Origin of the sequence: Pseudomonas sp. AD21, assembly GCF_002878485.1 — a bacterium.
In the GTDB taxonomy this organism is placed as follows: domain Bacteria; phylum Pseudomonadota; class Gammaproteobacteria; order Pseudomonadales; family Pseudomonadaceae; genus Aquipseudomonas.
In genome coordinates this window covers 57,672-146,467 of record NZ_NQYG01000012.1, presented here as the reverse complement: position 1 = coordinate 146,467, position 88,796 = coordinate 57,672, and the positions used below count along the sequence as shown (strand labels likewise).

Annotated in this window: 71 protein-coding genes and 2 pseudogenes (1 of these 73 only partly in view); 28 read left to right on the top strand and 45 right to left on the bottom strand. The window is 61.2% G+C overall.

Translation table 11 applies throughout. The annotated features are described in order from the left end of the window. Positions 1-698 precede the first annotated feature (698 nt). On the top strand, positions 699-1,064 hold the full coding sequence (locus PseAD21_RS10625) for a DUF6124 family protein (protein WP_102355632.1): 366 nt from the start codon (positions 699-701) through the stop codon (positions 1,062-1,064). Positions 1,065-1,354: 290 nt separating this feature from the next. Here PseAD21_RS10625 and PseAD21_RS10620 read toward each other — a convergent pair whose 3' ends face one another. The 4 genes from PseAD21_RS10620 to inhA all read right to left on the bottom strand — a co-directional run bounded on the left by PseAD21_RS10620 (position 1,355) and on the right by inhA (position 5,581). Next, positions 1,355-1,822, bottom strand: a complete 468-nt coding sequence (locus PseAD21_RS10620; protein WP_102355631.1) for a hypothetical protein — start codon at positions 1,820-1,822, stop codon at positions 1,355-1,357. A gap of 172 nt (positions 1,823-1,994) precedes the next feature. Continuing rightward, on the bottom strand, positions 1,995-3,560 hold the full coding sequence (locus PseAD21_RS10615) for a PAS domain-containing methyl-accepting chemotaxis protein (RefSeq protein ID WP_097087658.1): 1,566 nt from the start codon (positions 3,558-3,560) through the stop codon (positions 1,995-1,997). Between the two features lie 102 nt (positions 3,561-3,662). Beyond that, complete coding sequence (locus PseAD21_RS10610; protein WP_102355630.1) at positions 3,663-4,454, bottom strand: CPBP family intramembrane glutamic endopeptidase; 792 nt, start codon at positions 4,452-4,454, stop codon at positions 3,663-3,665. Between the two features lie 440 nt (positions 4,455-4,894). After that, positions 4,895-5,581, bottom strand: a complete 687-nt coding sequence (gene inhA / locus PseAD21_RS10600; protein ID WP_102355628.1) for an isonitrile hydratase — start codon at positions 5,579-5,581, stop codon at positions 4,895-4,897. Positions 5,582-5,671: 90 nt separating this feature from the next. On the opposite strand from inhA, the gene PseAD21_RS10595 reads away from it, so the two are divergent. Continuing rightward, a complete protein-coding gene (locus tag PseAD21_RS10595; RefSeq protein WP_102355627.1) occupies positions 5,672-6,664 on the top strand; it encodes a GlxA family transcriptional regulator in 993 nt (330 codons plus the stop codon). Here the strand turns inward: PseAD21_RS10595 and PseAD21_RS10590 are convergent. The 6 genes from PseAD21_RS10590 to PseAD21_RS10565 all read right to left on the bottom strand — a co-directional run bounded on the left by PseAD21_RS10590 (position 6,640) and on the right by PseAD21_RS10565 (position 14,349). Continuing rightward, positions 6,640-7,029 carry a hypothetical protein gene (locus tag PseAD21_RS10590; protein WP_102355626.1) on the bottom strand — a complete coding sequence of 130 codons (390 nt, stop codon included), beginning with the start codon at positions 7,027-7,029 and terminating at the stop codon, positions 6,640-6,642. The two genes, PseAD21_RS10595 and PseAD21_RS10590, sit on opposite strands and share 25 nt — an antisense overlap. A gap of 330 nt (positions 7,030-7,359) precedes the next feature. Further along, positions 7,360-8,697 carry an ATP-dependent protease ATPase subunit HslU gene (gene hslU, locus PseAD21_RS10585; RefSeq protein ID WP_102355625.1) on the bottom strand — a complete coding sequence of 446 codons (1,338 nt, stop codon included), beginning with the start codon at positions 8,695-8,697 and terminating at the stop codon, positions 7,360-7,362. Positions 8,698-8,745: 48 nt separating this feature from the next. Then, positions 8,746-9,282, bottom strand: a complete 537-nt coding sequence (hslV, locus tag PseAD21_RS10580) for an ATP-dependent protease subunit HslV (RefSeq protein WP_003220875.1) — start codon at positions 9,280-9,282, stop codon at positions 8,746-8,748. A 153-nt stretch (positions 9,283-9,435) separates the two neighbouring features. Next, positions 9,436-10,152, bottom strand: a complete 717-nt coding sequence (locus PseAD21_RS10575; RefSeq protein WP_102355624.1) for an SPOR domain-containing protein — start codon at positions 10,150-10,152, stop codon at positions 9,436-9,438. A 1-nt stretch (position 10,153) separates the two neighbouring features. Further along, positions 10,154-11,890: an arginine--tRNA ligase gene (argS, locus tag PseAD21_RS10570; protein WP_102355623.1), complete on the bottom strand. Its 1,737-nt coding sequence runs from the start codon at positions 11,888-11,890 to the stop codon at positions 10,154-10,156. 239 nt (positions 11,891-12,129) lie between these two features. Then, positions 12,130-14,349: a primosomal protein N' gene (locus PseAD21_RS10565; RefSeq protein ID WP_102355622.1), complete on the bottom strand. Its 2,220-nt coding sequence runs from the start codon at positions 14,347-14,349 to the stop codon at positions 12,130-12,132. A 288-nt stretch (positions 14,350-14,637) separates the two neighbouring features. Here PseAD21_RS10565 and rpmE point away from each other — a divergent pair, with 288 nt between their 5' ends. The 3 genes from rpmE (at position 14,638) to PseAD21_RS10545 (ending at position 17,134) form a co-directional block, all read left to right on the top strand. Continuing rightward, entirely contained in the window at positions 14,638-14,859 is a 222-nt protein-coding gene (rpmE, locus tag PseAD21_RS10555) for a 50S ribosomal protein L31 (protein WP_064585593.1), read from the top strand. 41 nt (positions 14,860-14,900) lie between these two features. Continuing rightward, the gene (locus tag PseAD21_RS10550; RefSeq protein WP_102355636.1) at positions 14,901-15,683 is read left to right on the top strand and encodes a thermonuclease family protein; all 783 of its coding nucleotides are present in this window, start codon (positions 14,901-14,903) and stop codon (positions 15,681-15,683) included. Positions 15,684-15,865: 182 nt separating this feature from the next. Continuing rightward, positions 15,866-17,134, top strand: coding sequence for a malic enzyme-like NAD(P)-binding protein (locus tag PseAD21_RS10545; protein WP_102355620.1), 1,269 nt, complete (start codon positions 15,866-15,868; stop codon positions 17,132-17,134). A gap of 266 nt (positions 17,135-17,400) precedes the next feature. Here PseAD21_RS10545 and PseAD21_RS10540 read toward each other — a convergent pair whose 3' ends face one another. Further along, positions 17,401-19,845, bottom strand: coding sequence for a penicillin-binding protein 1A (locus PseAD21_RS10540; RefSeq protein WP_371859052.1), 2,445 nt, complete (start codon positions 19,843-19,845; stop codon positions 17,401-17,403). A 219-nt stretch (positions 19,846-20,064) separates the two neighbouring features. On the opposite strand from PseAD21_RS10540, the gene PseAD21_RS10535 reads away from it, so the two are divergent. The 11 genes from PseAD21_RS10535 (at position 20,065) to hemE (ending at position 36,065) form a co-directional block, all read left to right on the top strand. Then, a complete protein-coding gene (locus PseAD21_RS10535; RefSeq protein ID WP_102355618.1) occupies positions 20,065-21,129 on the top strand; it encodes a pilus assembly protein PilM in 1,065 nt (354 codons plus the stop codon). Further along, positions 21,129-21,695 carry a PilN domain-containing protein gene (locus tag PseAD21_RS10530; protein WP_102355617.1) on the top strand — a complete coding sequence of 189 codons (567 nt, stop codon included), beginning with the start codon at positions 21,129-21,131 and terminating at the stop codon, positions 21,693-21,695. The genes PseAD21_RS10535 and PseAD21_RS10530 overlap by 1 nt, the downstream gene beginning before the upstream one ends. Next, the gene (pilO, locus tag PseAD21_RS10525; protein ID WP_102355616.1) at positions 21,692-22,315 is read left to right on the top strand and encodes a type 4a pilus biogenesis protein PilO; all 624 of its coding nucleotides are present in this window, start codon (positions 21,692-21,694) and stop codon (positions 22,313-22,315) included. The genes PseAD21_RS10530 and pilO overlap by 4 nt, the downstream gene beginning before the upstream one ends. After that, entirely contained in the window at positions 22,312-22,839 is a 528-nt protein-coding gene (locus PseAD21_RS10520; RefSeq protein ID WP_102355615.1) for a pilus assembly protein PilP, read from the top strand. Before pilO ends, PseAD21_RS10520 begins: the two co-directional genes overlap by 4 nt. A gap of 13 nt (positions 22,840-22,852) precedes the next feature. After that, entirely contained in the window at positions 22,853-24,925 is a 2,073-nt protein-coding gene (pilQ, locus tag PseAD21_RS10515) for a type IV pilus secretin PilQ (protein WP_102355614.1), read from the top strand. Positions 24,926-24,929: 4 nt separating this feature from the next. Beyond that, on the top strand, positions 24,930-25,448 hold the full coding sequence (gene aroK / locus PseAD21_RS10510; RefSeq protein ID WP_024011270.1) for a shikimate kinase AroK: 519 nt from the start codon (positions 24,930-24,932) through the stop codon (positions 25,446-25,448). Positions 25,449-25,599: 151 nt separating this feature from the next. Continuing rightward, complete coding sequence (gene aroB, locus PseAD21_RS10505; protein ID WP_102355613.1) at positions 25,600-26,700, top strand: 3-dehydroquinate synthase; 1,101 nt, start codon at positions 25,600-25,602, stop codon at positions 26,698-26,700. Positions 26,701-26,710: 10 nt separating this feature from the next. After that, on the top strand, positions 26,711-28,297 hold the full coding sequence (locus tag PseAD21_RS10500) for an AAA family ATPase (RefSeq protein ID WP_102355612.1): 1,587 nt from the start codon (positions 26,711-26,713) through the stop codon (positions 28,295-28,297). A 348-nt stretch (positions 28,298-28,645) separates the two neighbouring features. Then, positions 28,646-33,091, top strand: coding sequence for a glutamate synthase large subunit (gene gltB, locus PseAD21_RS10490; protein WP_102355611.1), 4,446 nt, complete (start codon positions 28,646-28,648; stop codon positions 33,089-33,091). A gap of 126 nt (positions 33,092-33,217) precedes the next feature. After that, positions 33,218-34,636, top strand: a complete 1,419-nt coding sequence (locus PseAD21_RS10485) for an FAD-dependent oxidoreductase (protein WP_039757038.1) — start codon at positions 33,218-33,220, stop codon at positions 34,634-34,636. A gap of 361 nt (positions 34,637-34,997) precedes the next feature. Then, positions 34,998-36,065, top strand: coding sequence for a uroporphyrinogen decarboxylase (hemE, locus tag PseAD21_RS10480; protein WP_102355610.1), 1,068 nt, complete (start codon positions 34,998-35,000; stop codon positions 36,063-36,065). 177 nt (positions 36,066-36,242) lie between these two features. On the opposite strand, the gene PseAD21_RS10475 is transcribed toward hemE, so the two are convergent. Continuing rightward, positions 36,243-37,517 (bottom strand): MFS transporter, encoded by a 1,275-nt coding sequence (locus PseAD21_RS10475; protein ID WP_102355609.1) that lies wholly within the window; start codon positions 37,515-37,517, stop codon positions 36,243-36,245. Between the two features lie 118 nt (positions 37,518-37,635). Between PseAD21_RS10475 and PseAD21_RS10470 the strand changes: the two genes are divergently transcribed. Beyond that, complete coding sequence (locus tag PseAD21_RS10470) at positions 37,636-38,538, top strand: LysR family transcriptional regulator (RefSeq protein WP_099757784.1); 903 nt, start codon at positions 37,636-37,638, stop codon at positions 38,536-38,538. Between the two features lie 104 nt (positions 38,539-38,642). On the opposite strand, the gene PseAD21_RS10465 is transcribed toward PseAD21_RS10470, so the two are convergent. Then, a complete protein-coding gene (locus tag PseAD21_RS10465) occupies positions 38,643-39,080 on the bottom strand; it encodes an excinuclease (RefSeq protein WP_102355608.1) in 438 nt (145 codons plus the stop codon). Positions 39,081-39,296: 216 nt separating this feature from the next. Here PseAD21_RS10465 and PseAD21_RS10460 point away from each other — a divergent pair, with 216 nt between their 5' ends. Further along, positions 39,297-39,680 carry a type II toxin-antitoxin system PemK/MazF family toxin gene (locus PseAD21_RS10460; protein WP_042704943.1) on the top strand — a complete coding sequence of 128 codons (384 nt, stop codon included), beginning with the start codon at positions 39,297-39,299 and terminating at the stop codon, positions 39,678-39,680. Between the two features lie 213 nt (positions 39,681-39,893). On the opposite strand, the gene PseAD21_RS10455 is transcribed toward PseAD21_RS10460, so the two are convergent. The 21 genes from PseAD21_RS10455 to PseAD21_RS10355 all read right to left on the bottom strand — a co-directional run bounded on the left by PseAD21_RS10455 (position 39,894) and on the right by PseAD21_RS10355 (position 58,926). After that, entirely contained in the window at positions 39,894-40,697 is an 804-nt protein-coding gene (locus PseAD21_RS10455; protein WP_102355607.1) for a hypothetical protein, read from the bottom strand. Positions 40,698-40,722: 25 nt separating this feature from the next. Further along, on the bottom strand, positions 40,723-41,949 hold the full coding sequence (locus PseAD21_RS10450; protein ID WP_102355606.1) for a beta-ketoacyl-ACP synthase: 1,227 nt from the start codon (positions 41,947-41,949) through the stop codon (positions 40,723-40,725). Further along, positions 41,949-42,677, bottom strand: a complete 729-nt coding sequence (fabG, locus tag PseAD21_RS10445) for a 3-oxoacyl-ACP reductase FabG (protein WP_102355605.1) — start codon at positions 42,675-42,677, stop codon at positions 41,949-41,951. Before fabG ends, PseAD21_RS10450 begins: the two co-directional genes overlap by 1 nt. Beyond that, positions 42,670-43,134, bottom strand: a complete 465-nt coding sequence (locus PseAD21_RS10440) for a hotdog family protein (RefSeq protein ID WP_102355604.1) — start codon at positions 43,132-43,134, stop codon at positions 42,670-42,672. The genes fabG and PseAD21_RS10440 overlap by 8 nt, the downstream gene beginning before the upstream one ends. Beyond that, on the bottom strand, positions 43,131-44,327 hold the full coding sequence (locus PseAD21_RS10435) for a beta-ketoacyl-[acyl-carrier-protein] synthase family protein (protein ID WP_102355603.1): 1,197 nt from the start codon (positions 44,325-44,327) through the stop codon (positions 43,131-43,133). Before PseAD21_RS10435 ends, PseAD21_RS10440 begins: the two co-directional genes overlap by 4 nt. Next, entirely contained in the window at positions 44,324-44,914 is a 591-nt protein-coding gene (locus PseAD21_RS10430) for a hypothetical protein (protein ID WP_178082118.1), read from the bottom strand. The genes PseAD21_RS10435 and PseAD21_RS10430 overlap by 4 nt, the downstream gene beginning before the upstream one ends. Next, positions 44,914-45,639, bottom strand: a complete 726-nt coding sequence (locus PseAD21_RS10425; protein WP_102355601.1) for a class I SAM-dependent methyltransferase — start codon at positions 45,637-45,639, stop codon at positions 44,914-44,916. The genes PseAD21_RS10430 and PseAD21_RS10425 overlap by 1 nt, the downstream gene beginning before the upstream one ends. Continuing rightward, on the bottom strand, positions 45,636-46,883 hold the full coding sequence (locus PseAD21_RS10420) for an NAD(P)/FAD-dependent oxidoreductase (RefSeq protein ID WP_102355600.1): 1,248 nt from the start codon (positions 46,881-46,883) through the stop codon (positions 45,636-45,638). Before PseAD21_RS10420 ends, PseAD21_RS10425 begins: the two co-directional genes overlap by 4 nt. Then, entirely contained in the window at positions 46,870-48,033 is a 1,164-nt protein-coding gene (locus PseAD21_RS10415; protein WP_102355599.1) for a sodium:proton antiporter, read from the bottom strand. The genes PseAD21_RS10420 and PseAD21_RS10415 overlap by 14 nt, the downstream gene beginning before the upstream one ends. Beyond that, the gene (locus PseAD21_RS10410) at positions 48,030-50,369 is read right to left on the bottom strand and encodes an MMPL family transporter (RefSeq protein ID WP_102355598.1); all 2,340 of its coding nucleotides are present in this window, start codon (positions 50,367-50,369) and stop codon (positions 48,030-48,032) included. Before PseAD21_RS10410 ends, PseAD21_RS10415 begins: the two co-directional genes overlap by 4 nt. After that, a complete protein-coding gene (locus PseAD21_RS10405) occupies positions 50,353-50,955 on the bottom strand; it encodes an outer membrane lipoprotein carrier protein LolA (RefSeq protein WP_102355597.1) in 603 nt (200 codons plus the stop codon). Before PseAD21_RS10405 ends, PseAD21_RS10410 begins: the two co-directional genes overlap by 17 nt. Then, positions 50,952-51,377 (bottom strand): thioesterase family protein, encoded by a 426-nt coding sequence (locus PseAD21_RS10400; protein WP_102355596.1) that lies wholly within the window; start codon positions 51,375-51,377, stop codon positions 50,952-50,954. The genes PseAD21_RS10405 and PseAD21_RS10400 overlap by 4 nt, the downstream gene beginning before the upstream one ends. Further along, on the bottom strand, positions 51,370-52,914 hold the full coding sequence (gene hutH / locus PseAD21_RS10395) for a histidine ammonia-lyase (protein WP_102355595.1): 1,545 nt from the start codon (positions 52,912-52,914) through the stop codon (positions 51,370-51,372). Before hutH ends, PseAD21_RS10400 begins: the two co-directional genes overlap by 8 nt. Further along, a complete protein-coding gene (locus tag PseAD21_RS10390) occupies positions 52,895-53,842 on the bottom strand; it encodes a glycosyl transferase (RefSeq protein ID WP_102355594.1) in 948 nt (315 codons plus the stop codon). The genes hutH and PseAD21_RS10390 overlap by 20 nt, the downstream gene beginning before the upstream one ends. Further along, complete coding sequence (locus PseAD21_RS10385; RefSeq protein ID WP_102355593.1) at positions 53,839-54,573, bottom strand: glycosyltransferase family 2 protein; 735 nt, start codon at positions 54,571-54,573, stop codon at positions 53,839-53,841. Before PseAD21_RS10385 ends, PseAD21_RS10390 begins: the two co-directional genes overlap by 4 nt. 119 nt (positions 54,574-54,692) lie before the next feature. Further along, entirely contained in the window at positions 54,693-56,372 is a 1,680-nt protein-coding gene (locus PseAD21_RS10380; RefSeq protein ID WP_102355592.1) for an acyl-CoA synthetase family protein, read from the bottom strand. After that, positions 56,369-56,914: a hypothetical protein gene (locus PseAD21_RS10375; protein ID WP_102355591.1), complete on the bottom strand. Its 546-nt coding sequence runs from the start codon at positions 56,912-56,914 to the stop codon at positions 56,369-56,371. Before PseAD21_RS10375 ends, PseAD21_RS10380 begins: the two co-directional genes overlap by 4 nt. Continuing rightward, positions 56,911-57,165 (bottom strand): acyl carrier protein, encoded by a 255-nt coding sequence (locus tag PseAD21_RS10370; RefSeq protein ID WP_003220947.1) that lies wholly within the window; start codon positions 57,163-57,165, stop codon positions 56,911-56,913. The genes PseAD21_RS10375 and PseAD21_RS10370 overlap by 4 nt, the downstream gene beginning before the upstream one ends. A 9-nt stretch (positions 57,166-57,174) precedes the next feature. Further along, positions 57,175-57,435, bottom strand: a complete 261-nt coding sequence (locus PseAD21_RS10365) for a phosphopantetheine-binding protein (protein WP_102355590.1) — start codon at positions 57,433-57,435, stop codon at positions 57,175-57,177. Then, complete coding sequence (locus PseAD21_RS10360) at positions 57,416-58,225, bottom strand: 1-acyl-sn-glycerol-3-phosphate acyltransferase (protein WP_102355589.1); 810 nt, start codon at positions 58,223-58,225, stop codon at positions 57,416-57,418. The genes PseAD21_RS10365 and PseAD21_RS10360 overlap by 20 nt, the downstream gene beginning before the upstream one ends. Continuing rightward, positions 58,201-58,926 carry a beta-ketoacyl synthase chain length factor gene (locus PseAD21_RS10355; protein ID WP_102355588.1) on the bottom strand — a complete coding sequence of 242 codons (726 nt, stop codon included), beginning with the start codon at positions 58,924-58,926 and terminating at the stop codon, positions 58,201-58,203. The genes PseAD21_RS10360 and PseAD21_RS10355 overlap by 25 nt, the downstream gene beginning before the upstream one ends. Positions 58,927-59,303: 377 nt before the next feature. On the opposite strand from PseAD21_RS10355, the gene PseAD21_RS10350 reads away from it, so the two are divergent. Beyond that, a complete protein-coding gene (locus PseAD21_RS10350) occupies positions 59,304-60,074 on the top strand; it encodes a ParA family protein (RefSeq protein ID WP_102355587.1) in 771 nt (256 codons plus the stop codon). Between the two features lie 128 nt (positions 60,075-60,202). Here PseAD21_RS10350 and trxC read toward each other — a convergent pair whose 3' ends face one another. Further along, positions 60,203-60,637, bottom strand: coding sequence for a thioredoxin TrxC (trxC, locus tag PseAD21_RS10345; RefSeq protein WP_102355586.1), 435 nt, complete (start codon positions 60,635-60,637; stop codon positions 60,203-60,205). A gap of 161 nt (positions 60,638-60,798) precedes the next feature. On the opposite strand from trxC, the gene PseAD21_RS10340 reads away from it, so the two are divergent. Then, positions 60,799-61,254, top strand: coding sequence for a hypothetical protein (locus PseAD21_RS10340; protein ID WP_102355585.1), 456 nt, complete (start codon positions 60,799-60,801; stop codon positions 61,252-61,254). A 49-nt stretch (positions 61,255-61,303) separates the two neighbouring features. Here PseAD21_RS10340 and selO read toward each other — a convergent pair whose 3' ends face one another. The 5 genes and pseudogenes from selO to PseAD21_RS30235 form a co-directional block, all read right to left on the bottom strand. Then, positions 61,304-62,767 (bottom strand): protein adenylyltransferase SelO, encoded by a 1,464-nt coding sequence (selO, locus tag PseAD21_RS10335; protein ID WP_102355584.1) that lies wholly within the window; start codon positions 62,765-62,767, stop codon positions 61,304-61,306. Positions 62,768-62,815: 48 nt separating this feature from the next. Beyond that, positions 62,816-66,169, bottom strand: coding sequence for a mechanosensitive channel MscK (mscK, locus tag PseAD21_RS10330; RefSeq protein ID WP_102355583.1), 3,354 nt, complete (start codon positions 66,167-66,169; stop codon positions 62,816-62,818). A gap of 34 nt (positions 66,170-66,203) precedes the next feature. Beyond that, positions 66,204-67,946: a potassium/proton antiporter gene (locus PseAD21_RS10325; RefSeq protein ID WP_102355582.1), complete on the bottom strand. Its 1,743-nt coding sequence runs from the start codon at positions 67,944-67,946 to the stop codon at positions 66,204-66,206. Between the two features lie 328 nt (positions 67,947-68,274). Then, a pseudogene (locus tag PseAD21_RS30240) lies at positions 68,275-68,874 on the bottom strand (methyl-accepting chemotaxis protein); the annotation flags it as partial. Between the two features lie 303 nt (positions 68,875-69,177). Continuing rightward, positions 69,178-69,834, bottom strand: a pseudogene (locus tag PseAD21_RS30235) (MCP four helix bundle domain-containing protein); the annotation flags it as partial. A 343-nt stretch (positions 69,835-70,177) separates the two neighbouring features. On the opposite strand from PseAD21_RS30235, the gene PseAD21_RS10315 reads away from it, so the two are divergent. The 3 genes from PseAD21_RS10315 to PseAD21_RS10305 all read left to right on the top strand — a co-directional run bounded on the left by PseAD21_RS10315 (position 70,178) and on the right by PseAD21_RS10305 (position 72,744). Further along, the gene (locus PseAD21_RS10315) at positions 70,178-70,408 is read left to right on the top strand and encodes a hypothetical protein (RefSeq protein ID WP_003220969.1); all 231 of its coding nucleotides are present in this window, start codon (positions 70,178-70,180) and stop codon (positions 70,406-70,408) included. Then, entirely contained in the window at positions 70,405-70,707 is a 303-nt protein-coding gene (locus PseAD21_RS10310; protein ID WP_102355580.1) for a cell division protein ZapA, read from the top strand. Before PseAD21_RS10315 ends, PseAD21_RS10310 begins: the two co-directional genes overlap by 4 nt. 99 nt (positions 70,708-70,806) lie before the next feature. Next, on the top strand, positions 70,807-72,744 hold the full coding sequence (locus PseAD21_RS10305) for a methyl-accepting chemotaxis protein (RefSeq protein WP_102355579.1): 1,938 nt from the start codon (positions 70,807-70,809) through the stop codon (positions 72,742-72,744). 201 nt (positions 72,745-72,945) lie between these two features. On the opposite strand, the gene PseAD21_RS10300 is transcribed toward PseAD21_RS10305, so the two are convergent. Both PseAD21_RS10300 and putA read right to left on the bottom strand, forming a co-directional pair. Further along, on the bottom strand, positions 72,946-74,748 hold the full coding sequence (locus tag PseAD21_RS10300) for an acyl-CoA dehydrogenase (protein WP_102355578.1): 1,803 nt from the start codon (positions 74,746-74,748) through the stop codon (positions 72,946-72,948). 262 nt (positions 74,749-75,010) lie between these two features. After that, positions 75,011-78,964 carry a trifunctional transcriptional regulator/proline dehydrogenase/L-glutamate gamma-semialdehyde dehydrogenase gene (gene putA, locus PseAD21_RS10290; RefSeq protein ID WP_102355577.1) on the bottom strand — a complete coding sequence of 1,318 codons (3,954 nt, stop codon included), beginning with the start codon at positions 78,962-78,964 and terminating at the stop codon, positions 75,011-75,013. Positions 78,965-79,420: 456 nt separating this feature from the next. Here putA and putP point away from each other — a divergent pair, with 456 nt between their 5' ends. The 4 genes from putP (at position 79,421) to PseAD21_RS10270 (ending at position 84,642) form a co-directional block, all read left to right on the top strand. Continuing rightward, positions 79,421-80,905 (top strand): sodium/proline symporter PutP, encoded by a 1,485-nt coding sequence (gene putP / locus PseAD21_RS10285; protein ID WP_102355576.1) that lies wholly within the window; start codon positions 79,421-79,423, stop codon positions 80,903-80,905. Between the two features lie 366 nt (positions 80,906-81,271). Further along, complete coding sequence (locus PseAD21_RS10280; protein ID WP_102355575.1) at positions 81,272-83,287, top strand: type VI secretion system tip protein VgrG; 2,016 nt, start codon at positions 81,272-81,274, stop codon at positions 83,285-83,287. Then, positions 83,277-83,987 (top strand): DUF4123 domain-containing protein, encoded by a 711-nt coding sequence (locus PseAD21_RS10275; protein WP_102355574.1) that lies wholly within the window; start codon positions 83,277-83,279, stop codon positions 83,985-83,987. The genes PseAD21_RS10280 and PseAD21_RS10275 overlap by 11 nt, the downstream gene beginning before the upstream one ends. A gap of 334 nt (positions 83,988-84,321) precedes the next feature. After that, positions 84,322-84,642: a hypothetical protein gene (locus PseAD21_RS10270; RefSeq protein ID WP_102355573.1), complete on the top strand. Its 321-nt coding sequence runs from the start codon at positions 84,322-84,324 to the stop codon at positions 84,640-84,642. Positions 84,643-84,743: 101 nt separating this feature from the next. On the opposite strand, the gene PseAD21_RS10265 is transcribed toward PseAD21_RS10270, so the two are convergent. Further along, the gene (locus PseAD21_RS10265) at positions 84,744-85,157 is read right to left on the bottom strand and encodes a hypothetical protein (RefSeq protein ID WP_102355572.1); all 414 of its coding nucleotides are present in this window, start codon (positions 85,155-85,157) and stop codon (positions 84,744-84,746) included. Positions 85,158-85,442: 285 nt separating this feature from the next. Here PseAD21_RS10265 and PseAD21_RS10260 point away from each other — a divergent pair, with 285 nt between their 5' ends. Beyond that, the gene (locus tag PseAD21_RS10260; protein ID WP_102355571.1) at positions 85,443-86,282 is read left to right on the top strand and encodes a 23S rRNA (adenine(2030)-N(6))-methyltransferase RlmJ; all 840 of its coding nucleotides are present in this window, start codon (positions 85,443-85,445) and stop codon (positions 86,280-86,282) included. A 52-nt stretch (positions 86,283-86,334) separates the two neighbouring features. On the opposite strand, the gene msrA is transcribed toward PseAD21_RS10260, so the two are convergent. Both msrA and PseAD21_RS10250 read right to left on the bottom strand, forming a co-directional pair. Then, a complete protein-coding gene (gene msrA / locus PseAD21_RS10255) occupies positions 86,335-87,000 on the bottom strand; it encodes a peptide-methionine (S)-S-oxide reductase MsrA (RefSeq protein WP_025110217.1) in 666 nt (221 codons plus the stop codon). Positions 87,001-87,194: 194 nt separating this feature from the next. Then, on the bottom strand, positions 87,195-88,796 hold the 3' portion of the coding sequence (locus tag PseAD21_RS10250) for a bifunctional diguanylate cyclase/phosphodiesterase (RefSeq protein WP_102355570.1). It continues 1,095 nt past the right edge of the window; 1,602 of the gene's 2,697 nt are visible here — the last part of the coding sequence; its start codon lies off the right edge, out of view; the stop codon is at positions 87,195-87,197.

The window sequence follows — 88,796 nt, the reverse complement described above, 5'->3', positions numbered from 1 at the left end:
AACATGTGTCCACCATGTCTCCGGTACATACACTCCCAGAGGGAGAGGGAGCCGATTTGTGAGCCTTTCAGAATCTGGGTTCAACTCGGTATCGCACGTCGGCGTAGCTCTCCCAAACACTTCGCTCAGTCCCCTCTCCCTATGGGAGAGGGTTGGTGAGGGGCTTTTGATCTGTTTCAGAATCTGAGTTCAACTCGGTATTTCACGTCGGCGTAGCTCTCCCAAACACTTCGGTCAGTCCCCTCTCCCTCTGGGAGAGGGTTAGGGTGAGGGGCAATTTCGCTGACACGATAAAGAACTGGAAGCGCTCACTGTCCGGCATTTCCCGTGCACAAACATGATTTTGTGAGCACGTTTAAATTACACAACCCGTTACGCCACGGGGCCTACAACACCTTGCGCCGTTACCTACGCGTACGCCAGAATCCGCCTGCTTACGCGGCTATGAGGTGGGTTGTATCGTGTCCCTGTCACTGAAAAACAGTGATCGGGTTTGGTAGCCCGCTTCGAAACCGTATTGTGTCACCGTATGCAGCCCCTTTCTGGGGGCTCAGATTTTTATGGTGGACATGCGTGGGGCTCATTCGTGAGCGCCGGGTTTCCCGTTTCGACCGGTCTACCAACCCACGTATGGCCACCACCCACTCGTTTGGTAGCGAGGGTGATGGCTCCTAATATTCGAAACTGGAGTTACACCTATGTTCAAAATCACACCAAACCCGCCCGTTACCGATCCAATCCCCCACGACCCAGCGCTCAGCCCGCAAAAGATCAAAGACGCAACCGATCGCGCCCTCGACTACTACCTCCGACCCGAAGCCCTGGGGGCTCCACCAAGCTCGCCAAAATTTCGCCCGGTCTATCTCGTCGACCCCACGCTGGATGACGAAACCCTGCTGGTCGAGGCGAGCGAGTCGCTTTCATACGCCCATGCCATGGCCGGTAATATCGCCAATTCAATAGGCGGTCCGGAGCGCAAACCGCTGCTGGCGCTGCAACAGGTGATCATGCTCAACGAGCTGTTGGTCAATCGGCTGCTGGATAAGCTGAAGTTGCCTCAGTAATTTCGCTGGCTGTTATGGCCTCTTCGCGAGCAGGCTCACTCCTACATTGGATCTGCGGTGATCACAGATTGTGAGCCCGACAACGATCCCCTGTAGGAGTGAGCCTGCTCGCGATGAGGCCTGCCAGACTCCACAAATTCCAGATCAAAAAGAAAAAGCCCGGACAGCTTTCGCCGTTCGGGCTTCCAAGATCAAAAGATCGCAGCCTGCGGCAGCTCCTGCACGGTGTCATCTTTCGATGTACCTCGATGGGGACTTGCCCGAAGTGGCAGCGATCAACTCTGCCAGTGTCAGTCGGCTTCAGGTGGTCTCAGCCTGGTCATGGTGAAAGTTCCCTTGGGATTCAGACGATAGCGATGACTTTTGAACACGGCCTCGAATGATCCCGTAGCGATGTCCGTTTCAGGGTCATATTTGATGCTGAGAGTCGCCGAGTCCGCGTCTACCGTAGCCATTCCGGTAAATCCCGGCGGCGCAGGGATCCAATGGCTATGTCCAAATGTCAGCCCGTCGCTGAGGTTATAGACGCCTGTGAGTGCCTCATCGGATTGGTAGAGCAGCGTCATGGAGAAAGCAAAATAGCTTTCATCGTCGAAATTTCCCGTTCCACCACTAATGGCCCAATACGGCTCACCAAAAAACTCGCCCCGATAGAAAGATCTGAATTTGGCTGTTTTCTGTTTACCGCCCAATTTCCATTGAAATTTGTCATCGCGCACCAGTGGCTTTTTCGGGAGAAAAATAACTTGAGTGGTCATTGTCAAACCTGCCTTTTCGAGTAAGAGGAGGTGTTACAACCGACTGCAATTACGGTTTCTCTTGATACCCGCTCGAACAGATGTGCGTCTACTGTCAGATCTGACAGGTAGTGCAGGCAATAAAAACCCCGGAAGCTTTCGCTGTCCGGGGTTTTTGTTATCGCCAGCTCAATCAGCGGTTAAACCGCTCCACCAACGAGTACTGCGTATTCGCCGTCTTCGTCAGCTCTTCACTCAGCAACGCCGAGTTATGCGCCTGTTCCGACGTCTGATCCGCCAACTCCGAAATATTGCTGATGTTGCGGCTGATCTCTTCAGCCACCGCACTTTGCTCTTCGGTCGCAGCGGCGATCTGCGTGGTCATGTCGGTGATGTTGGCCACCGCTTCACTGATCCCGACCAACGCCTGATCCGCTTCCAGTACCCGCGCCACACCTTCTTCAGCCTGACGATGCCCGGCTTCCATGGTTTGCACGGCACTCGAAGCTGTTTGCTGCAATTTGGCGATCAGGGCGTGAATCTGCCCGGTCGATTCGCTGGTGCGTTGCGCCAGTTGGCGAACTTCGTCAGCCACCACCGCGAAACCACGGCCCATCTCGCCAGCACGGGCCGCTTCGATGGCGGCGTTGAGGGCGAGCAGGTTGGTCTGGTCGGCGATGCCTTTGATCACGTCGACCACGCCGCCGATTTCGTCGCTGTCCTTGGCCAGTTGGGTCACGGTCAGGCCGGTTTCGCCGACGACTACAGACAGACGCTGAATGGCTTCGCGGGTTTCGCCGGCGATGTCACGACCGCGACCGGTCAGGCGATTGGCTTCCTGAGTCGCGTCAGCAGTGCGCTGTACGTGGCTTGCCACTTCCTGAGTCGTGGCGGCCATCTGGTTGACGGCGGTGGCGACCTGTTCGGTTTCCACGCGCTGACGTTCCAGACCGCTGGAGCTGTTGTGCGCCAGGGCGTCGGACTGCTTGGCCTGATCGGTCAGGTGTTCGGCAGTATCCTGCAGACGGGTCAGGCAGGTTTTCAGGCGGGCTTCCTGGCTGAGGATCGACATTTCCAGACGCGCCTGGGCGCCACGGCTGTCGGTGTACATCTGCGCGATCAGCGGGTCGGAGGTGGTTTGCTCGGCCAGGCGCAGCAGGCGTTTGAGCCCGCGTTGTTGCCATTGCAGGCCCATCAGGCCCAGCGGTACTGACAAACCGGCGGCCAGAGCGAAGCCCCATTGCGAGTTCAGGGTCGCGCCGATCACGAAGCTCAGTTGGCTGACCAGAATGAACGGCAGCCAGTCCTGCAGCACCGGCAGCCATTTATCGCTGGAAGGGATCGCCGACTTGCCCTGGTTGATGCGTTGGTAGAGCGCTTCGGCACGGCGGATCTGTTCGGCGGTGGGTTTGATCCGCACCGACTCGTAACCGACCACCTGATTGCCGTCGAACACCGGTGTTACATAGGCGTTCACCCAGTAGTGGTCACCGGATTTGCAGCGATTCTTGACAATGCCCATCCATGGCAAGCCTTGTTTCAGTGTGCCCCACATGTGCGAAAACACCGCAGCCGGCACGTCGGGGTGACGGACCAGGTTGTGCGGCGCACGGATCAGTTCCTCACGCGAAAACCCGCTGATTTCGACGAAAGCGTCGTTGCAGTAGGTGATCACGCCCTTGGCGTCGGTTGTGGAAATCAACCGCTGCTGAGCCGGGAAAGTCCGTTCGCGTTGTGTAATGGGCTGGTTATTACGCATGGTTTTTCAATCCGCAAGGCTTTGAAAGGTTGTCGGCGGTGACAGCTTTTTATTGAAATTTTTTTTCAATAATCAGCACAGCGTCGCAAAACGGCGCTTGCTTCAGCCGGCGAGCATCGGATAGGTGAACAGGCCAAAATGCAGCAGATTCAGCCCGAAATGCGTGGCGATCGCCGCACCGAGGCCGCCAAAACGGTAGGCCAGACCATAGCCAACCCCCGCCAGCCCCGCCAGCAGCATCCACTGCCATCCCGCGCCGAAATGCGCCAGGGCAAAGATCAGCGAAGCCAGCAGCAGCGCGAGGTTGTCGCCATGGGGCAGGCGCTTGAAGAGCCGGCTCAAGCCTCCCTGTATGTAGCCGCGAAACAGCGCCTCCTCGACCAGGGTCACCAGCAGCAGATTGTTCAGCAGCCACAGCCATGCCTGATCGGGCCACTTCGGTGCCCAGGCAATCATCCCGAACAACAGCGCGCCGCCCAGCGCCAGGACTGCGCTCAACGTCAGGGCGAGGACGCTGGCGTACGCTGTCAGGCGCAGCGAACGTGCCGCGACAATCCACGGGCAGGCCAGCAGCAGCCAGAAGCCGATCAAGGGCTTGTCCAGGTTCAGGTACATCGCGAACGGCACGGCGTCGTCGGTGAAACGCAGCCGGGCGATGGCCCGACCGTTGTCGAACCCCGGCAACCAGTGCAACGCCAGCGACAGGGCGAGGAAGATGAACAGAGCGTGCCCGAGCAGACGCGCCACCGGTACCTGCTGTTGGCGCACGGCGAAACCGGCCACCAGCAACAATCCGACCGAGATCAGCGCGAGCCAGCCGAGGTGGCCAATGCTCAGCGCCCATCCATAACCGAGGCTGAGAAGGGCCAGATAGAGCCATGGCAACGCCTTCATCGAAAGTCCTTGTGCAGAATTTGTGGATGGGCTTTCTACACGGACGGGGGCGTGGGGACAAGTAAAGGTGTGGCGGGAGGTGGGGACAACACAAAATACTATCGTCAGACACAGATCCCAACTGTGGGAGCGGACTTGCTCGCGAAGGCGTCGGCCCATTCGACATCAATGTTGCCTGACCCACCGCTTTCGCGAGCAGGCTCACTCCTACAATGGTCCCGCGGCAAGCCACCCATCCCAATCCCCCCCAATCCCGGGTAGGAGTGAGCCTGCTCGCGATGGCGTCAGTCCAGCCGAAATCCATGTTGCCTGACCCACCGCTTTCGCGAGCAGGCTCACTCCTACAATGGTCCAGCGGCAAGCCACCCATCCCGATCCAACCCCCAGTCCCCGGTAGGAGTGAGCCCGCTCCCACAGGGGATCTTTGTGTGGCTGAGGAATCAGCTCAAATTGAGTTTCGCTGCCGCGCGTTCAGTAATCGCCGTACGCGTCTTCAACGACGCCGCTGCACGATTACGAGCCTCTTCGACGACAGCACTCGGTGCCGTCTCCGGACTGCCCGATTCAAACGGCGGTGCCGGCGCATATTCCAGTTGCAACTGGATCAACTGTGCCGCCTCGGCTCCCACCAGTTCGGCGGCCAGCACCAGCGCAAAGTCGATCCCCGCCGTAATCCCGCCACCGGTAAACAGATTGCCGTGGCGCACCACCCGATCCTGCACCGCAATCGCGCCGAGCTTCGGCAGCAGTTCGTGATAGGCCCAGTGGGTGGTCGCGCGTTTGCCCTGCAGCAGTCCCGCCGCGCCCAGCACCAAGGAGCCGGTGCACACCGACGTCACATACCTGGCCTGCGCCGCCTGACGCTTGATGAACCCCAGCGTCTGCTCATCTTCCATCAACGCGCCGACCCCGGCGCCTCCGGGCACGCAGATCACATCCAGGTCCGGACAGTCGTCGAAGCTGATGGTCGGTTTCAGCAGCAGGCCGGTGCTGGCAGTGACCGGCACCAGATCCTTCCAGATCAGGTGCATCTTTACGTCCGGCAGCGAGGCCAGTACGTCATAAGGGCCGGTCAGGTCCAGTTGCTGCACCTGTGGAAACAACAGAAAACCGATCTGCAACGTCATGGGGTATTTCTCCATTTGAGGGGTGGACGGCTTCACTGTAGGCGCGTAGGTTCTGGCGTATACGCCAATAACCCCACCAATTACGCCAAAATGCCCAAAGCCATTCACGTACTCGCGTTCGCCAATATGCAGATCCTCGACGTCACCGGGCCGCTGCAAGTCTTCGCTTCGGCCAACGACATCGCCCGCCAGCGCGGCTTGCCCGTACCGTATGCGCCGTCGGTGATTGCCCGCGAGGGCGGGGCGGTGATGTCTTCGGCAGGGCTGGCGGTACTGGCCGAGCTGTTGCCGCAGGAGGCCAGCGATACCTTGATCATTGCCGGAGGCTGGGGCATTTACCCGGCGGCCGAGGATGAGGCCCTGGTGGACTGGGTGCGCGAACACGCCGCCAGTTGCCGCCGCGTGGCCTCGGTGTGCACCGGCGCCTTTCTATTGGCAGCCAGCGGCTGGCTCGACGGCCGCCGCGTGGTCACCCACTGGACCCGCTGCGAGCAACTGGCGCAGCAGCATCCGAAGCTGCAAGTCGAAGCCAATCCGATCTTCATCAACGACGGCCCGGTCTGGACCTCGGCGGGCGTCACCGCCGGCATCGATCTGGCGCTGGCGATGGTCGAACAAGACCTCGGCCGCGACATCGCCCTCGACGTCGCCCGACATCTGGTGGTGTTCCTCAAACGCCCGGGTGGGCAATCGCAGTTCAGCGTGACCCTGGCCCTGCAAAATCAGGGCAATCGTTTTGACGAGCTGCACGCCTGGATCGCCGAAAACCTCACCTGCGACCTCGGCGTGCCGACCCTGGCCGAACAGGCCGGCATGAGCGAACGCAGTTTCGTGCGCCACTATCGCGCCGACACCGGCCAGACCCCGGCCCGCGCCATCGAACTGATCCGCGTCGAAACCGCCCGGCGTCTGCTCAGTGACACCGGGCTGCCGGTCAAGCGCATTGCGGCCAATTGCGGGTTTGGCAGTGAAGAGACGTTGCGGCGCAGTTTTTTACGGGCGCTTGGCGTGACGCCGCAGGCGTATCGGGAGCGGTTTTCGGTCAGTGCTGTTGCAGATCAAGCCTCAGCTTCCGCCACCTGATTGAAATACTTCGTCCGATCCGGGGTAAACGTTACCCGCATCTTCGTCCGCGAACAGGTCAGTGCACGTTCTTCAGCCAGATCAATATCCAGATCCTCACCACGTAAGCCCTGCCACTGCGCCAGATACTTCAGCGAACCGTATTTCTCGTTCTTCTTCAGGCTCCGGCTCACGCCACCTTTCCAGCCGAGTACCGGCAGTTCATTGGCACAGCAGCGTTGCGCGAGGTCGGGGAAGCGTACGGCGCGCTGGCGGCCGATTTCCCAGCATTTGATCAGGCCTTTGTCGGCGGCTTCCCAGAGTTGGGTGCGGGTCAGGCCGGTGCGCAGGGGCGTGGCGATGGGACGGTGGACGTGCTGGGTCATTCTGGTTCCTTGAATTCGGGTTTTATTGGACAGCTCCGCTGTGCCCGTTGCGGTGGATGGTAGGGGGGGATGTAACAGCTGGCAACAAGGTATTTCAGGGTGTAAGTGCAAGTTGCAGGGGGGGAATTGGGTGGGATTTGTTTAACAGATGCAGGCATCAAGTCACACCCTCTGTGGCGAGGGGATTTATCCCCGATCGGCTGCGCAGCAGTCGCAAAATCATCACACGCGGTGTCTCAGAACTACCGCGTCAGCTGGTTTTGGGGCCGCTTCGCTGCCCATCGGGGATAAATCTCCTCACCACAAAAGCCCGCCCACACAGAAGGTGACCTACAGGATATAACGGGACAGGTCTTCGTTCTGCGCCAATTCGCCCAGGTGGCTGTTGACGTATTCGGCGTCGATCAGAATCGGCTTCTCATCGTGGGTGCTGGCCAGGTCGCCGGCACTGAACGACACCTCTTCCAGCAGACGCTCAAGCAGCGTGTGCAGGCGACGGGCACCGATGTTCTCGGTCTTCTCGTTGACCTGCCAGGCTATCTCCGCCAGACGCTTGATGCCTTCGGGCTGGAACTGGATGTTCAGGCCTTCGGTTTTCAGCAGCGCGCAGTATTGCTCGGTGAGCGAGGCGTGCGGTTCGCTGAGGATGCGTTCGAAGTCTTCCGGGCTCAGCGCCTTGAGTTCGACGCGGATCGGCAGACGGCCCTGCAGTTCCGGCACCAGATCGCTCGGCTTGCTCAGGTGGAACGCACCGGAGGCGATGAACAGGATGTGGTCGGTCTTGACCATGCCCAGCTTGGTGTTGACGGTGCAGCCTTCGATCAGCGGCAGCAGGTCGCGCTGTACGCCTTCGCGGGACACATCGGCACCGCCGACATTGCCGCGTTTGGCGACCTTGTCGATCTCGTCGATGAACACGATGCCGTGCTGCTCGACCGCTTCCAGCGCCTTGGCCTTCAACTCTTCTTCGTTGACCAGACGGCCAGCCTCTTCGTCGCGCACCAGCTTCAGCGCGTCCTTGACCTTGAGCTTGCGGGCCTTTTTCTTGCCCTTGCCCATGTTGGCGAACAGGTTCTGCAACTGGCTGGTCATCTCTTCCATGCCTGGCGGCGTGGCGATTTCGATGCCGGACACTTCAGCGACTTCGATCTCGATTTCCTTGTCGTCCAACTGACCTTCGCGCAGGCGCTTGCGGAACAGTTGGCGGGTGTTGGAATCGGTGCTCGGGGTTTCTTCATTGCTGAAGCCCATGCGCGCCGGTGGCAGCAGCGCGTCGAGGATGCGATCCTCGGCGGCGTCTTCGGCGCGGTGACGCACGCGGGTCATTTCCTGCTCGCGCAGCATCTTGATCGCGGCGTCGGCCAGATCACGGATGATCGATTCGACGTCACGGCCAACGTAGCCGACTTCGGTGAACTTGGTCGCCTCGACCTTGATGAACGGCGCGTTGGCCAGTTTCGCCAAGCGACGGGCAATTTCGGTTTTACCGACACCGGTCGGGCCGATCATCAGGATGTTCTTCGGGGTCACTTCAACACGCAGCTCTTCAGGCAGCTGCATGCGGCGCCAGCGGTTGCGCAAGGCAATCGCGACGGCGCGCTTGGCATCGTCCTGGCCGATGATGTGGCGGTTGAGTTCGTGGACGATTTCGCGGGGAGTCATGGACATAATAATTGACGGTCCTCAAGCAGAAACAAGCCGTGGCACAAGGCCGACTCAGGCTTCTTCAGCGAGATCCTGCTCCTCAATGGTCTGAGTGTGGTTGGTGAATACACAGATGTCGGCGGCGATACCGAGAGCGGTTTCGACGATTTCACGGGCCGACAGGTCGGTCTTTTTCAGCAGTGCGCTGGCTGCAGCCTGGGCGTAACCGCCACCGGAACCCATGGCGATCAGGCCGTTTTCGGGTTCGACCACGTCACCGTTGCCGGTGATGATCAGCGAGGCGTCCTTGTTGGCGACCGCGAGCATGGCTTCAAGGCGGCTGAGGGAGCGGTCGGTGCGCCATTCTTTGGCGAGTTCGACAGCGGCGCGGATCAGGTGGCCCTGATGTTTCTCGAGCTGGCCTTCGAAACGTTCGAAGAGCGTAAAGGCGTCGGCGGTGGCACCGGCGAAACCGGCGATGACCTGGCCGTGGTACAGACGGCGAACTTTCTTCGCGTTGCCTTTCATGACGGTGTTGCCCAGAGAAACCTGGCCGTCGCCGCCCATGACGACTTTGCCGTGGCGGCGGACTGAAACGATGGTGGTCAAGGGAAGAGTCTCCACACAGCGGGGCGAAAGTGCCTTATGCCCATTCATATGGGGGTGCTGGAGAGGATTTCAACCGTAGCGCAGGAGATGGGACGAGCGGTGTCTTGTATTTTGATCGTTCCCACGCAAAGCGTGGGAACGATCGGCCGAGCGTCAGCGGCTCTGGCGTTGTTGTAACAACAAATTGCTGAAGCCGCTGCCCGCCAGTTGTTTCTGCGCGGTGGTCAGTTGTTCGCGGTTGCTGAACGGGCCGACCAATACGCGGTACCAGGTTTCGTCCTTCACCGTGCCCGACTCAACCGAAACGGCCTGGCCGAGCAGAATGATCTGCGCCCGAACCTTGTCCGCATCCGCCTCTTTGCGGAACGAGCCGGCCTGGAGGAAGAACTTGGTCACAGGTGCGGCCTTGCTCACCGGTGGCGCTGGCGGCGGGGTGATCCCGGCCAGGGCTGCCTGAGCGCGCGCGGTGTCGATCTTCGCCGCTTCCGCCGGGGTCACCGGAGTCGTCGGGATGTTCGGCACTTGTGGCGTCGGCAGAGTCTTCTCCGGCACCGCATCCGGCGGCACGATCACTTCCGATTCCGGCAGCAGGGTGTAGAAGTCGTACTTCGGCTTCACCGGTTGCGTCGGGCTCGGCGGGGGCTTGTTGGCCTCGGCGATCTTCGACGCTTTCTGCTGTTGCGCTTGCTCGACTTTCTCGCGTTTGACCGTGTCGCTGCCCTTGCCCGGCTCCAGTTTCATCAGGAACACGATGAACGCACCGACCGTCAGGCCGATGGCCATCCACAGCCAACCCGGGATCGGTTGCTTTGCAGGAGCTTGGTAACGGCTGGCGCCACGCTTGGGTGCAGGTTTTTTCTTGGCAGCCAACTTACATGCGCTCCAGAGTTTCCAGGCCCAACAGTTCCAGGCCTTGCTTGAGAGTGCGGCCGGTCAGCGCGGCCAGACGCAGACGGCTCTGCATCTGGGCCGGCGTTTCGGCGGCGAGGATCGGGCAGTTCTCATAGAAGCTGGAGAACAGACCGGCGACGTCATACAGGTAGGTGCAGAGAATGTGCGGGGTGCCTTTTTCCGCGACGCTGTTCAGCACTTCGCCGAACTGCGCCAGCTTCGCCGCCAGCTCTTGCTCGTGCGCGGCTTCGAGGACGATCTGGCCATCGACTTCGCTGAAGTCCTTGCCGAGTTTGCGGAATACGCCAGCGACACGGGTGTAGGCGAATAGCAGGTACGGCGCGCTGTTGCCTTCGAAATTCAGCATCAGGTCGAAGTTGAAGCTGTAGTCGCTGGTGCGGTGCTTCGACAGGTCGGCGTATTTCACCGCGCCGATGCCAACGACTTTGGCGATGTTGCGCAGTTCGTCTTCAGCCAGCTCCGGGTTCTTTTCTTTCACCAGGTTGTAGGCACGTTCCTGCGCTTCGGTCAGCAGGTCGATCAGCTTCACGGTGCCGCCATCACGGGTCTTGAACGGACGGCCGTCGGCGCCGTTCATGGTGCCGAAGCCCATGTGCTCCATCTCCATCGGATGGGTCACGAAACCGGCCTTGCGTGCCACGGCGAACACTTGCTGGAAGTGCAGGGCCTGACGCTGGTCGACGAAGTACAGCGCACGATCAGCCTTGAGCTTGCCACTGCGATAGCGCACGGCGGCCAGGTCAGTGGTGGCGTACAGGTAGCCGCCGTCAGCCTTGACGATGATCACCGGCAGCGGGTCGCCGTCGGCGTTCTTGAACTCGTCGAGGAACACGCACTGCGCGCCGTTGCTTTCGACCAGCATGCCAGCGGCCTTCAGGTCGTTGACCACGTTGATCAGGTCGTCGTTATAGGCGCTTTCGCCCATCACGTCGGCCATGGTCAGTTTGACGTTGAGCAGTTCGTAGATCTTCTGGCAGTGCGACAGCGAGATGTCCTTGAACTTGGTCCACAGCGCCAGGCACTCGGCATCACCGGCCTGCAGCTTGACCACCAGGCCACGGGCGCGGTCGGCGAACTCTTCGGACTCGTCGAAACGCTGCTTGGCGGCGCGGTAGAAGTTTTCCAGATCAGACAGCTCGTCGCTGGTGATCGGGTTTTCCTGCAGATACGCCATCAACATGCCGAACTGGGTGCCCCAGTCGCCCACGTGGTTCTGGCGGATCACTTGGTCGCCGAGGAATTCAAGCACGCGAGCCACGCCGTCGCCGATGATGGTCGAGCGCAAGTGGCCGACGTGCATCTCTTTGGCCAGGTTCGGCGCCGACAGGTCAACCACGGTGCGTTGCGCCGGGCCGGCCTTGCGCACGCCCACGTTGGCGTCGGCAAGCGCCGCGTCGAGACGCGAGGCCAGGGCCTGGGTGTTCTGGAAGAAATTGATGAAGCCTGGGCCGGCGATTTCGGCCTTGGTGACGTTTTCGTCGGCCGGCAGCGCGGCGATGATTTTCTCCGCCAGATCGCGCGGTTTCATGCCCGCAGGCTTGGCCAGCATCATGGCGATGTTGCTGGCGAAGTCGCCGTGGGTCTTGTCACGGGCGTTCTCCACCTGAATCGCCGGCGACAGGCCTTCAGGCAACACACCTTCGTTGACGAGTTGGGTGAGGGCTTGTTGGATCAGCTGGCGAATGGTGTCTTTCATGGTCTTCTCTTTCGACCGCAAGCGCGGCGGCGCATCGATGCGCGGGTGGAAAAACTGGGCATTATCCGTTGCGAAGACGGGCTTGCCAACCTTAGCAGGCAGGATGTGGATGTGTGGTGACAAATAGCGCGCTTTCGCGAGCAGGCTCGCTCCCACGTTGGATCTGCGGTGTTCATACATTATGTGTCTGGCATCAATCCCTCGTGGGAGCGAGCCTGCTCGCGAAGGCGATGTTCAGATCAATACAAATCCACGGGATCAACATCCAGCGACCAGCGCACCGCCCGCCCGCCCGGCATCTGTTCCAGCTCCAGCAACCAACTGGCGAGCAGCCGATGCAGCGGCGCCCGCGCCGTCGCTTGCACCAACAGCTGTGCACGATAGCGTCCGGCGCGGCGCTCCATTGGCGCCGGCACCGGCCCGAGCAATTCGATGCCGGTCAGCTTCTGCTCAGTGAGCAAGCGCTCGGCCGCGCTGCAGGCTTCATCGAGAAAGCCTTCGGCCTGCCCCGGCTTGTGCGCTTCGGCGCGCAACAACGCCAGATGTGAAAACGGTGGCAAACCCGCAGCGCGGCGCTCACTCAAAGCCTGCTCGGCAAAGGCGAAGTAACCCTGCTCGGTCAATTGCACCAATAAAGGATGGTCGGCCAGATGCGTCTGAATGATCACCTTGCCCGGCTCTTCCGCCCGGCCTGCGCGCCCGGCCACCTGCACAATCAATTGCGCCATGCGCTCGCTGGCGCGGAAGTCGCCGGAGAACAGCCCGCCGTCGGCATCGAGAATCGATACCAGTGTGACCCGGGGGAAGTGGTGCCCCTTGGCCAACATCTGTGTGCCGACCAGAATGCACGGCTTGCCCTTCTGAATCGTCGCGAACAACTGATTCATCGCGTCCTTGCGCGAAGTGCTGTCGCGGTCGACGCGCAGCACCGGGTAATCCGGGAACAGAATCGCCAGCCGTTCCTCGGCGCGCTCGGTGCCGGCACCCACCGGGCGCAGATCGACCTTGTTGCACTTGGGGCACTGGCGCGGCACGCGTTCGACGTAGCCACAATGGTGGCAGCGCAGCTCGCCATAGCGCTGGTGCACGGTCATCCGCGCATCGCAGCGCGAGCACTCGGACATCCAGCCGCAATCGTGGCACAGCAACGTCGGCGCAAAGCCGCGCCGGTTGAGGAACACCAGCACCTGCTGGCCGGCCGCGAGGGTCTGGCCGATGGCTTGCTGCATCGGCCCGGAAATGCCGCTGTCCAGCGGACGGCTTTTCACATCCAGACGCAAGAAGCGTGGTTGCTTGGCACCGCCGGCGCGTTCGTTGAGGCGCAGCAGGCCGTAGCGACCGGTGTAGGCGTTGTGCAGGCTTTCCAGCGACGGCGTGGCGGAGCCGAGGACGATCGGAATGTTCTCCTGGCGTGCGCGCACCAGCGCCAGGTCCCGGGCGTGGTAGCGCAGGCCTTCCTGCTGTTTATAAGAACCGTCGTGCTCTTCGTCGACGATGATCAGCCCCGGGTTCTTCATCGGCGTGAACAGCGCCGAGCGGGTGCCGATAATAATGTCGGCCTCGCCGTCACGGGCGGCGAGCCAGGCGTCGAGGCGCTCGCGGTCGTTGACCGCTGAGTGCAGCAAGGCGATGCGGGCGTTGAAGCGCTGCTCGAAGCGCGCCAGGGTCTGCGGGCCGAGGTTGATCTCCGGGATCAGCACCAGCGCCTGCTTGCCGGCTTCAAGGGTTTCGCGAATCAACTGCAAATAGACTTCAGTCTTGCCACTGCCGGTGACCCCGGCCAAGAGAAAGGCGTGGTAACTGTCAAAGCCGGCGCGGATCGCCTCGTATGCGGCGCGTTGCTCGCTGTTCAGCGGCAACTCCGGTTGCGCCAGCCAGTGCTCATGGCGCACGCCGGGGGCGTGCCGCCGGATCTCCACTTGTACCAGATTCTTGGCCAGCAACAGGTCGAGGCTGTCTTTGCTCAGCATCAGTTTGCTCAACAACTGATGGGCGACGCCGTGCGGGTGTTGCGCGAGCGTCGCCAGCGCTTCACGTTGCCGTGGGGCGCGGGCGATGCGCGGATCATCCAGGCTGGCCCCGGGTGTAATCGACCAGAAACGTTCCTGACGGGCCTCGGCCAGTTCGCCCTGACGCAGTAGCACCGGCAGTGCCCAGCTCAATGTGTCGCCGAGGCTGTGCTGGTAATACTGCGATGTCCACAGGCACAGCTTGAACAGTGCTGGCGGCAGCGGCGGCTCGGTATCGAGCAGGGCCAGCGCCGGTTTGAGTTTCTCCGCCGGCACTTCGCTGGTGTCCGTGACCTCGACCAGAATCCCGATCATCTCGCGCCGACCGAATGGCACCCGCAGGCGCATGCCTGGCTGCAACTGGGCACGCAGCACCCCGACCGGCGCTCGATAGTCGAACAGGCGGCGCAGGGGCGAAGGCAGGGCGAGGCGCAGAATGGCGTCGGGCACGCGGGGGGTCTCGATCAACAGGCGATTAAAAGGACTGCGTACATAACTTGTGGGAGCGAGCCTGCTTGCGAAAGCGGTGTGTCAGGCGGCTGATATGCTGGTTGATAGATCGTCTTCGCGAGCAGGCTCGCTCCCACAGGGACAGCGCAATGGGCCGGGAGCCTAGCAGACGGTCGGTCTCAGGGACAGCTTGCGCGATTGACATTGTCTGGTAGAATCCGCGGCCTAATTACGTGCGGTATTCAACAATAGTGTTGGGTGGCGGCACGCTAGCCTGAGGAATACACCATGAAAGCCGATATCCACCCGAATTACCCAGAAATCGCTGTTACCTGCTCGTGCGGTAACAAGTTCGAAACTCGTTCGACCTTCGGCAAAGCCCTGGCGATCGACGTTTGCAACGAATGCCACCCGTTCTACACCGGTAAGCAGAAGACTCTGGACACCGGCGGCCGCGTGCAGAAGTTCGCAGACCGTTTCGCTACTTTCGGCGTTGGCAAAAAAGCCTGAGGCTGATCATTTTGGAAGGTCGTTTCGACTTCTCCAGACTGATGAAAAAGGCGTCCCTTGCGGGCGCCTTTTTTGTGTCTGCGATTTGGCTGTCCGGTGCACAGGCCTTTTGCCCGGCACCTGCGGGACTGACCAGCGTCGCCGTGCAGCGCGTAGTCGATGGCGACACGCTGCGCCTGAGCGATGGGCGCAGCGTACGGATGATCGGCCTCAACACACCTGAACTGGGCAAGCAGGGCCGCAGCGACGAACCCTTTGCGGTGGCGGCACGCAAACGCCTGCAAGCGCTGGTGGATGCCAGCGGCGGACGCGTCGGTTTGCTGCCCGGCAAGCAAGCCAAAGACCATTACGGCCGTACGCTTGCGTATATTTACAGCGCCAGTGGCGCCAATCTCGAAGCGAAAATGCTCGCCGATGGCCTCGGTTTCCAGGTCGCAGTCGCGCCGAATGTCGATCTTGTTGCCTGTCAGCAAGCCGCCGAACGCAGTGCGCGAAAGGCCGGGCTGGGCCTCTGGCGGCAGTCACCTGTACTGAAAGTGGAGCAGATCCAGCGCTCGGGTTTCGCCGTGATCAGTGGGCGTGTGAGCAAGGTTCAGCGCAATCGCGGCGGAATCTGGATCGAGTTGCAGGGCTTGCTTGTACTGCGCGTTGCACCCAATCTGGTCGGACAATTCGACAATGCCCGTTTGCAGGCGCTGAAAGGCAAGCAGATCGAGGCTCGTGGCTGGATCGTCGATCGTTCGCGGCGCGGTGGACTGCAATCCGGTCAGTCACGTTGGCTGCTGTCGCTGACCGATCCTTCGATGTTGCAAGTGCCGCGCTAAAGAAAATTGTAGACATTTTTTCTATCGATTGTGAACAGTCAAGCCCTTGTGCGCCGTGGCTCTTGGCCCAAAGTCGTAGGACAGGGCGCTTGACAGGGGTGACTGCTCAGTCTTGTGGGGACTTTGCGAGGCGCGTATCCTCGCTGACCAGTCTGTCCAACAGTAAAAAGCGGAATGCCAAAATGTCTGATCTGAAAACTGCCGCTCTCGAATATCATGCCAATCCTCGTCCAGGGAAGCTGAGTGTCGAGCTCACCAAGGCCACTGCTACCGCCCGCGACCTGTCGCTGGCCTACAGCCCCGGCGTAGCTGAACCAGTGCGTGAGATCGCCCGCGATCCTGAACTGGCCTACAAATACACCGGCAAGGGCAACCTGGTTGCAGTCATTTCCGATGGCACCGCGATTCTCGGTCTGGGTAACCTCGGCCCATTGGCTTCCAAGCCAGTGATGGAAGGTAAAGGTGTGCTGTTCAAGCGCTTCGCCGGCATCGACGTGTTCGACATCGAAGTCGACTCCGAAAGCCCGCAAGCCTTCATCGACACCGTAAAACGTATCTCCATCACTTTCGGTGGCATCAACCTGGAAGATATCAAGGCACCTGAGTGCTTTGAGATCGAACGCGCTCTGATCGAGCAGTGCGACATTCCGGTATTCCACGATGACCAGCACGGCACCGCGATCGTGACCGCTGCGGGCATGATCAACGCCCTGGAAATCGCCGGCAAAACCCTGCCGGAAGCCAAGATTGTCTGCCTCGGTGCCGGCGCTGCGGCCATCTCCTGCATGAAGTTGCTGGTGAGCATGGGCGCGAAGATCGAAAACATCTTCATGGTTGACCGTACCGGCGTGATTCACTCCGGCCGTGACGACCTGAACCAGTACAAAGCCGTGTTCGCTCACGCGACCGACAAGCGCACCCTGGCTGATGCTCTGAAAGGCGCTGACGTGTTCGTCGGCCTGTCGGGCCCGAACCTGCTGAGCGCGGAAGGCCTGCTGTCGATGGCGGCCAACCCGATCGTCTTCGCCTGCTCGAACCCGGATCCGGAAATCTCCCCGGAGCTGGCGCACGCCACCCGCAACGACGTGATCATGGCCACCGGTCGTTCCGACTACCCGAACCAGGTCAACAACGTACTGGGCTTCCCGTTCATCTTCCGCGGTGCCCTGGACGTTCGCGCCAAGCGCATCAACGAAGAGATGAAAGTGGCTGCGGCCAACGCCCTGCGTGAACTGGCCAAACTGCCAGTGCCTCAGGACGTGTGCGATGCTTACGGCGGTGCGCCGCTGGAATTCGGTCGTGAGTACATCATTCCGAAGCCAATGGACAAGCGCCTGATCACCCTGATCTCCGACGCTGTGGCCAAGGCCGCGATCGAGACGGGTGTGGCAACCCTGCCGTATCCGAAGAACTACCCGCTGAAAAGCGTGGATGACGTGTTCAACGGCTAAGTTGTTGTAGCGCTTCAACTGAAAGCCCCGGCTCGTGAGAGTCGGGGCTTTTTTGTGCCTGTGTGATTTGTGGTGTTCTTCAGTGCCCCTTCGCGAGCAAGCCCGCTCCCACAGGAATCTGGGGGTGTACATGAAGTGTGTGAATACTGCAAAACCCTGTGGGAGCGGGCTTGCTCGCGAAGAGGCCGGCCCAGGCCATACAAAACCGATAGGCAATAAAAAGCCCCGCACTTCTGTCGAAGGCGGGGCTTTTCAGTGGCAGTGGATCAGAACAGGTCGATCGGCGCCTGCTCATCCGCTGGCAGCGGGCTACCTGGCGCAGTGCCATTGCCCAGCTCATTCACCGACGGCGGGGTGTCTTCAGACTTGAACAGCTCAAAGTACGCGCCCGGTGTGCTTGGCGTTGCCGCGCGACCGCTGGCCGGATCCACCCGCAGGCTGAGGATGCCTTCCGGCTCAGGCTGCACGTGCGGCGGCTTGTCCTTCAGCGCAGCCGACATGTAGTTCATCCAGATCGGCAGTGCCACGGTGCCACCGAACTCGCGGCGACCGAGACTTTCCGGCTGGTCGAAACCGGTCCACACGGTGGTCACGTAATCGGCGTTGTAACCGGAGAACCACGCATCCTTCGATTCGTTAGTGGTACCGGTCTTGCCTGCGATGTCGCTGCGGCCCATGGCCAGTGCGCGGCGACCGGTGCCGAGCTTGATCACGTCCTGCAGCATGCTGTTGAGGATGTACGTGGTGCGGCCATCGACAATCCGCTCGGCCACGGCCGGTGCCTGTGGCGCGGCGGCAGCGCCCGGGGCTTCACCCGGTACTGGCGCGGCGTTGACGGTGATCGGCTGAGACGCCGGCGCGGCAAGGCCATCAGTGGCCGAGCTGCCCTGTGGCACGGTCGGCGGGTTGGCGACGAACAGCGTGTCGCCGTTACGGCTTTCGATCTTGTCGATGATGTACGGGGTGATCTTGAAGCCGCCGTTGGCAAAAGCACTCCAGCCGGTGGCGATTTCCATCGGGGTCAGAGTCGCGGTGCCCAGGGCCAGCGACAGGTTCGGCGGCAGATCCTGCTTGTTGAAGCCGAAGCGGGTGATGTAGTCGATGGTCTTGCCCACGCCCATCGCCTGCAGCAGGCGGATCGACACCAGGTTACGCGACTTGTAAAGCGCTTCGCGCAGACGGATCGGACCGAGGAAGGTGTTGGTGTCGTTCTTCGGCCGCCAGACTTTGTCCAGGTACTCGTCGACGAACACGATCGGGGCATCGTTGACCAGGGTTGCGGCGGTGTAGCCGCTGTCCAGCGCAGCGCTGTAGACGAACGGCTTGAAGCTCGAACCTGGCTGACGTTTGGCCTGCAGGGCGCGGTTGTAATTGCTCTGCTCGAATGCGAAGCCGCCGACCAGCGAGCGAATCGCGCCGTTCTGCGGATCCAGCGATACCAGCGCGCCTTGCGCCTGCGGGATCTGGCTGAACTTCAGCGAGTTGTTCGGCTGACGCTGTACGCGAATCAGGTCGCCGACCTGTGCCACATCCGACGGCTGACGCGGTGCGGCGCCCATGCTGTTGGTATTGAGGAACGGGCGCGCCCATTTCATGGTGTCCCAGGCAACGTGCTCTTCGCCGGTACGGGTCAGCACCTGCAAGCCATTCTTGTCGACCTGAGTGACGATGGCCGGCTCCAGGCTGCTGATAGTGCGCTGCTTGGTCAGCTCGGTCGCCCATGCCTCGTGGGTCTTGCCCGGCAGGCGCGACTCGGGGCCGCGGTAGCCATGACGCTGGTCGTAGGTCATCAAGCCTTCGTGCAGGGCGGTGTTGGCCATTTCCTGCAAGTTGCTCGGCACCGTGGTAGTGACGCGGAAACCTTCGGTATAGGCGTCGCTGCCGTAGCGGCCGACCATTTCGGCGCGGGCCATTTCAGCAATGTACGGCGCGTTCACTTCCGGGGTCGGTACGTGGTAGCTGGCGTTCAGAGGCTCGTTGATCGCAGCGGTGTAGTCAGCCTCGGAAATCTTCCCGAGCTTGTACATGCGGCCGAGGATCCAGTCGCGACGTTCCTTGCTGCGTGCCGGGTTGGCCAGCGGGTTGAAGCGCGACGGGGCTTTCGGCAGGCCGGCGATCATCGCCATCTGCGCCAGGCTGATGTCGCGGATCGACTTGCCGTAATACACCTGCGCCGCCGCCTCAATGCCGTAGGCACGGTTGCCTAGATAGATCTTGTTCACGTACAACTCGAGGATCTCGTCCTTGGTCAACTGCCGTTCGATCTGCAGGGCCAGGAGGATTTCCGTGGTTTTGCGCGAGAAGCTGCGTTCGCTGGTCAGGAAGAAGTTCTTCGCCACCTGCATGGTGATGGTGCTGCCGCCGGACTGAATGTGTCCGCTTTTGACCAGTTGGGTTGCGGCACGCATCAGGCTGCTCGGATCGACGCCATAGTGGTTGGCGAAATTGTCGTCTTCAGCACTTAGTAACGCATTAATGAAATTGGGCGGAATGTCGGCGAAACGGATCGGAGTACGGCGCATTTCGCCAAATTCTGCGATCAACTTGTTGTCGCTGCTGTAGACCCGCAGCGGAATCTGCAACTGAATGCTTCTCAGCGCCTCCACAGACGGCAAACCCGGACTAAGGTAAAGAAACGCGCCGCTGAGACCTAAAAGCAGTCCGCAGAAAACGGCGACGATGGACCAACCGAAAAATTTCAGCAGACGAATCAAGGCTTTTGGACATCCAGGGCAAAGAATGAATTTGGCGACAGGGTTCCGGTAACACACAGAACAGCCTGGGCCGGCAGTAAAAAGCGGAAAAAAACGCTGGGCATTATAAGCACTTTTCTGCTGGGGGCGTCATTTGCGCTTCTGTCAAGACGGGGTGAAGGAACGCAATGCGTATTACAGAGTCCGTAACTCACGGAAAGTCATAGGGAATTGGTAGTGCTGGGACTCTTCAATAAAAAGACCAATATGTTACTGGGGATCGACATCAGCTCCACGTCGGTGAAGCTGTTGGAGCTGAGCCGCCAGGGCGAGCGCTATCGGGTCGAGGCCTATGCGGTGGAACCGCTGCCGCCCAATGCCGTGGTCGAAAAGAACATCGCCGAACTCGAAGGTGTGGGTCACACCTTGTCCCGGGTGCTGGTCAAGGCGCGCACCGGGCTCAGGAGCGTGGCGGTGGCAGTGGCCGGTTCTGCGGTGATCACCAAGGTCATCGAAATGGACGCCGGGCTGACCGACGACGAGCTGGAAAACCAGCTGAAGATCGAAGCCGACCAGTACATTCCCTACCCGCTGGACGAAGTCGCCATCGATTTCGAAGTTCAGGGTGTGTCGCTGCGCAACCCGGAACGGGTCAACGTGTTGCTCGCCGCCTGCCGCAAGGAAAACGTCGAAGTCCGCGAAGCGGCGCTGGCGCTGGCGGGGCTGACTGCGCGGGTGGTCGATGTCGAGGCCTACGCACTGGAGCGCTCATTCGGTCTGCTAGCCACCCAGTTGGCGGCCTCGCAGGAGCGCCTGACGGTCGCGGTGGTGGACATCGGCGCGACCATGACCACCCTCAGCGTGCTGCACAACGGCCGCATCATCTATACCCGCGAGCAACTGTTCGGTGGTCGGCAACTGACCGAAGAGATCCAGCGTCGCTATGGCCTGACCGTCGAGCAGGCCGGACTGGCGAAAAAGCAGGGTGGCCTGCCCGACGACTATGTCAGCGAAGTCTTGCAGCCGTTCCGTGATGCGCTGGTGCAGCAGGTGTCGCGTTCATTGCAGTTTTTCTTTGCCTCCGGGCAGTACAACGCCGTCGATCACATCCTTTTGGCCGGTGGCACGGCGTCGGTGCCAGGGTTGGATCGCCTGATCGAGCAACGGCTGGGCACTCCGACTCAAGTCGCCAATCCGTTTTCCAATATGGCCTTGAGCAGCAAGGTCAACGCGGGGGCCCTGGCCAGTGATGCGCCGGCCTTGATGATCGCCTGCGGGCTCGCGCTCAGGAGTTTCGACTGATGGCGCGGATCAACCTTCTCCCCTGGCGTGAGGAGCGCCGCGAAGAACGGCGCAAACGCTTCCTGCTGATCCTGATCGGGGTGTTCGTCTGTTCGGTGGGCGCGGTGTTCATCGCCAATCAGATATTCAATACCGCCATTGAGCGGCAGGCAGCGCGCAATGCCTACGTCGGCAAACAGATTGCCGTGGTCGACGAGCGGATCAAGCAGATCAGCGAACTCAAGGCTCGGCGCCAACAGTTGGTCGAACGCATGCGCATCATCCAGGACCTGCAGGGCAACCGGCAGATCAGCGGGCGAATCTTCGATCAACTGGCGCGCACCCTGCCGGACGGCGTGTATTTCACCAGTGTGAAGCTGGTGGGCAAGACCCTGACCATCAGTGGTGCGGCCGAGTCCAACAATCGGGTTTCGGAGTTGATGCGCAACCTGGATGCCTCCGACTGGTTTGACGCACCGAGCCTCAACGAGGTGAAAGCGACGACCGCCGGTCAGGTGGATCAGGCCAACGTCTTTCAGTTGACCGTCCGTCAGACTCAGCCAGCAGCCGTGGAGGGCGAAAAATGAAACCGTCCGAATGGCTGCAGGGTTTGCGCAACATCGACTTCAACGATCTGGACACCAGCAACATCGGTTCCTGGCCGGCCGCAGTGAAAACCATCGCCGGGGCGTTGCTGGCGGTGCTGGTGTTGGCACTTGGCTATAACTTTTTCATCAGCGACATGGAAAACCAGCTTGAAGCCAAGCGTCAGGAAGAAGACACCTTGAAGGAACAATTCGCCAGCAAGGCGCACATGGCCGCCAATCTGGAGCTGTACACCCAGCAGATGAAGGAGATGGAGAACTCCTTCGGCGTGCTCCTGCGGCAATTGCCCAGCGACACTGAAGTCCCCGGTTTGCTGGAGGACATCACCCGTACCGGATTGGGCAGCGGCCTCGAATTCGAAGAGATCAAGCTGCTGCCGGAAGTGACCCAGCCGTTCTACATCGAATTGCCGATCCAGATCACCGTCACCGGGGCCTATCACGATCTTGCGACTTTCGTCAGTGGCGTCGCCGGGTTGCCACGGATCGTCACCTTGCACGATTTCGAGCTGGCCCCCGCCAACCCGGACGGCGGCACGAAGCTGCGCATGAGCATCCTCGCCAAGACTTACCGCTATAACGACAAGGGGCTGGAAAAATGACCCCGATGCGTTATTTCGCCCTGTCTATGGTGCTGGTGGGGCTGAGCGGTTGCGGCAGCAATGATGAGTTCAGCGACCTCGACGCTTACATGAACGAGGTGCGTCTGCGACCGGCGGGGCGGATCGAGCCGGCGCCAACTTTCCATTCCTACCCCACGTTCACCTACAGCGCGGCCAACCTGCGCAGCCCGTTTTCGCGTCAGGTGCGGGTCGATCTGGCTGGTCAGCAGCGCGGCGCGCGTAACGTCAAACCCGACCCGAACCGGGTCAAGCAATACCTCGAAGGTTTCAACATCGAGCAGTTTGAAATGGTCGGCACGATCTCCAATGCCTCCGGCTCCTTTGCCCTGTTGCGTGGGGCGGGCGGGGTGCATCGGTTGAAAGTCGGCGACTACCTGGGGCGCAACGACGGGCGCATCGTCGCCATCAGCGCCACTCAGGTCGATGTGGTCGAGATCGTGCCCGACGGCGAAGGCGCCTGGCTGGAACGTCCGCGCACCATTCCTTTGAAAGAGCACTCATAGTGGAAGTCGAACAATGAACAGGATTTTCTCCACCCTCGGTTTTTCGCTATGGATAGCGCTGCTTTCACCGATGGTTCTGGCGGCCAGCCTGAAGACGCTGGATGTGGCGGCATTGCCCGGCGACCGCGTCGAGCTGAAGCTGTCCTTCGACGGCCCGCCCCCACAGCCCAAGGGCTACACCACCGAGTCGCCGGCACGAATCGCGCTGGATCTGCCGGGTGTCGCCAGTCAGCTGACGAGCAAGACCCGCGATCTGGGCAGCGGCAACGCACGCAGCGCCACGGTGGTCGAGGCCAATGATCGCACGCGATTGATCATCAACCTGACGCAGCTTAGCCCTTACACTTTCCGGGTCGAGGGCAACAATCTGTTCGTGGTGGTCGGGCAGGGCGCCAAGCCTGCTGCACCACGTCCGGCCGCTGTTGCGCCACGGCCAGCCGCAGCTCCGGCGAAGGTTTACGCGCCTGTCGCCAAAGCCATTCGTGGCGTCGACTTCCAGCGCGGCACCGCCGGGGAGGGCAACGTAGTTATCGACTTGTCGGACCCTGCCATCGCCCCGGACATCCAGGAGCATGACGGCAAGATCATCCTCAGCTTTGCCCGCACCCAGTTGCCCGACCGACTGCGGGTGCGCCTCGACGTCAAGGATTTCGCCACCCCGGTGCAGTTCGTCAACAGCGCCGCGACCGGCGATCGCGCGATCATTACCATCGAGCCCAGCGGCACTTTCGACTATTCGACCTACCAGACCGACAACAAGCTGACTGTCAGTATTCGCCCGATGACGGTCGATGACCTGCAAAAGCGCAATGCTGAACGCCAGGCCTACAGTGGCGAAAAACTCTCGCTGAATTTCCAGGACATCGACGTACGCTCGGTGCTGCAACTGATCGCCGACTTCACCAACCTCAATCTGGTGGCCAGCGACACGGTGCAGGGCGGCATCACCTTGCGCCTGCAAAACGTACCGTGGGATCAGGCTCTGGACCTGGTGCTGAAAACCAAGGGGCTGGATAAACGCAAGATCGGCAACGTGTTGCTGGTGGCGCCGGCTGACGAAATCGCTGCCCGTGAGCGTCAGGAACTGGAGTCGCAGAAACAGATCGCCGAACTGGCTCCGCTGCGCCGCGAGCTGCTGCAAGTGAACTACGCCAAGGCGGCGGACATCGCCAAACTGTTCCAGTCGGTGACCAGCGCCGAAGCGAAAATCGACGAGCGCGGCTCGATCACCGTCGATGAGCGGACCAACAACATCATTGCCTACCAGACCCAGGATCGCCTCGACGAGCTGCGACGGATCGTGGCGCAGCTGGATATTCCAGTGCGCCAGGTGATGATCGAGGCGCGAATCGTCGAAGCCAACGTCGATTACGACAAGAGCCTGGGCGTGCGCTGGGGCGGTTCGATCCAGAACAAAGGCAACTGGAACACGTCCGGGGTCAGTAACGGCTCCTCGACCACCATTGGCACGCCGGGCAGCACCAGCACCAACTCGCCATTTGTCGACATGGGCACGGTCGGTAATACCTCTGGGATCGGCATCGCCTTCATCACCGACAACGTGCTGCTCGATCTTGAGCTGACGGCGATGGAGAAAACCGGCAACGGCGAAATCGTCTCCCAACCCAAAGTGGTCACCTCCGACAAGGAGACCGCGAAGATCCTCAAGGGCACCGAGATTCCGTATCAGGAAGCCAGTTCCAGCGGCGCGACTTCGGTGTCATTCAAGGAGGCGTCGCTGTCGCTGGAAGTGACGCCGCAGATCACCCCCGACAACCGCATTATCATGGAGGTCAAGGTCACCAAGGACGAGCCGGACTACCTGAACAAGGTGCAGGATGTGCCGCCGATCAAGAAGAACGAGGTCAACGCCAAAGTGCTGGTGAACGACGGCGAGACCATCGTGATTGGCGGTGTTTTCTCAAATACTCAAAGCAAGGTCGTAGATAAGGTGCCATTTCTTGGCGATGTGCCGTATCTTGGCCGCCTTTTCCGGCGTGATGTGGTTTCGGAGAAAAAATCCGAGCTGCTGGTATTTCTCACTCCGCGTATCATGAATAACCAGGCGATTGCTGTGAGTCGTTGATTCTGTGCGAAATTTGATTCTTGTAGGACCGATGGGCGCTGGAAAAAGCACCATCGGCCGGTTGCTGGCCAAAGAGCTGCGCCTGCCGTTCAAAGATTCCGACAAGGAAATTGAACTGCGCACGGGCGCCAATATCCCGTGGATCTTCGACAAGGAAGGCGAGCCCGGCTTTCGTGACCGTGAGCAGGCGATGATCGCCGAGCTGTGCGCGTTCGACGGCGTGGTGCTGGCGACCGGCGGCGGTGCGGTGATGCGCGACGCCAACCGCAAGGCCCTGCACGAAGGCGGGCGGGTGGTGTATCTGCACGCCTCCGTCGAGCAGCAGGTCGGCCGTACGTCGCGTGATCGCAACCGTCCTTTGCTGCGCACCGCCGATCCGGCGAAGACTCTGCGTGACTTGCTCGAGATTCGCGATCCGCTCTATCGGGAGATCGCCGATCTGGTGGTGGAAACCGACGAACGGCCGCCGCGCATGGTGGTGCTCGACATTCTCGACCGTCTGGCACAGCTTCCACCCCGTTAAAGCGCCGCCGTAAATGCGTTATCCTCGGCGTCCTGCCACCTCCGTCGAGGTTGTGGCGGATGGCGTGCGAGCGGCGTCACATCAGCTAAAGGTCGCGGACATCCAATAATTCAAGGCAGGACGCCTGCTTCCATCTTCACTGTGGGGACACATGCAGACACTCAAGGTCGATTTAGGCGAGCGCAGCTACCCGATTCATATTGGCGAAGGTTTGTTGGATCAGCCCGAGTTGCTGGCGCCGCATATCCATGGGCGGCAAGTAGCAATCATCTCCAACGAGACCGTTGCGCCGCTCTATCTCGAACGTCTGACCCAAAGCCTTGCATCGTTCTCGGTGATTTCCGTGGTGCTGCCGGACGGCGAAGCCTTCAAGAACTGGGAAACCCTGCAACTGATCTTCGACGGCCTGCTGACCGCCCGTCATGACCGCCGCACCACGATCATCGCCCTCGGTGGCGGGGTCATCGGTGACATGGCCGGTTTCGCCGCCGCCTGCTACCAGCGCGGCGTCGATTTCATCCAGATTCCTACCACGCTGCTGTCCCAGGTCGACTCGTCGGTGGGCGGCAAGACCGGCATCAACCATCCGCTGGGCAAGAACATGGTCGGCGCGTTCTACCAGCCGAACGTGGTGCTGATCGATACCGCGTCCCTGAAAACCCTGCCGGCGCGTGAACTGTCGGCAGGCCTGGCGGAAGTCATCAAGTACGGGCTGATCTGCGATGAACCGTTCCTGACCTGGCTCGAAGACAATGTCGACGCCCTGCGTGCGCTGGACCAGAAAGTCCTGACTTACGCCATCGAGCGCTCCTGCGCAGCCAAGGCTGCCGTGGTCGGCGCCGATGAGAAGGAAACTGGCGTACGCGCCACGCTCAACCTCGGCCACACCTTCGGCCACGCCATCGAGACCCACATGGGCTATGGTGTCTGGTTGCATGGTGAGGCGGTCGCTGCTGGCACCGTGATGGCGCTGGAGATGTCCGCGCGCCTGGGCTGGATCAGCGAGCAGGAACGTGATCGCGGCATTCGTCTGTTCCAGCGTGCCGGTCTGCCGGTGATTCCGCCGGAAGAAATGACCGAAGCCGATTTTCTCGAACATATGGCAGTTGATAAAAAAGTGATCGACGGTCGTCTGCGCCTGGTGCTGCTGCGCCGGATGGGCGAAGCGGTGGTGACCGCCGATTATCCGAAAGAGGTTCTACAGGCCACGCTGGGAGCGGATTACCGCGCTCTGGCTCAGCTTAAAGGTTAATAAGATTCCGATGACTAGTTTGCATGCCGACGAGGCGTTCCTCGGCCATTTCCAGTTAAGTCACGACCCGTTCGCGCCGCGGGTGCCGGGCTTCAAATTCTTCCCGGCCCAGCGCAAGCCGGTGCTGGGTCAACTGCACCACCTGGCGCGTTACAGCCAGTTGCTGCTGGTGGTCACCGGCCCGCAAGGCAGCGGCAAGACCCTGTTGCGCCAGGCACTGGTGGCCAGTACCAACAAGCAATCGGTGCAGAGCGTTGTAGTGTCGGCCCGTGGTGCAGGCGATGCCGCCGGCATCCTGCGGCAGGTCGCCCAGGCGCTGAACGTGGCGCAGGCCGAGGTCGGTGCGATTCTGGCGCAAGTGGTACAGCTTGCTCTCACGGGTCAGGAAGTCTATCTGCTGGTGGACGACGCCGAGCAACTTGATGAATCTGCGTTAGAAGCGCTGATGGCGCTGGGCGCCGGTGCACCGGAAGGTCGTCCGCACGTGTTCCTGTTCGGTGAGTCGTCGCTGATCGCTCAGCTGGAGGCTCTGCATCTCGAGGAAGAGCGCTTCCACGTCATCGAATTGCAGCCGTATACCGAAGAGGAAACCCGCGAATACCTCGACCAGCGGCTCGAAGGTGCGGGCCGGGGTGTCGAACTTTTCACCGCGGATCAGATCTCTGATATTCACGAAAGCGCCGAGGGTTGGCCTGGCAACATCAACCAGGTTGCTCGCGATGCACTGATCGAAGTCATGATTGCCAGCCGCTCTGCGGTGAAGCGTCCAAGTATGGGGTTCAACATGCCGAAGAAACACGTATTGGCGATTTCCGCTGTCGTTGTGGTCGCGGTCGCCGCTGCCTGGCTGATGCCGGGTCGTAACAAGGCACCAACCACCGGCGCACCCGCCAACGAACAGGCACAACTGCCGTTGGGTCAGGGCGCCAAGGGTGGCGCGCCGAACGTCGAGTTCGCCGGCAATACCCAGCCAATGCCGCTGCCGTTGGTCGGCAACTCGCAGCCGGTCATGCGTGGCCCGTTGGCTGAAGCCGCTGGTGGCATCACCGAAGGTGACGACGGCGTGCCGCTTGAAGGCTCCAGCGCTACGCCGCCGACCGTCACCACCTCCGCACCGCCGGCAGGTGTTCCGGCCGGTCCGGCACCGACCCCGGTTCCGGTGCCAGCAGCCAAGCCGACTCCAGCGCCGACTCAGATCGCTACCGCCAAACCCGCTCCGGCTCCAGCGGCAAAACCTGCTCCTGCGCCGGCCAAACCCGCTGTAGCAGCCAAACCGGCCGAGAAACCGGTTACCGTCGCCAAAGCCGCCGGTGGCAGCTGGTACGCCGGTCAGCCGACCAGTAACTACGTGGTGCAGATCCTCGGCACCAGCTCCGAAGCCGCCGCACAGAATTTCGTCAAGGAGCAGGGCGGCGAGTACCGTTATTTCAAGAAAGTCCTCAACGGCAAACCTCTCTACGTGATCACCTACGGCAACTTCGCCAATCGTGATGCAGCCGTTTCTGCCATCAAGGCCTTGCCAGCGAAGGTTCAGGCTGGTAAACCTTGGCCTCGCACTGTCGCCAGCGTCCAACAGGAACTGGCAACAACTCGCTGAAGATTCGGCGGCCTTACCCAGGCCGCCTCTCCAAGCACCTCAAAATTTCTACACGTGCGCGCTTCCTTCCAGGTCGCGTGCCTTGTGGTGTCTGCGTCACAGTAGTCTTTGAGTCGTTGCAGTCAGAATTAAAAAAGTTTTGACTAGCACAGCAGATCGCTTTAAACCTTTCACAAATGCGACATGGATTTGCGACATTTCGTCGTCAAATTTGTGAGCGTCTGTGTCGCTGTGTACAATGACCACCCTTTTGCCCCGCTAAGCCGGCGTACGTTCGGCGCGGAATGCAAGTGGTTGAATTGAAAAGAAATTTGCCTCGAAAAGAGGCAGCCTGGTGAGAAAGTGTCTATGAAAGCAGGTCTGTACCAACCAGATGAATTCAAGGATAACTGCGGTTTCGGCCTGATAGCCCATATGCAGGGCGAGCCCAGTCATACCCTTTTGCAAACGGCCATTGAGGCCCTGACCTGCATGACCCACCGCGGTGGGATTAATGCCGACGGCAAGACCGGTGACGGTTGCGGTCTGCTGATTCAAAAACCCGATGCCTTCCTGCGTGCCATTGCCCAGGAAACCTTCAGCGTCGAGCTGCCCAAGCAATATGCCGTGGGCATGGTCTTCTTCAACCAGGATCCGGCCAAGGCCGAAGCCGCTCGCGAGAACATGAACCGCGAGATCCTCGCTGAAGGCCTGCAACTGATCGGCTGGCGCAAAGTGCCGATCGACACCAGCGTCCTCGGCCGCCTGGCCCTTGAGCGCCTGCCGCAGATCGAGCAGGTGTACATCGGCGGTGAAGGCCTGAGCGATCAGGACATGGCGGTCAAGCTGTTCAGCGCCCGTCGTCGCTCGTCGGTGGCCAACGCCGCCGATACCGACCACTACATCTGCAGCTTTTCGCACAAGACCATCATCTATAAAGGCCTGATGATGCCGGCCGACCTGGCCGCGTTCTATCCGGACCTCGGTGATCAGCGTCTGCAAACCGCGATCTGCGTATTTCACCAGCGCTTTTCCACCAACACCCTGCCGAAATGGCCGCTGGCTCAGCCATTCCGCTTCCTCGCCCACAACGGCGAGATCAACACCATCACCGGCAACCGTAACTGGGCACAGGCCCGTCGGACCAAGTTCACCAACGATCTGATGGATCTGGAAGAACTCGGCCCGCTGGTCAACCGTGTCGGTTCTGACTCATCGAGCATGGACAACATGCTTGAACTGATGGTCACCGGCGGCATCGACCTGTTCCGTGGTGTGCGGATGATTATTCCGCCTGCGTGGCAGAACGTCGAAACCATGGACCCGGATCTGCGTGCGTTCTACGAGTACAACTCGATGCACATGGAACCGTGGGATGGCCCGGCCGGCGTGGTCATGACCGACGGTCGTTACGCGGTGTGCCTGCTTGACCGTAACGGTCTGCGTCCGGCGCGCTGGGTCACCACCACCAACGGTTTCATTACCGTTGCTTCGGAAATCGGCGTCTGGAACTACCAGCCGCAAGACGTGATCGCCAAGGGCCGTGTCGGTCCGGGCCAGATCCTCGCCGTGGACACCGAAACCGGGCAGATCCTCGACACCGACGCGATCGACAACCGTCTGAAGTCCCGTCATCCGTACAAGCAATGGCTGCGCAAGAATGCCCTGCGCATTCAGGCGACCATGGAAGACAACGACCACGGTTCGGCGTTCTACGACGTCGATCAGCTCAAGCAATACATGAAGATGTATCAGGTCACGTTCGAAGAGCGTGATCAGGTGCTGCGTCCGCTCGGCGAACAGGGCTACGAAGCCGTCGGTTCGATGGGCGATGACACGCCGATGGCCGTGCTGTCGCAGCGTGTACGCACGCCTTACGATTATTTCCGCCAGCAATTCGCGCAGGTCACCAACCCGCCGATCGACCCGCTGCGTGAAGCAATCGTGATGTCGCTGGAAATCTGCCTCGGTGCCGAGCGCAACATTTTCCAGGAGTCGCCGGAACACGCCTCGCGCGTGATCCTCAGCTCGCCGGTCATTTCCCCGGCCAAGTGGCGCTCGCTGATGAACCTCGACCGCCCGGGTTTCGAGCGGCAGATCATCGACCTCAACTACGACGAAAGCGTCGGCCTCGAAGCGGCGATCCGCAACGTCGCCGATCAGGCTGAAGAAGCCGTGCGTGCCGGTCGTACCCAGATCGTCCTCAGCGACCGCCATATCGCGCCGGGCAAACTGCCGATCCACGCATCCCTGGCGACCGGTGCAGTGCACCACCGCCTGACCGAAAAAGGCCTGCGCTGCGATTCCAACATCCTCGTGGAAACCGCGACCGCACGCGATCCGCATCACTTCGCGGTGCTGATCGGTTTCGGCGCCTCGGCGGTCTATCCGTTCCTGGCCTACGAAGTGCTGGGTGACCTGATCCGTACCGGTGAAGTGCTGGGCGACCTCTATGAGGTGTTCAAGAACTACCGTAAAGGCATCACCAAAGGCCTGCTGAAGATCCTGTCGAAGATGGGCATCTCGACCATCGCCTCCTATCGCGGTGCGCAGTTGTTCGAAGCCATCGGCCTGTCCGAAGAAGTCTGCGAGCTGAGCTTCCGTGGCGTGCCGAGCCGAATCAAGGGCGCGCGCTTCGTCGACATCGAAGCCGAGCAGAAAGCACTCGCCACCGAAGCCTGGAGTCCGCGCAAGCCGATCCAGCAGGGCGGTTTGCTGAAGTTCGTCCACGGTGGCGAATATCACGCCTACAACCCGGACGTGGTCAACACCCTGCAAGCCGCCGTGCAGCAGGGCGACTACGCCAAGTTCAAGGAATACACCTCGCTGGTGGACAACCGTCCGGTGTCGATGATCCGCGACCTGTTCAAGGTCAAGACTCTCGACACACCGCTGGACATCAGTGAAATCGAACCGCTGGAATCGGTGCTCAAGCGCTTCGACTCCGCCGGTATCTCGCTGGGCGCCTTGTCGCCGGAAGCTCACGAAGCCCTGGCCGAAGCCATGAACCGCCTCGGTGCGCGTTCCAACTCCGGTGAAGGTGGTGAAGATCCGGCGCGTTACGGCACCATCAAGAGCTCGAAAATCAAGCAGGTTGCGACTGGCCGCTTCGGCGTAACCCCGGAATACCTGGTCAACGCCGAAGTGCTGCAGATCAAGGTCGCCCAGGGCGCCAAGCCGGGCGAGGGCGGACAACTGCCGGGCGGTAAAGTGAACGGGCTGATCGCCAAGTTGCGTTACGCAGTACCGGGCGTGACCCTGATTTCGCCACCGCCGCACCACGACATCTATTCGATCGAAGACTTGTCGCAGCTGATTTTCGACCTGAAGCAGGTCAACCCGAAGGCACTGGTTTCGGTGAAGCTGGTGGCTGAAGCAGGCGTCGGCACCATCGCCGCCGGTGTAGCCAAGGCCTACGCGGACTTGATCACCATCTCCGGCTACGACGGTGGCACCGGTGCTTCGCCGCTGACTTCGATCAAATACGCGGGCGCACCGTGGGAACTCGGCCTCGCCGAAACCCACCAGACCCTGCGCGGCAACGACCTGCGCGGCAAAGTCCGGGTGCAGACCGACGGCGGCCTGAAAACCGGCCTCGACGTGATCAAGGCTGCAATCCTCGGCGCTGAAAGCTTCGGCTTCGGTACCGCGCCGATGATCGCGCTGGGCTGCAAATACCTGCGTATCTGCCACCTGAACAACTGCGCCACCGGCGTTGCGACGCAGAACGAGAAGCTGCGCAAGGATCACTACATCGGTACCGTCGACATGGTGGTGAATTTCTTCACCTACGTCGCCGAAGAAACCCGTGAGTGGCTGGCCAAACTCGGCGTGCGCTCCCTCGAAGAACTGATCGGTCGCACCGATCTGCTGGAAATCCTCGAGGGCCAGACCGCCAAGCAACACCACCTGGATCTGACCCCGCTGCTGGGTAGCGATCACATTCCGGCGGACAAGCCACAGTTCTGCGGCGTTGAGCGCAACCCGCCGTTCGACCAAGGCCTGCTGGCCGAGAAAATGGTCGAGATGGCTTCGCCGGCGATCAACGACATGAGCGGCGCCGAGTTCGATCTGGACATCTGCAACTGCGACCGTTCGATCGGCGCGCGGATCTCCGGCGAAATCGCCCGCAAGCACGGCAACCAGGGGATGGCGAAAGCGCCGATCACCTTCCGCTTCAAGGGCACTGCCGGTCAGAGCTTCGGCGTGTGGAACGCCGGCGGTCTGAACCTGTACCTGGAAGGCGACGCCAACGACTACGTCGGCAAAGGCATGACCGGTGGCAAGCTGACCATCGTGCCGCCGAAAGGCAGCGTTTATAAGACTCAGGAAAGCGCCATCATCGGCAACACCTGCCTGTACGGCGCCACGGGCGGCAAGCTGTTCGCCGCCGGCACTGCAGGTGAGCGTTTCGCCGTGCGTAACTCCGGTGCCCACACGGTTGTGGAAGGCACTGGCGATCACTGCTGCGAGTACATGACCGGTGGTTTCGTCTGCGTTCTGGGCAAGACCGGTTACAACTTCGGCTCTGGCATGACCGGTGGTTTCGCCTATGTGCTCGATCAGGACAACACCTTCGTTGACCGGGTCAACCACGAACTGGTGGAAATCCAGCGGATCAGCGGCGAGGCGATGGAAGCCTATCGCAGCCACCTGCAAAACGTGCTGAACGAGTACGTCGCGGAAACCGACAGCGAGTGGGGTCGTGAACTCGCCGAAAACCTCGATGACTACCTGCGCCGTTTCTGGCTGGTCAAACCGAAGGCGGCGAGTCTGAAATCTCTGCTCTCCAGTACTCGTGCGAGTCCGCAATAACGGCGCAGCTGCAAGCCACTGGCTTCAAGCGGCAAGCTGAAGCCAGTGCGCGCTGTAACGGACTAATGTGATTTTCTTGCAGCTTGAAGCTTGTAGCTTGGAGCTGTCGTGTAAGAGGTTTTGAAGATGGCCGAACGTCTCAGTAACGACTTTCAATTCATCGATGTCGGGCGCAAAGATCCGAAGAAGAAACTGTTGCGTCAACGCAAGAAAGAGTTCGTCGAAATCTACGAACCGTTCAAACCCCAGCAGTCGGCCGATCAGGCCCACCGCTGCCTGGGTTGCGGCAACCCGTATTGCGAATGGAAGTGCCCGGTGCACAACTTCATTCCGAACTGGCTGAAGCTGGTGGCCGAGGGCAACATCCTCCAGGCCGCCGAACTGTCGCACCAGACCAACACCCTGCCGGAAGTCTGCGGCAGGGTTTGTCCCCAGGATCGTCTGTGCGAGGGTGCCTGCACCCTCAACGACGGTTTCGGCGCCGTGACCATCGGTTCGGTCGAGAAGTACATCACTGACACCGCGTTTGCCATGGGCTGGCGCCCGGACATGTCCAAGGTCAAGCCAACCGGCAAGCGTGTCGCGATCATCGGTGCGGGCCCGGCGGGTCTGGGCTGTGCCGACGTGCTGGTACGCGGCGGCGTGACCCCGGTGGTGTTCGACAAGAACCCGGAAATCGGCGGTCTGCTGACGTTCGGTATCCCCGAGTTCAAGCTGGAAAAGACCGTGCTGAGCAATCGTCGCGAAGTCTTCACCGGCATGGGCATCGAGTTCCGCCTCAATACCGAGGTCGGCAAAGACGTGACCATGGAACAACTGCTCGCCGAATACGATGCGGTGTTCATGGGCATGGGCACCTACACCTACATGAAGGGTGGTTTTGCCGGTGAGGATCTGCCGGGCGTCTACGACGCGTTGGACTTCCTGATCGCCAACGTCAACCGTAACCTGGGCTTTGAAAAGTCGCCGGAAGATTTCGTCGACATGAAAGGCAAGAAGGTCGTGGTACTCGGCGGTGGTGACACCGCGATGGACTGCAACCGCACCTCGATTCGCCAGGGCGCCAAGTCGGTGACCTGCGCTTATCGTCGTGACGAAGCGAACATGCCCGGCTCGCGCAAAGAGGTGAAGAACGCCAAGGAAGAAGGCGTGAAATTTCTCTATAACCGCCAGCCGATCGCGATCGTCGGTGAAGACAAGGTTGAAGGCGTCAAAGTGGTCGAGACCCGTCTCGGCGAACCGGACGCCCGTGGCCGTCGCAGCCCTGAGCCGATCCCGGGTTCCGAAGAGATTATCCCGGCCGACGCCGTGGTCATCGCTTTCGGTTTCCGCCCGAGCCCGGCGCCGTGGTTCGAACAGTTCGAAATTCAGACCGACAGCCAGGGCCGCGTCGTCGCGCCTGAGCAAGGTCAGTACAAGCACCAGACCAGCAACCCGAAAATCTTCGCCGGTGGCGATATGGTGCGCGGTTCCGACCTGGTGGTGACGGCGATCTTCGAAGGCCGCAATGCCGCCGAAGGGATCCTCGATTACCTGGGCGTCTGATCCCGGCTCCTGAGCCAAACGCAATAAATCTGTGGGAGCGAGCCTGCTCGCGAAAGCGGTCTGTCAGCCAACTTAAATGTTGGATGTGCCGACCTCTTCGCGAGCGGGCTCGCTCCCACAGTTGTTTCTCGGTGTTGCTGATAGCGCATTGATCGTTCCCACGCTCTGCGTGGGAATGCAGCCGGGGACGCTCTGCGTCCCAAAAAGCTTGACGCAGAGCGTCACAGGAGGCGTTACCACGCAGAGCGTGGGAACGATCATTGCGCAATAAATTGACCCGATAGACAAAAGGCTGACCTGCATCCGTGCCTTTTGCGTCGCGCTCTGAGAAAATGCCCGCACTTTTTTTCCGGATGCCGACATGACTGCCCTGAAGAACGACCGTTTCCTCCGCGCCCTGCTCAAGCAACCCGTTGACGTCACCCCTGTGTGGATGATGCGCCAGGCCGGCCGCTACCTGCCGGAGTACCGCGCCAGCCGTGCCCACGCCGGTGATTTCATGAGCCTGTGCATGAATCCGGAGTTCGCCTGCGAAGTCACGTTGCAACCGCTCGACCGCTTTCCGCAACTGGATGCGGCGATCCTGTTTTCCGACATCCTCACCATCCCCGATGCCATGGGCCAGGGTTTGTACTTCGAGACCGGTGAAGGTCCGCGCTTCAAGAAAGTCGTCAGCACTCTGGCGGATATCGAAGCCTTGCCGATCCCTGATCCGCACAAGGATCTCGGTTACGTGATGGACGCGGTCAGCACCATCCGCCGCGAGCTGAACGGCCGCGTGCCGCTGATCGGCTTCTCTGGCAGCCCGTGGACCCTGGCGACTTACATGGTCGAAGGCGGCTCGTCGAAAGACTTCCGCAAAACCAAGGCGATGCTCTACGACAACCCGCAAGCCATGCACCTGCTGCTGGATAAACTGGCGCAGTCGGTGACCTCGTACCTCAACGGTCAGATCCAGGCCGGCGCACAAGCGGTGCAGATCTTCGATACCTGGGGCGGCAATCTGTCGGCCGCGGCGTACCAGGAATTCTCCCTGGCCTACATGAAGAAAATCGTCAGCGGCCTGATCCGCGAGCACGACGGTCGCAAGGTGCCGGTGATCCTGTTCACCAAAAACGGCGGCCTGTGGCTGGAAAGCATCGCCGAGGCTGGCGCCGACGCACTGGGCCTGGACTGGACCTGCGACATCGGCAACGCCCGCGCCCGTGTTGGTGACAAGGTTGCCCTGCAAGGCAACATGGACCCGACCGTGCTCTACGCCAAACCGGAAGCGATCCGCACTGAAGTGGGCCGTATTCTGGCCAGCTACGGCAAGGGCAGCGGGCATGTGTTCAACCTGGGTCACGGCATCACCCCTGAGGTTGATCCGGAGCACGCCGGTGCGTTCCTGCGTGCGGTGCATGAGTTGTCGGCGCAGTATCACGAGTGATCTTCGCCCGATAAAAAACGCCCGGCATATGCCGGGCGTTTTTGTTTCGATGATCCAAAGTCGGACGCGGATAAATTGTAGGAGTGAGCCTGCTCGCGATAGCGGTGAGTCAGTCGCCTAATATGTTGGCTGATACACCGCTATCGCGAGCAGGCTCACTCCTACATGGGATTCTTGTCAGGCTTTTACACCGCCCAGCGGCGGCAACTTCGCCAGCTTCAACGCAACCAGCAGCGCCACCAACAACAGTGCACCAATAAACAAGCCAATCCCGTTCCACCCGCCCAAATGCCAGAACACCCCACCCGCCGTCCCGGCAATGCTGGAGCCGGCGTAATAACTGAACAGGTACAACGACGACGCCTGCCCCTTGGCCTTGGTCGCCCGCCGGCCAATCCAGCTACTCGCCACCGAGTGCGCAGCGAAGAAGCCAAAAGTGAAGATCAGCATGCCGACGATCACCAGCAACAGCGGCGTAAACATCGTCAAGGCAAGGCCGGCAAACATCAGCGCAATGGTCGCCCACAATACTTTGCGTCGCCCCAGCTTGTCCGCCAGCGAACCGATCTTCGCCGAACTGTAGATACCTGACAGGTACACCACCGAGAGCAACCCGACGAACACCTGATCAAGGTTGTACGGCGCGGCGAGCAGGCGATAACCGATGTAGTTGAACAGCGTAACGAACGCGCCCATCAGCACGAACGCTTCGAGAAACAACAGCGGCAGACCGGCATCGCGAAAGTGCATGGTGAAGCCGTCGAGCAGGCTGCGCGGGTGCAGCGAGCGCGAGCGGAAGTTGCGCGACTCGGGAAGGATCTTGCAGAACACCGCTGCCGCAATCAGCGCCAGACCGCCGATCACCAGCATCGCCGTGTGCCAGCTGACGAAGTCGATCAGCACGCCGGTGATCAACCGCCCACTCATCCCGCCAATGGCGTTGCCGCCGATATAAAGCCCCATCGCCAGACCGATGTGCTGCGGGTGGATCTCTTCGCTCAGGTAGGTCATCGCCACTGCCGCCAGGCCGCTCAGCGACAGCCCGATCAGCGCACGCATGATCAGCACACCTTGCCAGCTCGGCATCATCGAACTGGCGATGGTGCACAGCGCTGCGGCGAACAGCGCCGCGACCATCACCGGTTTGCGTCCGATGCGGTCGGAAATCGGCCCGGTGATCAACAGGCCGATAGCGAGCATGCCGGTGGCCACCGAGAGGATCAGGCTGCTCTGCGCCGCGTTGATTCCGTACTCATGGGACAACAGCGGCATCATCGGCTGCACGCAGTAGAGCAGGGCAAACGTCGCGAATCCGCCGCTGAACAGCGCCAGCACCGTGCGCATGAACATCGGCGTGCCTTTTTCGATGTAGATCTCTTGCAGCTCGGCAACGACATCGTCCGCCGCGGCAGGCGGAACTTCATGGGCAAGAGGGGCGGCGGCGGTTTTCACATCAGACCTCGGAGGGCACGGCCAGGCAGGCAATGAAAAAATCATATAGCTGGCTAATGTTTCTATCCAATATATTGTTCGACCTGTTTGATAGCTTTAACGACCTAATGGGGTGTCCATGGAATTGCGTCATCTGCGCTACTTCATCGCCGTCGCCGAAGAACTGCATTTCGGCCGCGCCGCACAGGTGCTGGGGATCTCCCAGCCACCGCTGAGCCAGCAGATTCAGGCGCTGGAGCAAGAGGTCGGCGCGCGGTTATTTGAAAGAACTAATCGTCGGGTCGAACTGAGCGAGGCTGGCCGATTGTTTCTCGAAGAGGCGCGGCTGGTGCTGGCGCAAGTCGACAAAGCGGCAGATGTCGCCCGGCGTGCGCAACTCGGTGAGCTGGGTGAACTGAAGATCGGCTTCACCTCGTCGGCACCGTTCAACTCGACCATTCCCCAGGCGATCTTTGCCTTTCGCCAGCGTTTCCCGGCCGTGCACCTGAACCTTCGCGAGATGAGTAGCACGCAGGTTGCCGAGGGCCTGGTGGACGAGTCGATCGAGGTCGGCATCATGCGCCCGCTGGGCCTGCCGGATTCGCTGAGTGTGGTGGAGTTGATGCGTGAGCCGCTGGTCGCGGTACTCGGTTCCAAGCATCCGTTGGCGCAAGGCAGTGAAGAAGGGCTGTTCCTCTCGGCGCTGGCACTGGAGCCGTTCGTGTTCTTTCCGCGCAGTTACGGCAGCGGGCTGTATGCGCAATTGCTGAGTCTGGCGCGCGATGCCGGGTTCAGCCCGCACTTCGCTCAAGAAGCGGGGGAGGCGATGACCATCATCGGTCTGGTCGCAGCGGGGCTTGGAGTTTCGGTACTGCCGGCGTCTTATCAGCGGATGCGCATCGACGGCGTGGTCTATCGCCCGTTGCTCGATCCGGAAGCGGTGTCTGCGGTGTGGCTGGTGCAGCGCAAGGATCAGAAATCGCCGATGGCCAAGGCGTTTGTCGACCTGCTCACGCGCAAGGTTGAACCTTCAAAGGCGTGATTGTTGCGCAATCAAATTGCGAGCAGGCTCGCTCCCACAGGGGAACGCATTCCAAGGTGGGAGCGAGCCTGCTCGCGAAGGCGTCGGCCCAAACATCACAGATTTCAGGGCAACCGCACCAAATCCCCCTTCAACGCCACCCGCGTGACAAATATCCCCGCCCGGCACTCGTACGTATTCAAATCCTTGCGCACATGCTGGTCGTAGTAACTGACGATATTCATTACAGCATTCGCCCCGACCCGCTTGGCATCGGCCTGCAACTTGATCAGATTCGACTGCAACACCCACTCGCAGGAGTTGTGGTCACTCTTGTTGAAACCATTGGTCTTCAAATCACTGACCACCCCTCGGCGCAGCAACTGCTGCGTGCCCTGCGGCCCATTACCGAGCAGATAGAACTTCACACTGCCATCCAGCCGCCCGGCGCGAATCGCATCCGACAGCACAGTTTCGAAGGGCATGTACATGAGGTTGGTGGCGTGGCTGGCGCTGGGCAGTAGCGCGAAAAACGCAGCGGCGATCAGGGCTTTCACTTGCATGGTCATCTCCTTGACTGTGAAAGAGAACCGCGAGTGCTCGACCGACCGGGCTCGCCGTTCTGACAGGCGTATTGATGGCCTGCATGAGCGAGTGTAGATGCTGTGTGGCGAGTATTCAGCTTGTGGAGCCGTGTTCACCACATTTGCGGTTACGAACTGTTTTAGCGAGTGTTTGTTTTCTTGCGCAGAATCGATTTCTTTAAGTGAGTGCCATGGATGCCACTTCGATACCAGCCCAAGGAAGGTAGTGTTCTGATCTGCGACTTCAGAGGTTATGAAGTACCTGAGATGGTCAAGGTCAGACCCGTTGTCGTGATACGAAAACACAGAACCAACAGTATGTTGGTGACGGTCGTACCGCTCAGTACCACTGCACCGGATTGTTTACTTGATCACCATTTCGAACTCTCCAGCCATCTTCAAGGCGCCAGCCCGATCTGTTGGGCGAAGTGCGATATGGTGGCCACTGTCAGCCTTTCCCGACTGGACCGGATCAAAAGCAGAGATCGTGAAGGACGGCGCGTCTATTTGATCTCACACCTTGAAACAGAAGAGTTCTGCGCCGTTAAAGCCGCAGTCAGGCGGGCGCTTGGGCTGTAATGGCAACAGAAGTGGCGCAGTGAGGCCAAACGCCAGCCGTTGTCCTGATTGATGATTCGGGCAATACTGCGAGCGTTCCCGCAAGGGGCTTGTGAGACTCTGAGGATCCTGGGCGACCAGCCATCGCAGAGCCAGACAGGTGATCGGCGATGACAAGCCAACCTGTTTGTGAAAGGGCGCCAATTGGCGCCCTTTGTCGTTTCTACAATCCCATCAATCCACGTGCGCCAAGTCCCCGCGCAACGCCACGCTCGACACCACCAGCCCGGCACGGCACTGGAATTTTTCGGTGTCTTTGTACAAATCGCGCTGGTCGACGCTGGCGATGTTGATCACGGCGTTGGCGTCGGCTTTTTTCGCGGCGTTCTGCAGGGTAGCGAGGGCCGATTGCAGGGCCCAGAAGCAGGCGTCGGCGTCGGATTTATTTGCGCCGTTGGTTTTGCGGCTGCTGCTCACGGTGTCGAGTGTGCGCACCTGTTTGGGCAGGGTTTCGCCGGCCAGGTAGAACTTCACGCTGCCGTCCAGCAGGCCGGCGTCGGTGGCGCGTTTGACGCCTTCGCGAAAGCTCAGGTAGGTCGGCTCGTCGGCGCCTTGCTTGACGATGCCCAGGTCGTTGACGAACTCGATGTCCGGGTTGATCGACAGTTCCTTGAGCACGTTGTCACGCAGGCGGTTGACCCAGCGGTTGTAGTTGCCGTGGATCTTGCCGTCCTTGGCGTCCAGGCCATAGCTGCTGCGGTAGTCGATTTCGAACGAGGTCGGGCTGAACGGAATGTCGACTTCGGCGTGGTGGCGGCCGCGTACGGTGATCGCTGCCTTGATCATGCCCGGACGTACCGATTGCACGACCCATTGGCGGTCGTTGAGCGCGGTGACAATGGCGCGGCTCATCTGTTGCTGGGTGAAACCGAGGTTGGGCGAGAACTGTTCCTTGGCGTTGTAAACCGGTTTGCTGGTGCAACCGCCGAGCACCAAGGCCAGGGCCAGCAGGGCGGCGATGCGGTGAAACTGAGTCATTCCCTTCACTCCAAACGTATTGCGGTCAGTGCCAGCGGCGGAAAATCAACGAGGTGTTGACGCCACCAAAAGCGAAATTGTTGTTCATCACATACTCGTGATGCATCTGGCGGAATTCGCCGCGCAGGTAATCGAGTTTGCCGCAGTGCGGATCGACCTCGTTGAGGTTGAGCGTGTGCACGTACAGGTCACGGTTGAGCATTTCGATGCTGAACCACGACTCCAGCGCGCCGCAGGCCCCGAGCGTGTGGCCGAGGAAACTCTTCTGCGAGCTGATCGGCATACGTTCGCCGAACAAGCTGCTGGTTGCCAGTGTTTCGGCAATGTCGCCCTGTTCTGTAGCGGTGCCGTGACCATTTACGTAACCGATTGCATCCGGCGTGAGCCCGGCGTCTTCCAGCGCCAGCTCCATGGCGCGGCGCATGGTGATCTGTTCGGGGCGGGTGGTGTGTTGGCCGTCGGCGTTGCTGCCGAAGCCGACAATTTCCGCATGGATCCGCGCCCCGCGAGCCAGAGCGTGTTCCAGCTCTTCAAGCACCAGCATGCCGCCGCCTTCGCCGATCACCAGGCCGTCGCGGCCCTTGTCGTACGGGCGTGGACTGGTTTGCGGCGCGTCGTTTTTCAGGCTGGTGGCGTAGAGCGCGTCGAAGACCATCGCTTCGGTCGGGCACAGCTCTTCGGCGCCGCCGGCGAGCATCAGCGGCAGCCGTCCGAACTTGATCGCCTCATAGGCATAACCGATGCCCTGGCTGCCGCTGGTGCAGGCGCTGGACGTCGGGATCAGACGCCCGGTGAGGCCGAAGAAGATGCTGATGTTGGCGGCGGTGGTGTGCGGCATCATTCGCACGTAGGAGTTGGCGTTGAGGCCCTCGGCCACCGAATTGAGCAGCATGTTGCCGAATGCCTTGATCTCGTCGGTGCTGCCGGTGGATGAGCCGCAGGCCACGCCCATGCGCCCGTCCTTGATCATTGCGTCGCCAAGCAGGCCGGCGTCGGCCAGTGCCTGTTCTGCCGCACCTACGGCCAGCCGCGAGACCCGGCCCATGCTGCGCAGTTGCTTGCGGGTCCAGTGCGCCGGGACGACGAAGTCATCGATCGGCCCGGCCAGACGGGTGTTGAGTTCGCTGAAGCGGTCCCACTCGTCCATCCGGCGGATGCCGCTGCGGTTGGCCGCGAAGTTGCCGGCGATGGTCTGCCAGTCGCTGCCCAGCGAGGTGATGCCGGCCATGCCGGTGACGACGACGCGCTTCATCAGCACAGGCCTCCGTTGACCGCCAGGACCTGGCGGGTGATGTACGAGGCTTCCGCCGACATCAGGAAATTCACCGCACTGGCCACCTCTTCCGGGGTGCCCATGCGTTGTGCGGGGATCATTTTCATCAGTTCTTCCACCGGCACGTTTTCATCCAGCATCGCCGTGTCGATCAGGCCCGGTGCGACGCAGTTAACCGTGATTTTGCGCTTGCCCAGCTCGATCGCCAACGCTTTCGCGGCGCCGATCACGCCGGCCTTGGAGGCGCTGTAGTTGACTTGGCCACGGTTGCCGATCAACCCCGACACCGAGGTGATACAGACGATCCGACCAGCGGCGCGACGACGGATCATCGGCATCATCACCGGGTGCAGGACGTTGTAGAAACCGTCGAGGTTGGTGCGCAGCACCACGTCCCAATCGTCATCGCTCAGCGCCGGAAACGCACCGTCGCGGGTCAGTCCGGCGTTGAGCACCACGCCGTAATAGGCACCGTGGGTTTCGACGTCGGCTTCGAGGATGGTTTTGCAGGTTTCGCGGTCGGCGACGTCGAATTGCAGAATGCGTGCGTTGCGGCCCAGCGCTTCGATTTCGGCCTGAACGGCTTGCGCTTCAGTCAAGCCGCTGCGGCAATGCAGGACGATGTCATGTCCGGCCTGCGCCAGGCGCAAGGCGATGGCGCGGCCGATGCCACGGCTGGAGCCGGTGACCAGTACGGATTCAGTCATCGTTCGACTCCTTGTTTTGTTCAAGATATTGGCTGGGCTGGGGCGGGCGAAAGACATTCAACCGGGCGCTGGCCTCGATGCCGGGCCCGTGGATGTGACATTCGAACACGCCCATGCCGTTGTCGTCTTCCAGCGAGCGGATGCCGTGGATGGTCAGTTCGCAGCCGGCAGGGAAGGCCTCGACGTTGCACTCGAATTTACGTGTGCCGAGCAGGAAACCCAGCTCCACCGGGTTGCCCTTCTGCCGCGCGTGGCAACCGGCGAACGCGGCGACGCTTTGCGCCATCAGCTCAACGCCGACCCACGCCGGCAGGCTGCCATCGGGCAGGCTGAACAAGCCGTCGGGCTTGATCGTGAGGCGGGTATGGATCTGCTCATCGTCGAAACTGAGGATGCGATCGATCAGAATCATGTCGCCAGCGTGCGGCAGCAGTTCGGCGAGCGGCCAGTCGGTCATGGGGCGTCTCCGATAATCAGGCTGACGTTGTTGCCCCCGAAGGCAAACGAGTTGCTCATCAGGTAGCGCGGTGCAATGGACGACAGGCGTTCGTTCGCGGTCACCCAGTGCAGGGCTGGCAGGTCGGGATCGGGCTGTGTGTCCCAGACGTGCGGCGGCAAGGCCTGCTGCGGATTGTCGGCGCTCAGGCTCAGCCAGCAGAACGCCGCTTCCAGCGCACCTGCCGCGCCGAGGGTGTGACCGGTCATCGGCTTGGTCGACGAGCAGGCTACACCGTCCGGGAACAGCGTGGCGACCGCCAGGCTTTCCATCGCGTCGTTGTGCTGGGTCGCCGTGCCGTGCAGGTTCAGGTAACTGATTTGCGTAGCTTGCAGCTGTGCGCGGCTCAAGGCTTTGTGCATTGCTTGCAGGGCGCCGCGGCCGCTCGGCTCCGGGGCGGAAATGTGGTGCGCGTCGCAGCTGGCCCCGGCGCCGAGCAGGGCGATGGCCGGACCCTCGCCGCGCTGCTTGCTCATCAGGAACAACACCGCCGCTTCGCCGATGTTGATGCCGTTGCGGTTGGCCGAGAACGGATTGCAGCGCTCATCGGACACCGCCTCCAGTGCGCTGAAACCGTTGAGCGTCAGCTTGCACAGGCTGTCGACCCCGCCGCACAGCACGGCATCGCACAGACCCAGATCGAGCAGGCGCTGCGCGCTCATCAGCGCCCGGGCGCTGGAGGTGCAGGCGGTGGAGATCACGTAGGCCGGGCCGCTGACCTGTAGCCAGTCGGCAAGAAAATTCGCCGGTGCGCCGAGTTCCTGTTGCCGGTAGTCGTACTCGACGGGGAACTGTTGCTCGCGAAGGTAGTGCGCCAGACCACGGCTGGCTTCGTCGATGCCCGAGGTGCTGGTGCCGAGCACCACGCCGATGCGCTCGCGACCATACGTCTCGATTGCCCGGCCGATGTCAGCGCGAATCTGCAGCGCGGCTTCCAGCAGCAGTTGATTGTTGCGGCTGCTCTGGTCGGCCAGTTCGGCCGGAATCGCCGCCAGCTCACCGAGCACCGCCGCCACGGGCAACTCGCGCCCGGCGATCCAGCCGGACTCAAGGCGCATGCCCGAGCAGTCACCGGCAAACAGGTTGTGCGCGACTTGATGCTTGTCGCGGCCCAGCGCGCAAATCACGCCGAGGGCATTGAGGTAGGCGGTCATGGCGTCGGTTCACCGAGGGGAGAAACCCGATAGTGCGGGCCTTGGGGCAGGTTCAATTCGAAACTCAACGGTTGTGCATAACGGATCGCCCAGCGCGGCGGCAGCGAGCGTTGCTCACCGTGTTGCTGCGCGGCGGGATAGTTGCGCAGCAGCTCGCCGGTGGGGGTCAGGGCGAACAGCAGCGCGGCAAACAGCTCCCGGGCTTCCGGGTTCGGCGGCAGCAGCCCGTCGGCCTGCCAGCGACCGTCGATCAGTTGCTGACGCGCCTGGGGGATGCCCAGCGGGTCCATCATCGACCAGCGGATGCCTTGGCCTTCACGCTGGATCACCAGCAGCCAGTCCTGACGTTGCTCGGCTTGCTGGCGTTCGATGTGCAGTTGCAGCGGTAGCGGCAGCGTCGGATTGCTCGTGGGCAGCGGGGCCTGGCTGGCGCAGGCACTGAGCAGGGCAAATATCACCAACATCAGCCACGCCCCAAACCTTGTAGGAGTGAGCCTGCTCGCGATGACGGTGGCACATTCGAAAAACATGTCGGCTGACCCACCGCTTTCGCGAGCAGGCTCACTCCTACAGGTTATGTGTGGCATCAAAAAACACCTTCAAGCGGCTTGCGCGCCACGACATTCACCAACGTTTCCTCGCGCTCGCCAAACGGCTTCGGCCGGCGCAACCCAAACCGCTCCAGCAAGCCGAAATCCTTCGACCGGCTCCACCACAGATACGGGTACGAGACATTGCGCTGGGTGAACTCGAAGCCCTGCTGGCGAATCATCTCCAGGTACTGCGCGGCGCTCCTCTGCACATGCATCGGATGGCGGAACAGCCAGCGGATCACCCAAGTATCAATGTAGGCCTCGGTGGACTCGGCGAACAGCAGATAACCGCCCGGTTTGAGCACACGGTAGAACTCGGCGAGGGCCTTTTCCTGTTCGACCAGATGATGAAAGGTCTGGTGGCAGAACAGCAGGTCGACACTGGCGTCCGCCACGTTGAGCGTCGCGCAGTCGCTGCCGATCAGTTCGACGTCGACACCCTGGCGCGCCGCTTCCGCTGCACTCAACTCAAGGCTGTGTGGATCCGCATCGACGCCAATCAAACGCTGTGGGGCGAAGGTCTGGCGCAGATGCCGGAACGACTTGCCCTGGCCACAACCGGCATCCAGCAGCACCGGATTGGCCGGCAGCGACTCGCTGAACAGCCCGCGCAGGTCGTTGATCGCCACGCGCAGCACATGGTGCTGCCAGGTGTGGCTGCGCAGGAACCAGAAACCGAAGCGGGTTTCCTCGACGTAGCTGTCGCTCAAGTAATTCATGGGGCGTCCTTTGCACAGAGTTCGGAAATCATCTTCAACCGGCGGCGCGCTTCGCTGACGAACGGGTTGCGTTCATCCCAGGCGTAACCGGCGAGGATCGAGCAGATCATCCGGCGAATGTCCGCCTGGCTGTCTTGATAAAAAATCACGTCCTGAAAGGTGCCGGCGTACCAGCCCTCGACGTAGCAGCGGAAAGTATCGACCCCGCGTTTGAGCGGCTCGGCGAACTCGCGCTGCCAGTCGACGGTTTCGCCCTGCAACTGCCGGTGCAGGACGGCGGCGGCCATGCTCGCCGAGCGCATGGCGATGGTCACGCCGGAGGAGAACACCGGGTCGAGAAATTCCGCCGCATTGCCAAGCAGGGCAAAGCCCTGACCGTGCAGGGTTTTGACGTTGGCCGCATAACCGCCGAGGGTGCGCGCCGGGGTGTCCCACACGGCGTTGTTCAGCACGCCGGCGAGGCTCGGAGTCTCGGCGATGAAGCTGCGCAGGCAGGCATCCAGATCGCAGTCGCGACCCTTGAAGTGTTCGGCGGCGGCGACTACGCCCACCGAGCAGCGACCGTTGCTGAACGGGATGGTCCAGAACCAGATGTCGCGGTGCTCTGGATGGGTGGTGACGAGGATTTTCTCGCGGTCGAAGGCCGGGTTGTCGATGTGATCTTCGACGTGGGTGAACACCGCCTGGCGCAGCGGGAAGTTCGACGGTGCTTCCAGATCGAGCAGGCGCGACAACACGCGACCGTAACCGCTGGCGTCGAGCACGAAATCTGCTTCGATGCGGTACTCGCTGCCGTCTTCGCGCAGCACGTCGAGCTGCGGTTTGGCCCGCTCGAAATCAACGCGGACGATGGCGTCGCCATAACGGATCTCGACACCTTGCAGCGCCGCCTGATCAGCCAGCAGCTTATCGAAATCGGCGCGTTGCACCTGGAACGTGGTCGGCTTGCCACCGGTGAAGGTGTCGCCGAAGTCGAAGGCGCTGTAGCGCTCGCCCCAGGCGAATGCAGCACCGGTCTTGCGCTGGAAGCCGGCGGCGTTGACAGCGTCGAGCATGCCGGCCTCTTCGACGAAATCCAGGCAATGACACAGCAGGCTTTCGCCGATGGAAAAACGAGGGAAGTGCTGGCGCTCGATCACCAGCACGTCGTGGCCCTTGCGCGTGAGCAGTGCGGCGGCGATGGCGCCGGACGGGCCGGCACCGATGATCACGACCTGACGGGATTCCATTTCAACGATTGGCACGTGAGCTCCCGGGCGCGGTGGCGGTGTGTTTCAGAGGCGTGCGATGCAGGCCGATCAGGGCCGGCAACAACGTCGCGATCAGGCCCATCAGCATCAGCGCGAGGTACAGCGCCGGGCTGATCAGCTGTTGTTGCAGCAACAGGTTGAGAAAGACGATTTCGCTCAGGCCGCGGATGTTCAGCAGCACGCTTTCGCGCCAGCGGTTGGCACCTTCGAACGAGGTGCCGGCCCAGCCCAGGCCGAGCCAGTTGCCGAGCAGTTTACTGGCAATCGGCAATAGCAGCAGCGCCATCCATTGCACCGTGCCAAGGCTGGCGAGGGCGCTGTGCACGTCAATCTGCACGATGCCGAACGTGAGGATCAGCGGGATCGCGATCCACGTCTGCAAGCGGCTCATCCACCGCGCCGGCAATGGCAACACCAGCGGCACCTTCAGCAGCGCCATGCACAACAGGTAGCCGATGCCGAAAATCAATGCGTTGAGTTTGTAGTGCTCGGCGAGCACCAGCAGCGCGAAGAAGCCGAGGCTGTAGGTCAGCGGGCGACGCACGCGCAACAGATGCAGCAGCACCGGCACGCAGGCCAACCCGAGCGGCAGCAACAGGCTGCTCAAATGCAGACTGCCCTGAGCGAGACCGAACAGCGTCCAGCAGGTCAGGTCGATCAGGATCGCCGTCTGCACCAGACGCCGGGTGGCAGCGGGCGGGTAGTCGATGTGGCGCAAATACAGGTACAGCACCGGGATCGCCGTGATCGCGAACACCAGGCCGATCGCCAGCGAGTTCAGCCACGGTTGCGCCGGCAGCAGCCAGGTGGCGGCTGCCAGACCACAGGCGAACGGCACGGCAAAACTCGGTACGGCGATTTTCACGCTCTGGCGGTCGAGACGCAGATCGATCACATCGCTGAGGATGTGCCCGAGCAACAACGCGAAGCTCAGGCTGTAGAGGTCTTTCAGCCACCCCGGCGCAATCAGTTCGGCGCCGCTGAGTTGCCAGCCCGGTTCGATCCAGAAGTACATCAGCAGCGGCAAGCCGAAGCTTGCCAGCAGCAACTGGCTGACGATCGGGATCAGGCCAAAATACCTTCCGACGCGGGTCGCTACGGCGAACAATGCCAGCGCCATCAGCCAGAAGCCGACGACCATCACGCTGCCGGTTCCGCGACGGTGGCGCTGTGGGCGTGACGTCCGGCCCACGGTGCGAGGATGAAGCTGAAGGCCAGCCCGAGGCTCACCGCCAGGCCGAAGTTGCTCACCGCCGGCGTGCTGGACACCGCCAGCAGACCGAATGACAGCCACGTCGTCAGCGCCGCCAGCAAGGTGCCCAGCAGGCTGACAGCGGCACCGCCGACCTGCTCGCGCATAAGGATCGCGTAATCGACACTGATCGCCGTCACCAGTAGCAGGCCGAACAGGCTGAACAGGGTCAGCGGCTGGCCGAGCCAGCCGAGGCTGGCGAGGCTGCACAGTGCCGCCAGCAGCGGCAGGGCGACGATGCGCAGTGCGCCACCGAAGCCGAACGGCACGATCAGTACCAGCACGATCAACACGCAGGAGGCGAGTTTCAGTTCGGCGGCGCTGATCTGGGTGGCGGCGAACACCGCGTTCAACTCGCCGAGCCGATCGACCAGCATCACCCCCGGCAGGTCCAGCGCCTGCACTCGCAGCAGCGACGGATTGTTCAGGCCTTGCAGGCTGGTCATCGCCGCCACGCCGTCAGCGGTCGGGCCGAGCCATAGCGTGCGGTAAGGCTCGCCCAAGGGGCCGGCCAGCGCGGCATCGATGTCCTCGGCGGGCAGGTTTTGCAACTGTTGCAGTTCGCTTTGCAGCGCGGCGAGCGGTACACCGAGGTCGAGCAATGGCTGCCAGAATTGCGGCAGTTTGCTCAGTGCCTCGCGAACCTGCTGTTGCTGGCTCGGCGGGCTGAGCAGTTGATCGAGGGCCAGATAGCCTTGCAGTTTTTCGAGGTTGACCAGTTGTTGCAGGCGCTCGCTCAACGCGGCCTGACGCTCCAGTAATTGCTGCTGATTGGCCCCGCGCACCAGGAAGAACTGGCTGGTCGGCTGATAGCCGGTGATGCGCGCGATGGTCTGCGCTTCATCGGTCAGACGTTGTGGCGCACCGACCCACTGGCGGATGTCGTTCTTGCTTTGCAACTGCACCAGACCGCCGGCGCAGAACGCGATCAACAGCGCCAGCAGCACCGGCGTGCGCACGTGTTCGAGCAGGGTTTCGCGCAGCGTCACCAAGCGTTCGGCCAGGCGTAGCGGCCATTGCGCCGGAAACAGCTCAACGTTTTTCAGCAGGGCCGGCAACAGGCACACCGCCGACAGGTAGGCGCCGAGCAAGCCGGCGGCGGAGAACACCGCGATCTGCGTCAGGGCCGGGAAGGGCGTCCAGGCCAGCGCCAGATAACCGATGGCGCTGGTGATCAGGCTCAAGGTCAGCCCGGAGAGCGTCAGGCGCAAGGCCGGCCAACTGCGCCACGGCTTGAGGCTCCAGCTTTTCGACAGATAGTGCAGTGGGTAATCCACCGCCACGCCGATCAGGCTGGAACCAAGCACCAGCGTCATCACATGCATGTGGCCGAACAGCGCCACACAGGCCACCGCGCCGAACAGCATGCCCACCAGCACCGGCACGAACGCCAGCAATACCCGCCAGCGGCGAAACGCCAACAGCAGCAACAGCAAAATGCCGAGGGTGGCACCGCCGCCGACCCAGGTCATTTCGCGGGTGGCTTGTTGCTGACCGTTGGCGGCGTAGAGCAGGCCGCTGGCGGCCAGCAGTTGCACGTCGGCTTTCGCCGCCTGCTCGCGACTGTGCTGGAGCAAGTCTGCGACTTTCAGCGGCAGGTTCATGTCGAAGGCATTGCCGGTGGTGCGCGCGCGCAGCAGCACCCAGCTTTTGCCGTCGGCATCGGCGACCAGTGCGCCGCTGCCAATGTCCAGTTGCACCGCGCCGTGCTTCGGCTGGCTGTTCTGGATGCGTCCGGTGAGGCCCAGCCAGTCGTCCTGGCTCGGCACCAGAGTGAAGCCGTTGAACGGGTCGAACAGTGCCTGCACCCGTTGCTGAATAAACGCGTCAGGGTGCTCGCTCAGCAGTTGCCGGTCATCCGCCGAGAGCATCGCCAATCGTCCTTGCAGCAATTGCGTGCGCAGGGCCGGAAGGTCGGCTTGCAGATTCCACTGAACCTTTTCGAACAGGCCGCTGGCCTGCCATTGCTCGCCCAAGGTTTGCGCCATGGCCACGGCTTGTTGACGATCGGCATGGCCGACCAGCACCAGCATTTCCCGATTGAGCGGTTCCTGCATGCGCTGTTCGGCGCGCAGTTCGAGTGCATCAGGGTTGGTGCCGGGCACCAGTTCCATGAGGTTGGCCGACAGCGGTGCACCGTCACGCCACTGCCAACCGGCCAGCGCGACGACCGCCAGCAGCAGGATCAGGAACAGCCACGGCAGCCTGCGTTCACTCGGCAAAGTCATGCTGCTCCGTGTCGCTCAACGGCTGCTGTGCCGTGCTGTCCTGCATGCGCAGCACAGTGCTGTCGCCCTGGGTTTCCAGCAGTTCGATGGTCTGCACCAGCTCACCGCCGTCGATGTTGATCCGGTTGAACACTTGCTTGAGCAGCACCGAACGCGGGGTCAGGGTCAGTTTCCATTGTTGCGCATCGCCGCTCAGGGCCAGTTCGAAATCCCGTTGCAGGCCGCTGCTGTCACCTTGCAGCACGGCAAGAAACAAGCGGTTCTGCTCGGCTCCGGCGCTCTTGTTCGGCAGCAACTGCCAGCCGGTGCTGTCACGACGGGCAATGCCGTTGGCGGTGATGCGGTAGTCCTGTTGCAGCGGGGTCTTGAGCAGCCAGAGCAGGCCGTGATTTTTCGCCAGGACGAAGCTGCCCTTGCTCAGCAGCGGCTGGGGCAGGGCACGCAGGTGTTTTTCCTGGATGAACTGGCCGTGGATCACGTCCGGTTTCGCCAGTTGTTCGCTCAGCTGTTGCAGGTCGAAGGCGTTGGCCAGGCTGGATACAGCGAGCAGCGCCATCGCGCCAAGGCATTTGCAGAACAGGTTCATCGCAGCATCCTTTCCACCGCATCGGTGAACACTTTGGGTGAGGCCAGTTGCATCTCGCGGCTGCTGATCTCGACCGCCACTTGCACCGAGCTGGCGCGAGTCAGGCGTTCGCCGCTCTGCAGGTCAGTGATCAGATAATTGATCTTCAACCGGTTCTCCCACTCCACCAGACTGGCGCGCACGTTCAAGCGTTGGCCGAACACCGCGCTACGCACGTACCGCAGTTGCAGGTCGATGATCGGCCACGCATAGCCGGACTCGGACATCTGCGTGTAGTTGTGGCCGATCTGGTCGAGCAGCGCGCAACGCGCGACTTCCAGGTATTTGACGTAGTGCCCGTGCCAGACCACATGCATTGTGTCGACGTCGAAGAACGGCACGAGGATTTCCGTGTCGGCGTGCAGCACTCCGGCGCTACGCATGCAGCCTCCAGTGTTGCTCGGCGATACGTTGCAGGCACAGGCGCAGTTCGCCTTCCAGTGCCCGGTCTTCGATGACTGGCGGGAAGTCCTTGGCCAGCTCTTCGTGCATGGCGGCCAGCGAAGGCGGCAGCGCACGCGCGTCTTCATCGCGACCCCGCAACCAGACGCCCTGATTGGCCGCGAGCAACGTGGCGGCAGCAACCTGTTCGGTCAGCTCCAGCACGCGGATCGCATCGCGGGCGGCGATGGTGCCCATGCTCACCTTGTCCTGGTTGTGGCATTCGGTCGAGCGTGAGAACACGCTGGCGGGCATGGTGTTTTTCAATGCTTCGGCGGTCCAGGCGCTGGTGCCGATCTGCACGGCCTTGAAGCCGTGGTTGATCATCGCGCGATCCGCCGGGGCACCGGACAGGTTGCTCGGCAAACCGTGGTTGTAGCGCTCGTCGACCAGCAGCGCGAGTTGCCGGTCGAGCAGGTCGGCGACGTTGGCCACGAGGTTTTTCAGGCTGTCCATGGCGAACGCGATGTGGCCGCCGTAGAAGTGTCCGCCGTGCAGCACGCGCTCGGCTTCGGCGTCGATGATCGGGTTGTCATTGGCGCTGTTGAGTTCGGTTTCGATGAACGAGCGCAGCCAGTTCAGGCTGTCGGCCAGCACACCGAGCACGTGCGGGGCACAACGCAGCGAGTAGCGATCCTGTAGGCGATGCAGCGGTGCGGTCGGGGCGTCGATCGCCAGATCCTTGCGCAGCCACGCGGCGACTTGCATCTGCCCCGGGTGCGGTTTGGCAGCGAACAGGCGCTCGTCGAAGTGTTCCGGATTGCCTTGTAGCGCGACCACGTTGAGCGCGGTGATGCGTGTGGCCAGTTGCAGCAGATAGTCGGCCCGAGCGTAGGCGAGGCAGGCGAGGCCGGTCATTACCGCCGTGCCGTTCATCAAGGCCAGCGCTTCTTTCGGGCGCAGCACCAGCGGCGTCCAGCCGAGTTCGCGATGCACGTCGGCCGCTTGCCGGCGTTCGCCGCGGAACATCACTTCGCGCTCGCCCGACAGGGTCGCGGCGACGTAGGACAGCGGCGTCAGATCGCCGCTGGCGCCGACCGAGCCTTCTTCGGGGATCAGCGGCAGGATGTCGTGTTCGAGGAACGCGTGCAGGCGCTCCAGCAGTTCAATGCGCACCCCGGACACGCCGTGGCACAGCGACTGCAAACGCGCGGCCAGCACGGCGCGGGTGGCCTGGGCGTCGAGCAGTTTGCCCAGTCCGCAACCGTGGAAGGTGTACAGATGACGCGGCAGCGCCTCGACGTGATGCAGCGGCACCGCGACCACGCAGGAGTCGCCGTAACCGGTGGTCACGCCATAGATCACGCCTTCCTTGTCCAGCAGCGAGTCGAGAAACCGCGCGCCCTTGGCGATGCGCTCGCGGTAATCGGCGTCGCTCTGCAACTGCACGGGCGCCTGACGGTTGGCCAGGGCCAGCACGTCTTCGATGCGCAAAGGGCGTTCGCCGAAGGTTACCGGCTCATGGGTTGGCGTCGTCATCGGTCTTCCAGAAAGGGTAAAAGTTGAACCATTGGTGCGGGGCTTCGAGGCAATAGTGACTCAGACGCTGCGCATAGCGGGTGGCCCACTGATGAATGACCTGCTCGCGCTCGCGGCGTGTCCACACCACGCTGTCGGCGAACGGTTCGAGGGTCAGGCGATAGTGACCGTCCGGTTGCTTCAGGCACATCAGCAGATTGACCGGGCATTTCAGCAAACCGGCCAGCAGCCACGGCCCCTGCGGGAACGGTGCCGGGTGGCCGAGAAAGTCGACGGTGACGCTGCGCCCTCCGTGCAGTGGCACGCGGTCGCCGGCAATCGCCAGCCACTCGCCGCGTTCCAGGCGTTCGTGCAGTTGCAACATGATCACCGGGTCCAGTTCGCTGACCTGAATCAGGCGCAGATTGGTCGCCCCGGCCTCGCCCAGCAGACGGTTGAACTGCTCGGCATGCTTGGTGTGCACCAGCACGTTCATGGTGACCTTTTCACCGATCTCCGCCAGCGCTCGACAGACTTCAAGGTTGCCCAGGTGCGCGCCGACCAGCAGTTGCCCGCGACTGCCACGCAACTGATTGCGCAGGAGTGCCGGGTCGATGATTTCGATCTGCTCGATGCGGATCTTGCCGTTCCATACGTCGAGCTTGTCGAGCAGCGAATCGGCGAACGCCATGAATTGAGCGAACACCCGCCAGAGGCTTGGGCGCAGATCGACGCGCTGGCTCCAGTCGGCCAGACGTTGCTGGTATTGCCAGGCACTGCGCCGAGCAGTGCGGCCGAACAGGAAAAAATACAGGACGATGCCGTACAGCAACGGACTGAGCAGGCGCCGGCCAAGAACCTTGGCGGCGAATGCGGTGAATTTCATCAGCAGGAAACTGCCGCGTTCTTCGCGGTCGGCCCAGTGCTTCTTGTCGGTCTCGACGCTCATGTTCGCCACCGGCGCCAGAGGATCAGCGGCAGGGGCAGCAGCATGCCGAAGAACAACCGGGTGTGCATGCTGGAAATCAGCGCGTTGTCATGGAACAGACGGAAGTGCGACACGCCGTCCAGCGGGTAATGCACGCTGGTTTGCCGCCAGCGCATCGGCTGATTGCGCCACGACAGGCGCACCAGAATGTCCGAGTCGAAATCCATGCGCTTGCCGACCCGAGCCGAGTCGATCAGCGCCAGGGTCGGCGCCAGCGGATACACGCGAAAGCCGCACATCGAATCGCGGATCTGCAGCGACAGCGTGTTGATCCAGACCATCACGTGGGTCAGGTAGCGCGCATACAGACGACCCTTGGGCACGCTGTCGTCGAACAGTGGATAACCGCAGATCAACGCGTCCGGATGGGCGCGGGATTCTTCGACGAAGCGGGCGACGTCGTGCAAGTCGTGCTGGCCATCGGCGTCGACCTGCAAGGCATGGCTGAACCCCAGGCGCGCCGCTTCACGCAGGCCGGTCATCACCGCACCGCCCTTGCCCTGATTGAGGGTCAGGCGCACCAAGTGCACGTTATCGCGCTCGGCCAGCGCATCCAGCACCTTCGCGCAGGAGGGTGTGCTGGCATCGTCTACCAGAATGCACGGCAGGTTTTGGGTGAGCAGGGCATCGACCACGGTAGTGATCGCGGTTTCGTGGTTGTAGACCGGAATCACGGCGCAAGGGTTATGCATACCGATTCTCCACAGGAAGACTGCAGTGACTGCTTCGCGAGCAGGCTCGCTCCCACATGAGATCGCGGTTCCTGTGGGAGTGAGCCTGCTCGCGATTGAGTGCGCAGCACTCACCAGGGTCAATCATGCTCTACACCCAAAAGAATCCGGCCACTTGAGCACGTCGCCGTGTCATTGCGATAAGCGAAATACAGCTTGCCGCGCTCAGAGTCGAAGCGCAGGTGCAGCTGGATTTCATCGCCGGGGCGCACCAGTTGCTGGAATTTCAGCACTTCCATGCCGGCAAATTTGCCGGGCAGGTTCAGCAATTGCTGACCAAGTTTCAGCGCCCATTCGACTTGCACCACACCCGGCAGCACCGGGGCCTTGGGAAAGTGGCCGCTGAAATAGGCCAGATCCGCTGGCACCGCCAGTTGCAGGCTCCACTCGCCATCGGTTTCGACCTTCTCCAGCACTTCCGGGGCCTTAGGCCGTGGCGCCAGCAGCAGTGCTTCGATGTCAGCCTGCGGCAGCTTGCCCTGGCTGTTCAGCGGCAGTTGCCGCACCAGACGCCAGCGCCGAGGCAAGGCCAGGGCTTCGCAATGCTCGCTCAAGTGTTTGCGCAGGGCTTCAGTCAGGTTGCGGCGGCCCTGTTCGCGCAAGGCGAACAGACCTTCCTCGCTGAGCACCAGCAGTGCCCCAAGGACCGCGCGGTTTTCCTGAACCACGCCCAGCCGTGCTTCGGCGACCCAGTCGTGAGCGACCAGCGCCTGCTCCAGCATCGGCAGGGAAATGCGCTTTTCTTCGAGCTTGACGATGCGGTCCAGCCGCCCCAGCAATTCGAAACGGCCGTCGGCGGCGATGCGTGCGGCATCGGCGGTGTGTTCGACATGCCCGGTCGGCAGATAGGGAGATGCGATCAGCAGCGCGCCGTCGCTGTCCTGGCTCAGCTCAACCCCGGCGAATGGCTGCCACAGGCTGGCACCTTGACGCCAGGCGATGCCGCCGGTTTCCGAACTTCCGAGGATTTCCGTCGGCCACTGCTGCAAACGTTGCTGCAGGCTGTGCGCGGCGTCTGCGGGCAACGCGCCACCGGAGGAAAACACCCGGCGCACGGCACTGAGGGCCGGCCAGTCGAGGTTGTCACCCATACGCTTGAGCAGCGCCGGGCTGGCGACCCAGGCAAAGGCCGGATACTCGCGGCTGGCACGCTGCAAGTCTTCGGGAAACGCCAGCTGTTTGCGCACAAACGGGCGCCCGGCGCACAAAGGCCACAGCACGCGAAACAGCAAGCCATAGATATGCTGGGTGGCAACGCTGCCGATGATGCAGGCCTCGTCGAGGTCCGCGCCCCACAACTGCTCCAGCGCTTCGACTTCGTTGGCCAGTTGGCGCAGGGATTTGTCGATGCGCTTGGGCTCGCCGCTGGAGCCGGACGTGCACAGGCTCAGACGGCACTGGTCGAGATCCAGTTCGGCGCCGGGCAGTGGCGGTTGCTGAACGTCGTTCAGTTGCGTGTCATCGGCTTGATCCGTCAGCCACAGATCGACTTCAGCGGACCAGCGCTGGCGGGTTTGTGGCTGCAGATCCGCAGGCAGCAGAACGCTGACGCCAGCGCGCCATGCGCCCAGCAAAGCGATGGCCAGTTCGGCGGCATCTTCCAGATGCACAGCCAGGCGCTTCACGCCCTGCGCTTGCAGACCGGCGGCAACGCTCAACGCCTGTTCGCACAGTTGCGCGTGATCAAGTGCCGGTGCGTGGCTGATTGCCCGCGCCGGCGCAGCCTTGAGCAACAGGTGCTCAAGTTTTATCCAGTTCATTTACGGCCTCTTACCCGTTGTCGTATCAGCCATTCAATGGCAAACATCAGGCCGATCAATCCATAGGAGATCAGGCCGGTGTACAACATCCACCAATGCAGCGGCGCCCACAGGGTCAGGAGGGCGGCGCACAAACCGTTGCAGAAGAAAAACACGCTCCAGGCCATGGTGACCTGGCGGGTGTAGCGGATCGCCTCGGGCGGCAGTTGCGGCTCACGGATCCGCGCCAGGCGCTCGACCATCGGCGGGCCGTATTTCAGGCTCAGGCTGAACAGCACCAACATGAAGCCGCTGATCAGCACCGGGTACCAGCGCAGTAACAGCGGGCTGTCGAACAGTGCCAGCAACAGGCAGAACCCGATCGCCACGCCGGCCATCCACAGGCTGCCGGGCTTGCGCTCGCCCGTCAGCGCGCGGGCCAGCCACAGGCTGCCCAGTAGCAGCCCGAACTGCCACGGGGCGAAGTGCTCCATGCCGAAATACACCGCAAAGGGGTACAGCAGGCCCGCCAGCAGCAGGCCGAGGCCGATCAATCGGCTCATGCGGCCGGTTGAACCAGACGGTAGACCGCCTCGACCACGTCACCGACGGTGCGCACCGACTTGAATTCTTCGGCGGCGATTTTCTTGCCGGTCTGGCGTTTGATGTGATCGATCAGATCGACCGCGTCGATGCTGTCGATTTCCAGATCCTGATACAGGTTGGACTCCAGACTGATGCGCGCCGGATCCAGTTCGAACAGCTCGACCAAGGCATCGCGCAGGGTGTTGAAAATATCGTCACGAGTTTGCATGGTCCGGTCTCAAGCTGCCTGTTTTGCCGTAACGAACGCCGCAAGGCTCGCCACGTTGGTGAAGTGGTTGCGGGTGTCTTTGGCGTCGGCGTCGATCTTGATGCCGTACTTTTTCTGGATCGCCAGACCCAGTTCCAGCGCGTCGACGGAATCCAGGCCCAGGCCTTCGCCGAACAGCGTCAAGTCGTCGCCGATATCGTCGGCGCTGATGTCTTCGAGGCCGAGGGCGTCGATGATCAGCAGTTTTATCTCACGGTGCAGATCGCTCATCTTCGGCGAGCTCCTTGATGAAGTAGGTGTGCAAATAGTCGTTGAGCTTGCGCGAGGCCTGCGGTGCCGGCCCCTGCGTGGCGAAAGTCTGTGGGTCTATATCGGCCCCGACACGAAAACTGAAGTGCACGCGGCGGCTGGGGATCCGATACCAGGGTTCGGCCTTGGTCAGGGTGGTCGGGCTGACCTTGATAACCACCGGAGTCAGGATTTTCGCACCGCGCAGGGCAATCGCCGCGGCCCCCCGATGAAAGGCCGGTGCCTGCCCTGGCTGGGTGCGCGTGCCCTCGGGAAATATGATCAGGGTCTGGCCGTTTTGCAGGGACTGCGCGGCGGCATCGAGCATGTCCATGCTGCCGTCATTGCTGATGTACTCGGTGCTGCGCAGTGGGCCACGGGTGAAGGGGTTTTCCCACAGACTTTTCTTCACCACGCAATTGGCCTGGCGCACCAGGCCGATCAGGAACACCACATCGATCAGCGACGGGTGGTTGGCGATGATCATCTGCCCCGGGCGGCCGAGGCGTTCAGCGCCTTGAATGTCGTAGGTCAGCACGCCAGTACGGGCCATGAACCGCACAAAAAACCAGAACAACCGACTGACGGTCTGCCGTGCGCGGTGGCGATGTTTCAGCGCATCCCCAGGCAGGCAGCCGAGCAACGGAAACACCAGCAGACGCAGACACAGTCCGCCCAGCCCGAACAGAGCGAAACTTGCGGCAGTGGCCAGCAGGCGCCAGTAGTAGGCGTCGCGGTTTTTCTCGGTCACGGGTTGCGTTGCCAGGTCCATACACGATTTTTCCAGGCATGTTGGCAATGGGTTTGCTGGCCAAGCAGGGTTTGCAACAGATTCAGCGCGTGTGGCCAGTGCGCTTTGGACACTGCTTCTGTGCCGCTGTTCAGGGTCAGCCGCCAGTCGGTACCGGGGGTGATCAACAAACCGAGCGCATAGGGAAAAGGCACGTCGTCGATCCACTGCAAGTAGGCCTGGGGCGGCTGCTCTTCGGTGATGATCAGCAGCACTGCCGGAGCGCCTTCCTCGAGCAGGGCCGCAGCTTCGAGCATGCCATGTTCCAGACCATCGCCAGCTGCCGCGAGGGCGGTCATTTCGCTGGTTTCGCCGCGCATGATCGACCACAGGCCGATGATTGCGTTGTGCACCGACAGGCTGAACTGGGTCGGCGACAACGGTTCGTCCTTGGCCAGATCGCTGAGGATCTCGAAGGTGCGCGGGGTTTCGCCGTGCCGTGAAACAAACACCAGCGGCAGGTTTTCCCGCCCGTCGGCCAGCGGCCAGCCGACACTGAACGCCATCCGCGCCAGACGGCTGAGGCGCCGGCGCTGCATGGCCGGCAGGAACGACACATCGGGCGCGGCATCGCTGCTCTGGAGCACGACCGGTTGTCGGCTCCAGGCCTGCCAGGCGTCCACGCTGTCGAGCCCGGGGGCCCACGCGCGCCATTGGGCGATGTTGAAGTTGATCACGGACATTTATCCCGCCCCTGCGGGCTTGTATTGACGCGTTGAGTCGCCAAAGCCGCAGCCGGGCTGTGCTGACGTTACCGGACGCGGCGTGGCGCCTGACGTTCGGGTGGCGCGCATTATCCCGGTGCGACGAGTGTGTAGCAAATGCTGGTTACATTTTGCGCAGCTGAATGTACCGAATGGTTCGTGGAAAAAATGTCACTTGGCCATTATCCGGGTCGTCAGCGGTTTGTCTGTCGGGCATCCCGACGATCAATGGCCGTTTTTGCTCCATCGCCATGGGGATATTTGCACCTGACTCTGTAGTCCGCGTCCATGGAGGTAGCGAAGCCAAGCCACGCGCATCTACACTCGGTCATTCTTTGATACACGGAGGTTTTGTCATGCGGCGCGTGGTGTTCAATCAGAAAGGTGGCGTAGGCAAGTCCAGCATTGCCTGCAATCTGGCGGCGGTCAGCGCCAGCGAGGGCTATCGCACGCTGTTGGTGGATCTCGATGCCCAGGCCAATTCCACGCAGTATCTGACGGGGCTCACGGGTGACGACATACCGATGGGCATTGCCGATTTCTTCAAGCAAACCCTGTCTTCCGGGCCGTTCTCCAAAAAGAATCAGGCTGATATCTACGAAACGCCTTTCGACAACCTGCACATCATTACCGCCACCGCCGAGCTGGCTGACTTGCAGCCCAAGCTTGAGGCCAAGCACAAGATCAACAAACTGCGGAAGTTGCTCGACGAGTTGAGCGAAGATTACGACCGCATCTACCTCGATACTCCGCCAGCGCTGAATTTTTACGCGGTGTCTGCGTTGATCGCCGCTGATCGTGTGCTGATCCCTTTTGATTGCGACAGCTTCTCGCGTCAGGCCCTTTATGGCCTGCTGGCTGAAATCGAAGAATTGAAGGAAGACCATAACGAAGGTCTGGAGGTGGAAGGCATCGTGGTCAACCAGTTTCAGGCACGGGCCAGTTTGCCGCAGCAGATTCTTGACGAACTGATCGCCGAAGGTTTGCCGGTGCTGCCGGTATACCTGACCAGCTCGGTACGCATGCGTGAGTCGCATCAGGCGAATACCCCACTGATCCACCTCGATCCACGGCACAAACTGACGCAGCAGTTCGTCGAACTGCACAACCTGCTCGAAGACGCCTGATCACCCGAGATACACACAATACCTGTGGGAGCGGGCTTGCCCGCGATGAGGCCGGCATGCTCGGCATCTGTAGTGGCTGATCTATCGTCATCGCTGGCAAGCCAGCTCCCACAGGGTTTTCAGGCGTGTCAGATGCCTTGGCTACGCAGCCACGCCATCAACTGCGGCAACGGAAACGCTCCGCTCTGCCGCGCCACTTCCCGGCCGTTCTTGAACAGAATCAGGCTCGGAATCGAACGAATCCCCAACTGCGCCGACAACTGCTGATTGGCCTCGCTATCCAGCTTGGCCAGACGGCACTTGCCCGCCAGCTGCGCGGCCGCCTGCTCGAACACCGGCGCAAACGACTTGCACGGCCCGCACCACTCCGCCCACACATCCACCAACAGCGGCAGATCGCCTTTGATCTGGCTGGCGTAGTCACCTTGCTTGAGTTCGAACGGCTTGCTCAGCAGCACTTCGGCCTTGCAGCGCCCGCACTTGGGCTGATCACCGAGACGCTCGGCGGGGATGCGGTTGAGACCGTTGCAGTGGGGGCAGGGGATGAGGAGTTGCTCGGACATGATGGGCTCTCGGAAAGGAAGTCTATGAGACTGATCTGGAGGCAAAGTCGCGATTATCAAGGAAGAGCTATGGTGCAGCCAACGCCATGGCAGGCACGCTCTGGTAGGATTGCGCGCGGCTTTTTCGGCCGACGCTGTCAATTTAAAGGGATTTTACTGTTATGAGTCACGCCAACGAGGCCGCTGCGGTCACGGATTCCACGCCTTACAAGGACGCGGGCATGAGTTGCGGGCATTGCAGCTACACGCTCAAACCTACCTATCACCAAGCGTTCGAGCTGGTTAAGTTGCAACCTATCAACTGTTATCAGTGCAGTTCGGATCTGCTGCTCGATGAAGCTGATCGCGAGGTGTTGGACAAAAAACTGCAAACCGCCACTCGCATCGGCAAATTGGCTGTGCTGATTCTGGGGCCGTATTTCTTGATCAGCATGCTCACGGTTCTCTATTTCAGTTTCTTTGCCAAACCACCATTCCCGGGATTCACCGGGGTGTTGTTCGGCGGCGGGTTAGTGATCGGTTTCCTCCTCAAGAGCGCCTCGACCGACAGCACCGAACGCAATTTTGTTTTGTTCAAGAATGGCGAACAGCCTGCTGAGCCGACGCAGGCTGCTTGAGTCATCGACGGTATGGCACTTGTGACGAATGTTCAGGTGCCATGACGCCTCACGACGAACAACTGATCTCCAGATGCTTGCCCCACTCCGGTGGACGCTCGGCATAACCGTCCATTCCCGGCTGTTCCTCGAATGGCTTGCTCAACACTGCATGCAGGCGGCGTACCTCTGAGTAGTCGCCTTGTTCAGCCGCATCAATTGCTTTTTGCGCCAGGTAATTGCGCAGGATGTATAGCGGATTGACCGCGTGCATCCGCGCGCGGCGTTGTTCTTGATCGGTGTCGCCATCGCGGGCAACCCGGGCAACATAGCGCTCGCCCCAGGCATCGAAACCTTTGATATCGACGAAGTCATCGCGCAGGTGTTTGACGGCTTGTTCGGCTGACTCGTCGCCCAATCGGCGGAAGAACAGCGTGTAGTCGACGCCGCTGTTTTGCATCAGTTGCAGCAGGTCTTCCAGCAGTTTCTGGTCGTCGTCTTCGGCAGTGGTGAAGCCGAGGCGGCGGCGCATCAGATCGAGGTAGTGGGCCTGGAACAGCGGCAAGTACAGACCGAGGGCTTCGCGCAGGGCATCGACGCTGATGAATGGCGTCAAGGCCTGGGCGAGGGCGCTGAGGTTCCACTGGCCGATGGGTACCTGGTTGCTGAATGAATAGCGGCCCTGATCGTCGGAGTGGTTGCAGATAAAATTCGCGTCGAAGTCATCAAGGAAGGCGAACGGGCCGAAGTCGAAGGTGATGCCGAGGATCGACATGTTGTCAGTGTTCATCACCCCGTGGCAGAAACCATAGGCCTGCCACTTGGCGATCAGTTCGGCATTGCGCTCGACGATTTCGCTGAACATCGCCAGATACGGTTCCGGCTGTTCCAGGCACTCCGGGAAGTGCATCGCCAGTACGTGCTCGCCGAGTTGCTTCTGCTGCTCGGGACGCTTGGTGTAGTAGAAATATTCGAAGTGGCCGAAGCGCACGTGGCTCGGCGCCAGACGCAGCACCATCGCCGCGCGTTCCTGCTTCTCGCGCCAGACCGGCGTGTCGGAGCCGATCACGCACAGCGCACGGGATGAGGGGATATTCAGCGCGTACAGCGCTTCGGAGGCGAGGAATTCGCGGATCGACGAACGCAGCACGGCGCGACCATCGCCCATGCGCGAAAACGGTGTCTGGCCGGCGCCCTTGAGGTGCAAGTCCCAGTGCTCGCCGGCTTCGTTGTAGACCTCGCCTAGCAGCAGTCCGCGACCATCACCGAGTTGCGGTGTGTAACCGCCGAACTGATGCCCGGAATAGATCATCGCTCGCGGTTCGGCATCGGCCCACAGCTTGTGGCCGCCAAACAGTTCGGCGAATTCCTGGGTGTCGGCAGTCGTCGGGTCGAGGTCGAGCAGTGCCATGGCCGCAGGGCTCGATACCACCAAACGCGGATTGTCGATTGGCTCGGGCAGCACGTGGGCGGAGAGCGCATCGCCGAGGCGGGCGAAGCGATTGTCGAAGGTCAGTTCGTCGAGGGCTTTCACGGGCCGGCTCCAGCAGAATGTCCGAGCATTCTGCTGGGATCAGGCCGGTTAGTCGAGCTTGGCGGGCGGCGGCCCTTGCAGCGGTTTTTGCTCGCCGTCGGCCGGGACGATGGTTTTGTTTTCCGCTTCGACCGGCACCAACTTGTATTCCTGGCCGTGCAGGTTCTTCAGATAAACCTCCATCTGCCGGAACGAGATGTTGATGTGGTGGTTCTTGAACTCGCGGTTGATGAAGCGGTTGACCTCGTCGAGCACCGGGTTTCGGTCACCGAGATCGCGTACGTGCATGCGCAGTTCGTGGTCGAGGGTGCTTTCGCCGAAGTTGAGGAAATACACGTGCGGCTCAGGCTCTTTGAGGACCCGTGGGTTATCCCGTGCAGCCTTGAGCAGCAGCTCTTTCACCAGATCCAGATCGGAACCGTAATCCACACCGAGTTTCAGTGTCACTCGAGTAATGGTGTCGGTCAGCGACCAGTTGATCAGTTGTCCGGTGATGAACGTCTTGTTCGGGACAATGATGTCTTTGCGGTCGAAGTCGGTGATGGTCGTGGCGCGGATGCGGATCTTGCTCACCGTGCCCGAGAGGTTGCCGATGGTGATGGTGTCGCCGATCCGCACCGGGCGTTCGAACAGGATCATGATGCCGGAGATGAAGTTCGCGAAAATCTCCTGCATACCGAAACCGAGGCCTACCGACAGCGCCGCCACCAGCCATTGCAACTTGTCCCAGCTCACGCCGAGGGTCGACAGGGTGGAGACGAAACCGACGCCGGCGATCACGTAGGAGAGCAACGTCGTGGTCGCGTACGCACTGCCCTGGGCCAGGTTGAGTTTCGACAGCACGAACACTTCCAGCAGCCCCGGCAGGTTGCGCGCCAGGGCGAAGGTGATGCCGATGATGATCAGCGCGCCGAGCATGTCGCCGATGCTGATCGGCACCATGCTCATGTTGGCGCCGGTGCCGCTGGTGTATTCGTAGAGGGTGATGTTGTCGAGGTACGAGAACACCGAGATCAGGTCGGCCCAGACCCAGTACAGCGCGGCGATGAAGCCGCCGAGCAGTGCCAGACGGATCAGGCGCAGGGACTGTTCGTTGACCTTTTCAATGTCCAGCGTCGGCTCTTCGATCACTGCCTCGCCGTCGCCGGCCTCTCTGGCCGCCTGACGTTTGGCCAGGGCGCGCTGGTAAGCCAGACGTCGTGCGGCGACCGCCAGGCCACGGACGAAGGTGGCTTCGATCACCAGCCAGAACATCAGCAGGTACAGGGTGTTGATCAACCGGTCACTGAGTTTCAGCGCGGTGTAGTAGTAGCCGAAGCACACTGCGACGAACAAGGCGATCGGCAGCAGGGTGAACATCACGCCCACGGCCTTGCGGAACAATGAGGTGTTTTCGTGGGCCGGGCTGCTGATCAGCAGGCGGCTGAGCAGCCACGCCATCAGGGCGTAGCAGGTCAGCACCACCGGCATTCCGATGACGTCGTCGGCCAACGCCGCCGGTTGCAGTTCGGCGACGGCCACCACGGTCACCAGCGCCATCACCACCAGCCCGAGGCGACGGATCCAACCCTGAAGGAACTCGACCTGCGGCTTGTCCCAGCGAAAGTGCAATTCCGCCACACCGCCCGGCGAGAGGATCCGGTAGGCGGTGTAGAACACCAGCCACGCCTGACCCATTTGCAGCAGCGCCGCGCCCATGTTGGCGTTCTGTCCTCGGGCGTCGATCTGCAAGGCCAGACCGCACAGCGCCAGGCCAAGGGCGACCGGCATCGCCAGCAGAATGTTGATCAGGATCGCCTGCGGCGTGTGCCACTGGCTGTCACGTTTGAAGTGACCGATGTCCTGGTGAACCTTGTTCAGTCGCGCGTACAGCGCCTTGCGTCGCCACAGCAGCGCGCCGATCAGCAACGCCAGAGGCAGGAACAGCAGCGGACGCTGGGTCAGACCGTCGGTCAGCTCGCTCAGGCTCGAGGCCAGCGGCAGGGTGTCGACCTGGCGTTTGAGGCGCTCTGGCACGCCATGAATCCATTCCGTGTCCAGCGGCTTGTTGCTGGGAATCCAGAACATCTGCTCATCGAGGGTGGCGCGCAGGCTTTGCGCGGTGCTCAGCAGTTGTTTCTGGTTGAGTTGCAGGGTGATCGACTCGTTGAGCATCGCGCTCAGTTCGCGGTTCAGACGCTCCAGCAGGTCGGTGCGGGTGTTGGCCAGATCCAGCAGGCTCTTGCGCAGTTGCGGGGTGACTTGCTCCGGTGGCTGGGTGGAGAGCAGGTTGTCGACGTAGGTCGCCGGATTGCTCAGCAGTTCGCGCTGCTGGCTGACTTCGAACTGATACAGGCGAATGTCGGCGATCTGGTCCGCCAGATCGCGATCTACCTTCAGACGCGGCAGTGCCTGTTTCTGCTTATAGAGAATCTTCGACAGCAGCAGGCTGCCCTTGAGCACGTTGATCTGCTCGTCGAGAGCCGAGTCGCTTTGGGTCAGACTGTCGAGTTGCTGTTTGGTCTGCAGGTTTTGCTGGGTGACTTCGTTGAGGCGGTCGGTGCTTTTGAGCAGGTAGTCGGAGAGCTTGAGGTTGGCTGCGCTCTCGGTGGCGAGCAGGCTGCTGCCGCCGGCCTTTTGCGCCTCGATCGACTGCTGAGTGACGGTTTCCTGGGACTGTGCCAGTCGCTTTTGGTTGATCAGGGTCTGCAGTTCCTGAATCTCGCGGTCGAGGCGGTCGGACTTCTCCGAGAGCAGGTCATGCTGACTGTTGCCCAGGTCCTGCAACTGGCTGTTGCCCGCCAGCTCCTGGCGGCGCAAGGGAATCAAGGCGTTCAGCGCTGCGAGTTCGGCATTTAACTGGTCGCGCTGCTCGGCGCTCAGGGTCTTGCCGCTGTCCTTGCCGGTCTTGAGGATGTTGTTGATCTGCTGGATGCGCGTCTGGCTGCTGGAAATCTCCGCCTGCGCACGCTCGGGGCGAGTCTGGGCGGTGATGATCAGGCTGTTGGCATCGGCCAGGGCTTTTTGCAGATCGCTTTGCTGGGTCGAGCGATCGGTGAGGATCTGCTCCAATTGCTGGATCGGCTCTTTGGGGAAACGCTGCGCCACCGGCACCACGGCTGTGGCCTTGAGGCGTGTCAGTTCGCGGGTGTTCTCGATGGTCTGCCGGGGTGCGGTGGCCAGTTGCTGCTTGAGATCGATCAGCTTCTGGTCGTAATCACGCCGGTTGTTGAGCTGATTGAGCGTGCTTTGCAGAACCGTTTGCAGAGTCTTTTTATCGGCATCCGGCAGTTTGCTGTCGGCGAGTTTGTCCAGGCTGGCCTGCACGGCATCGCTGGACGGCGGTTCGGCGGCGTACAGCGGGCCGACGGAAAGACTCAGGCCCAGCAGGGCCGCGAAAAAGAAGGAGCGCAGGGTAGGCATAGAGACCGGTCAAGCAAGTGAGAGTGGACGCAGTTTAGAGGAAGAGACCAGGACCCGGGCGACTTCCTTCGGGGAATCTGACGCCCACTTTGCCGATCTTGTTCCCGTCCATGACCGCGACGGTCCAGTGGGTGTTGTTCCACTCCACCTGGTCGCCAACGATGGGTGCACCACCCACCTTGTGGGCAATGAATGCACCCAGGGTCATGTCCGGATCAATACCCTCGGCCGGCAACCCGTAAAGCGCTGCAACCGCTTTAAGCTGGGCGTCTCCTTCGAGTACGAAGTCGCCGAAGAAGCGCAGATCCAGACCGCGTTGCGGCGCCTGGCTGAACAGTTTGCCGAGGGCTGGCAAGTTGTGTTCGTGGCCGATAACACACAGCAAATCATCGACTTCCAGCACCGTACTACCCGACGGATGGAGCAGTTGCTGACCGCGAAACAGCGCGGCGATGCGTGTGCCTTCGGGCATTTTCAGCTCGCGCAGGGGTGAACCGATGCACCATTTCTCGGCGCCGAGCTTGTAAACGAACAGTTCCCACTCGCTAGTGATGTGCACTTCCAGCGCGGAACGGGAGATCGGCGCCGGCTCTGGTGGTACCGTCACCTTCAACAGTTTGGCGACCCACGGCAGGCTGGTGCCCTGCACCAGCAGCGAGACCAGTACGATAAAGAACGCGAGGTTGAAGTACAGCTGCGCATTCGGCAGCCCGGCCATCAAGGGAAACACCGCCAGAATGATCGGCACCGCACCGCGCAGGCCGACCCAGGAAATAAACGCTTTCTCGCGGCCATGGAACGCTTTGAACGGCAGCAAGCTGACCAGCACCGACAACGGGCGCGCGAACAGGATCATCCACAGCGCCAGGCCGAGGGCGGGCAGGGCGATGGGCAGCAAATCATGCGGGGTGACCAGCAGCCCCAGCACGAGGAACATGCCGATCTGCGCCAGCCACGCCATGCCGTCGAGCATGTGCAGAATGCCGTGACGGCTGCGCACCGGGCGGTTGCCGATCACCAGACCGCACAGGTACACCGCAAGGAAGCCGCTGCCGTGCAGGGCGTTGGTGAGGGCGAACACCACGAGGCCGCCGGCGATCACCAGAATCGGGTACAGGCCGGTGGCGAGGTTGATCCGGTTGACCAGTTGCAGCATCAGCCAGCCGCCACCCAGGCCGATCACGCCACCGATGCCGAACTCGCGGATCAAGTGAGTCAACAGGCTCCAGTGCAGGCCGGTCTGGCCGCTGGCGAGCATGTCGATCAGGGTCACGGTGAGGAACACCGCCATCGGGTCGTTGCTGCCGGATTCGATTTCCAGGCTGGCGGTCACCCGTTCGTTGAGGCCTTTGCCGCCGAGCAGCGAGAACACCGCCGCGGCGTCGGTGGAGCCGACGATGGCGCCGATCAGCAGGCCCTGAATCAGATTCAGGTCGAACAGCCACGCCGCCGCCATGCCGGTCAGCCCGGTAGTGATCAACACTCCGACCGTCGCCAGTGACAGCGCCGGCCACAAGGCCACGCGGAAACTCGAGACTCGGGTGCGCAAACCGCCGTCGAGCAGGATCACCGCCAGTGCAAGGTTGCCGACCAGATAGGCCGTCGGGTAGTTATCGAAAATGATCCCGCCGCCATCGACCCCGGCGGTCATGCCGACCGCGAGAATGATTACCAGAATGGGGATGCCGAGACGGGAAGAAAGTGAGCTGACAAGAATACTCGCACCTACCAGCAACGCGCCGATCAAGAACAGGCTGTTGATGGTCGTCGCATTCAAAGGCAGTACTCCAGAAGCGTAAAGACGGGCACAAACTGACCATGCAGTCTGCGTGCCAGCGATTCTAACCTGTTGAAATGTGATGCTGTCAAAAAGGTTTTTCAGTGGGGTATTCGGGATTTGGGTTCGGCTTGCGATTGCTACCCTCACCCTGGCCCTCTCCCGGAGGGAGAGGGGACTGACCGAGCAGTTCTTGCGAGGTACATCGACCTGAAATATTGAGCCGAACTCAGGTTTTGAAAAGCACGAAGATCGGCTCCCTTTCCCCCTCGCCCCCTTTAGGGGGAGAGGGTTGGGGTGAGGGGGCGCTCTTGATCTTGCTTTTAGATCAAAGGCTGAACCGCCCAACCATATTGTTCAGATCCAGCGCCAGGCGCGACAGCTCGTTGCTCGCCGCACTGGTCTGATTCGCGCCGGTCGCCGACTGCACCGACAGGTCGCGGATGTTCACCAGGTTGCGATCCACTTCGCGGGCCACTTGCGCCTGCTCTTCGGCCGCGCTGGCGATCACCAGGTTGCGTTCGTTGATTTCGACGATCGCGGTGTTGATGGTGTCCAGCGACAGACCGGCGCCACGGGCGATGTTCAGCGTCGACTCGGCGCGTTCGGTGCTGTTGCGCATCGAATCCACGGCGTGTTCGGTGCCGCTCTGAATGCTGCCGATCATCCGTTCGATTTCGCTGGTCGACTGCTGGGTGCGGTGCGCCAAGGCACGGACCTCGTCGGCCACCACGGCAAAACCACGCCCGGCTTCACCGGCGCGGGCCGCTTCGATGGCCGCGTTGAGCGCCAGCAGGTTGGTCTGATCGGCCAGGCCACGAATCACGTCGAGCACCTTGCCGATGTCACGGGATTCGTTCGCCAGATCACCGATCAGGGTCGCAGTGCTCTGCACATCGGCGCTCATGCGTTCGATGGCGCTGACAGTTTCCTGTACCAGGTCACGGCCGTCGCCCGCTGAAGTGGTGGCGTTCTTCGAGGCTTCCGAAGTGCTGACTGCATTGCGCGCGACTTCTTCCACAGCGCTGGTCATCTCGTTAACCGCAGTGGCGGCCTGTTCGATTTCGTTGTTCTGCTGGGTCAGGCCACGGGCACTTTCGTCGGTGACGCTGTTCAGCTCTTCGGCAGCCGAAGCCAACTGAGTGGCGGAGCCGGAGATGCGCTGCAAAGTGTCGCGCAGCTTCGATTGCATCTTGGCCATGGCGGCCAGCAGGCGCCCGGCTTCGTCGGTGCCGTCAACGTGGATCGGCTGGGTCAGGTTGCCTTCGGCAATGGTTTCCGCCGCATCCAGCGCCTTCGAAATCGGCTTGGTGATGCTGAGGGTCAGCAGCCAGGCGAACAGGAACGTCAGGCCAGTGGCAACGACCAGCAAGCTGACCACCAGATTGAACGCCGAGGAATACTGTTCGGCGGCCTCTTGATTGGTTCGGCTGATCTGCTCGCCGTTGATCTGCATCAGGCGGTTGAGCACGCTGTTCATCGCTTCGGAGTTGTCGAGCAACTCGGTGTTGAGCAGGTTGCGCAACTCATCCACCTGATTGTTGCGCGACAGGCTTTTCATCCGGTCTTCGATCTGGCGGTACTGGCTGAGCAACTGCACGTACTGATCGTAGGCTGCACGCTCCTGCGGGCTGCCGATCAGCGGCTCATAAGTAGTTTGAGCCGTACGGATTTGCTGGTTGCGCATCTCCAGCAACTCGACGGTTTTTTGCTGCACGTCCGCTTCACGGTTGACCAGCAAGCGGTACGAAAGTACCCGCAGGCGCAGGGTCAGCTGCGTGAACTCGTCGAGGTTCTTGATGCTCGGCACGCTGCTGGTGGTGATGTTCTCGGCAGCACCGCGGATTTTGCTCATCTGATTCAGGGCGAATACGCCGAGGATCAACATCAGGCCGCCGATCAAGGCAAAACCGGTGAACGCCCGGGGGGCGATATTCATATTGCGAAGGGACATGGTGCGATACCAATAAGGGCCGCATCCATGCGGGCTGAGACTGCTGTATGGATGACTTATCGGTCATACGACTAAAGTCTTGAGCCTGTGTGCGTATTTGTCGCAGATGGCCTTGGGCGACGAAGTGCAGGAACCAGATCGGCAGATCACAGTCTTTTAAACTCGCGAGAACGGTCGGCCACCAGGAAAATCAAGGCCTTGCGCCGGTTTAACCCTGGCATCCGCAGTGACTTTTCTTTATCGTACGCGCCCTTTGAAAAACGCCTGGAAGATCAAAATGTTGGAAGCATCCCTCAGCCAATTGGAACAGCTCGTCAGCGACCTGGTGCAACAGAACCAGACCCTCACGCAAACCAACCAGACCCTGTCCACGGAACTGGCCCAGGCCAAGGATGAAAACGAAAGCCTGCAACTGAGCCTGATGGAACAGGAAGAAAAGCACGGCGCCACCGCAGCGCGCATCCAGGCACTGGTTGATCGCGTCAACGCAGGTCCTGTCAGCGCATGAACCACGGCACCGCAGGGGTAAAAGTCATCTCCATTCTCGGGGAGGACTATTCGATCAAGGCACCGGCCGGGGAAGAACAGACCCTGCTGGACGCCGCACTGATGCTCAAGGCCGCACTGGCCGACACCAAACGCAAATACCCGACGCTGATCGGTGACCGCTTGCTGGTGCTGGCAGCCATGAATCTGTGCTCGCAGCAGATCGAAATGAAGAAGCTGCACCAGGAAGAACTCGACCGTTACCAAGAGCAAGTCAGCGCCACGGTCGAAACCATCGCCAAGACCATCAATCAGGGCTGATGGGGTTGCGCACAACCAAAGAATAGATTGTCGATTGGGTTGTATACAATCGGCACGGCTGTTGCATTGTTACGGCCACTTATTCTTTGGGGGTGCTCCATGCAGTTGTGGCGACGCAGTATTCAATGGCAGCTGATTCTCAGCATGGGCACCGCCCTGCTGGTCAGCATCCTGATCGTGGTTGGCATATATACCCTGGTGGTCAACCGCCTCGCCCAGAGCTATCTGGTCGAACAAGCGCTGCCGTCGAGCATTGAAGCGACGCGCAATGACATCGAACGCATCCTCGTTCAGCCACTGACCGCCGCCAAGGACATCGCCAGCAACAGCATGGTGCGCGACTGGCTGGCCTCGGGTGAAGACAGCGGCAAAACGGCGGCCTTCGCGCAGTATCTGGAAGGCATCCGCGCCGAACACAAAGCCTTCACCGCGCTGATCATCGGCACCGAGTCCAATCACTACATCACCGAAAAAGGCCTGGATCGGACTCTCAGTCGTACCAAACCGGCCGATGCCTGGTTCTATTCCTTCCTCGACAGCAATCAGCCGCGCACCCTGAATATCGACAACGACGGCGCCACCGGAGAATTGGCGCTGTTCATCGACCTGAAGGTCGAGCAGGCGGGCAAAGTGGTCGGCGTGGCCGGGCTTGGCTTGAGCATGAAAGAGCTGTCGGAGCTGATCCACAACTTCAGCTTTGGCGAGCGCGGCAAGGTCTATCTCGTGCGTTCCGACGGTTTGATCCAGGTTCATCCTGAAGCGCAGTTCAGCGGCAAACGCACCTTGAGCGAGCAGATCGGTGCCCCTGCTGCACAAGCCGTCTTGGGTCAGAAAGTCGCCACCAACAGCTCCTTTCAACGCGATGGCGAAGACTTCCTTGCCTTCAGCCTGCCCCTGCGTGATCTCGGCTGGACTCTGGTGGCCGAAGTGCCGCAGTCGCAGATCTACGCCGAGGCCCGTAAAGCCATGTGGATGAGCGGCGGTATTGGCCTGGCGGTGGCATTGGTGTGTCTGGCGCTGGTGGTGTGGTTGGCCCAGGGATTGGTGCGGCCGATTCGTCAGGTAACAGCCGCACTGGTAGCAATCGGTAGCGGCGGTGGAGATTTGACCCATCGGTTAGATTCCAGTCGCGCCGATGAGCTGGGCGACCTCGCTCGCGGCTTCAACAGTTTCCTCGACAGTCAGCGCGGGATGATCGGCGAAGTGCTGACCACCAGCGAGCGCTTGCGCACGGCTGTCGGCCAAGTGGCCAAGGTGGTGGAAAACACCGCCGAGCGCTCCGGCCGCCAGCAGGAAATGACCGATATGGTCGCCACGGCGGTGCATGAAATGGGCCTGACCGTACAGGAGATCGCGCAGAACGCCGGCAATGCTGCGCTCGCGTCGCAAACCGCGCGGGACGAAGCGCTGCAGGCGCGGGAAGTGGTCGGTGGCTCGATCCGTCATATAGAAAGCATGTCCGACGAGATTGGCTTAGCGGCCGGCGCGGTCGGTGAGCTGGCGCATCAGGTGGCGTCGATTGACTCGGTGCTGGCGGTGATTCGCGGGGTGTCCGAGCAGACCAACCTGCTCGCACTCAACGCCGCCATCGAAGCGGCGCGGGCCGGAGACATGGGGCGTGGTTTTGCGGTGGTGGCCGATGAAGTGCGCACCTTGGCGCGCAGGACGCAGGCATCCACCGACGAGATTCAGCAAATGATCGGCAGCCTCAAGCAGGGCGCCGAGAATGCGGTGTCATCGATGCGCACCGGTCAGGCCGCGACCGGCACGGGCGTTGAGTCAAGCCAGCGCACCGGCGCCTCGCTGACCGCGATTACCGGGCAGGTCGAACGTATCAGCGACATGAACCATCAGGTGGCGACGGCGACTGAAGAGCAGTCGGCGGTGACCGAGGAGATCAACCGTAACGTGCAGGGGATTTCCGATCTGGCACGGGCGACGGCGGGAGAGGTTCGGGCCTGTCGCGAGGATTGTCAGATGTTGCAGAAACTGGCGGATGATCTGGCGCGGCAGATGGGTGGGTTCAGGTTGAGTTGAGTGTTGAGCCAGAAAAGCCCCTCACTCTAGCCCTCTCCCGGAGGGAGAGGGGACTGACCGAGGTGTCTTTTGCTATACATCGACCTGAAAACGCCAGTCGATTATGGATTCGGTGAGCCTCTTTCAGGTCGATGGAGTATTCAAGCATCCCCCGGTCGGCCCCCTCTCCCTCCGGGAGAGGGCTGGGGTGAGGGTAGCTTTTCAGAACCAGGTATCCTGCATCGCCAGGCACGTATCATCCCGCGCCTCCAACAGCGCCAGTTCATGCTGGCAACCCGGCACTTCCCATGTCAGGAAATACCGCGCCGCCTGCAACTTGCCGTTATAGAAGTCGGCATCCGCCGCATTGCCCTTGGCCAGCCCTTCCTCGGCGCGAATTGCCTGTTCCAGCCAGCGCCAGCCGATCACCGTGTGCCCGAACACTTTCAGGTACAGCGCCGAATTCGCCAGGCTGGTGTTGACCTTGCCCTGCGCCAGATCGGTCAGCAAACCGATGGTTACTGTTTGCAGGCGTGCCACCAGTTTCTCCAGCGGCTCACGCAGTGCGCTCAGGGATTCGTACGCGGTAGCGCGCTCGGCGGTGTTGGCGATCAGGCGGATCAGTTGCTTGAGCCCGGCACCGCCGTTCTGCGCCAGTTTGCGTCCGAGCAAGTCCAGCGACTGGATGCCGTGGGTGCCTTCATGGATCGGATTCAGACGGTTGTCGCGGTAATACTGCTCCACCGGGTATTCGCGGGTGTAACCGTGGCCGCCGAGGATCTGGATCGCCAGTTCGTTGGCCTTCAGGCAGAACTCCGAGGGCCATGATTTGACGATCGGCGTCAGCAGATCCAGCAACTCGTGGGCCTGTTTGCGCTCGGCTTCGGTCTCCAGCGTCGTCGTGTCATCGAACAGCCGCGCCGCGTACAGGCCGAGGTCAAACGCGCCTTCGACGTAGGATTTTTGCGTCAACAGCATGCGTCTGACATCTGCGTGCTGAATGATCGCCACCGGCGCGGTGCTTGGGTCCTTGCTGTCCGGCACGCGACCCTGCGGGCGTTCCCGGGCGTACTCCAGCGAGTACAGGTAACCGGCGTAACCGAGCATCACTGCGCCCATGCCGACGCCGATCCGCGCCTCGTTCATCATCTGGAACATGTAGCTCAAGCCATGGTGTGGTTTGCCCACCAAATAGCCGACACACTCGCCGTTATCGCCGAAGTTCAGCGCGGTGGAGGTGGTGCCGCGCCAGCCCATCTTGTGGAACAGGCCGGCCAGCAGCACATCGTTGCGCGCGCCGAGGCTGCCGTCATCGTTGACGAGGAATTTCGGCACGATGAACAGCGAAATACCCTTCACGCCCGGCGGCGCGTCCGGCAGCTTGGCCAGCACCATGTGCACGATGTTTTCCGACAGTGGGTGATCGCCGCCGGAAATGAAGATCTTGTTGCCCTTGAGCCGATAAGTGCCGTCGGACGCAGGTTCCGCGCGGGTACGAATATCCGACAGCGAAGAGCCGGCATGCGGTTCGGTCAGGGCCATGGTGCCGAAGAAACGACCGTCGATCATCGGTTGCAGGAAGCGCTGTTTCTGCTCGTCAGTGCCGAAGCTTTCGATCAGGTTCGCTGCGCCCATGGTCAGGAACGGATACGAAGTGGTTGCCGCGTTCGCCGACTGAAAGTGCGCAAAGCAGGCTTGCGACAGCAATGTCGGCAACTGCATGCCGCCGGCCTCGAAACTTCTCGCGGCGTTGAGAAATCCTGCCTCAAGGAAGGCGTCTACCGCCGGTTTCACTTCTGGAATCAGAATCGCCTGACCGCTCTCGTAGCGCGGCTCGTTTTCGTCGCCCTTGCGGTTGTGCGGGGCGAAGTATTTCTCGGCGATGCTGCGCGCCGTGCCAATGGCCGCATCGAACGTCTCGCGGTTGTGCTCGGCAAACCGCTCGCGCCGGGTCAGGCCCTCGGCATCGAGGACTTCATACAGCTCGAAAGCCAGATTGCGGGAACTGAGCAGCGTCTCGGACATGGCGGCCTACCTGAAATTTTGGGTTGGACCGAGTCTAGGCGTGCTGATAAAGGCTGAACAGGATGATTGATGGCGGTGATGTTGGAGCCGAGCACCGACGTAACAGACGCCCTGGAACAACTGTGGGAGCGGGCTTGCTCGCGAATGCGGTGGGTCAGGCAGCATTGATGTCGACTGATCCACCGCATTCGCGAGCAAGCCCGCTCCCACATTGGGATTTGATTGTCAGGCGACCATTGCGGGCGCCTGGAGTTACAGCGGTTTAACCGATGGTCATCAAGCTCGCATTACCACCCGCCGCCGCAGTGTTAACACTCAACGCGCGCTCGATCACCAGGCGCTCCAGCGCAATGTTGGTCTCGCCCTGGGACAAGCCCTGAACGCCAACAATCGCACCGGCCCGCTTGGCAATCTGCTGGCAGACACCACGCAGTTGATCGGAATGACCGTGGTGCAGAACCGCATCGAACACCACTTCGTCCTTGTTCCAGTCGGAGATCAGCTTGATCCGCGCCTGAATCTCCTTCGGCAGACGTGCGAACAATGCCTTGCTGATGTCGGACTCCGGCCATACCGCCGAACCGCCGACAGCCAGCACTGCTGCCAGTTGGGTCAGCAGGTCGCCTTCGACGTCTGCCAGGCACAGCACGTGCTCACGCGGCAGGATCGCGTAGCTGTTCTTCTCGCCGGTCGGGCCGGCCAGCACACGGGTAATACCGCTTTGCGACTGGGTGGCGTACTGCGCGCACAGGGTGCTCAGGTCGGCGTATTTGTTGCTTTCAGCCCAGGCCTTGAAGGCGTTCAGCGGTTTGCTCATGGCATCGCGCAAACGCACGTCCGGGGCGACGACGGCATCACCGCGAGTGAAGGATTGTTCGATGGCGTCAGCAGGACGGGTCGACAGCAGGCGGTACAGGTACAGCGGACCACCGGCTTTCGGGCCAGTGCCCGACAGGCCTTCGCCGCCGAACGGCTGTACGCCAACCACGGCACCCACGATGTTGCGGTTAACGTAGACGTTACCGGCGTTGACGTTGTCGATCACCTTGGCGATGGTCTCGTCGATCCGCGTGTGCACACCCAGCGTCAGGCCATAACCGGAAGCGTTGATCTGAGCGATCAGTTGATCGATCTCTTTGCGCTTGTAGCGCACCACGTGCAGCACCGGGCCGAAGATCTCGCGTTGCAGCTCGTCGAAGCTTTCCAGTTCGATCAGGGTCGGCATGACGAAGGTGCCGCGTTTGACCTCTTCGGTATCGGCGATAGCCACCTGGTAGACGTTGCGACCTTTATCGCGCATGCCCTGGATGTGCTTGTCGATGCCAGCCTTGGCTTCGGCGTCGATCACCGGGCCGATGTCCACGGACAGACGCTCCGGGTTGCCGAGACGGCTTTCGGCCATGGCACCTTTGAGCATTTCGATGACGCGATCAGCGGAATCTTCCTGCAGGCACAGTACCCGCAGCGCCGAGCAACGCTGACCGGCGCTGTCGAAGGCCGAGGACACCACGTCGATCACGACTTGTTCGGTCAATGCCGAGGAGTCGACGATCATTGCGTTCTGGCCACCGGTTTCGGCGATCAGCGGAATCGGACGACCTTGGCTGTCGAGACGGCCAGCAATGTTGCGTTGCAGCAGACGCGCGACTTCGGTGGAACCGGTGAACATCACGCCTTTGACGCGTTCATCACCGACCAGACCGGCACCGACGGTTTCACCGCGACCTGGCAGCAATTGCAGCACGCCTTCCGGGATGCCGGCTTCGAGCAGCAAGCGCACGGCTTGAGCCGCCACCAGCGGAGTTTGCTCAGCAGGCTTGGCCAATACCGGGTTACCGGCAGCCAATGCCGCAGCGACCTGGCCGCTGAAAATCGCCAGCGGGAAGTTCCACGGGCTGATGCACACCACCGGACCCAGTGGGCGGTGGGCGTCGTTACTGAAATCGTTGCGCGCCTGCACCGCGTAGTAACGCAGGAAATCGACCGCTTCGCGGACTTCGGCGATAGCGTTGGCGAAGGTCTTGCCGGCTTCACGGGCCAACAGGCCCATCAGCGGCTGGATCTCGCCTTCCATCAGGTCAGCGGCACGTTCCAGAATCGCCGCACGTTCGGCGGGCGGGGTCGCCTGCCAGATCGGTGCGGCGTTCAGGGCGCACTGGATCGCGTTGTCGACGTCTTCGACGGTGGCTTCCTGCACGTGGCCGACCACATCACGGTGATCCGCCGGGTTCAGGACTGGCGCTGGCGCTTCGTTGCTGGAGGCGCAACCGAGCATCGGCGCGGCTTTCCAGTTGTTGTGTGCGGTGGCGAGCAGGGCGCAGGACAGCGAGGCCAGACGATGTTCGTTGGCCATGTCGATGCCGGCGGAGTTGGCGCGCTCGGAGCCGTACAGGTCACGCGGCAGTGGAATACGCGGGTGAGGCAGGCCGAAACCACCTTCCACGGTCGCCATCTGCTCGATCTGAGCCACCGGATCGGCCACCAGTTCCTGAATCGAAATCGACTGGTCGGCGATGCGGTTGACGAATGAAGTGTTCGCGCCGTTTTCCAGCAGACGACGCACGAGGTACGCCAGCAGGGTTTCGTGGGTGCCGACCGGTGCGTACACGCGGCACGGACGGTTCAGCTTGCCTTCGGAAACTTTGCCTACGACCTGTTCGTAGAGCGGTTCACCCATGCCGTGCAGGCACTGGAATTCGTACTGGCCCGGGTAATAGTTCTGACCGGCAATGTGATAAATGGCCGACAAGGTGTGGGCGTTGTGCGTGGCGAACTGCGGGTAGATGACTTCCGGCACCGACAGCAGTTTGCGTGCGCAAGCGATGTAGGAAACGTCGGTGTACACCTTGCGGGTGTAGACCGGATAGCCTTCCAGGCCTTCGACCTGGGCGCGCTTGATTTCGCTGTCCCAGTACGCGCCTTTTACCAGACGGATCATCAAGCGATGACGGCTGCGACGCGCCAGGTCGATTACGTAGTCGATCACGTACGGGCAACGCTTCTGATAAGCCTGGATCACGAAACCGATGCCGTTCCAGCCGGTCAGTTGCGGTTCGAAGCACAGGCGCTCGAGCAGATCCAGCGACAGTTCGAGACGGTCGGCTTCTTCAGCGTCGATGTTCAGGCCGATGTCGTATTGCTTGGCCAGCAGGGTCAGCGACAGCAGGCGCGGGTACAGCTCGTCCATCACGCGCTCGTACTGCGCACGGCTGTAACGCGGGTGCAGGGCCGACAGTTTGATGGAAATGCCCGGGCCTTCATAAATCCCACGACCATGGGAGGCTTTGCCGATCGAGTGGATGGCTTGTTCGTACGACGCCAGGTACTTCTGTGCGTCGTGTTCGGTCAGCGCGGCTTCACCGAGCATGTCGTAGGAGTAACGGAAGCCCTTGGCTTCGAACTTGCTCGCGTTGGCCAGCGCTTCGGCGATGGTTTCGCCGGTGACGAACTGCTCGCCCATCAGGCGCATGGCCATGTCGACGCCCTTGCGGATCATCGGCTCGCCGCTCTTGCCGATGATGCGGCTCAGCGACGACGTCAGGCCGGCTTCGTTGTGGGTCGACACCAGTTTGCCGGTCAGCAGCAGACCCCAAGTGGCGGCGTTGACGAACAGCGACGGGCTGTTGCCCAAGTGCGGATGCCAGTTGCCGGTGCTGATCTTGTCGCGGATCAGTGCATCGCGAGTGCCTTTGTCCGGGATGCGCAGTAGCGCTTCGGCCAGGCACATCAGTGCTACGCCTTCCTGGGACGACAGGGAAAATTCCTGCAACAGACCCTGAACAATGCCTGCACGACCGCCGGCACTTTTCTGGTTACGCAGTTTTTCCGCAATGGAAGCGGCGAGCTTGTTGGTAGCTTCAGCCATCGGTACCGGCAGGCGAGCCTGCTCGATCAGCATCGGCACCACTTCCGGCTCAGGGCGACGGTAAGCGGCAGTGATCGAAGCACGCAGAACGGATTGCGGCAGGATGCTTTCGGCAAATTCGAGGAAGCACTGGTGGGCGTGATCGGTATGCACTTCGCCCGCCTCGTCGGCGTCCTTGGCGGTCAAACCGTTCAGCTCGGTCAGGGTTGCACCACCCTCGAGTTTCTCCAGGTAATTGAAAATTGCCTGCTTGATCAGCCAGTGCGGTGTGCGATCAATCGAGGTCGCGGCAGCCTTCAGGCGCTCGCGGGTCGGGTCATCGAGTTTGACCCCAAGGGTGGTGGTAGCCATATTTTTATCCTCATGGTTGCCACAGTTGCGTGGCATCAGCTGGCGGCAAGATTAGCCGTGCGCTGAAAGAGGTGCAACCGGGTGCAACCCTTTTTTGTCGGAAAAATAAACGCTTCGTCAGGAATTATTTTCTGGTACCGAAGTGCCGCTCCTGCTTGGTGCTTTTGCTTCTAGCAGAGCTGCTTGACTGCGCTAAAAGGGAGCAAAAACGGCGTATTTATCGGTATATCCGACTAGGTGCAACTTATTCTCAAGAAACTGGTTGCACCTTTTTTACTTTGTTGCATAGCATTCGCGCCCAAGGTGCAACCGGGAGTGTCCGGTGCATCGGCTGGTGGCTTTCCTGGGGAAACATCAGTCCTAAATGCGCGGGATTCCGATTCGTCTGCAAAACGTCGTCGTTTGTGTGCGATTCATCACCGCTGCTACATAAAAACAAAGCCAGGGCGTAACTTAATGAGCGTAAGCAATCCAACACTGATCACGTTCGTGATCTACATCGCAGCAATGGTGCTGATCGGCTTCATGGCCTATCGCTCCACCAACAACCTCTCTGACTACATTCTTGGCGGCCGCAGCCTGGGCAGCGTCGTGACGGCTCTGTCCGCCGGTGCTTCCGACATGAGCGGCTGGTTATTGATGGGCCTGCCGGGCGCCATCTACATGTCCGGCCTGTCTGAAAGCTGGATCGCCATCGGCCTGATCGTCGGCGCCTACCTGAACTGGCTGTTCGTCGCCGGCCGTCTGCGCGTGCAGACCGAGCACAACGGCGATGCCCTGACGCTGCCGGACTACTTCTCCAGCCGTTTCGAAGACAAAAGCGGCCTGCTGCGCATCATCTCGGCAATCGTGATTCTGGTGTTTTTCACGGTCTATTGCGCATCTGGCATCGTGGCCGGTGCCCGTCTGTTCGAAAGCACCTTCGGCATGTCCTACGAGACGGCGTTGTGGGCCGGTGCTGCGGCGACGATTGCCTACACCTTCGTCGGCGGTTTCCTCGCGGTGAGCTGGACGGACACCGTACAAGCCACGCTGATGATTTTCGCGCTGATCCTCACGCCGATCATCGTGCTGCTGGCCACTGGCGGCGTCGACACCACGTTCCTGGCGATCGAAGCACAGGACCCAAGCAACTTTGACATGCTCAAGGGCACCACTTTCATTGGCGTCATTTCGCTGATGGGCTGGGGTCTGGGCTACTTCGGTCAACCGCACATCCTGGCGCGTTTCATGGCGGCGGACTCGGTGAAATCGATTGCCAATGCCCGTCGCATCTCCATGACCTGGATGATCCTGTGCCTGGGCGGCACTGTGGCTGTGGGCTTCTTCGGTATTGCCTACTTCTCGGCGCACCCGGACGTTGCAGGCCCGGTGACTGAGAACCACGAGCGCGTGTTCATCGAACTGGCAAAACTGCTGTTCAACCCATGGGTTGCCGGTGTTCTGCTGTCGGCCATTCTGGCTGCGGTGATGAGCACCCTGAGCTGCCAGTTGCTAGTGTGCTCGAGCGCCCTGACTGAAGACTTCTACAAAGCGTTCATCCGCAAGACAGCTTCTCAGAAAGAACTGGTCTGGATCGGTCGCGCCATGGTGCTGGTGGTCGCGCTGATCGCCATTGCACTGGCAGCCAACCCGAAAAACCATGTACTGGGTCTGGTCAGCTACGCGTGGGCCGGTTTCGGTGCTGCGTTCGGTCCGGTGGTGCTGATCTCGGTTGTCTGGAAAGGCATGACTCGCGATGGTGCACTGGCCGGCATCCTCGTCGGTGCGATCACCGTTGTGGCGTGGAAACACTGGGAAGTGATGGGGCTGTACGAAATCATCCCGGGCTTCATCTTCGCCAGCCTGGCGATCTACATCGTCAGCAAGCTCGGCTCGCCGACCACTGGCATGGTGCAGCGCTTCGAAGCGGCGGAAAAAGATTTCCACCTGAACAAGTGATGCACTGAGCTTCGGCTCACCAGAAAACGGCCCGTTTCCTACAGGAGGCGGGCCGTTTTTTATGCCTGCAATATCCCTGACTCAGCATCGATCCCCTGTGGGAGCGGGCTTGCTCGCGAATGCGGTGGGTCAAATGAAATCGATGTCGGCTGACACGGCCCCTTCGTCGGAACGCCGCCCGGAGCAAGCCCGCTCCCACAGTTGTTCGGTGGTGGGTTTGAGAGGGTTGTCTGTAGTCGGATGCGTCGATATTCGAAGGCTTTTTCGACAAAAAAAGTAGGGCAAATCTGATTTTTCCGTCACCCACCCAACCCCCCTTGCCCCTCATGCAGAATCGCCCGCCCTCATTCTGCAGAGACACATCGGATGTTCGCGCCTGCCAATCAACCGCGTTTCACGTTGACCCTCGAAGGCGCCCAACTTGACCTCAAGGTCCTTGAGTTCACGGGCAAGGAAGCCATCAGCCAACCCTATCGCTTCGAACTGGAACTGGTCAGTGAGCGGCCGGATCTGGACCTCGAAAGCCTGCTGCACCGTCAGGCGTTTCTGAGCCTTGATGCAGACGGTTCCGGTGTCCATGGTCAGATTTATCAGGTTGGGCAGGGGGATTCCGGGAAACGTCTGACGCGCTATCACCTGAGCCTGGTGCCGCGTCTGACGTACCTTGGTCACCGCATCAATCAGCGGATTTTCCAGCATCAGACGGTTCCGCAAATCGTTGCGCGGATCCTCAAGGATCACGCGATCCTGCGTGATGCCTTCGCGTTTCGTCTCGGCAGCGACTACCCGGTTCGTGAGTACTGCGTGCAGTACGCCGAGAGCGATCTGGCGTTCATCCAGCGCCTGTGTGCCGAGGTCGGCATTCACTACCACTTTCAACACAGTCCCGAAGGCCACGTATTGGTGTTCGGCGACGATCAGACGGTGTTCCCGCGTTTGGCTACGCCGACGCTGTACCTGCCGGGCAGCGGCATGTCGGCCGGCGCGCCGGCGATCCAGCGCTTCAATGTCCGGGTGGAAACCCGCACCAGCGTGGTCACTCGCCGCGACTACAACTTTGAAAAGCCGCGTCTGCAGTTGGAGAGCCGTATCGACGGCGAGCAACGGCCGGTGCTGGAGGATTATCACTTTCCTGGCCAATTCAACGATCGTGAAACCGGCAAGCATCTGGCCCAGCGCGCACTCGAAAGACATGTCGCCGATTACCGTCAGGCCGAGGGCCTTAGCGACGAATCCTCGCTGGTGTGCGGACATTTCCTGCAACTGAGCGAGCACCCGCGACAGGACTGGAATGACCTTTGGCTGCTCACCACCCTCGAGCACCGTGGGCGACAGCCGCAAGTGCTGGAGGAGTCGGTGACCAGTGATGGGGAAACATTCCAGGGCTACCGTAATACCTTTCTCGCCACGCCGTGGGACGTGTTCTTCCGCCCGGCCCTTGGCCCGGAAAAACCACGGATGCTCGGCTATCAACCTGCAGTGGTCACTGGGCCGAAAGACGCGGAAATCCACTGCGACGAGTACGGTCGGGTCAAGGTGCAACTGGCCTGGGATCGTGACGGCGAACTCAACGAGCATTCCAGTTGCTGGCTGCGCGTCGCTACGGGCTGGGCGCATGACCATTACGGCAGCGTGCTGATCCCGCGGGTCGGCATGGAGGTGCTGGTCGGGTTCATCGACGCCGATGCCGACAAACCGTTGGTCATGGGTTGTCTGCCGAACGCGGCAACTCCGATTCCGCTGGACTTGCCGGCCGAGCAGACCCGCAGCATCTTCCGCAGCCAGAGCAGCCCCGGTGGCGGGGGTTACAACGAACTGCGCATCGAGGATAAAAAAGGCGCCGAGGAAATCTACCTGCGCGCCCAGCGCAACTGGACCCAGCATGTACTGCATGACCAACAGGTGCAGGTCGACAACCAGCGCAGCATCGTCGTCACTGGCACCGCCAAGCATGAGTTGAGGGCCGACGAACAGCGTATCACCCACGGCCAGCGTCAGGCCGAGGTGAAGAGGGACGACCATTTGACGGTTGTTGGTGATCGGCACATTCGGGTGAGCAATCAGGCGCTCAGCGCCAGCGGACAATTCCACGTCAGCGCCGGGCAACAAGTGGTCATCGACGGCGGCGCGAGCGCGACGATTCAGGCGGGCGGGCAGTGGATCAACATCGGCCCCGGCGGGATTTTCAGCAGCGTACCGATTCAGGTCGGTGGTGCGCCGATGGCGGCGATGAGCGCTGCGCCGAATGTGCCGGGACTGCCGGCAAAACTCGCAGCAGCGCCGGCGGCCATGCTCACCGCTGCACAAATCATGAGCTTTAAAGGTGATGCGCCATTCTGCGAAGAATGTGAGCGTTGCAAGGACGGTGTTTGTGCAGCCTGAGCGCCTTACACCTGCTGAGTGGTTGGCGCTTGAACCGCTGAAACCTTCGGAGCAACTGTTCGCGATTTTCAGTAATGCCAGTGATGTCGAGCCGTTCAACGCCTGGCCGGTGGCGCCGAGGCCGATTTGGGCGGACACGATCTACGCCGAGTGGGATGCGGTGATGCCGTTCGTGGGAATTGTCGCTGTCGACAGTGAGTTTCTGCATTGGGTGGCGACCACTGAGTCCCGCGATTGGGGTTGGCTGGCGGTGTCTTCGGCGGACCTGGACGTGCTGGTCGAGCACCTGCGCAGTTTGACGCAGGTGTTGATGCCGGACGGTAAAGCGGTGTTTTTCCGCTTTTGGGATGGGCGGTTTTTGCTGCCCATTTTGCAATCCGGGCAGGTGGAAACGGCGCAATTGTTCCCAGTGATCGGACGAGGCTTGATCAATGGTCAGGCGGTTACGGTCGGGGGTAGGGCGCTGGTGTCGGGGCGGGTGTTTCCTTGGTGGCGCGTTCCCGAATCACTGGCGCAAGGAAGTGCAGAGACGCGGCTCGGCAATGTCGTGCAGTGGCTGAGCGAGGAGCATCCGGCGTTGTTTGAAGCATTTCCCGCGTCGGTGTTGCGCTGCAAGGTCAGGCAGTTTTTTCAGGTTTCCATGTCGGAAGAATCGTCGCTATCGGCGTTGTTGGCGTATTTGCTGGCAGAGTCAGAGTGAGTTTTCGGGGCGAAGGTCTCGGACGATTCCTTCGAGTTGCGGCGGATTGCATGAACTGGTGGGCGATGGGTTGCAGGGATAGTCTTTTCGTTGTCGCTACGAGAGTGGTGACAGGGTGTAGGAACCCTGAGAAATTCACCGCGCATCAGCGCTGTCGTTTGATTGCGGGACTTAATTCGTGCCCCTGATATCTTTGCGGCGGCTGTGCGCGGGAACGCTTCGGCGTAGCTGAGTTTGGTGGGTTTCTCAGTTTCCTACTCTCGCGTACGGCTGCCACCCAAACCTGTAGGAAGGTCATTGGCAGCCCCTCTTAACCTATTGAGGTGCAACTGAAATGACGACGCTCAAACCCGATCCTCCCTACGTAAAACACATCCCCCATCCCGACAACCGCTACATGGCATTGACCGGCAACTGCAACGACATGCCCACGCTGTTCGTCGACACCCATGCCCCTTCCAACGTCCTGATGGACGCCGCCAACTACCGCATCCGCACCGTTGTCCAAGTGCTGGAAAACCTGTGCATGCGCGGTTCGATCGAGTGCGACTCCATCATCCTCAGCGACTTCGCCAAACTCTGCGCCATCCCCTTGCGCGACGGCTGTGATTTGCTAGACGTCATCGGTCGACGCTTGGGCGCCACGCCTTCCTGATACCGCAAGATCAAAAGATCGCAGCCTTCGGCAGCTCCTGCACGGGATCATCTGTAGGGGCTGCCGAAGGCTGCGATCTTTTGACGTTGAGGGTGCGGCAGTCAGTCTGCGATGTAGCGATCCTGAGTCTTGATAAATCTGTCGAAAGCCTCTGAGTTGTAGACCTCCAGGCAGCCATAAAAAACGACATTGCTTTTCGAGTGCTTGCTGATCGACGGTGTCTGCTCATAGGCCGCATACACATAGTTTCTGGTTTCTTTATATGGATCGTGCAGCACCTGCAGCGTGTCTTCATTTTGCAGGACGGTGTGCATGCCTTTGCCCATGAACGAGTAGGCGCCAGCGGACAGGCCGATGTCTTTTTCCAACGCTGAATTTTCATTGAATGGCTTCAGGATGCAGTGACTCAAACCGTAGTTTTTGAGCATTTGGCGAGCCTGCGCTCTGTGACTTTCACCCGAAAGGGCGTGCATTGAGCAGATCAGGGACAGAGAGAAAATAAGTGGGCGACGCATGGGTTTGACTTCCTGTCGAGGTTACCTGCCAGTTAAGCGAGATAAATGACCTGTGGCGAGGGGGTTTATCCCCGATGGGCAGCGAAGCGGCCCTATGACCTGTCATCGCGATGCACCAGACACACCACGTTGGCAGAATCGGGGCCGCTGCGCAGCCCATCGGGGATAAATCCCCTCGCCACGGGTATTGGGCCAGATTCTTGATGTGTAAGAGGCCGCTCGGCTGCGAACCCCTGACTTGCCGCCCGGTAAAAGGTAAACTTTGCGCCCTTCGCAGGAGCAGCCATGAATTATCGTCACGCCTTCCATGCCGGCAATCACGCCGATGTGTTCAAACACCTGACCTTGACCCGCCTCATCGCCCTGATGTCGCGCAAGGAGCAGCCGTTTGCCTATCTCGACACGCACGCCGGTATTGGTCTGTATGACTTGCAGGGCGATCAGGCCAACCGTACCGGCGAGTACCTGGAAGGCATCGCGCGTTTGTGGGATCAGCCGGATCTGCCAGCGCTGACCGCCGACTACATGAAGGTGCTGCACCAGATGAACCCGGATGGCCAGTTGCGTTACTACCCGGGCTCGCCGGAGCTGGCGCGGCGTCTGACCCGGCCGCAGGACCGGGTGATGCTCAACGAGAAGCACCCGGAAGACGGCGTGCTGCTCAAGGACAACATGGCCGGTGACCGTCGGGTGAAAGTGCATCTGGGCGAGGGCTGGCATGTGGCGCGGGCAATGCTGCCGGTGCAGGAGAAGCGTGCGGTGATGTTGATTGATCCGCCGTTTGAACAGCTCGATGAGATGCAGCGTTGTGCGGCGTCGTTGAAAGAAGCGATTAGCCGGATGCGCCAAACAGTGGCGGCGATCTGGTACCCGGTGAAGGACCAGCGTGCGCTGCGTCGTTTCTATCAGGATCTGGCCGGTACTGGCGCGCCGAAACTGCTGCGCGTGGAGTTGCTGGTGCATCCGCTGGACACGCCGAACAGCCTGAACGGTTCGGGCATGGCGATAGCCAATCCGCCGTGGGGGCTGGAGGAAGAATTGCGTGAGCTGTTGCCGTGGTTGTCGAAGAAGCTTGGGCAGACCCAGGGTGGGTGGCAGATGGATTGGTTGATTGCCGAGAGTTGATCAGTAGGGCGATCGTTCCCACGCAGAGCGTGGGAACGATCCGTCGACGGGGTCAGTTACCCGCCAGACTCGGTGGCATGCAAACGCCGGTGCCGCCAATCCCGCAATAGCCTTCAGGGTTCTTCGCCAGATACTGCTGGTGATACGCCTCGGCGAAGTACACGGTCGGCGCCTGTTCGATATCGGTGCTGATTTCGCCCAGACCGGCCTTCGACAGTTCAGCCTGATACACCGCTTTGCTCTTCAGCGCCGCATCCAGTTGCTCTGGCGAGGTCGCGTAGATCACAGAGCGGTACTGGGTGCCGATGTCGTTGCCCTGGCGCATCCCCTGCGTCGGGTTGTGCAGTTCCCAGAACATCGCCAGCAGCTCTTCGTAGCTGACCTTGGCCTTGTCATACACCACCAGCACCACTTCGGCGTGGCCGGTCAGGCCCGAGCAGACTTCTTCATAAGTCGGGTTCGGCGTGTAGCCGCCGGCGTAGCCGACCACGGTGCTGACCACACCTTCACGCTGCCAAAAGCGGCGCTCGGCGCCCCAGAAGCAGCCCAGACCGAAAATCGCAAAGTCGACGTCCTGGAAAAACGGGCCGAGCAGCGGGGTTTCTTCGAAGACGAAATGCTTTTCAGGCAGGGTCATCGCGGTTTCGCGGCCGGGCAGAGCTTGGTCTTTAGTCGGTAGCACGTTTTTGTTCACCAGAATTTCCGAGCGCAGAACCATGATCGTTCCTCTCAGTCAGGTTGGATGTAAAAAGTCAGACCGCCAGTGTGCCCAATGATGCCCGACTTCGCACTATCCAAATGTGGGAGCGAGCCTGCTCGCGAAAGCGGTGTGTCAGGCGACGATGATGTTCGACGGTTTTATCGCCTTCGCGAGCAGGCTCGCTCCCACAGGGGATCTTCGACAGATGGGATTTAGAGGCAGAGCGGGCCGCGCGGGTAGCGCTTGAGTGCCTGGATCAGCTCGGCGCCGGGGATCGGCCGGTCGAACAGGTAGCCCTGGCCGACGTCGCAGCGGTGGCGACGCAGAAACGCCAGTTGCTCGGCAGTCTCGATGCCTTCGGCCACAACCTTGAGTTTCAGGTTGTGCGCCATGGCGATCACCGCCGAGGTGATTTCCATGTCGTCCTGGTTGTCGGGGATTTCGTGGATGAAGCTGCGATCGATCTTGATGATGTCGATCGGGAATTTCTTCAGATAACTCAGCGATGAGTACCCGGTGCCGAAGTCGTCCATGGCCAGTGTCAGCCCGAGGCGCTTGAGCTGATCGAGCTGCAAGTGCGTGTCTTCGGTGGCTTCCAGCAGCAGGCCTTCAGTCAGTTCCAGCTCCAGCAGATTGGCTGGCAGCGCTTCTTCCTTGAGGATGTTGGCGATCGAGGCCACCAGATCCGGGTCAGAGAACTGTTTCGGCGACAGGTTGATCGCCACTTGCAAATTGCCCATGCCGGCGGCAGTCAGGGCTTTGCTCATGCGGCAGGCCTGACGCGCGATCCACTTGCCGATCGGAATGATCAGGCCGGTCTCTTCGGCAACGCTGATGAACTGATCCGGGCGGATCATCCCGCGCTCCGGATGGTTCCAGCGCAGCAGCGCTTCCATCCCCAGCAGACGACCGCTGCGCAGGCACAGCTTGGGCTGGTAGAACACGTCCAGCTCATTTTGCGTCAGCGCGCGGCGCAGGTTGTTTTCGACGAACAGTTTGTAGCTGGCCTCGGCGTTCAACGCTTCGGTGAAGACTTGCACCTGATGTTTGCCGTTGGCCTTGGCCTTGTGCAGGGCAAGGCCGGCGTTGCGCATCAGGGTTTGCGGATCGCGCCCGTGCAGCGGCGCGCAGGCCAGGCCTACGGAGCCGGTGACGCTGATCAACTGGTTGTCGACGAACATCGGTTTGTCGAGGGTCGCCAGCAATTGATTGGCGATCTGCTGGCCGGTGGCGAGATCAGTGTCGTCCAGCAGCACGGCAAATTCGTTACTGGCGAAACGCGCCAGGCTACCGCTCGGGCTCAGGCTATTACGCAGACGCCGAGCGAGGCTGATCAACAGTTTGTCGCCGGTCTGGTGGCCGAGGCTGTCGTTGATCCGCTTGAAGTTGTCGATGTCCACCAGCAACAGGCTGATCGGGGTATCGCTATCGCGGGCAAAGCGTTCGTCCAGATTGCGGATAAAGGCAGGACGGTTGCCAAGGTTGGTCAGGTTGTCGGTGTACGCCAGACGCTCGATGCGCTGCTGCGCCAGTTTGGTCTGGGTGATGTCTTCGTAGATGCCGATGTAGTGCGTCAGCTCGCGGTTGTCGCCATACACCTTGGAGATCGACAACTGGCCCCAGTACGGTTCGAGGTTTTTGCGGCGGCTCTTGAATTCGCCCTGCCAGCTGTTGCTCTTGGCCAGCGCCGAGGGGGCGTCGAACAGCAGTTCGCTGAGGTTCTCCAGCGCCGGCAACTCGGACAGGCGCTGGCCGTGGACTTCCTCGGTGGTGTACTGGGTGATCGCGGTGAAGCTCGGGTTGACGTACTCGAC

Coding starts and splice junctions, on each gene's coding strand:
- PseAD21_RS10625 (WP_102355632.1), top strand. CDS start 699: ATGTTCAAAATCACACCAAACCCGCCCGTTACCGATCCAATCCCCCAC.
- PseAD21_RS10620 (WP_102355631.1), bottom strand. CDS start 1,822: ATGACCACTCAAGTTATTTTTCTCCCGAAAAAGCCACTGGTGCGCGAT.
- PseAD21_RS10615 (WP_097087658.1), bottom strand. CDS start 3,560: ATGCGTAATAACCAGCCCATTACACAACGCGAACGGACTTTCCCGGCT.
- PseAD21_RS10610 (WP_102355630.1), bottom strand. CDS start 4,454: ATGAAGGCGTTGCCATGGCTCTATCTGGCCCTTCTCAGCCTCGGTTAT.
- inhA (WP_102355628.1), bottom strand. CDS start 5,581: ATGACGTTGCAGATCGGTTTTCTGTTGTTTCCACAGGTGCAGCAACTG.
- PseAD21_RS10595 (WP_102355627.1), top strand. CDS start 5,672: ATGCCCAAAGCCATTCACGTACTCGCGTTCGCCAATATGCAGATCCTC.
- PseAD21_RS10590 (WP_102355626.1), bottom strand. CDS start 7,029: ATGACCCAGCACGTCCACCGTCCCATCGCCACGCCCCTGCGCACCGGC.
- hslU (WP_102355625.1), bottom strand. CDS start 8,697: ATGTCCATGACTCCCCGCGAAATCGTCCACGAACTCAACCGCCACATC.
- argS (WP_102355623.1), bottom strand. CDS start 11,890: ATGAAAGACACCATTCGCCAGCTGATCCAACAAGCCCTCACCCAACTC.
- rpmE (WP_064585593.1), top strand. CDS start 14,638: ATGAAAGCCGATATCCACCCGAATTACCCAGAAATCGCTGTTACCTGC.
- PseAD21_RS10550 (WP_102355636.1), top strand. CDS start 14,901: ATGAAAAAGGCGTCCCTTGCGGGCGCCTTTTTTGTGTCTGCGATTTGG.
- PseAD21_RS10545 (WP_102355620.1), top strand. CDS start 15,866: ATGTCTGATCTGAAAACTGCCGCTCTCGAATATCATGCCAATCCTCGT.
- PseAD21_RS10530 (WP_102355617.1), top strand. CDS start 21,129: ATGGCGCGGATCAACCTTCTCCCCTGGCGTGAGGAGCGCCGCGAAGAA.
- pilO (WP_102355616.1), top strand. CDS start 21,692: ATGAAACCGTCCGAATGGCTGCAGGGTTTGCGCAACATCGACTTCAAC.
- PseAD21_RS10520 (WP_102355615.1), top strand. CDS start 22,312: ATGACCCCGATGCGTTATTTCGCCCTGTCTATGGTGCTGGTGGGGCTG.
- pilQ (WP_102355614.1), top strand. CDS start 22,853: ATGAACAGGATTTTCTCCACCCTCGGTTTTTCGCTATGGATAGCGCTG.
- aroB (WP_102355613.1), top strand. CDS start 25,600: ATGCAGACACTCAAGGTCGATTTAGGCGAGCGCAGCTACCCGATTCAT.
- PseAD21_RS10500 (WP_102355612.1), top strand. CDS start 26,711: ATGACTAGTTTGCATGCCGACGAGGCGTTCCTCGGCCATTTCCAGTTA.
- gltB (WP_102355611.1), top strand. CDS start 28,646: ATGAAAGCAGGTCTGTACCAACCAGATGAATTCAAGGATAACTGCGGT.
- PseAD21_RS10485 (WP_039757038.1), top strand. CDS start 33,218: ATGGCCGAACGTCTCAGTAACGACTTTCAATTCATCGATGTCGGGCGC.
- hemE (WP_102355610.1), top strand. CDS start 34,998: ATGACTGCCCTGAAGAACGACCGTTTCCTCCGCGCCCTGCTCAAGCAA.
- PseAD21_RS10470 (WP_099757784.1), top strand. CDS start 37,636: ATGGAATTGCGTCATCTGCGCTACTTCATCGCCGTCGCCGAAGAACTG.
- PseAD21_RS10465 (WP_102355608.1), bottom strand. CDS start 39,080: ATGCAAGTGAAAGCCCTGATCGCCGCTGCGTTTTTCGCGCTACTGCCC.
- PseAD21_RS10460 (WP_042704943.1), top strand. CDS start 39,297: ATGCCACTTCGATACCAGCCCAAGGAAGGTAGTGTTCTGATCTGCGAC.
- PseAD21_RS10455 (WP_102355607.1), bottom strand. CDS start 40,697: ATGACTCAGTTTCACCGCATCGCCGCCCTGCTGGCCCTGGCCTTGGTG.
- PseAD21_RS10450 (WP_102355606.1), bottom strand. CDS start 41,949: ATGAAGCGCGTCGTCGTCACCGGCATGGCCGGCATCACCTCGCTGGGC.
- fabG (WP_102355605.1), bottom strand. CDS start 42,677: ATGACTGAATCCGTACTGGTCACCGGCTCCAGCCGTGGCATCGGCCGC.
- PseAD21_RS10440 (WP_102355604.1), bottom strand. CDS start 43,134: ATGACCGACTGGCCGCTCGCCGAACTGCTGCCGCACGCTGGCGACATG.
- PseAD21_RS10435 (WP_102355603.1), bottom strand. CDS start 44,327: ATGACCGCCTACCTCAATGCCCTCGGCGTGATTTGCGCGCTGGGCCGC.
- PseAD21_RS10430 (WP_178082118.1), bottom strand. CDS start 44,914: ATGCCACACATAACCTGTAGGAGTGAGCCTGCTCGCGAAAGCGGTGGG.
- PseAD21_RS10425 (WP_102355601.1), bottom strand. CDS start 45,639: ATGAATTACTTGAGCGACAGCTACGTCGAGGAAACCCGCTTCGGTTTC.
- PseAD21_RS10410 (WP_102355598.1), bottom strand. CDS start 50,369: ATGACTTTGCCGAGTGAACGCAGGCTGCCGTGGCTGTTCCTGATCCTG.
- PseAD21_RS10405 (WP_102355597.1), bottom strand. CDS start 50,955: ATGAACCTGTTCTGCAAATGCCTTGGCGCGATGGCGCTGCTCGCTGTA.
- PseAD21_RS10400 (WP_102355596.1), bottom strand. CDS start 51,377: ATGCGTAGCGCCGGAGTGCTGCACGCCGACACGGAAATCCTCGTGCCG.
- hutH (WP_102355595.1), bottom strand. CDS start 52,914: ATGACGACGCCAACCCATGAGCCGGTAACCTTCGGCGAACGCCCTTTG.
- PseAD21_RS10390 (WP_102355594.1), bottom strand. CDS start 53,842: ATGAGCGTCGAGACCGACAAGAAGCACTGGGCCGACCGCGAAGAACGC.
- PseAD21_RS10385 (WP_102355593.1), bottom strand. CDS start 54,573: ATGCATAACCCTTGCGCCGTGATTCCGGTCTACAACCACGAAACCGCG.
- PseAD21_RS10380 (WP_102355592.1), bottom strand. CDS start 56,372: ATGAACTGGATAAAACTTGAGCACCTGTTGCTCAAGGCTGCGCCGGCG.
- PseAD21_RS10375 (WP_102355591.1), bottom strand. CDS start 56,914: ATGAGCCGATTGATCGGCCTCGGCCTGCTGCTGGCGGGCCTGCTGTAC.
- PseAD21_RS10370 (WP_003220947.1), bottom strand. CDS start 57,165: ATGCAAACTCGTGACGATATTTTCAACACCCTGCGCGATGCCTTGGTC.
- PseAD21_RS10365 (WP_102355590.1), bottom strand. CDS start 57,435: ATGAGCGATCTGCACCGTGAGATAAAACTGCTGATCATCGACGCCCTC.
- PseAD21_RS10360 (WP_102355589.1), bottom strand. CDS start 58,225: ATGGACCTGGCAACGCAACCCGTGACCGAGAAAAACCGCGACGCCTAC.
- PseAD21_RS10355 (WP_102355588.1), bottom strand. CDS start 58,926: ATGTCCGTGATCAACTTCAACATCGCCCAATGGCGCGCGTGGGCCCCC.
- PseAD21_RS10350 (WP_102355587.1), top strand. CDS start 59,304: ATGCGGCGCGTGGTGTTCAATCAGAAAGGTGGCGTAGGCAAGTCCAGC.
- trxC (WP_102355586.1), bottom strand. CDS start 60,637: ATGTCCGAGCAACTCCTCATCCCCTGCCCCCACTGCAACGGTCTCAAC.
- PseAD21_RS10340 (WP_102355585.1), top strand. CDS start 60,799: ATGAGTCACGCCAACGAGGCCGCTGCGGTCACGGATTCCACGCCTTAC.
- mscK (WP_102355583.1), bottom strand. CDS start 66,169: ATGCCTACCCTGCGCTCCTTCTTTTTCGCGGCCCTGCTGGGCCTGAGT.
- PseAD21_RS10315 (WP_003220969.1), top strand. CDS start 70,178: ATGTTGGAAGCATCCCTCAGCCAATTGGAACAGCTCGTCAGCGACCTG.
- PseAD21_RS10310 (WP_102355580.1), top strand. CDS start 70,405: ATGAACCACGGCACCGCAGGGGTAAAAGTCATCTCCATTCTCGGGGAG.
- PseAD21_RS10305 (WP_102355579.1), top strand. CDS start 70,807: ATGCAGTTGTGGCGACGCAGTATTCAATGGCAGCTGATTCTCAGCATG.
- PseAD21_RS10300 (WP_102355578.1), bottom strand. CDS start 74,748: ATGTCCGAGACGCTGCTCAGTTCCCGCAATCTGGCTTTCGAGCTGTAT.
- putA (WP_102355577.1), bottom strand. CDS start 78,964: ATGGCTACCACCACCCTTGGGGTCAAACTCGATGACCCGACCCGCGAG.
- putP (WP_102355576.1), top strand. CDS start 79,421: ATGAGCGTAAGCAATCCAACACTGATCACGTTCGTGATCTACATCGCA.
- PseAD21_RS10280 (WP_102355575.1), top strand. CDS start 81,272: ATGTTCGCGCCTGCCAATCAACCGCGTTTCACGTTGACCCTCGAAGGC.
- PseAD21_RS10270 (WP_102355573.1), top strand. CDS start 84,322: ATGACGACGCTCAAACCCGATCCTCCCTACGTAAAACACATCCCCCAT.
- PseAD21_RS10265 (WP_102355572.1), bottom strand. CDS start 85,157: ATGCGTCGCCCACTTATTTTCTCTCTGTCCCTGATCTGCTCAATGCAC.
- PseAD21_RS10260 (WP_102355571.1), top strand. CDS start 85,443: ATGAATTATCGTCACGCCTTCCATGCCGGCAATCACGCCGATGTGTTC.
- msrA (WP_025110217.1), bottom strand. CDS start 87,000: ATGGTTCTGCGCTCGGAAATTCTGGTGAACAAAAACGTGCTACCGACT.